Genomic DNA, 115,343 nt, shown 5'->3' on the forward strand with positions numbered 1-115,343 from the left:
CGCCAGTGCTAGCTTTGCGTACCGTCACTTATTGCACTGAAAACGAGGAGACCCCGTTCATCAGCACCGAGCATGCTCCTGCCACTTCTGGGTGAAGAATGGCTTGATCGAGTGGTGCAGGTAGGAAGCGCCGAGTGCTGTTCAGTCGCAGCGGCGCTTGTTGTCGGGGCCTGTCGGGCTTAGGTGCATCGGTATAGGCGGGCGAGTACACGTATTTCAGGCCGCCGACGAGCTCGCCAGAGGGATGGCAAGTTCCCGGTGGCCGCCAGGCCCTGATACAAAACCTTTGACATTTGCAGGCGATGCCCAAGGTCTTGTATCGATGGATCGGGTACCAGTCGTCGCGACCCGTCACGAGATCTTTGGTCGTGTCCAGGGCCGAAATGATCGCGGTCAGGGCTGCGGGCCGGGCGCACATGCCCCCCACTGCGGCCTCCGTCGATGACATCCTGCTAAAAACCGAAGGTGAATCCCGAGTGCAGGCCGCGCTGCGCCGATGCCAATCAGCGTGCGGCACCTCGTCACATTTCCGCTCGGCAAGGAGTCAGACCAGTTCGCGACGCCGAAGTCTGGCGGCGTCCGCATCTAGCAGCAGGAAGGGCGAGAAGCCGAGAGACGCCGCGCCGTACCCGGCATTTCTAGTCTCAGGTCCGATGCTGGCACCTGCAAAATCGTACACGCGGCGCGGCTTACATCCATGGCGTTGCTGCCGCCAGGACCGCGTCGATGACCTCGGCGACACCTGCCGCCGCTCGCCCCTCCAGCACGACGCCCATTTCCATCGAATGTTCAAGGGAGGCCGCTGTCACGTTGGACGAGCCGAGGTAGGCTGTGCTCCGGTCGCAAAGCACCGCCTTTGCGTGGAAGGTTTCCCGCCCGCCGTCCATGCGCGGAATCGAATAGTTGAAGACCCGCACGCCCTCCACCTTGAGCCACTGCGAGATGGCGTCGAATCCGAACGGGTAGTCCTTCCGCGTGGTGTCTTCCAGGCTGCGAAGAATCAGGATGCGCTCGACCCCCGGGGAAACGTTCGACAGCAGCTCCGTCAGCCAGGTTGCGCCGGTGCTGTCAAAGAACGGCGTCATGACGACCATGCGCCGTTTCGCCGCCCGCACCATACCGTGGAAGGCGTGCTCAGTGGCCTCCAGTTCTGTGGTTCGCCAACCCAGCGCCGATAGCTGTTGCTCCAGCATGCTCGGCCGAGGAGGCTTGGTGAGCACAACCTGCGCCACGGTTGCATCGCGGTGTACGGACGACCGATAGTGCTCAACGGCATGAAGGGCGAAGGCCAGGCGCGGGAAGCGTTCGTGCGCACCAATGCGCGGTTTGTATCCCGCCGGCGTCAACTCAATGAGCCCCAGGCTCGTTGAGCGCTCGAGTAGGCCCTGCGTCGCGCCTTCTTCGGTTACACCCAATTGTGCCGCATCGATGAGCGAGCGGGCTGACTGCACCGAACCGGCGGGCAGGTCTGCCCACGCCTCCAGCACCGCTGCGGCGAGTCCGGCTTTCTCAGCCAGGCCGGCCAAGACGGTTTGCTCGAACGCGGTCAGCTTCTGGGTTGGCATTGCAGACCTACGGTTTGATCATGTCTAGGTAGCCGCGAATCGGCGTGGCCCGCTTGTCGAGACGAGGCCTGCCCCCGATGGACCGCAGAACCGACCGTGAGAGCAGCTTGTTGCCGGCAATGCACGACGTCTCCGGCATCATCACGCAGTCAGGGCAGGCGCCGCCGCGCTCCGTGCACAGTGAGCCGGTCCCGCATTGCGTCGCCTTGGCGCCGAGCATTGCGGTCAGCATCGCCGGGCCGGCATTACGCCAGAGCGCAGACAGGTTGCCCAGGTCCATCGTCGTGCCGTTGCGGTAGACCACGAAGGCCAGGTCAGCCGGAAAGATGTACTCGCCCAATGAACCCAGGTCCAGGCCGGAGTACTCCGACACGTGTTTCATCAGCAAGTGCGAGTAGCTGTGGAGCAGGGTGTACAGGTAGAAGTAGACCGGCGGCGTCGTGGTCTCAGGCAAGTTGTCCAGGAACGGACTCATCGACTGTGCCGCGCCCAGCAGGCCTGCGCCAATCTTCTCTCCCGCGTTCAAGGTGAACATGTCCGGGCAGTTCAGGTCGCGGAGCCATTCGAGAACGAGTTCTTCCTTGAGGCGTACATACAAGGCCTCGTTACCCTGTTGCACGACGTAGACGGGATACCGCGTGCTGTCGTTCTGCTTCACCGGTGGGAACAGGTTTAGGCGAACGGGCATGTCCATGCCCCGCTTGTCCCGCAGGATGGGCGTCGACTCCATGCGCGAGTAGCCGAAGCTGAAGCGACACAGGTCGAATTCCCGGATAAGGCCCATGTCCTCGAGCCCCAGTTTGTCGAGCAACGCGCGCGTCGCGGCCTGCACCTGGTCCGTCTTGTCCTTGTCTTCTGGTGCCAGGTCCTCATCCAGCCGAGTAAAGGAGACATACGGCTTCTTCCCGTTGGTCCGCGTCTCCACATCCAGGCGCGTGTTCTTGAGGGCCGCGTGCTCGACGGCCAGGCGGAAAGGGTCGAACTTGGATGCGAACGTCGATTGCCTGTTCTGAAGGTTCGAGACAACCGACACCGGAAGGTCCAGCTTCGGCAGCAGAATCTGTCGTCGGCGAAGGTCATCCAGAATGCGCTGGCGACTCGTGTATGCCATTTCGATGGCGCCTTTCAGCGTAGTCCGCATCGGCTCCGCAAATCCCTCTAGCGTGCGAATCTGCTCCACGGCAGCAAGGTAGTCCGCCAGGTCCTTGGCGCATTCCGGCTTGCCCTCGCAGGCCTTTTGCACGTCCTCATCCGTGATGGGCTGCGCGGCAAAACCATACTGCCTCGCCACGAAGTCCTTGAGCTCTGCTTCCCGTCCAGGACGTAGTCGGGTCAGCAACTGCTGGCTGCCGTCCTTGAAGTCGATGAACAGGTCGGACATGACGTAATACGCACTCGACGCGCGGTAGGGCGTCGCCTGCATCCGTACCTCGGTCAGACGGTCCGGCCCCATTGCCGGTCCGAGAATGCGCAAGGTGTCTCGGTCGTTCTGCAACCACTTCGGTGACAGCGGCTTGTCGCAGGCGGCGCACTCGAAGAACCAATCGCCGATGCCGGCAGAGCGCCGATTCAGCTTGAACAGGAAGCTCCCGCAGACGCAGTTGTCGCGGCGCTTGATGACTTTGGCATCCCGGTCGCTCCAGTGCCACTGGCCCGGAAAGGCTGCCTCCCAGTGACCGGACCAGTGCACGAAGACGACATCGAGCTGCTCCCAGTCGCACTGGCCCTTCTTCTTGGGGTTGGGGCAGCGGTCGGGTGTTAAGTTCTCTAGGTTCTTGTCGAGCTCTGAGAGAGTCTCGTAGTCCTGGAACATTCCACAGGTTCGGCACACAAACGTCAGCGGCGCCGGCGTGTACTCCATGTGCGAGGGCCGGCACAGATAGAAGCGATCCTGGCCCGGCAGTTGGAACTCCGATCTGGTCGGGTCAAGCAGGGCCTGGTCGACGCACTGCGCCGGCAGGATGCGCGGCTTCGTTGGGTCGCCGTCGCGTGCAGACGAGGCGGTGTTGAACCAGGCCCGACCCAGCTCGTTCATCCGCTCGAACACCAAGTCCATCGTCGACTCCGTGAGCTGAATGGACTCGCCGGCCGAAGAGCGGGCAATGCAGGCCCCCATACCGCCTTCGAAGGTAAAGAAGCTCTCTGGGGCGTAGGCCGTTGCGAGCTGGTTGCGCGACCGGTTCATTGTTTTGGCTTTTGCCATCTTGTTTCTCCCTCAGCTCCGCGCTTCTGTTGCGCTATCGGTCGAATCGATGTCTGCGCCGGAGCCTCGCCGAATGAAGGTCATCGCCCGCGCCGTCATTCCGTCTGCCACGCGCTTGTACGACGCATCGGCACCCGACTCGTGAATGAGGCCGGGCTGGTCCACGTCGCGCAGCGAAGTCATCGGCCGCAGCAGGCTGTTGCGCGCAGCGAAGAACTGGACCAGACGAGTACTGTTCACCAGTCGGTCCACACCCAGGTCCTGCTGGTAGTGGATGAGCTGGCCCTTGAGCAGCGAGCGGTAGTAGTTCTTCCCTTCAGGCGATGGCGAGAATGACAGCCCGAGCGCCTTCTCCATGAACGCCTCAGTGGCCTTCATGTTGGCCGGAACGGCCAGGAAGTCGCGCACGTCGGGCGCCATGGCAAAGGTGGTGCTGTTGCGCTTCTTGTCGTCGTCAGCCGTGCACAGGCGCTCGATGGCGTTCATACCGCACACATACTCTTGGAAGAAGCTCGGCATTACCCGCACCAGCGCCTTCTCGGCCCAGCGGTCAACCGCTGCCGGCAGAATCATTCGCTCCAGGAACCGGTGGAAAATGTCGTGAATCTCTAGCACAAACCGGTCGCGATACCGCTGCGGCACGGGCACCAGCAGCGAGAAGCCCACGTGTGTGCGGCCCACGCGTGACGACGCCTGGATGTACTCTGCGATGTCCGACGGGATGCCCGCGAAGAACATCGCGTTGAACTCTTCCACGTCGACGCCGTGCGAAATGGCGGAGGTGGCAATAACCGACCGAAGGGTGTCGTTCAGCTCCGGGAACGGCTTGTTGATACCAACACGGGTCTCGGCCCGCCGGACGATGTCCTGGATGTCGGCGGCGGACACCGCTCCCGAGATGAGTTCCGAGCTCAGGGCTTGGTCAGCGTAACCCTCGGCCTGGTGAAGCTTCTCGAACTGAACCTTTTCGGTATCGATAACCTGGTCGCCACCTTTCTTGTTCGTGACGTAGGTCAGGGCGATGCGGTGCAAGTCCACCAGTGTCAGCAATGTGGCGGCATCCGCGCCCGCTAGGAGCCGGACAAACTGAGCCCGCAGCGGGCCGGGAGACACCCACCGAATCAGCTCGTCGCGGGCGGCCTTCTCCTTGGTCGGGTCCTCGCTGCGCAGGCGCTCGTACAGGCCGGTGAGCATCACGTGGTAGTGGCCGAGCACCGAGGCCATGGCCACGGTATGGCGGTGCCCATTGGTCAGGACCGAGGCGTAGACGCGCGCCCAGTGGCTGCGCAGCTCCACGTCGCCTGCAGGAAGGGCCGCGCGCTCGGTGTCGTCAGATGTAGCGTCTGGCTGGAGGGGCGTCGCGTAGAACGAGTCGTAGAGCGTGGGGCCCGGATAAGGGAACTGGACCGTGTTATCGCGCTGGTAGAGGTTGCGCATCTGGCGCTGCGGCTCGCTGACCGTGGCCGACGCGGCAATGACCTTGATTTTTCGACGGACCGTGGACTCGGGCTCGTATGAGAGATGACCCTTCAGCAGCGGCGAGAGTTGGTCGAGCGCTGCCTCCAGCGCTGATTCGAACAGACCCGAGAACGTCCCCAGGGACTCGTCCAGCAGGTGGGCCTCGTCCTGAATCAGCAGGGCCGGAAACGGGTCGAAGAACTTCTTTTCACCTGCGGCGAAAGAGGGGAACAGGGCGCGCATGCTGGTGCCAGGGTGACCATCCCAGTCCTTGGGTTTCATCGGCACGTACAGGCGCTCGCTGCCGGTCTCGACAAGCGGCGCAAAGCCGAACATCCCAAAGAACTTGCGAATGGTGCCCTGCGACTGGCCAATGGCAGCGAGCTTGTCGACCGTGCCCAGGAGGACGGACGGAGCCAAGTCGTAGATGTCCTCGTCGACGATGTAGAAGGGTAGCGGCGTGGGCTTGGCGAACCGGGCGTTCCAGGAGCACTTGTCCTTCGGGGCCGTGCAGTAGTGCCCCATCGCGTTTGCACCGGTACCCGATTGACGGCGCAGCGCTAAGAGGCTCCCGTCCCTGTTGCCACAGAACGGGCACGAGGACAGCTTCAGCCAGCGCTCACGGGCGCTCTTGTAGGGCTGGACGTCCTTGTGCTCGGCCTCCGCACTCGGGGCGAGTTCATCATCGCTGGGGACTTCTGTGTAGCCGTCCTCGGAATGCCAGTTTGGAGTGTTGCTGCCGCCCACCCAGAATCCGAGCGAGAACGGCTCGCCGGGATGCCCGCGCGCGTGTCGGACTTCCTCGGCCGCGCCCATCGTCGCGAAGGTGCGGCGCGCTTGTTGCAAGGTGAGCAGGCGCAAGGGGTAGCGCATAAGGGCCGAGACACCTCGCTGCTTGGCCCGCAGGCGGTCGAGAAAGAGAACGAAGGCCAACAGGCCCAAGAACGCCTCGGACTTGCCGCCGCCGGTGGAGAAGTACAGCAGCGTCACGGCATTGGCGTGCTTTGCAACGTCGGGCGTGTAGTAGCTGTGGAACTCTGGAATGCGCGTCGCGAAAGCCGGAATGGACGCCAGGATGAAGGCGAGCTGGAACAGGCGCCACTCGTCATAGCCCTTCGACTTCGCCACTTTGGCCATCGCGGTGTTCATCGAGACCCAGGCTTCGAACGGAATGCCGAGCGGCGACTTCTGCACGCCAGGCCCGCTCCAGCTTGCGCGGGACTTCTCGAGGATATCCAAGCCGCAGCGGATAGCGCCCAGCTCACGGCGCCAGGCGGCGACGTCCAGGTGCAGTTTTTCCTTCTCGGCCGCCAGTTGCTCGGCGGTATTCGGCCCGTCCAGGCCCCGGTCCACCGGATGCTTCTCGACCTTGGTCAGCCATTGTTCGTAGGCCGTGATGAGTGGCCTCAGGTCGGCTAGGCAGTCGGGTTGCGACAGCTTCTCGATGTTTCGCTCAACGGCGCCATCGGTTGGAATGATGCGAGGCAGCACGTAGCGCGGGGCCCACGTCGTGGTCAGGCGGTGCAGCGCGCCGTCGACCGTCAGAGTGATACCGCCATTGAACCCCAACGCCGGGTACTTGAGGTACTGGTTGTACCGGTAGGACGGCTTGACGCGGTCCAGGCGTAGGAACTGGTGGTCGGCCGCCGGCACCGCAGTGGTCACCGAGACATGGAAGAGTGAGGGTTCCAGCTCCTTGAAGTTCGCCTTCGTGAGCGGAGCGGTCCAGTTTTCCAGCGCCACGTGGACGGTCATGCGAGTCGTATCGACCGGGTCCGGCACCGCTTGGACAACCCAACGCAGTTCAATCTGGGGCACGCTGACCGCCAGGCCCGAGGCGCGCACCCGTTCCAGGAAGCCCTTCCAGCCACGCACGTCAGACGGCCGCACTCGTGTGCGCCGGTATCCCCACAACTTGCCACCTGCTTCGGGGTCGGAGCTGGTGGCCCAGTCGCCGAGCTGCTTGGCGATGGCTTCATTCAGGGCATCGGTCGCCTTCTTCGCATCGGCCTCGGCTGTTCCCGGGGTGAACTCGAAGGAGGGCAGGGCGAGCTCGAGCCGGAACCACTTCGGCGGGGGAGGAATGTCGTCAGCCAGGCCGTCAGGAGTGGTCAGGCCGGCGGCGACCTCTTGAACTGGCCGAGCCTCGCCTTCCTCGCCGCCTTCGCCATTCTCACCTTCGGTGCCCCCGGCTTCGCCATCTTCCTCTGCTGGTGCACGGTCCAGTCGGTTGTCGAACGGCAGGCCCATCGACTCGTAGACGGCCTTGCGAGCGTCGTAGCTCTTCGCGGCCCACTCCGGGTGCGTCTTGCCGCCTGGCAGTGCGGCAACGAGCTTGCCTAGTGCGTCCTTGACCTTGCTCCGAATATCGGCGCGGGCCTCCCGCGTCAGGGGGAACGTTGCCTCCAGTCGTCCGCCGGGCTTCACTTCGTCCTCGGTCGGCAAAATGCGGACGTATACGGCGCCAGTTAGCGACACACCCAGCGTGGTGCTCACAGCAGCCGAGCGAATCTGGAAGTCCATGCCGTGCGCGCTGATGCGGATGGGATCCGCCTCCTCGTCGCCGCCGCGCTCCTCTGGCGGCATCGGCACGATGAACTCCGACATCAACGCGGCGCTCGGTTTGGCCCCGTAAATGACCTTGTAAAAGTCGCCTCGGCCGGCGAGTCGCGCAGACAGTCCGTTGAGCAGGCTGTCGACAACCGCCTCTTTGTAGGCCGGATGGATGTTGCGGGGATTCTTACTGAGAATGGGCACGTGTCTCTCCCTTTGTGATCGTTGTCTCGCGCGCAAGTGGCGGCACAACCTGTTCGACTCGATAGACGCAGCGCAACGCCTCCTGCTGCAGTTGCCGTATGACGTCTTCGGACACCTTCCGGTAAGTCGCGGCGCTCTCGGGCTGGAACAGAATCTCGGCGTACCGGGCGACCAGCTCCCGTCCCAGGTACTGGTTCAGACGCCGCGCATTGCGCACGAAGCCCCAGTGCTGCTCTGCAGCCTCCTCGCTGATACCCAAGGCCTTGCAGAAGACCTTGAAGTACTTGGAGTCCTTGGAGGCGTGGGGCCGTGTATCGTCCTTCGCTTGTAGGGCCAGCCAGTAGTACACACGACCCGGCCGGCAGTCCGCGGCCTTCGGGTCCAGTTCAACCATCTTGGCGTGAATCTCGCGAGCCAGTGCTGACCGCTTGGTGGACTTGAACATCAGCGCGCAGCGCCGCTGAACATCGTCGTGGTAAAGCTTGAGCAACATGCGCACCGGGTCCACCACGGAGCTCACGCCCTCGCCGTTCAGCTGCAGTGACGACTCCAGGTTGGCGCGCAGCTCGTCGTTCATGTCGAAGATGAAGTCATCAGGCTGGATAGCGCTAGCGGCCGCGCGGCGAAACGGAGGGTCTTCATCGGGTACGTGGCGATAGACCCAGCCAGAAGCATATGCCCGGCCACCACCTTCAAGCTCGAACTTGTAGTACGCCTGCTCGCCGCTCTGGCCGTTGTGACCGTTGTCGTCGAACTTAAACGTGAGGGGCATCTCACGCAGCTTGTTGATGACCAGTGGGTTCGGCACCTCCGCTAGACGTCGCTCCAGTTCCTGGGCCAGCAGACCGATGCGACCGCGGTAGGCTTTGAACGCATCCACCTCCTTCATGCTGATGAGCGTTGTGAGCGTGGACTCGGCCTGACGATAGGCCACCAGCGCCACGGTGCCGTGCGGCACTTCCGGATGCGTCAACAGGATGCGGAGCACGTCGGGGTTGATGCCGATGAAGGTGAAGTGCTTGCCTTTGCGGTCGCCCGTGAGCGTCTTACCCACGGCAGAGAGCGTGTGCCAATCGATACGACCTTCAGCGGCGGCCCAATCCGCGCCCAGCTTGCGCTGCAAGAAGCGATGCGCCATTCGCACGTACCGGTTGCTCGGCAGCACCAGGGAGATGCCTTGCCGGCCAGCAACGGCGTGCTTGCGGACTTCCGAGAGCATGCGGGACGCCATTGGCGTAGCGTCATTCCAGTCGTCGAGGAGCTTCTCAGCACGCTCGATGGCGCGTTCAACGGCGTTGCGTACCGAGTTCAACGTGCCGGAGTCGAGCGCCGAGGCCAGCCGGAGCTTCACGGGCGTCCAGGCGTTCTGCTGGCTGCAGTAGTCGCCTCCGCCGGTCTCCGCCGAAGCCGCTGTCAGGTCGGTGTATCCCGCCGGCATGTTTGACAGCCGCAGAACGTACATGCAGGCTTCAAGAAGTGCTTGATAGGCCGGACTCTCATCTTTGCCTGCCGACGCGGTCAGACGTTGGAATGCCAGTGCAAGCTGAGATGCGTCGCGGTCAACGATGCTCACGCTGAAGTTGGAGTTGCTACGCTGAGCGGGTTGCCAGTCGATAGCGACCGGGTGCGCCGAGAGCAGTACTTCTTCAGATTCGGCGGCCCACACCCGCGTCTTAAGCGTGCTCACGGTATTACGAAGTTGCGCCCGCAAGATGAAGAAGGTCTTGGGGTCGTCGGTCACGACCACGGCACCTGTATCGGAAAGACTACTTTCTTGTGCAATCGATAGAAAATCGGGAATCCGATCAACGGCAGCGTAGTTCGTACGTCGAGCCGCCTCCGTGGCGTCTAGCAGCAAGATTTCTGGGCGTCCGGGGCCCTTCAAAGCTTGGGCAGCCAATGCTGCGCGCCACGACTCCTTCTTCGCGGTATGGTGCATTACCATGAGAGCGCCGGGTGCCTTCTCGGGGATGTCCCATTCCTGGCTGACCCTCTCGCGGAGATCACGCCGGAGCGCCAGACGTCCGACTTTGGCGAGGGTGCGTTCCAGAGGGTTGGAAGCTGTCGTGGCCCAGGCCCGCTTGGTTGGGTCGAAGACGAACGTCGGAACGAGCTCCGCGAGGGATGGATTCGGGGCGCCGGGCGTGTGCTGGGTCAAGTCGTTCAGCGCCCACAAAGCGCCGAGAAACGCCGGTGAGGTCGTGTACGACTCCGCCTCGAGTGTGCCGTTCGGTTGTTCCACCCATAAGCTGCGATAGAAGGTGCTCAATGCCTTGCGGTCGGCGAGCACACTATGGAGTGGCGCACGGCAGGCATGCGTGCCCGGATAGAGCAAGGTGCGCATGCCGCGCAGGTCCTTGGCAAAAACGCGCTCGACGCTTGCTAGCAAGTGCAATAGAGGCAGCGCCGTTACCTTTGCCGGCCAGACCAGGCACAGTGTCACCCCGCCCTGATCGGCTACCTCAAGCACTGTGCTTACGAGCTCCTTGGTCCAAGGCTGCGCTGCCACGGTCTCCCCGGCAGTCCGTGATTGGTAGGTCAGGCGGGCATTGCCGGCGCGGACCTGCGCCCAAGGCCGTTGTGGACGGACAGGGGCTGGCAGCTGCGGAGGGGGAAGCGGTACCACACGGGGTTTGACCGGTGAGTGCTTCCCTCCCACGGGCTTGGTGGCGTACTTGCGTGCCCGTTCGGCTTGTTTCTCGCGAGCCTTTGCTTGGTCTGCCTGGCGGTCGGCCAGTGATTTGAATTGAGGCATTACAAAGTCCGAACAGTTCTTGCCGTGTAGTCATCCCTCGGAAACGAGTCCGAAAGCCAGGTGCACTGCTTCCTCCATGGACCTGCCATCGGCTAGGGCCTCTCGAAGTGCCTGCGGGTCGGGAAGCGCAAGTTGATTGAGCTCAAACGCTGAGACGTTGATGGCACCCGAGATGCACCGGAAGTAGCGGTCGACCGCATGCGCGCTCAGCAGCTTGGCGAGCTTAGTGGGCGGCAACGCTGGCTTGTCGCAGACCGCTTCGATGATGACGACGTGGTTCTCACCGATGAAGCCGCCGTACGTGTCGAAGACGCCCGGTGACACTGCAGCCGCCACAAGGCGCCGCGGCTGGTCGTTCGACGTCACTCGCTGCATGACCACGCATGGCGACGTGACTACGGACGTATGCCCCTTGTCGCCCAGGTCGACGAATCGATGCTCGCCGTCGTAGGCTGAGGTGTCCTCCAGCCGAACGATGCGGCCCGGGACGATGTCCCGCGACCACATGAGCGGCATCGCTGTGTGCGCCTTGGCCTTCCGGGCGTCCTGAAGCGAATCGAACTTGGGCCGTTTGTCGCGGTTCCACACGTACGCCCCGATGCGCACCCGGTAGCCGTAGTCGGACAGGCGGAACCGGGATAGGGCGGCCGCCTTAAGCAGGGTCACGTCGTCGACGGAACGCGGGATGGGCCACACGGCGCCGGAGTTGGAGAGGGTGCATTCACCGACGCTCGTGTATTGGGCCGCCCCCGAGACGACGGAGACGTTGGCGCGCACCTGCGTGTGGTCTTCTTCGGCGCGGCGCCGTAGAACCGTCAAGGCGGTCTCTTGCTCGACGTCAATGAATACACCCTGGCGGTCGCTGACCATGCCAATGTGCTCGACGTCGGTGTTGCGCATAAGGAATTTGCGCAGTCGACCGAAGTACTGCCCGGAAAGGAAACTGGTCGGAGTGACCAGTGCGGCATGTCCGCCGATCCGAAGCAAGCGGACGCAGAGGGCGATGAAGAGGCAGTACAGGTTCGGCTGGGCCTCGATTACGTCTGAGTACGTGTCGCGCAAGGGCTCCAACTCCTCGGCGGTCATCTTCCGGTAGGGCGGATTGCAGACGACGACATCCGCCGTACCGAGACAGGCGGCTAGGGTAGTCAGGGAGTTGGCCGTGTGGACGTTGAAGGATGGGACGTAGTTCGTTTTCTGGATTTCCGCGTGCAGCGCCATGCATAGGAAATGCTTGGACAACTCACACAGTGTCTTGTCCAGATCGCAGCCGCTGAGGTGCCTCTCGATGTGCTTGAGCACCTTCAGCGCCGTGAATCCCTGCGCAACCAGCGCGGTTCGCATTCGCAAGGCAATCGGTGCCAAAAAGGCCGCGCCTCCGCAGGCAGGGTCCATGAAGGACTGACTCCCAAAGTCGACGCCCTGAGCGGCAAGGTCTTCGAGTAGGCCCTCGGTCAGCGACGCCGGCGTAAAGAACATTGCCAGGCTCTTGCGGTAGCCCTCGTCGGCCAGTACGGCGTAGGCGGAACTCAGCCAGTACGTCGCCTCAAGGTAGCTCAGCTGACCCAGCAGTGCCACGAAAGCCGCAATCTGGGGCTCCGCAGCGAGCACCTTCGAATAAGGTAGGGAGGGCTGTGGGAGTGCCGGGAACGCGGTCTTGCACCAAAGGCGAAGCACTGTCCCGACAAGCGTTGTCGCGTCGGATTCGCAACGCTCAGTGACTTGGCCAAGGGCGCGGATGCGCCGGGTAATGGACAGCTTCGACGGGGGCGTCATTAGAACCGGCCCCATCCTCCGTCTGCTCTTGTTGGCCTATCCCTTTGTGACTGTATGACCATGCTTTTTCTCCCTGGGCACGTCGTTGCATATAGGTTCTTCGGCGAGGCAGGCGAGCGAGTAAGTGCGACAGTAGTCGAGTACCAGCTTCTCCAACATATTGGTCTGCGACCGCTGTTCGCGCGCTGCTGCTTCTTCCAGGCAGCGCTTCACCAGTGGCGACACCCGGAAGCTGATTGACACCGACTTCGTGGCTCGCTCCATCGAGGCCTCCTTAGGTCCGTATAGTAAGTCGCAATACGAATTGCCGAAACAGGTGGTAACCCCGCGGGGGGGCGACTAGGCGGGATGGAGGCCACCAAGCCGATGGAGCGGAAGTTGGTCGCCATGGCTGCATGCCGTCACCGGATAAACAAAAGCCCGCTTGTGCGGGCTTTTGTTGCTCATCTGCTACGCGCTGCGCAGCGGATCGGTGTTTTTGGCTTCCGATTGGCGTCCATCGTCGTAAGTTGTTGATGTTGTTTGTATTAATTCGATCTTGTAGCCATCCGGGTCGGTCACAAACGCGATCACCGTCGTGCCGCCTTTGACCGGGCCCGCTTCGCGCGTCACGTTGCCGCCCGAGGCCTTGATCTTCTCGCACGCCGCGTAAGCATCCGGAACACCCAGGGCGATGTGGCCATAGGCGGTGCCCATCTCGTAGCTTTCCACGCCCCAGTTGTAGGTCAGCTCTATCTCGGCCTGGGCGGGGTTGCCGCCTTCGAAACCGAGGAAGGCCAGCGAGTATTTGTACTCGGGGTTCTCGGACTGGCGCAGCAGCTGCATGCCCAGGACGTTGGTGTAGAAATCAATCGAGCGTTGAAGGTTGCCAACGCGCAGCATCGTGTGGAGGAATTTCATCCCTTCGATTGTGCAGGCAAGTCGAAAACCAGGCAGGTGGTGGTGGCGTGGGCGTACAGCGTGCCGTCCGGCCCCACGAGGCGCGCTTCGGCCGTGGCCAACTGGCGCCCGCTGTGGATCACCCGGCCTTCGGCGCGCACACGCTGCACCTTGGGCGTGATGGCCTTGACTAGGTTGATGCCCAGCTCGGCCGTGGTGTAGCCGCGCCCGGGTTCCATGCGCGTATGGATGGAGCAGCCCAGGGCCGAGTCGAGCAGGGTGGCAAACCAGCCGCCGTGCACGGTGCCCATGGGGTTGAGGTGCTCAGCGCGGGGCGTTCCCTGGAAGATGGCCGTGCCTTCGCCCACTTCCACGATCAAGAAGTCCAGCGTCTTGGCGATGGCGGCGTAGGGCAGTTCGCCGCGCAGCATGGCCTGCATCTGCTGCAGGCCGTTCAGGTGGGCGATCTGCTCGCGCCGTGCCACGCCAGGGCCGGAGCCTGCGTCCAGGGTGGCGAGGATGTCGCGCTCTTGTGCAAGCCAATGTTCCAGTTGGTTGTGCTGTGTCATGGGGGTGTCCGGGTTGTTGGCGGGGTTTACATGCATGAGTTGCATATGCAATTATTGCAGATACAATTAAATCCATGCAAGCCGAACCAACCACCCTAGCCCCCGTACTGCCACGGGGCTGCACCAACTTCAAGCTGCGCCAGCTGATGCGCCGCATAGCCGCGCACTACGACGCCGAAATGGCGAAGTGCGGGCTCAAGACCACGCAGTATTCGCTGCTGTCGCATGTGCTCACGCTGGGGCCTATCCGCCCGGGCGACCTGGCGGTGGCCATGAAGATGGATGCGTCCACGCTGACGCGTAACCTGCGCCCTCTGGTGGATGCAGGATGGGTCACGTTGGAGGCGGGCGCCGATGCTCGCAGCCGCCTGGCCCACATCACCGACGCAGGTCGCGAAAAACGTGCCGAGGCGCAGCGCCACTGGAAGGCTGCGCAACTCGCGCTGAATGAAACGCTGGGCGTGGAACGCGTGATGGCGCTGCATGCGCTGGTGGACGACTCTCTCGATTTGCTGGCAGCACTGCCAGTGCAGGAGGCTGGGCATGACGAATAACGACACCCCTCCGGTCGTCGCAGCCAAGTCCGCCGCGCCACTGGCACTGTGGCTCGTGCTGCTGGCCGCCGCTGGCGCCTTTGCGCTCACCATGGGCACGCGCCAGACCATGGGCCTGTTCCTGTCGGCGCTCAACACCTCCACGGCATTGGGCATTGGCAGCATCAGCCTGGCCTTTGCGTTTGGCCAGCTGTGGTGGGGGCTGACGCAGCCGTTTGCGGGGGCTGTGGCCGACCGCATTGGCACGGGCCGTGTGATCCTTCTGGGCGTGGCGCTGGTGGCCCTGGGCACTTTCATCACGCCGTACATGACGACCACGGCAGGGCTGATTTTTGCGATTGGCGTGCTGGCCGCAGGCGGCGCGGGCATGGCCGGGCCGTCGGTGCTGATGGCGGCCACGGCGCGGCTGGTGCCCGCCAGCAAGCGCGGGCTGGCCAGTGGCATCGTGAACGCGGGGGGATCGTTCGGGCAGTTTGTGATGGCGCCCATTGCCATCAGCCTGACCGCTGCCGTGGGCTGGGCCAGTGCCATGCAGTGGCTGGGCGTGCTGGTGCTGCTGGCGCTGCCTGCGGTGTGGGTGCTCAAGGGCAATTCCAATGCGCTGGCGGCGCAGGCTGCCGCTGCATCGGGCCAGAAGGCACTGACCGCGCGCGAGGCGATTGCCCAGGCGCTGGCAACGCCCAGCTACCGGTACCTTGCGGTGGGCTTCTTGGTATGCGGGTTTCACGTCGCCTTCCTGGCCACGCACCTGCCAGGGGTGATTGCGGCGTGTGGATTGGCGCCCGAGGTGGGCGGCTGGGCGCTGGCTGTCATCGGGCTGTTCAACATTGTCGGCAGCCTGGCCATGGGCTGGGCGGTAGGGCGCTGGCGCATGAAGTCGCTGTTGGCACTGCTGTACGCCACGCGCGGCCTGGCGGTGCTGGTCTTCTTGTTCGCACCCAAGACACCCATGGTGGTGCTGATCTTCGCCGCCGTGATGGGTGTGACGTTCCTCTCCACCGTGCCACCCACTGCCGGGCTGGTGGCCAAGATGTTCGGCACGGCCAACATGGCCATGCTGTTCGGCATCGTGATGCTGTCGCACCAGGTTGGCGGCTTTTTTGGCGCCTACCTGGGCGGCAGCGTATTCCAGGCCACGGGCAGCTATGACTGGGTCTGGTACATCGACATCGTGCTGGCCGTGGGCGCGGCACTGATCAATCTGCCCATCCGCGAGGCGCGATTGGCGCGCCGGGCCGCCTCCGCCGCCTGAGCCCACAAGGCATCCATCCCCTTGAATGAAAGCCAATGACATGACGGACACCCACGCCCGCAGCGCCTCCATGGCAGGAAAATCTCCGATCTATCTGGACGACCTGGCCGTGGGCGACCAGTTCAAAAGTGGCGAACACGCCATGGATGAAGCGCAGATCACCAGCTTTGCCGCCCAGTTCGACCCGCAGCCGTTTCATCTGGATGACGCCGCCGCGCGTGACACGCTGTTTGGCGGCTTGGCCGCCAGCGGCTGGCACACGGCGGCCGTGACCATGCGCCTGCAGGTGACCAGCGGACTGCCCATTGCGGGCGGCATCATCGGGGCGGGGGGCGAGCTGAGCTGGCCCCGGCCCACGCGCGCCACCGATGTGCTGCATGTGGTGAGCGAAGTGGTGCAGATACAGCCCTCCAAGTCCAAGCCCGATCGCGGCATGGTCACGGTGCGCAGTGAGACCCGCAACCAGCATGGCGATGTGCTGCAGCTGTCTACCGTGCGCATTGTGGTGCCGCGCAGGCCTGCGGCCGACGGGGCAGGGGCTTGATGTGACCGATGCACTGAACCCCCGCACCCGCATGCTGCTGGAGGCACCCATCGCCCCCACGCTGCTGCGCCTGGCCGCACCCAATGTGCTGGTGATGCTGGCGCAAGCGGGCGTCGGGCTCATCGAGACCTACTTTGTCGGCAAGCTGGGCACCGATGCGTTGGCGGGCATGGCGCTGGTGTTCCCGGTCGTCATGTTGATGCAGATGACTTCCGCAGGTGCCATGGGCGGCGGCATTGCGTCGGCCATTGCGCGTGCCTTGGGCGCTCGGCGCCGGGACGATGCCGACGCCCTGGTGCTGCACTCCTTGGTCATCGCGGCGGTGTTCTCGCTGATCTTTACAGTCGGCGTGGTGGGAGGAGGGCGCTGGCTTTACACCCGCATGGGCGGCACCGGCGGCGCGCTAACTGCGGCGCTGGTCTATTCCAACTGGGTGTTTGCGGGCGCGTTTCTGGTGTGGCTGTTCAACACGCTTTCGGCCGTCATTCGGGGCACGGGCAACATGGCCGTGCCAGCCTATGTCACGGTGCTGGGCGCCTTCGTGCTGGTGCCGCTGTCACCGTTGTTGATCTTTGGCTGGGGCCCCGTGCCCGGCCTGGGCATTGCCGGCGGGGCCATTGCGCTGATGGCGTACTACCTGATCGGCAGCGTGGTGCTGGCCGCCTATCTGTGGTCGCCGCGCAGCCTGCTGCGGCCATCCTTGGCGCACATCCGGTTTCGCTGGGTGCTGTTCAAGGACATCCTGCGGGTCGGGTTGGTGGGCACCGTGTCGACCGTGGCCACCAATGTAGCGATTGGGGTGACCACCGCGCTGGTCGGCGGTTTTGGCACGGCGGCCATTGCCGGGTATGGAACCGCATCGCGGCTTGAGTACCTGCTGGTGCCCCTGGTATTTGGCCTGGGCGCGCCGCTGGTGGCCATGGTCGGCACCTGCATCGGCGCGGGCCAGCGTGAGCGCGCCCTGCGCGCCACCTGGATCGGCGCGGCCATGGCGTTTGTAATGGCCGAGGCGATTGGTCTGTGGGCGGCGGCCTTTCCCCATGCGTGGCTGTCGCTTTTCAACAGCGACCCCGCCATGCTGGAGGCGGGCGCGCTGTATCTGCGTACCGTCGGGCCGGTGTATGGCTTTTTCGGCCTGGGCCTGGTGCTGTACTTTGCCTCGCAAGGGGCAGGGCGCCTGCTCTGGCCCGTCATCGGCAACATCACGCGCCTGGCGGTGGCCGTGACTGGCGGCTGGCTGGCGCTGCGCTGGGGTGGTGGTTTGGCGGCGGTGTTTGCCGCACAAGCCGTGGCGCTGGTGCTGTACGGCGTGGTCAACGCCTGGGCGATTGCAGGTGGCGCCTGGTTCGGTCCGGTCGGTTGGCCACGCAGCATGGCGGGCCTGCTGCGGCGCATGCCACAGGCGTAGAAATATAGCCAGAATTTCTGCTAGCGCTTACCCATCAAGCGCTAGCAGCTATCAATTTGATAGTATTTCATTGAATCAGGCTGGAACGGTGTAGTTCAGCGTCATGCGGCCACCATCCACGGTCACGATCTCGCCGGTCACATAGCTGGCGGCGTCGCTGGCCAGCCAGGCCACCACGTCGGCAATCTCCGACGGCTCGCCCAGCCGCTTCATGGGTGTGCGGCTCATGATCTTGTTCTTGGCCTCATCGCTGGTCAGCACAGCCTTGGCGGCCAGCTCGGTGGCGATGGTGCCGGGCGCCACGGCGTTCACGCGGATGTTCCTGTCGGCCAGCGCCAGCGCCATCACGCGCGTGAGCTGGTTCACGCCACCTTTGCTCACGTTGTAGCTCGCGATATCGGGGATGGTCAGCACACCGTTGACCGAGCTCATGTTGACAATGGAGCCGCCACCCGATGCGACCATGGCCCGGGCCACGGCCTGGCCGACGAGGAACGAGCCCTTGAGGTTGACCCGCAGCACGGCATCAAAGTCGGCCTCGGTCACTTCCAGAAAATCCGCCGCGCGGAAGATGCCCGCGTTGTTCACCAGCACGTCGATGCGCCCGTGGGCGGCCAGCACCTGGGCGACCAGCGCATCCACCTGCGCCTTGTCGCCTACGTCGCAGCGCACATACAGCGCGCCCAGTTCCGCAGCCAGGGCCTGGCCGCGTGCATCGTCCACATCCACGATCACCGGTTTGGCGCCTTCAACTGCAAACCGGCGGACGCAGGCTTCACCAATGCCTTGCGCGCCACCGGTAACGATGCAGACGCGACCTGTGTGGCCAAAGTGGATGGAAGACCGGAGGGATGGCGCGGGGCTTGTAGGATTCATGGGCGTGGATGGTAGCGGGTGGGGGAGGAGGGTGGAGCCGGAAACCTGCATTAGCTTCGAGTTACCGCCAGTGCGCGGGCCCAAGGGCGATCAATGCCTGTTCTCGCTTTCTGCGGGGTTTGCAAGGAAGCGCCGCAGACCGTCAGCGCACCGGCTGCGGGGCACCGACCCACTCCGGCGGCGGCTGCCACGCCCGGATCCAGCGGATCAGATCCGGCAGCGGCATCGGCCTGGCAATGCCATAGCCCTGCAGGCCATCGCACCCCAGATCGCGCAGTGCCCCGGCATGGGCCGTGGTCTCCACACCTTCCGCCACCACGGTGCGGTTGAACGCATGGGCCAGACTCACGATGCCGCGCACCAGGGCACGATCGCGCTCGTTGTCGAGCATCTCGCGCACGAAGGACTGGTCGATCTTCACGATCTGTGCGGGCAGGCGTTGCAGATAGGTGAGCGATGAGTAGCCAGTGCCGAAGTCGTCGATGGAGCATTGCACACCCAGCTCGTCCAGCCCCTGGATGACATAGGCCACGGCCGAGAGGTCGTTGAAAGTTTCGGTTTCCAGCAACTCGACCTCCAGAAAGGGCTGGGGCAAGGATGGGTGCCGCTTGAGCAGTCGCGCGACTTCCTGCTGAAACCGGCTGTCGATCAGTGTGGGCACTGCGATGTTGATGCTCAAGGGCAGGGGGCAGCCCTGGGTGACGAGCGTGTGCCCGGCTTTGAATGCAGCGTCCAGCACCCAATAGTCCAGTTTGCCGGAAGCAGGGGTGCCCACAATGTCGTCCATAAACGCACCCGGCGCCAGCAGCCCTCGCTCGGGATGGTGCCACCGGATCAAGGATTCGGCACCAATCACCTGCCCATCCGAGATTCTGACCTTGGGCTGAAAAAACAGCTCCATCTCGCCTTGCAGCAGGGCGTCCTCGACCAGCTTGGCCGTGTGCCTGCGCGCTTGCAGCCGCTGGCCCTGCTGGACGTCGAACACCGCGATCCGGTCCTTGCCTTGTTCCTTGGCCGCATACAGCGCCAGGTCTGCATGGCGCAGCAGGCCGTCAGCGTCCCCCAGATCATCGGGATAGAACGTGACCCCGGCGCTGCAGGTCAGGCGCAGTTGCACATTGTCCAGCACGGCCGTCCGCGCCAGCGACTGGCGCAGGCCCTCGAGCCGCTGCAGGGCGGCTTCGGTGTGTGCGCAGTCTTTCAGTGCCACGGCGAATTCATCGCCGCCAATGCGGCCAATGAGGTTGTCTGGCTCTGCCTCGGCCCGCAGGCGCTGCGCAAATACCCGAAGGAACTGGTCCGCCAGGGGCTGACCCCATTGCTCGTTGAGGTCCTTGAACTGGTCGATGTCCAGCAAACACAGGGCCAGGATGCCATTGGTTTCGATGCGTTTCTGGAGGGTCGCATTCAGCTCTTTGGCAAAAAGGCGGCGGCTGGACAGGCCGGTGAGGGCGTCGTAGTTGCCAAACTGCTGCAGGGCCTGCTCCAGGCGGCGTTGCTCGGTCACATCCTTACCCACAGAGACCCATTTGCGCACGACGCCGTCCGCGTCCTTGATGCCTTCGATGGTGACCTCCGAGACAAAGGCTTCGCCATTTTTGCGGCGCCTGACCAGTTCGCCATGCCATCGGCCGTCTCGCTCGATGGCCTGTGCGACGCGGCGCAGGAATGTGGATTCGCCCCCTTCATCAAGGCGCAGGACGGCAGATGACTTGCCAATCAGCTCCTCGCGCGAGTAGCCCAGCACGTTGCTGTAGGTCGGGTTGACATCCAGCACGGTGCCGTCTGGTTGCACGATGGCAATCGTGTCCTTGCTGTTGACGAAAACGCTGGCGGCCTGCCGCGCTTCGGCCAGCATGGTCTTCAAGGTCTCGGCTGTCTGCTCCAGGGTCTCTTCGCGCTGGTTGAGTTTTTGCGTGTTGTCCAGTAGGAACCCGAGCAGCACCGTGCCGATGGGGTAGATCACCACCACAGCCATCCAGGAGCGCGTCGTGACTGCTCGCGCAATCTCTGGCGGCAAGGTCTGTATCGCCAGCATGCCGCCGGCCGCCAGGCTCAAGCCGAGTCCGATTAGCCAGACCCCATCGGAAAAGGCTCCAAAACGCTGTGGAGAAAAGTAAGGCCTGTGGCGCTGCCAGAGCCACCCGATACCCGTGGTCAAAACAATACCGACCATGGCCGGGCCGCTGCCGATGCCGCCCAGGCTGAGCCGGTAGGCGCCGAGCACCACAGCGCACAGCACAGCACCCAGCGGCGACAGATAGGCGCCGGCCAGGCCCGCCATCACCAACCTGGCGTCAACGATCACGCCTTCGGCCAGCCGCAAAGGCACGAGCATGGTCAGGATGCCGATGACTCCAAACATGAGCCCTGTGATCCAGGGCAACCATCGTTGCCGCGTCTTCCTGATGCCCAGGTCGGGATGGCGCAGGCCACTCAGGACGATGCTGTACAGCGCGGCCAGAAAACACAGCAGGCCCGCGTTCATTCCCATGTCCCGAATCAAAGACGTGGTGTCGATGTTCATGGCGCCTTCTCGTGCGATTGGTGGGCCATCATAAGGAATGGCACGGTCCGATGTGACGCTATCTTTAAAATAAATACGATGTATATTATGTTAAATAGCAAACATTCTATCCACGGTCTTTTGGCAGACTTCCCGGTTCTGCAATCCAGCGTCCTGGCACCACGACGCTGCCCAGCACAAAAGGCGTAACGCTAGTTCTCGGGGCCCAAAACCTCTCCATTGGGGCCCCACGTCACCTGCGTCAATCCGGGTTCCATGGCTTCCAATCGACGGCGCTCCAACTCCGTCGCACTGAGTTGCCCCAATTCATGCCGCCCCACGTCGGCAAGTTCACTTTCATGGCGCAGTTGATCCGCTCTCTCCAGGGCTGAGCGGACGTGACCAAGCAGGTCTTTTTCATCCCAGGGTTTCAACAGATAACGAAAGACTTCTGCGTCATTGACGGCTCGCATCAGGTTCTCCGAATCGGACGACGCGCTTAAAACCATCCGGACTGCCTTGGGCTGAATGGTTCGCACCAGACCCAGAAACTCCACGCCAGTCATGAGCGGCATCCTAAAGTCCGAGATCACCACGTCAAAGGCGGTCTCTCTCAGTCTGGCCAAGGCAACTTCCGGATCCACGGTCTCTTCAATGCGGAGCTCAGAACCGAGTCCCGCCCGCAGACTGCGCTTGATTGCAGCCAAGACGTGGTGTTCATCATCGAGCAAGAGAATTCTCTGCATGGCTGGCTCCCTCTCCGTTACGGTTTTATGGGCAAGATCATTTCCACATCGTCCCGCCCTTCGCGCAATCGCAGCCTCTTGATCAATTCGGCGGTGAGCACGTGATCGGCGGCAAGCAACACGGCGCCTTCGCTGGACAAAAGATCGCGCGCCAGAATCATGCCGGGTCGAAGTTGTGCCGTTCGCAGCATGCGCGGCGGAGCGTCTGCAACGGGCGCAGCCTTCAGGAGCATCTGCAGGAACACATCCACCACTTCTGGATGAAACTGGGTTCCCCTGCCCCTGGCAATCATTGATCGTGCGTCTGCAGCACTCAGGGGGGTGGAGCTGAGATGGCCGATCTGCAGATCATCGTAGGTATCTGCCACAGCGAGGATGCAGGCCCCCATTGGAATCATCTCCCCGACCAGGCCATCAGGATATCCGAGCCCATCGTGCCGCTCGTGGTGGCTGCGGATGATGTTGGACACCGTCTGCATGTCATCCAGCGCCATCAGTGCCTGCTCTCCCAGAACGGCATGCCGTCGGTATTGCGCAGTTTCTTCATCGGAAAGCTTGGGAACGGGTTTGGCCAGCAAGGTGTCAGGCAAGGCAATCTGCCCAATGTCATGCATGAGCCCTGCGATGAACGCGTCCTGTTGATCCGCTTCCGCCATGTTCATGGCCCGTGCGGTGCGACGGGCCAGATCCGCCACACGGCGCGAGTGGCCGGAGAGTTGCCCACCTCGCCACTCCATGAGGTTGGAAAACACCTTGATGGAGGTAAGGTAGTTTTTCTTGATTTTTTGACTGAGCTGGAGCAACTCGCTGGTGCGCGCCGCAACCTTTTCCTCCAGGGTTTCATTCAATTCCATCAAGGCCTGGTTTTTGGCCCTGAGCAGTTCTTCCAACCGGGTTTTTTCGTCTTCCAGGGCATGCCGCTCAAAAATCTGGTGAGCCGTGGCAAGCACCTCACCGTCATCCCACGGCTTGGTGATGTACCGATAGACTTCCCCGCTGTTGATGGCCGCGATGGTTGACCCAATGTCAGCGTAGCCTGTGAGCAGTACGCGTGTCGTTTTGGGCCACCGCTCCCGTATCTGCTCCAGCAACTGCGCCCCGCTCATGCCGGGCATTCTCATGTCGGAGAAGACCAGATCCACAGGCTCTTGCTCCAGGTGCGCAATGGCTTGGGCACCACTCGTGGCCGTTGTCACCTGGTATCCGCTGCCACGAAACAGCCGCCTGAGCGAGGCCACAATGTTGGGCTCGTCGTCCACGCACAGAATGCGCCAGACGCGCTGACCACCGCCCTGCAGACTGGCGCCCTCCTCTTGCAAAGCCGCCCCTGACAAGGCGGTGACGTCGATAGGGGAATTCACACCTCAAGCCTCCTGCGGGTGCTGAATCGGCAGCGTGACACGAAAACGAGTCCCAACCCCCTGCTCGCTGAACACGTCAATGCTGCCAAAGTGCTTCTTGACGATGCCATAGGAAAGAGACAGTCCAAGCCCGGTCCCTTTGCCCACCGCTTTGGTGGTAAAGAACGGGTCGAAGATTCTTCCCAGATTCTCTTTGGCAATGCCTTCGCCGGTATCCTGTATTTCCACCCATACCCGGCTGTCGTCAGCGCCGGTGCTAATGGTGATGACGCCCCTGTCTGCCTGGATGGCGTGCGCAGCGTTGACCAGAAGGTTCATGAAAACCTGATTGAGTTCAGAGGGAAGGCACTCGATATCCGGGAGTTCACCGTACGCCTTGACGACCTCCGCCTTGTATTTGATTTCGTTGTTGACGATGTTCAGTGTGGAATCAATGCCATGGTGCAAATCGGCCAGGACCCACTTTTGCGAGGTGTCCACCCGGGAGAAGTCCTTCAGGTTCTGGACAATATTGCGCACCCGCGTGATGCCGTCCTTCGACTCTGCCATCAACGAGGGGATGTCCTCCTTCAGAAAGTCCAGTTCTATCTTTTCGCGCAGAGCCCTCAGACGGGCTGCTGCCGGAGTGCCTGCCAATGCGGACTCGGCCTCTTCATAGGCAGCGAGCATCTGAAAAAGATCACCCAGATAGCGTTCGAGAGTCCCGAAATTAGAGAATATGAATCCAATCGGATTGTTGATTTCGTGGGCCACTCCGGCAGCCAGTTGACCGATAGAGGCCATTTTTTCCGACTGCATGAGCTTGTCCTGTGCATCCGAAAGTTTGGCATTCAGTTGCATCAGCTCCTCATTGGAGCGCAGCAGTTCCTTGACCCGGTCTGCCGTGACATCGGCGGCAGTGAGCGGCGAGGATGTCGTGTTTGCGGCCTCAGCCAACTGCGGATCGTGAGAACTCATGTCAACCCTCCTTCAGGCCAGCAACGCGTGACAGACGACGTCGTGTTGTTCAGCAACGGTGTCAAAAACTTCCCTGTAGTCCTTCTCACCCAGCGCGAGCCTGCCCCAGGCATCCAGTGACAGCAGCGGCACCATGTCATCTTCCTGGTGCGAAAGATCGAGGCCATGGGCAATGTTGTCAGCAACATGGACGAGATCCATGAGCCCTTTGCCAGCATGGGACCGAGGCCTGTGATGGCATGCGATGGCTGCGACGATCTCTGGGGCAAAGTGCCAATGCTCAGCGATGAGGCCGCCGACCTCTGCGTGGTCAACACCAAATTGATGCTGTTCTGCAACATGCATGAAACAGTCATGTTCTGCCCGATATGCAATGGCCTGGGCATATTCCTCCTCATAGGAGCTGACCAGAACCAAGCGCCCAATGTCATGCAACAGCCCCAACGTAAACGCGGCGTCTTCATCCAATCGGGTGCGCTGCGCCAGGGCCCGGCAGGTAAGCGCCGTACCGATGGAATGGCACCAGAACGCATCGAAATCGAAGCCTTGGCAGCGCGACTTGGCAAACCCGCTGACAAGGCCTGCGGCCGTTGCCACGCCGCGCAATGTGCGCAGCCCCAGGATTGCCGTAGCCTCAGTGATAGAAGTGACCTGACGCGGCAACCCGTAGAAGGAAGAATTCGCAAGTCGAAGGGTTTTCGCGGCAATGGCCTGGTCGTGCGATATCTTTATGGCCAGTTGCTCCGCCGAAACATCGCTGTCGCCAAAGGACTGGATCAACTCCAGCACGACTGCTGGCAAGGCAGGCAATCCGTGCACGCTGTGCAAGATTGCATCCGCAGTGAGTTGCTTCATGGCCTCTCCTCAAGCCGGTGCCTCAAAATCATGTGCAGCAATGGGTTGAGTTGCCCTGCCCGCAGGGCAGGCCTGAACAAGTGCAACAAACGCTGTTCCGTTAGTGCCCGTTGCTCAACCGGATCCACTTTTCCATTGCGCTGTGCTAACTCCTCGGGGGCATTCACAAAAATCGTGTCGATACCTCGATGCTGCAAGTTGTTGAGAATTTCGCGCGTGACAGGCGTCCCCTCTGGCAACAGAAGTTGCGCATGGGCATCCAGTACGGGCTGCGCTAAAAGTAGTCCCTCCGGAACCCGTTCAGTGGTGGTAGCAAGAGCTTGCATGGGCGCGCATAGAGTTCAAGCCGCACTGCCTGGCACCAAGACCAGCAATCGACCTCGTGAATGATTTTCTCCTCCGATGGAGCGGCATACAACGCGAAACGTCTCTCCCGCGAGTTGCACATCGTGGTAGCTCTGATCGGCGGCACGCCATACATGGCGCAGATCTGCCGGTAGCACGTCGTCCGCATCCTGTCCCAACAACGCGGTGGTCCTTCCAAACAGTGCTTCGGCATCTGCATTCACAAATGCCACCATGCCCTCCAGGTCCACCCCGATGACCGCGGCAGGAATATGATCCAAGACCTCCCGTGCGACGCTCAGGCTACTCTCTTCGCGGTGAATCTGCTCACGTTGATTCGTTAGCAACTGTTGCAAACGGTCATTCACTGCAGTGAGTTCATCGTTGGCTCGCAGAACTGCGCTCGCCAGCCGCCGATTCTCATCGGCCATTCCCTTTTGAGAGAACGCTTCCGCCACATGCCCGCGAAGCCGCTCGTCATCCCATGGTTTCGTGAGGAACTTGTAGATAGCGCCTTCATTGATCGCATCGGTGATGGACTGAAGCTCCGTGTAGCCAGACAGCACCATTCGTACGGTGTCTGGATACAGCTCCTTGGCCCGGCGCAGGAACTCCACCCCCGTCATACCGGGCATCCGCTGGTCCGAGACAATCACATCCACCGAGTTTTCGGCCAGCCTTTGCAAACCTTGCGCCCCGCTGTTGGCCGTCACGATGTGATAGCCATCCCGACGCAGCAATCTGCGCAACGCAGAAACGATGCTGTCTTCGTCGTCAACGAGCAACAAGGTACGTTGTTGGGCGCGGCGCAATAACAAGTGCTCAGGCAAGGCCTTGCTTTCACGCAACAGGGAACCCATGGCGTCGGCCGATAGCAGTCCGCTGAAATAGTGCCCTTGCATCTGGTCACAGCCGTTGGCGATGAGCAACGCCAGTTGCCCCTCGGTCTCAACACCTTCTGCCAACACTCTCATCTGCAGGCTGTGCGCCATGTTGATGATCGCGCGCGTGATGGACACATCTTGAGAAGCTGCCGTGACGTCGTGGACAAACGAGCGGTCTACCTTCACCACGTCAATGGGCAGTGTGCGCAGGTAGCTCAGGCTGGAATAGCCGGTGCCAAAATCATCCAGCGAAATCTCGATGCCCAGGGTCTTGAGGTCACCCAAAATCCGCGCGATGCGAGTGCTTTCCCCCATGAGCGCACCCTCGGTGATCTCCAGCCCCAGCAGCCTTGGATCAAGGCCGGTTTCGATGAGGATCTTTTCTATCTTCTGAGCCAGATCGGGTTGTTGAAGCTGGCGAGCCGACAGGTTGACGGCAACCCGGCACATGGGATGACCAGCGCGCTGCCATTCCAGCGCCTGGAGACAGGCGGTGCGCAGAACCCATTCACCGATCGGCACGATCAGGCCGGTTTCTTCAGCGGCCCGGATATAGCTGGACCGGGAAATTAATGCGCCATCGGGGGATTTCCATTCAAGGAATGCCTCGGCACCAATGATGGACCCGCTGACCAATTCGAGTTTGGGCTGAAAATGCAGTTCAAACTCGTTGCGCTCCAAAGCTCGACGCAATCCCGACTCCATGACAAGCCTGGAGATCGCCTTGGAATGCATGCCCGAACTGAAAACGCAGATTTGGTTCTTGCCCAGCTCATGGGCGCGATACATCGCCGCTTGCGCTTGCTGGAGCAGTTTTTCAGGATCATCCCCGTGCACAGGGTAAAGGGATATTCCGATATCGCAGGTCACCTTGATCTCGTTGTCGCCAATGGCAACTGGAAGGGACAGCGCATCTACCAATGAGGCGGCGGTGCCCCGTGCCATGGCTTCATCCACAGACTCTTCCCGAACCAGCACCAAGGAAAACTCGCCGCTTCCAAAGTGCGCCAGCAGATCGTCCTGGGAAACCTGGGGCTGGAGCCGTCTGCCGACCTCCATGAGCAACTGGTCCCCAGCTGCGTGACCCAGTGATTCACTGACAAGCTTGAGTCTGTCAATCTCAACGCTCAGGACCGCAATGTGCCGCCCTCCCCGCGCGGCCTCGCGCATTTTGGTATCAAGGTATTCCGTCAGCGCGTTGCGGTTCGGCAGCCCGGTGATTTCGTCGGTATTCGCGAGCTTGTCCAGTTTCTGTTCAGCCGCCCGCTGCAGGGTGATGTCCTGCAGGAGTGTGACCGTCCTGATCACCTTTCCGCCTTCATCGGCCTCGGCAAGGACCCGGTGCAGCACCGTGCGCAAGCTGCCGTCGGTGTGAACAATACGGTGCTGGAACTCACAGACGTCGTCGGGGGAAACTCCCTCGCTGATGGCCTGAACATAGGGGCGCTCTACCGGAGGTACGCGCGCCAGCAGCCAGTCTGTGCCGGGGGGCGTCTCGGTGAGCGGGATTCCCAAGATGGCATGCATGCCTGACGACAGGGTGACCGTGCCGGACACCAAGTCCACCTCCGCAGAACCAATGCGTGCAAGCTCTTCAGCATTGCGAAACAGCTGAACACGCTGCTGCGCGTACCGCGTGGCCGCCTGGATTGCACTGACGTCATGCAACGTGACCAGGTCCGCTGCTTGCGCCGACAGAAAAATGCGCACGCCCCAGACCTGGGCGCTGAACCGCTCGCCGTTCTTGCGCAGGCATTCGACCTCATAGGCTTTGCCTGGGACCCCCGCTACCCGGGCGTTCGTCTGCTCCCGCACCATGTCCCGGTGCTCGGGCACGCACAGCAGCATGGGATCCATGCCTCTGAGCATCTCTTCCCTGGAGTATCCGAAAAGCTCCAGGAGCTTGGGATTCACAAAAAGGAACCGCCCCTTCTGAATCACAAAGACGGCCGCCTGCACCTGATCTACCAACAGCCGGTAGTCGGGTTCAGAAAGTGCCATTTCCTGTTCAAACGGCCGGTCTTCAGTATCGAAACTACCCATGGTGAGATGCCTTGCCAACACGGAAATGATGCGACCACGTTATGCGATGCAGGGCTGTGCGGCGCATTGAGGACCTCTGTGGCCTCACTACCGACGGCGCTGCATTGCGCGACAGGGGGCCAACGCTTGCAGAGCTTTCGTGAGCCCATGCACCTCCCTCCCGAATGATTGGCGCAGGCTACAAACCTGCTTTGGAATATCGGACCTGCTACCCACTGTACTTATCCCCTTTGAGCTTGTCACGGCCTTGCAGCGAGTGCACAGGCAGGGTATGTCCTGCTATGCCGTGTGAGCGCAGCCCTGGTATGGGTACTCATCTGCGTCGCTGGTGCATCACAAGACCCATGCTGCTAGAAAACGATTTACATTTTGGGCAACTGTCTGCAAGACTGTTGCAAAAGGGGGAGCGTTATGCATACGAGTCTTTCAGGGGCACGCGTTGCCTTGTGGCTGGGAATCGCAGTTATCGCGGTCGCTGCGGCGACACTGCCCGAGGCCCGAGCTTTAGACAAACCCACCGGCACGGTCGTTCTGACCATCGACGGCGCGATCAGCCAGACCAACAACGGCTCGCAAGCCCAGTTCGACATGGCCATGCTGGAGAAGCTGCCCCAGCACAGCTTCTCCACCCAGACCCCCTGGTACCCCAGCGCCGTCACTTTCACTGGCCCCCTGCTGCGCGATGTGCTGGCGGCCGTGGGCGCCAAGGGCAAGAACATCACGGCGGTGGCGCTCAACGACTACAAGACGGAAATCCCCATCGACGATGCCACGCGCCACGATGTGATCGTTGCCCGGCTCATGAACAACCGCCCCATGCGTGTGCGCGAAAAGGGGCCGCTTTTCATTGTCTATCCGTTTGACACCAAGGCAGAGCTGCGCAGCGAGCTGTACTACAACCGCGCCGCCTGGCAGCTCCATATCCTGCGAATTCGCTAGTCCACCCCCTCCTCCCAACTTCCCAGGAACCACACCATGATCCGGGGCAAGCACTTTCTGCGGCTGATCATCGCGGGCCTGGTGGTGGCGTATGTGGCCATTGCCGGGGTGCAGTACCACCAATACCGCAGCGTCGAGGCGGTCATGCGCCGGGGCGACGTCAATGCCCTGTGGTCATTCCTGCAGCTCAATGTGGAGTACGAAAAACTCGACCACGCCCTGCACCAGTTCGAGCTGGACCCGCCGAGCCTGCCCATGGACCGGCTGGAGCTGCGCTATGACCTGTTCCTGAGCCGCTTCAGCGCGCTGGAGAGCGGCACCGCCCGCACGCTGATGCAGGAGGAACCGATCTACGCCACAGCCCTGGAAGCACTGCAGAAGTTTGTCGCCGCAGGGGACAACCATTTCGGGCAGAGTGTGGACGCGGCATCGAGCCAGACAAATATGCGTCTGTTGCGGGCCGAGCTGAACAAGCTGCGCGACATCGTTCAAGAGCTGTCGCTGCAGGCATCGCGCATCTCCGCCTTGCTGGGCGACCGGCGCAACGAAGAGGTCAAGCACCAGACCCTGCTGACCACCGGGCTGACCGCGTTCCAGGCCATCCTGACCTTTTTGCTGGCCATTGCCATGGCGCGCCAGTTCCTCCAGCGTGAAAAGGCCACTTCTCAGGCCCTGGAGGCCCAGGCCGAGCTGGTGGAAGCCCTCAAGCGCAACGAGGAAGCCCTGGAGGCCCGGGTAGCCCAGCGCACCACGGAGCTGCAGCGAGCCAACGCCGCGCTGCAGGAACATGAGGATGAACTGGAGGTGGCCCGCGCCAAGGCAGAGGACGCATCGCGCATGAAATCAGACTTCCTGGCCAACATGAGCCACGAGATCCGCACGCCCATGAACGCCGTGATTGGCATGAGCCACCTGGCGCTGGCCACCGAGCTGACCGCGCACCAGCGCGACTACGTCGAAAAGATACAGCGGTCGGGACAGCACCTGCTGGGCCTGATCAATGACATCCTGGATTTCAGCAAGATCGAGGCGGGCAAGCTCGAAGTCGAGGTGGTGGATTTCGACCTGCATGCCGTGCTCGACAACGTGGCCAACCTGCTGGGCGAGAAATGCGCCAGCAAAGGCCTGGAGCTGATGTTCGACGTGGACTCCCACCTGCCCGCCGACTTGCGTGGAGACCCCCTGCGGCTGGGGCAGATCCTGGTGAACTACGCCAACAATGCTGTCAAGTTCACGGACGAGGGCGAGATCATCGTGCGGGTACGCGAAGCAGCGCGGGATATCCAGGGCGTGCTGCTGCGCTTTGAAGTGCAGGACACGGGCATCGGCCTGACCGAAGAACAGCAGGCGCGCCTGTTTCGCTCGTTCGAGCAGGCCGACACCTCGACCACGCGCAAGTACGGAGGCACCGGCCTGGGCCTGGCGATTTCCAAGAAACTTGCCAGCCTGATGGGCGGCGAGGTGGGCGTGCACAGCGCGCCAGGCAAGGGCAGCACCTTCTGGTTCACAGCGCGACTGGGTTTGGGCGCGGCCGTGCAGCGGCCACTGCTGCCGGAACCCGACCTGCGTGGCCGCCGCGTGCTGGTGGTGGACGACAGCGAACAGGCCCGGCAGATCCTGGCCGAGCTGCTGTCCAGCATGAGTTTTTCGGTCACGCTGGCCAGTTCGGGGGCGCAGGCCGTGGACCTGGCACGCGCCGCGGACCTGGCAGGCAGGCCCTGCGAAATCGCCTTTCTGGACTGGAAGATGCCTGGTATGGACGGTTTTGAAACCGCCCGCCAGCTGGCCCAACTGCCCCACCCTCCGCGCCCGGTCATCGTCACCGCGCATGGGCGTGACGACGTTCTGGCCGAACTCACACGCACCGGCATCGGGCTGATGCTGACCAAGCCCGTCAACCCATCTCAGCTTTTTGATGCCGCCATGCGGGCATTGGGGGGCGCGCAGCGGGTGGACGACGGGCGGCGCCTGCCAGCCTCAGCGGCACGGGGCGCCAACCTGGCATCGATCCAGGGGGCGCGCGTGCTGCTGGTGGACGACAACGACCTGAACCAGCAGGTGGGCAGCGAACTGCTGGCCAGCGCCGGGCTGGTAGTGGATGTGGCCGACAACGGCCAGGCCGCACTCGACATGCTGGCCCGAGGCACCTATGACATCGTGCTCATGGACATGCAGATGCCGGTGATGGACGGCCTCACCGCCACGCGCCAATTGCGCCAGAACCCCGCCTGGGCGCGCCTGCCGGTGCTGGCGATGACCGCGAACGCGATGAGCGGCGACCGCGAGCAGTGCCTGGAAGCGGGCATGAACGGCCACATAGCCAAGCCCATTGACCCCGACGCGCTGTTCGCCGCCCTGCTGCAATGGATTGCACTGCCGCACACTGGGGGCGCCAGCGGTAAGACTGTTGCCCTGCAACCTGCGGTGCCTGGCGCTCCTTCCTTGGCGCCAGCGGACACCCCCGACCCGCTGACACACATCGAAGGCCTGGACACCGCCGCCGGGCTGCGGCGTGTACTCGGCAAACGTACGGCCTATGAGAGCCTGCTGCGCAAATTCGTGGCCGGACAAGGCAGCGCGGTGAAAGAAGCGCGCGCGCACCTCGCGGCCGCCCAGCCAGAGGCGGCGCAGCGCGCCATGCACACGCTCAAAGGTACCGCTGCCACCATAGGCGCGGTGGGCCTGGCCGAACTGGCAGGCGCGGCGGAGCAAGCCATTGCACACAACGCGACCGCCGACGTCCTCGAAGCCCTGCTCCCGCCCGTAGACACCGCCTGCCAGACCCTGGTGGCTGCGCTGCAGAGCGCCCTGCCCCCTGAGGCAGACACGCCCGGCACGGCGAGCGCTGCCAGAACCCCGTTGGATGGCGCGCAGGCCCGCGCATTGGTGGAACGCCTTGGCGCCCTGCTGGAAGACAGTGATTCCGACGCCATCGAATTGTTCAAGGACTCCGGCCCCAGTCTTCAGGCCCTGCTGGGCCCCGCCTACGCCGACATGAAGCGGCTGCTCGACAACTACCTCTTTGCCGATGCGCTCGACGTGCTGCGCAAGGCGGGGAACGATATGCAACACAAGGAGGATCCAGTTCATGAATAGCCCATTGGAATTGAGCGGCAAATGCACGGTGCTGGTGGTGGATGACACCCCGGGCAATCTGTCGCTGATGAGCGACCTCCTGCGCCCCGACTACAAGGTCAAGCTGGCACCCACCGGCGAACGCGCGCTGCAGATCGTGGCGGCCGAAAAGCCCGACCTGATCCTGCTCGACATCATGATGCCGGACATGGATGGCTACGAGGTGCTGCGGCGCCTGCAATTCAACCCCGAGACCGAAGACATTCCGGTGATTTTCCTCACCGCCATGAGCGCCACCGACGACGAAACGGTGGGGCTGGAGCTGGGCGCAGTGGACTACATCACCAAGCCCGTCAACCCCGCCATCACCATGGCGCGCGTGCGCAACCACCTGCAGCTCAAGCGAGCGCGGGATTTGCTCGCCCACCACAACCACTTTCTGGAGCAGGAGGTGGCCAACCGCACGCGCGCCCTGGCGGAGCTACAGGACGCCACCATCCGCGCCATGGCATCGCTGGCCGAAACGCGGGACAACGAGACCGGCAACCACATCCGCCGCACGCAGCACTATGTTGAAGCGCTGGCCCGCAAGCTGCAGGACCATCCGCGCTTTCGCGACGAACTCACGGAAGACGCCATCCAGGTGATCTTCAAGTCCGCCCCCCTGCACGACATTGGCAAGGTTGGCATCCCCGACCGCATCCTGCTCAAGCCGGGCAAGCTGACGCCTGAAGAGTTCGAGATCATGAAGACCCACACCACGCTGGGCCGGGACGCCATCGTGGCGGCAGAAACCGAAACCACACAGAACAACCCGTTTTTTCGCTACGCCAAGGAAATCGCCTACAGCCACCAGGAAAAGTGGGACGGCTCAGGCTACCCCGAAGGGCTGGTGGGCAACACCATCCCCCTGTCGGCACGGCTCATGGCGGTGGCCGATGTGTACGACGCGCTGATCTCCGAGCGCGTGTACAAGGCCGCCTTCTCCCATGAGACGGCGGTAGAAATCATCCGCGACGGCCGAGGTAGCCACTTCGACCCCGACATGGTGGACGCCTTCCTCTCGCTCTCCGAAGAGTTCCGGCGCATTGCGCAGCAGTTTGCCGACAGCGAACATGCGCTGCAGGCGCAACGCGACCGCATTGCCCAGGACCTCTCTACCGAGGGTGTGGGCATCGGCGAAGGCAGCGTCAGCAGCAGCGGCGGCTAACCACCACGCTCTCAGCAGCAGGCGCCTGCGGCGCTTTCCTCTGCCCCACTTTCAGAGGAAGTGGTGGTGCGGTGTCCGTTGAGGCCCAGCTTGGCCAGCAGTTGCACGTCAGCCTCGACATCGGGGTTGCCGGTCACCAGCAGCTTGTCGCCATAAAAGATGGAGTTGGCGCCCGCCATGAAACACAGCGCCTGCACGGCTTCGCCCATCTGCTGGCGCCCCGCGGACAGGCGCACCCGGGCCTTGGGCATGGTGATGCGGGCCACGGCGATCATGCGCACAAAATCGAACGGGTCGATGGGCTCGCTGTCAGCCAGGGGCGTGCCGGGCACGCGCACCAGGCTGTTGATGGGCACCGACTCGGGGTACGGCTGCAGGTTGGCCAGCTGGGCGATCAGGCCAGCGCGGTGCACGGGCGCCTCGCCCATGCCCACAATCCCGCCGCAGCACACGCTGATTCCCGCGCTGCGCACATGCGCCAGTGTGTCCAGCCGGTCCTGGTAGGCGCGGGTGCTCACCACATCGGTGTAGTACTCAGGGGCGGTGTCCAGGTTGTGGTTGTAATAGTCCAGCCCCGCATCCTTGAGGGCCTGCGCCTGGTGCGATTCGAGCATGCCCAGGGTGACGCAGGTCTGCAGGCCCAGGCCCTTCACGGCACCGATCAGGGCGCTGACTTTTTCGATGTCGCGGTCCTTGGGCGCGCGCCAGGCGGCGCCCATGCAAAACCGCGTGGCCCCCGCATCCTTGGCGGCCTGGGCAGCGCGCACCACTTCGTCCACCTCCATCAGCTTGTCGGCTTTCACGCCCGTATCGAACTCGGCCGCCTGCGGGCAGTAGCCACAGTTTTCGGGGCAGCCGCCGGTTTTGACGGACAGCAGCGTGGCCAGCTCGATGTCGCCTGCGGGCCAGTGCTGGCGGTGCACGGTCTGTGCTTCAAATAGCAAATCCATTAGCGGTTTGTCCAGCAGCGCCTGGATGGCTTCCACGGTCCACGGGCCTTGTGGGTTGGCAGTGGCTGGGCGCCGGTGCACCTGGACGTTTTGTACGGTGGGTGCCGGCGGCACAGGCTGGGCGGCGGGCATGGCAAGGGTCGTGGAGGACATGGCGATCAATTCCCTTCAAGGCATTTGCCCCACCGTGGCACGGAGCCACCCGAGGCTTAAGAAGTTGTTTAGCGACACCGCGCGCACGGCACACCACGGATGATTTGGCATGGCGCGCTGCGAGGTGGGCGGATTCTGGACGAGAAAACGGCACAAAAGCACGCCACAGGGTCACAAAAGATGCCAAGAAAAACGAGGCATCAACAACCGTCAAATTGTGAACTTTTTAGGAGCAGAAGACCGCAGATTGATCGAACTTGCCGGGGCTTTGGGGCAGCCAATTTCTTGGCGCCTTCAACAGCCCCGTTGTGGTGGTTATCTGCTCCCATCTGGCACTCTGTGCAGCCGAGCAGCGCCGGGAGATGGCCGACGTTGGTGCGCTTTGGAGAACGATTTTTCGCAACTATGAACCCAGTGCAGCAATCACGTCGGCCGGGGCCTGCACCAGTTCGATCAAGACGCCCTCGCCCGCAATCGGAAACTCGTCATTGCTCTTGGGGTGCAAAAACGTGATGTCGTAGCCCGCCGCGCCCTTGCGGATACCGCCGGGCGCAAAACGCACGCCCTGGGCCGTGAGCCATTCCACGGCCTTGGGCAAATCGTCGATCCACAGCCCAATGTGGTTGAGCGGCGTGGTGTGCACGGCGGGTTTTTTGTCGATGTCGAGCGGCTGCATGATGTCCACCTCGACCTTGTAGGCACCCTGCCCCATGGCCAGGATGTCTTCGTCCACGTTTTCGCGCTCGCTCTGGAAGGTGCCGGTTTGGGTGAGGCCCAGCATGTCCACCCACAGGGTTTTCATGCGCTGCTTGTCGGTGCCGCCAATGGCGACCTGCTGGATGCCCAGGACTTTGAACGGGCGACGAAGGGATGTGGTCATTGAATCTGCTCCTTAATTGATAGCTGCCTGCACTTATGAATAAAGCGCTAGAAGCCAATTTGATCTAAAAACACCTTACTCCGGACTACCCTTCACTCAGCACCCAACTGCTCAGCGTGGCGAAATATTCGCGCAGCCAGGCGTTGTAGCGCGTGGCCAGGGGCGTGGGTGCCGCTACCGGCACCATGTGGGTAAAGCCATGGCGCTGGGCAATGCGCAGAGCACGAGGCAGGTGGAAGTCGCTGGTCACCAGCGCGAGCGGGACCGTGGCGGCAACACCGCGCGCCTCCAGCAAGGGGCGACTTAACGCCAGATTCAGCTCGGTGCTGGTGCTGTCCTTCTCCAGCACCAGGCGTTCCGGCGCGATACCGTGGCGTTCTTGCAGATAGCGCGCCATCACCTCCGCCTCGGTATCTGTAGTGCCCCAAACTTGCCCACCACACACAGCGATCAGCGCCTCAGGCTGCAAGCGGGCCAGCGCGGCCGCTGTGTCCAGCCGCGCCGCAAGTGCCGGGCGGGGCTGTCCGTTCTGAATGCCCGCTCCCAGCACCACAATGGCCTGCACAGGCGGAGCCTCTGGCGGAGAAACGCCAGCACCCCGCAAGAAGAAAACCCAGAAAACCACAACGCTGAGCATCCACGCCGCCAAACCCCACCAGCCCACGCGCCACCACTGCTGACGCCGCCGGTCATGGTGCCGCCAGCGCGTGAGGGGTGCCCACCACACCGCGATGGCCAGAAACAACGCCCCCAGCGCAACGGGCAACATGGTGCCCAGGTTGAAGTGCCCCAGAACTATCAACACCGCGCCGTCCAGAAACAGCGCGCCGCCAGCCAGCGCCAGCAGCGTGCGCACAGCCACCGCTGTCATCGCAGGCTGCAGGATGGAGCGCGAGGCATAGGCAGCATCAGACGAATTCCAGAATGATCTGGTCCACCGCCAGCGAATCGCCCTTGCCCGCCGTGATCTTGCCGACCACGCCATCCTGCGCGGCAAAGAGGATGTTCTCCATCTTCATGGCCTCGATCACGGCCAGCTTCTCGCCCGCCTGCACCTTCTGCCCCGGCTGCACCGCCACGTCGACCAACAGGCCGGGCATGGGCGAGAGCAGGAACTTGGACAAGTCCGGCGGTGCCTTGAAGGGCATGAGCTTGTGCAGGCGCGCGCCCAGCGGCGACAGCACCAGCGCATCGATCTGCGTACCGTTGTGCGCAATGCGCAGCGCCAGCGGGTTCTTGCCCACGCCGCGCTCCACCTGGGCCGTAAAGCCCTGGCCGTTGCAGGCGCCCTGCACGCGAATCTGGCCCAGCGTGGCGTTGCTACTGATCTGATAGCTGGTACCGCCCACCAATACTGCGCTGGAGCCCGATTTGTCTTCAAAGTCGGACACCGTCACCTCATGGTGCTGGTTCTGCCCTTCGGCGCCCAGCGTGACCACCACAAACTGCTCGCCCACCTTCACCTCGTGCCCGGCCAGCTGGCCACTGATGCCCGAGGCGCGGGCGCGGTAGCGGCGGTGCATGAACGCGGCCAGTGCCACCAGGAACAGCGGGTCAGCGTGCGGCACGTCTTCGGCGTGGAAGCCCTTGCCGTAGTTCTCGGCGATGAAGCCGGTGTTGAAGTCGCCCGTCACGAATTTGGGGTGCGCCAGCAGCGCGGCCTGGAAGGGGATGTTGCTGCTGATGCCGCGAATCACAAAGCCGTTCAGCGCCGCGCGCATCTTGGCAATCGCATCATTGCGGTCCGTGCCGTGCACGATGAGCTTGGCAATCATCGAGTCGTAGTACATGGGGATCTCGCCGCCCTCATACACGCCCGTGTCCACCCGCACGCCCAGTTTTTTGGTCGTATCGGACTGGAACATCGACTCCTCCGGCGGCTGAAAGCGCACCAGGCGGCCGGTGGACGGCAGGAAGTTGCGGAACGGGTCTTCGGCGTTGATGCGGCACTCAATGGCCCAGCCGTCGCGCTTCACATCGGCTTGGCTCAAAGGCAGCTTCTCGCCCGCCGCCACGCGGATCATCAGCTCTACCAAGTCCAGGCCGGTGATGCATTCCGTCACCGGGTGCTCCACCTGCAGGCGGGTGTTCATTTCGAGGAAGTAGAAGTCCTGGTCCTTGCCGACCACGAACTCCACCGTGCCCGCGCTCTGGTACTTGACGGCCTTGGCCAGCTGCACGGCCTGCTCGCCCATGGCCTTGCGGGTGGCGTCGCTGATGAAAGGCGATGGCGCCTCTTCGATCACCTTCTGGTGGCGGCGCTGGATGGAGCACTCGCGCTCGTTCAGATAAATCACGTTGCCGTGGCTGTCGCCCAGCACCTGGATCTCGATGTGGCGCGGCTCCTGCACAAACTTCTCGATGAAGATGCGGTCGTCGCCAAAGCTGTTGCGGGCCTCATTCTGGCAGCTGGCAAAGCCTTCAAACGCTTCCTTGTCGTTGAACGCCACGCGCAAGCCCTTGCCACCGCCCCCGGCCGAGGCCTTGATCATCACGGGGTAGCCAATGCCCTTGGCAATCTCCACCGCCTGCTCAGGGCCAGCGATGGCGTCGTTGTAGCCCGGGATGGTGTTGACCTTGGCCTCGTTGGCCAGCTTCTTGGACGCGATCTTGTCTCCCATGGCCGCAATCGAATGCGCCTTGGGGCCGATGAAGGCAATGCCCTCGTCTTCGCAGCGCTTGGCAAAGGCCTCGTTTTCGGAGAGGAAGCCATAGCCCGGATGCACGGCCTGCGCGCCAGTCTGCTTGCAGGCAGCGATGATTTTGTCGGCCAGCAGGTACGACTCGCGCGAGGGCGCGGCGCCAATGTGCACGGCCTCGTCGGCCAGCTTGACGTGCCGGGCTTCCTTGTCGGCGTCGGAATAGACGGCGACGGTGGCGATGCCCATTTTCTTGGCCGTTGCAATCACTCGGCAGGCGATTTCGCCACGGTTGGCGATCAGGATTTTGGTGAACATAACAAGTTCCTCAAAAGGAAATTTCAAAAACCAGTAACTAAGACGGAAGGACAGCGCTGGCGCAAAGCGTCAATGAAGCGCTGCTTCTCACGCGGCGATACCAAAATGCTTCGGTCTGCCCCATAGCGAATGCTCAAGCGGTCGAGCGACAGCGCAGGCGACGAAATCCAACTGTGCGATGGCGAGACCTCGCGTACATCGCCCAGCACAATGCGCCAGCGAAACGGACCACTGCGAATCAGCAGATCGTCCGCCGTGAGTGTGTAGTTGGTGTCCAGTACCAACCACAGCGGCAGCAGCAGCAGCGTAAGGGCCACGATGACCGCCAACAGCGCAAGCATCGGTGGCGTGCTACCAGAGTTCAGCACGAACGGCCCCGCAAGCCCTGCTACTGCGGTTGCTGCCGTCAATGCCGCGAGCGGGCCGATGGCAACAAGCCATGAGTCCACTCTGGATGGGAAGAACGCGCGGATCTGTGCCATTGCCTGCTGCCAATGCCCTGCTTACAGCGGAATGTTCCCGTGCTTGCGCCAGGGGTTTTCCAGCTTCTTGTCGCGCAGCATGACCAAGCTGCGGCAGATGCGCTTGCGCGTCTCATGCGGCAGGATCACGTCGTCGATAAAGCCGCGAGCACCGGCCACAAACGGGTTGGCAAATCGCTGCTTGTATTCGGCCTCCCGGGCGGCCAGCTTCACGGGGTCGTTCTTGTCTTCGCGGAAGATGATCTCCACCGCGCCCTTGGCGCCCATCACCGCAATCTCGGCGTTGGGCCAGGCCAGGTTCACGTCGCCGCGCAAGTGCTTGGAGCTCATCACGTCGTACGCGCCGCCGTAGGCCTTGCGGGTGATGACGGTGATCTTGGGTACCGTGCACTCGGCATAGGCGTACAGCAGCTTGGCGCCGTGCTTGATGATGCCGCCGTACTCCTGGCTGGTGCCGGGCATGAAGCCGGGCACGTCCACAAACGTGACGACCGGGATGTTGAACGCATCGCAGAAGCGCACAAAACGCGCGGCCTTGATGGAACTCTTGATGTCCAGGCAGCCCGCCAGCACCAGCGGCTGGTTGGCCACGATGCCCACGGTCTGGCCTTCCATGCGGGCAAAGCCGATGAGGATGTTCTTGGCGTACTCGGGCTGTAGCTCGAAGAAGTCCCCGTCGTCCACGGTCTTGAGGATCAGCTCCTTCATGTCGTAGGGCTTGTTGGGGTTCTCGGGCACCAGGGTGTCCAGGCTCCGGTCCATGCGGTCGGCCGGGTCGTTGCTGGGGCGCACCGGGGCCTTTTCGCGGTTGTTGAGCGGCAGGTAGTTGTACAGGCGGCGCAGCATCATCAGCGCCTCCACATCGTTCTCAAACGCCATGTCGGCCACACCGCTCTTGGTGGTGTGCGTCACGGCACCGCCCAGTTCCTCGGCCGTCACTTCCTCGTGCGTCACGGTCTTCACCACTTCGGGGCCGGTCACGAACATGTACGAGCTGTCCTTCACCATGAAGATGAAGTCCGTCATGGCGGGCGAGTACACGGCGCCACCGGCGCTCGGGCCCATGATCATGCTGATCTGCGGAATCACGCCGCTGGCCAGCACGTTTTTCTGGAACACGTCGGCATAGCCACCGAGGGACGCGACGCCTTCCTGGATGCGCGCGCCGCCCGAGTCGTTGAGGCCGATGACGGGTGCGCCAACCTTCATGGCCTGGTCCATCACCTTGCAGATCTTCTCGGCGTGGGTTTCGCTGAGTGCACCGCCGAACACGGTGAAGTCCTGGCTGAAAACGAACACCAGGCGGCCATTGATCATGCCGTAGCCCGTCACCACACCGTCGCCGGGGATCTTGTTGTCCTCCATGCCAAAGTCGGTGCAGCGGTGCTCGACAAACATGTCCCATTCTTCGAACGTGCCGTCGTCCAGCAGCAGCTCGATGCGCTCGCGCGCCGTGAGCTTGCCCTTGGCGTGCTGCGCATCGATGCGCTTTTGCCCGCCGCCCAGGCGTGCCAGCGCACGCTTTTTCTCCAGTTGATCCAGGATGTCTTGCATGGTCGTCCTTTGATGAATTCGGTGGTTGGTCTACTACTTATTTGATAGCTGCTTGCGCTTGATGGGTGTGCGCCAGCAGCAGATTTCTTGCTGCAGTCGATGCCGCGATGCGCCCGGCTGCCACATCGGCCTGCATCTGGGGCAGCAGCTCCTTGACCTGTGGATGCTGGCGAAACGCGAGCTTGAGGCCCGCGTCGATGCGCTCCCACATCCACGCCAGTGCCTGCTTCTCGCGCCGCGTGGCCAGGCGGCCGTTGGCGGTTTGCAGCTGGCGGAACTGCGTGACGGCAGCCCAGAAGCTGTCCACGCCCTGCCCCAGCAGCGCGCTGATCTGCACGACTTTTGGGTGCCACAGGGTTTCGTCGTGGTGTGCGTTCTCGGGGTTGCCGTGTTGGCTCAAGAGGCGCAGGCTCGATGTGATCTGCGCCTCGGCCCTCGTGGCAGCGTTCTTGTCGATGTCGGCCTTGTTGATGACCACCAGGTCGGCAATCTCCATCACGCCCTTCTTGATGGCCTGCAGATCGTCGCCCGCGTTGGGCAGCTGCATGAGCACAAACATGTCCGTCATGCCTGCCACCGCAATCTCGCTCTGGCCCACGCCCACGGTCTCGACGATGACCACGTCGTAACCCGCCGCCTCGCAGACCAGCATGGCTTCGCGGGTCTTCTCTGCGACTCCGCCCAGGGTGCCGCTCGACGGGCTGGGGCGGATGTAGGCCTTTTCGTGCACCGACAGGTGTTCCATGCGCGTCTTGTCGCCCAGGATGGATCCGCCCGAGACGGTGCTGGAGGGGTCGATGGTGAGCACGGCCACGCGGTGGCCCTGGCCGATCAGGTACAGGCCCAGGGCTTCGATGAAGGTGGACTTGCCCACGCCGGGTACACCGCTGATGCCGAGGCGGAAGGACTTTCCGGTGTGGGGGAGCAGTTGGGTGAGCAGCTCATCGGCCTGCGCGCGATGGTCTGCGCGTGTCGATTCGAGCAGGGTGATGGCTTTGGACATGGCGCGGCGTTGAAGGGGGCCGGGTTGGCCCACGACTCCTTGGTAGAGGTTCATGGTGCAACCTCCGCCGTGCGTGCATCGAACTCCGGGCTCCACCGGTACTCCAGGTCGAACTCCTGCTCTTCCACCAGCCGGAAGCCATGGCGCAGGTAAAAGCGGTTGGCGTCGCTGCCGCGCAGCGCACCCAGCGTGATGTCCTGACCCGCAGCCCGACCCTGTGCCTTGACCCATTCCAGCGCCCAGGCCCCCACACCGCGCCCCTGAGAAGCCGGGTGGATGTAGAGGTGATGCAAGCGCAGGCTGTTTGATCCTGCGTGCGGAATGAGCGTGAGGTAGCCCACACGCTCGCCGTTGGTGAGGATGTGCCGCATGCACGCAGGCTCGAACGCGCTGCGCAGGCGCTCCCGCACGCGCACCGGGTCAAAACGGCCCAGGCGCTCCAGGCTTTCGCGCAGGGCTTCGGCGCGAAGATCGGCCATGGGCTCGAAGTCCCCGGCGGCGACGCTGCCCAAGCTCAACATGGACGACTCCACCAAACTCACGCAGCCACAGCCTTGCGAATCTGTTCCAGCACATCCTTGGCGCTGGCCGGAATCGGTGTTCCAGGGCCGTAGATGCCCTTCACGCCCGCTTCGTACAGGTGCTCATAGTCCTGCGCCGGGATCACCCCGCCCACAAACACGATGATGTCGTCCGCACCCTGGTCCTTGAGCGACTGGATGATGGCGGGCACCAGCGTCTTGTGGCCTGCGGCCAGCGTGCTCACGCCCACGGCGTGCACGTCGTTTTCAATCGCCTGGCGCGCGCACTCCTCGGGGGTCTGGAACAGCGGGCCCATGTCCACGTCAAAGCCCAGGTCGGCAAACGCGGTGGCCACCACCTTGGCGCCCCGGTCGTGCCCATCCTGGCCCAGCTTGGCAATCATCACCCGCGGGCGGCGGCCCTGTTCTTCGGCAAAGGCGTTGATTTCGGTCTTGAGTTTGTCCCAGCCTTCGGCCGAGTCATAGGCTGCTGCGTACACACCGGTCACCTTTTGTGTATCGGCGCGATGGCGCCCAAAAACCTTCTCCAGAGCGTCCGACACCTCGCCCACCGTGGCGCGCAGGCGCACGGCTTTGATCGACAGGTCCAGCAGGTTGCCTTCGCCGCTTTCTGCTGCAGAAGTGAGAGCATCCAAGGCTTGCTGGACGAGCGCAGAGTCGCGTTTTTCTCGAATATTCTTGAGGCGCTCAATCTGGCCGTCGCGCACCTTCACGTTGTCGATCTGCAGGATATCGACCGGGTCTTCCTTGGCCAGTTTGTATTTGTTGACGCCGACGATCACATCCTTGCCGCTGTCGATGCGCGCCTGCTTTTCAGCCGCGGCGGCCTCGATCTTGAGCTTGGCCCAGCCGCTGTCCACGGCCTGGGTCATGCCGCCCATGGCCTCGACCTCTTCGATGATCTTCCAGGCCGCGTCGGCCATGTCCTGGGTCAGCTTTTCCATCATGTAGCTGCCAGCCCAGGGGTCGATCACGTTGGTGATGTGGGTCTCTTCCTGAATGATGAGCTGCGTGTTGCGCGCAATGCGGGCGCTGAACTCGGTGGGCAACGCAATGGCTTCGTCAAAGCTGTTGGTGTGCAGGCTCTGCGTGCCACCAAACACTGCGGCCATGGCTTCGATGGTGGTGCGCACCACGTTGTTGTAGGGGTCCTGTTCGGTCAGGCTCCAGCCCGACGTCTGGCAGTGCGTGCGCAGCATCAGGCTCTTGGGGTTCTTGGCGCCCGTGGCTTTCATGATGCGGCACCACAGCAGGCGCGCGGCGCGCATCTTGGCGACTTCGAGGTAAAAGTTCATGCCAATCGCCCAGAAGAAGCTCAGGCGCCCGGCGAATTCGTCCACGTCCATGCCCTTGGCGATGGCGGTCTTCACATACTCCTTGCCGTCGGCCAGGGTGAAGGCCAGTTCCAGCGCCTGGTTGGCCCCGGCTTCCTGCATGTGGTAGCCGCTGATCGAGATCGAGTTGAACTTCGGCATGTTCTTGGCCGTGTACTCGATGATGTCGCCAATGATCTTCATCGACGGCTTGGGCGGGTAGATGTAGGTGTTGCGCACCATGAACTCTTTCAGAATGTCGTTCTGAATGGTTCCGGAGAGCTTGTCTTGCGAGACGCCCTGCTCTTCTGCCGCCACCACATAGCCCGCCAGCACGGGCAGCACCGCGCCGTTCATGGTCATCGACACGGACACCTTGTCGAGCGGGATCTGGTCGAACAGGATCTTCATGTCCTCGACCGAGTCGATCGCCACCCCGGCCTTGCCCACATCGCCCGTCACGCGGGGGTGGTCGCTGTCGTAACCCCGGTGGGTGGCCAGGTCGAACGCCACACTCACGCCCTGCCCGCCTGCGGCCAGCGCCTTGCGGTAGAAGGCGTTGGATTCTTCGGCGGTAGAGAAACCAGCGTACTGGCGGATCGTCCAGGGCCGCACGGCATACATGGTGGCCTGGGGGCCGCGCAGGTAGGGCTCAAAACCCGGAAGCGTATTGGCGTACGGCAGGCTGGCCGTGTCTTCGGCGGTGTACAGCGGCTTGACGGTGATGCCATCGGGCGTGACCCAGTTGAGGGCGCTGACATCGCCCCCCGGCGCCGACTTGGCTGCGGCCTTGGCCCAGGCTTCCAGCGAAGACGCGGCGAACTCTGGGGCGTTGTTGGTGGGGTTGTCACTCATGGCAAAAGCTACTCCGAAGATGGCGTTGGGGCGTCCAACACAGCGCACAGGCGGCGACCGCACAGGTGCAGTGGTGTGGCGGCGAGTTTACATCATTCATAATTATTGATTCAAAATATTCCGCCCAGCTTACAATCCACCCCATGTCTGCCCTCACCCTCACTCCCCGTGCGCTCTACGAAGAAGTGGCCGAGCAATTGCGCCAGCGCATCTTCCGGCGCGAATTGGAGCCGGGCAGCTGGATTGACGAACTTAAGATTGCCGAGGAATTCGGCATCAGCCGCACGCCCCTGCGCGAGGCGTTGAAGGTACTGGCCGCTGAAGGCCTGGTCACGATGAAGGTGCGCCGTGGCGCCTATGTGACCGAAATGAGCGAAAAAGACCTGCGCGACGTGTACCACCTGCTCAGCCTGCTGGAGAGCGATGCGGCAGGCGTGGTGGCCACCACCGCCACGCCGGCTCAGCTGCAAACATTGCAAGACCTGCATGCCGAGCTGGAGGCAGCCGCCAATGAGCGTGAGCGCTTTTTTGCAGTCAACGAGCGCTTTCACATGTTGCTGCTGGAGCTGGCCGACAACCGATGGCGCAGCCAGATGGTGGCCGACTTGCGCAAGGTGATGAAGCTCAACCGCCACAACTCGCTGCTCAAGCAGGGGCGGATTGAGGATTCGCTGAAAGAGCACCGCGCCATCCTCGGCGCGATGATGGCGCGCGATGCCAAGGCGACGGTGAAGGCGATGCAGGCGCATTTTGCGCAGGGGCTGGAAGCGGCGACCTAAGAGACGACCTGCGGCAATACGGCCTGCGAGCGATTCACCAGCGAGTGCATCTGGTCTGTTCGGGCTTTCGCCGCGCTATTGCAGCGCATCATCATTTCGTAAATCGGAATGCACCATTTGCAACACAACAGCGTGTTGCAGCGCCAGATCCCGCTGGTTCGCTCGCTATCATTCCCCGGGTTTACACCAAGGCCACGGCGCATCCCGCGCCTGACGACTTCCCCGCAGAGCCTGCATGACCCCCTCCCCCGCCGATATCGCCAGCGTCTGCACGCTGCCCCAGCTTCTCGCCTACCGCGCTGCGCGCACCCCCAACTCCGAGGCGTACCGAGCCTTCGACACCAGCTCCCAAGCCTGGACGAGCTTGACCTGGGCTGAGACAGCCCAACGCGTGGGCACATGGGCCCAGGCCCTGGCGGCCATGCAACTGCCCGCAGCGGCGCGCATCGCCATCCTGCTGCCCAACGGCCTGAACGCGATGTGCGCGGACCAGGCAACCTTGGCCACCGGCTCCGTTCCCGTGCCGCTGCATGCCATCGACAACCCCGGCAGCATTGCCTACATCCTGGCCGACTGCGAGGCGTCGATGCTCGTTGTGAGCCACGTGGAGCAGTGGGAAAAAATTCAGGCCGTCGGCACGCCATTTCCGGCCCTGCGTGCAGTGGTCATCACAGATGACGGCGCCTCGCTCACCGCAATACCAGCGTCTGGGGACGGCCCTGCGGTCGGTTCACTGGTGCAATGGCTGGCCGGTGCAGCACATGCGGGCAGCGCAACCGTTCCCAAAGCCCCGGAGGCAGACGACCTGGCGGCCATCGTCTACACCTCTGGCACCACCGGCAAGCCTAAGGGCGTGATGCTGACGCACCACAACGTGGTCAGCGACGTGAAGGCGGTGCTGGAGCGCATTGCGCCCACGGTGGAGGACGTATTCCTGTCGTTCCTGCCGCTGTCGCACACCTTCGAGCGCACGGGCGGGTACTACCTGCCGATTGCGGCGGGCAGCTGCGTGGCCTATGCGCGCTCGGTGCCCCAACTGGCCGAAGACCTGAAGACGGTACGCCCCACGGTGCTGGTGTCGGTGCCGCGCATCTACGAGCGCATCCACGCCAAGCTGCTCGAAAAGTTGTCACCCACGCCCTGGAAGATGCAGCTGTATGAAGCCGCGCAGAACAAGGGCTGGGCGCGGTTTTGCGCCGCCCAAGGCTTGCCCACGCCGACTCCCGACGCCAGCAGCCAGGCCGCAGGCTGGATGGCTGTCCTGCCCTGGCCGGTGCTGGAGGCCCTGGTGGCCAAGCCGCTACTGGCCCAATTTGGCGGCCGCGTGCGCGTGGCGGTAAGCGGCGGCGCACCGCTGTCGCCCACCATTGCGAAGTGTTTTCTGGGCCTGGGGCTGCCGCTGATCCAGGGCTACGGCATGACCGAGACCGCACCGGTGGTGTCGGTCAACGCACTGGACGACAACGACCCCGCCTGCGTAGGCAAGGCATTACCCGGTGTGGAAGTGCGCATTGGCGAGAACCGCGAGCTGCAAGTGCGCGGCCCCATCGTGATGAAGGGCTATTGGAAGCGCCCGGAAGACACGGCCAAGATCCTGGGCGCAGACGGCTGGCTGGGCACGGGCGACCAGGCCGAGATCGTGAACGACCGCATCTATATAAAAGGCCGCATCAAGGAAATCATCGTCACCTCCACCGGCGAAAAGATCCCGCCGGGCGACCTGGAGCTGGCCTTGCTGGCCGACCCTTTGTTGGAGCAGGCCTTTGTAGTGGGCGAAAACCGCCCCTTCATCGCCTGCGTGGCCGTGCTCAAGCGCGATGAATGGCAGCGGCTGGCGGGCGATCTGGGTCTTTCGGCCCAAGACGCCGACAGCCTGAACCACCCCAGCGTGCACCGCGCCGTGCTGGCCCGCATCGAAAAGAACACCGCCAGCTTTGCCCGATACGCCGTGCCGCGTGCGGTGCACCTGACGCTGAAGCCCTGGACCATTGAAAACACCTTCATGACGCCCACGCTCAAGCTCAAGCGCAACAACCTGATGGCGCACTTTGCCGAGGCGATTGAGGGGATGTACCAGAAGCCTGGCGGACGCTAACCCCTCGGAAGTTCACAGTCAGGACACCAGCATTCCTTGGTCGAGCAGACCTCGAACGATGTCGGCCTGGCGGCGGTCCCGGTTGCGCTTGAGTGGTTCACGCGCGGGGGCTTTTTCTGCCATCCAACGCTTGAATTTCACGAAGGTTGCCGGAGCGATGGTGCGCATCATCGCCATGTGTCCGGTGGCCGATGCCACAACGTGCTCGAAGCGCGGCGCGGTGGTCAGTACCGAAGCGCGGACGGCCTGCACAGGCCACAGATCATCCTCGTCGGAAGAGAAGCGGAAGGGGTGCGGATCGTCGCCCTCGGCCATCCTGCGCAGGAAGTCCACCTCAAAGCCTTTGGCGTTGATGGCAGTCTCGTTTTGACCTTCCTTGCGCTGGAAGGTGGAGTCTGCGCGTTGCAGCACCTGAAGCATCGACACGTCCGAACGCTCCATCTCGGTGATGAACCGCACCCTGCGGCGGGCATCCCACAGCAGATCCACATCCTGCGTAGCCAATGCGCCTTGCACGATGCGCACACCCGCTGCGCTTTCGTACGCATACAGCGAATGCGTCCCAACCACGGTGAAGTGCTCCGCTAGGCCCGCGTCTTCGAGCGCCTGCAGAATGTCGATCACCATCGCAGGGGTACGGCCGACTTTCAAGGCCTTGTTCAGCCGCTGAGCGTCAGTGAGCGCAGCGCGCAGAGTCTTGAGGCGGTCCTCCACGGCTGTCTTGCAACTTGTGAACTCTTTGTAGACCCACTCCGTTTGTTCATTGCGCGGTCCGATGCGCTCCTGGCTGTTGTCGCGCTGGGTCTTTACAAGATATTCGTAGGGGCCTTGTGCCTTCCAGTACATGCCGCCCGCATATTGCGATGCCTGTTTGCGGGTGCGCTGGTACTCCTCGAAGATGGTGATCGAGTCGATGAACTGCCGCGCAGCACTGTCCGGAAGGGGAAGATAGTCCATTGGCCGTATAAATTTCAATTTTCCATTTTATACGGCTAAATCTACTTTCAGGCGCTCCCCCGCATATGCCACCCCAAACCGGTTAGCCAGAAAATCCCCCAGCCCCACCGCTTCCTGACCTATAAAACCCCGCTGAGGCAACCGGCCTTGGGCCACCAGGTCCAGTGCTGTGCAGATGCCCGCCGCCGTGGTGAGCTGGATAGCGCTAATTGTGAGCCCCCCCACCTGGGTGCCCACGATGCGGGCGGAGTACGAGTCCTGCACCAGCCGGCCGCCCTTCAGGCCGGATGCGGTGGCAAACACCACGATCACATCCTGGTCGGTGGTCGGAATGGCCGTCTCCAGAATGTCCTTGAGCAGATCGCGCCGGTCACGCAGGCGCAGGTCGTTGAGCAGCAGCTTCAGGATGGCGTTGTGGCCGGGGTAGCGGATGGACTGGTAGTCCACCTGGCGCGCCTTGCCTGCCAGCGTTTCCGTCAAAGTGCCCAGCCCGCCGGAGGTGTTGAACGCCTCGTATTCCACACCGTCGAGCGCAAAGGTTTCCAACCCTTCCAGCGCGGGCACTATGGTGCGCACTCCGTCCACAATGGCCTCGCAGGGGTTGCAGTATTCGTTGATGAGCCCTTCGGTGCTCCAGGTCAGGTTGTAGCGCAGGGCGCCCTGGGGGTAGCGCGGAAGCGCGCCCACGCGCATGCGCAGCGTGTGCAGGGTGTCAAAACGGCGCGCCAAATCGTTGCCCACGATGCCGATGAAACCCGGGGCCAGGCCACATTGGGGCATGAGCACGCTGCGGGCGTTGGCCGCCAGTGCCCGGATGGCCTGGGTGCTTGCCACGTCTTCGGTCAGATCAAAGTAGTGCACTCCGGCTGCGGCACAAAGCGTCGCCACCGGCACGGCGCGGTGAAACGGCAGCGCGTTCAGCACGGCAAAACGGCCGTCGATGGCGGTCTGCAGGCTTGCGTCGTCTGTCGCCAACTGGGTCGAGACGCCTAGCGCAGCCACCTCGGCCAGGCGCGCCGGGTCGCGGTCCACCACCAGGATGTCGTAGTCGCCGGCCTGCAGCAGCAGCAGCGCCATGGCAAAGCCGATGTGGCCCGCGCCCAGGATGGTGATGGCGCGGTGGGAGGCGGCGTGGGAGGCGGTGGAGGTGTTGGAAAGGGTGGTCATGGCGGCACTCCCGGTGGTGGTCACTGCGTGAAGCAGTGAGCGGTGTTGAAGATGCCTTGATGCTAGGCAAGGGTGCTGTCAATGTGTAGCGCTAATAACGTCGAAAAATGCTCCTTGTTTTGCAATAACGGCGAATATGATGGGCGTTATGACTTTTTGAGGACTAGCCGATGGCCCTGGACGACACCGACCGCCAGCTGCTGAGCCTGCTGCAGGCCAATGCCCGCGAGGGCACGGCCACGCTGGCACGTAAGCTGGGGCTGGCCCGCACCACCGTGGTGGCGCGCATCGCACGGCTGGAGCGCTCGGGGGTGGTCGCGGGTTATGGGGTGCGGCTGGGCACCCGGCTCGATGCCACCACCGTGCGGGCCTGGTGCAGCATCAGCGTGCTGCCCAAAACCGCGCCCACCGTGCTGCGCGCGCTGGAGGCCATGGCCGAGGTCGAAGAGGTATCCGCCGTGAGCGGGCCGTTTGACTATCTGGTGTTCTTGCGCTGCACCAGCCATGAGCAGCTCGATGCCCTGCTCGACAAGGTGGGGCAACTGGACGGCGTGCACCAAACGCAGACCAGCATCGTGCTAAGCCGCAAGATTGATCGCCGCAGCGTGGGGGCGTGAGCACCATTAACGCCCGCATTCACTTCATTTTTGATAGCTGCTTGCGCTTTATAGATAAGCGATAGAGCCAAATTTCACCAAAATTCAATGACCTGCATCAGGTCTCGAATTGCTTCGGGTTCTTCCCCTGGATCGGCGCATAAAACGCCTTGATACGCGCCATGTCGCTGTCCAGGTCACCCGTGGGCTCGAACACCGGGCCCAGGCCGCCCACCTTGCGACCATAGTCCACAAACGCGAGCACGATGGGCACGCCCGCCTGCTGAGCGATGAAGTAAAAGCCTGTCTTCCAGTGCCGCGTTTTGCCGCGTGTGCCCTCGGGCGGCACGATGAGCTGCATGGGGCCATCGGCCTCCCGCATCGCCTGGGCCGACGTGGCGACCAGGTTGCCGGACTGCTCCCGGTTCACCGGAATGCCGCCCAGCCAGCGCATCACGCCACCGAACGGCGCCTTGAACAGGCTGTGTTTGCCCATCCAGTACACCCGCAAGCGCAGCGAGAACGCCAGCATCAGCGTGTAAGGCAAGTCCCAGTTGCTGGTGTGGGGCGCGGCAATCAGCACACTTTTGGCGGCGTGGGTGGGCAAGGCGCCTTCAATCTTCCAGCCGGTAATGCGCAGCGTAAAGCGGGAAAAGGCGCGCAGGAGCGTGTTGACAACCGGGGTGTCAAAAATGGTGTGGTGCATGAGGGGGGAGGCAGAAAACAGGCAGCGGCGGTCGTGCCACCGTCAATCGCAAGCGCCGGGAGTATCGCCGATAGCCCCTATGCCCGGTTTTGAGGCAGGGCAACCTGCCCGCGGAGAATCTCCGTTGGCGGCATTGTCAACAATCTTCTCCCGGCCTCACTTTGGTCAAAAAGATCTGGCATTTCGAAGGCGCTTGACCAGAATGACTGGCATGGCTCTCCTTCCCCGGAGCCGCCCCACCACGCCACGCTACGCCCTGGACCATGCTGCAAGCCGCCCGCAACGACGACACCACCTACCGCGACCGCAAGCGGTATGCGTGGCTGTTGTCGCTGGTGGTTCCCTGCACCGTGGCCGTGGGCCCAGCGCTCATGCTCTGGACTGGCGAGGCGCTGACGCTGTGGACGCCGGTGGCGTTTTTCTACCTGGCGGCGCCGTTGCTGGACTGGCTGCTGGGCGTGGACCAGAGCAACCCACCCGAATCCGCCGTGCCGGCGCTGGAGCGAGACCGCTACTACCGCCGCATCACCTACCTGCTGGTGCCGGTGCTGTGGGCGGCTTTTATCTTCAGCACCTGGTTTGTGGCCACGCAGACGTTGCCCTGGCATGGTGTTCTGGCCATGGTGTTGACCACGGGCACGGTGGGCGGCTTCTGCATCAACCTGGGGCATGAGCTGGGCCATAAAAACTCCAAGCTCGAACGCTGGCTGGCCAAGTTGGTACTGGCACCCACGGCCTACGGGCACTTCTTCATCGAACACAACCGGGGCCACCACCGCGACGTGGCGACCCCGGCCGACCCGGCGTCGTCGCGCATGGGCGAGTCGATCTACCGCTTCGCGCTGCGCGAAATGCCCGGAGCCCTGCGCCGGGCCTGGGCGCTGGAGAAAGACCGGCTGGCGCGCCAGCAACAACCGCAGTTTTCCTGGCACAACGAAATCCTGCAGCCCGCGCTGATTACCCTGCTGCTATGGACCGCCCTGGCCCTGTGGCTGGGCCCGTTCGTGCTGCCGTTTCTGGTGGTGGCCTCGTTCTGGGCCAACTTTCAGCTCACCTCGGCCAACTACGTAGAGCACTACGGCCTGCTGCGCACGCAAGACGCCAGCGGCCGCTACGAGCCCTGCCAGCCACACCACTCGTGGAACAGCAACCACCTGTTCTCCAACTGGGCGCTGTTTCACCTGCAACGGCATTCCGACCACCACGCGCATCCGCTGCGGCGCTACCAGTCGCTGCGGCATTTCGACCATGTGCCGCAGCTACCGATTGGCTACTTCGGCATGTTCACCCTGGCCTACGTGCCGCCCCTGTGGCGCCGCGTGATGGACCCACGCCTGCTGGCCATGGCGGGGCGCGATGCAACCCACATCAACATCGACCCGCGCCAGCGCGCCCAGGTGGTGCGCCGCTATGGGCTGCGCGACGGGGCGCAGCCGGTGGGTTAGCACTTCGAAGCGCGCAACCGCACAGCGCTTTGTTGCAAGCCATTCGAACGCTCTGTTTTTGATAGCTACCAGCGCTCGCTGGATAAGCGTTATCGCCCATTTCTATTCAAAACCACACGCTGGTGCTGGCCGCGAGGTCGGTGGGATAATCGCGGCTTTCCAGTTGCAGCCCTGCGGGCGCCTTCGTCCCCACAGGCGCACCCCACGCAACCCCCACCCTCCCCGCTTTTCTAGTTTGCCCGTGGAAACCACCCTGAGCCCCTGGCGCATGTCCGTCGCCCCGATGATGGACTGGACCGACCGCCACTGCCGTTACTTTCACCGGCTGCTGACCCGCCAGACCCTGCTGTACACCGAGATGGTGAACGCGGGCGCCATCATCCATGGCGGCACCGAGCGGCACCTGCGCTTCAACGCCGAAGAGCACCCTGTGGCCCTGCAATTGGGCGGCAACGAGCCCGACAAGCTGGCCGAGGCTGCGCGCCTGGGCGCGCAATGGGGCTACGGCGAAATCAATCTCAACTGCGGCTGCCCCAGCGACCGGGTGCAGCGCGGCGCGTTTGGCGCCAGTCTGATGAAATCGCCTCAGCTGGTGGCCGACTGCGTGAAGGCCATGAAGGACGTGGTCAGCGTGCCCGTCACCGTCAAGCACCGCATCGGCATCGACAAGGTGGAGGACTACGGTTTTGTGCGCGACTTCATCGGCACCGTGGCCGACGCCGGGTGTACCGTGTTCATCGTGCATGCGCGCAACGCCTGGCTGCAAGGCCTCTCCCCCAAGGAAAACCGCGATGTCCCGCCCCTGCGCTACGAGGTGGTGCACCGGCTCAAGGCAGAGTTTCCGCAGTTCACCATCGCCATCAACGGCGGCATCACCACCGATGCGGTGGTGCAAGAGCAGCTCACGCACCTGGACGGCGTGATGATCGGTCGCGAGGCCTACCACAACCCCTGGTGGCTGGCCCGCTGGGACCAGCTCTACTACGGCGAACAAGGTGGTATGCCCTGCCCCCTGACGCGCGAAGAGGTCGAAATCAAGATGGTCGAGTACATGGAGCGCGAGGCTGCCCAGTACGGCACCCCCTGGCCCCACATCGCCCGCCACATGCTGGGCCTGCGCCACAGCCTGCCCGGTGCCCGCATCTGGCGCCAGGTGTGGAGCAACCATCTGCTCAAGGACCGCCCTGCGCGCGAGGTGCATGCGCTGGCGATGCAGGCGTATGCCAACGCGCCTGAATCTTCTGCAGCCCCAGCAGCCCAGGCCCTGGCTGCCTGACGCCGCGCAGCGGGGTGATGGCTTGCGGGCAGAACCAAAGCGTGTGCAAGTGCGCGTAAAAACCCAAGCCACCGCGCCCGTCGCCTTGCGCGCACCCGTGGCAGCGGATGCAGAGCGCTTTGTCACTTTGGCCGAGCGCAGCCAGGCCCTGCATACACCCTGGACCTCGGCGCCATCGACCCCCGAGTCGTTTGCAGCCTATCTAGCGCAGCTGGACACGCCTGCGAACCAGGGTTTTCTGGTGTGCCGGCCGCCCAAAGCGGGCGAAGGCGAACAGATCGCGGGCGTCTTCAATCTCTCACAGATCGTGATGGGCAACTTTCGCAGCGCTTACCTGGGCTACTACGTCTTCGCCGGTTACGAGCGCCAGGGCCTGATGCGTGCGGGCATGCAACAGCTGCTGCGCCACGCCTTTGGGCCACTGAAGCTGCACCGGCTGGAGGCGAACATCCAGCCCGGCAACGCAGCGTCCATTGCGCTGGTGCGGGCCTGTGGCTTCCGGCAAGAAGGCTTTTCGCCCCGCTACCTCAAGATCAATGGCCGCTGGCGGGACCATGAACGCTGGGCGTTCGTGGCCCATTGAGCCACCTTCGGCTCCTGATCGGGCTGCGCAGCACTTTCCCCAAGCGCGCAGCGCATCATTGCGTTGAAGTCAGCCTACCCAGCCACGCCGCCAGCGGCTCCGGCCGCCCGAACAGGTAGCCCTGCAGGCAGTCACACTGGCTCGCCACCAGAAAATCTGCTTGTGCACGGGTTTCCACCCCCTCGGCCACCACGCGCAGGTTCAGGTGGCTGGCGACCGAGATGATGGACTGCACGATGGCGGTGTCGCTGGGGTCGTCAGGGGTGTCGTCCACAAAACTTTTGTCGATCTTGAGCTCATACAGCGGCAGCCGCTTGAGGTAGGCCAGGCTCGAATATCCGGTGCCGAAGTCGTCGATGGAAAAGCGCACGCCCAGGCCCACGATTTCGGTCATGCGGGCGATGGTGTCGTCCAGGTCTTCGATGAGCAGGCTCTCGGTCACTTCGAGGATCAGGTTGGCTGGATGGGCGCCGGTGTGGGCCAGCATGTGGCGCACGCGCTCGACAAAGTCGTCCTGGCGGAACTGCCGCTCGCTCACGTTGACCGACAGCGACAGCTCGCGCCCCGCAGCCTGCAGGCGCGCCAGGGTTTCGCAGGCCTGCTGGATCATCCAGTCGCCCATGCGCAGGATCAGGCCCGAGGCTTCGGCGATGGGGATGAAGCGGCCGGGCGGCACATTGCCGCGCGTGGGGTGGTCCCAGCGCATCAGCAACTCGCCGCCCACCACGGTGCCGGATGCGTCCACCTGGCTCTGCACGAATGCAGCCAGCTGGCCCAGAGCGTGGGCTTTCTTCAGGTCCTGCTCCAGCGCCAGGCGCTCCTGCACATCGGCCTGCATGGCCGCTTCATAAAAGCGGATGCGGTTGCGGCCCAGGTCCTTGGCGCGGTACATGGCGGTGTCGGCCTCGCGCAGCAAGTCTTCCACGCCTTCGCCACGCTTGGGGAACAGCGTAATGCCGATGCTGCCCGTGGTGCTGTAGAGGTGCGTGTCGATGGTGTATGGCGCCTCCAGGGCAGTGCGGATTTCTTCGGCCACCAGCAGGGCCTGGCGCCCGGCGGCCTCCATGTCGGTCGCCACGTTGTGCGCCAGCACCACAAACTCGTCCCCGCCCAGGCGGGCCACAGTGTCGCCGGGGCGCAGCTGCTGCGTGAGGCGCTGCGCCACCTGCATGAGCAGCGTGTCGCCCAGCGTGTGCCCCCGCGCGTCGTTGATCTGCTTGAAGTTGTCGAGGTCGATGTACAGCACGGCGCCCACCTGCGCCGTTTGCTGGGCGCTGCGCAAGGCGTGCTCCATACGGTCCAGGAGCATGCGCCGGTTGGGCAGGCCGGTGAGCGCGTCGAAATAGGCCAGCTGGTGCGTGCGCGCCTCGGCCTGCTTGCGCTCGGTGATGTCGCGCGAGAGCGCGATGAACCGGGGTTCATCGCCCGGCGCAGCGCTTTCCTTGCGGGCGATGGACAGCTCAAACCAGTGCGTAGCACCCTGGAGTTCCAGGCGGTACTGATGGCCCGCCGAATAGCCAGTTCGGTCCGCGGCCTCCAGCGCTGCATGGCAGCCTGCGGCGGCCTCGGGCGGGACCACGTCGCGCAGCAAGCGACCCAGAAACATCTCGGGCGGCACGGCCAGTGCTTCGGACCGCGCCGACCGGTAGTGGTAGATGCAGCCATCCAGCCCCACCTCGAACAACAGGTCGGGGATGGCGTTGAGCGTGCTCTCCAGGTCATCGCGCGTGGCGCGCAGCTCCGCCGTCATGTCGCGTGCCAGTGCCACGGCCCGCTCGCGCCCCGTGGCCAAGAGCCAGGTGAACCAAGCGAGCAACAGGCTCAGCACCGTGCCCATCAGGGCCACAGGGTGGTGCCCCTCATCCTGAAAACGCGCCGCAAACGCAGGCAGGGGCGACATTTGCAACACCCAGCGGCGGCCACCCAGTTCCAGCACACGCCGTGCCTGCAGACCCGACGGGACATCTCCTTGCACAGCGGCCTGGTGCACAACGTTGCTAAATAGCAGGGTTTGAGCACCTGCGCTGGTGTCGTCGGTGATCTGAAAGCCGATGTCGGCATCAAACTCGCGCGACATGCCGTGGATCACGTCTTCCAGGAGGAACGGCGCAGACACCCAGCCGGCAAGGCCTGCACGCCGACCATGCACTGCGCGTGTATCGACGCCCGCGCCATACAGCGGCATGTACATGACCAGCCCCGGGCCGCTGTTTTGCAGCAGCGTCAACTGGCCGGACAAGGCGAGCTCTCCGGTGTCACGGGCCCGGTCCAGTGCTTCCTTTGCTGGGGGAAGTGTCAGCACATCGAATCCCAGCGCCTTGAGGTTGTTGCCCTCCAAGGGCTCGATGTGGGTGATGGGCGCCAGCACCTCGCGCGCACCTTCGGGGCGCACGGTGTACTGGGCAAAACCGCGCTGGCGCATGTCATCCAGGTGTGCCGCCAGCGCCGAAGCGGGTAGCTGCATGACGAGCGAAACCCCCTGCAGGCCAGGGCGCGTTTCACGCAGCTGGAGCGCCCCCACATAGGCCTGAAACTCGGCCCGATCGATGCGCTCGGACCCTTCAAAATACCCCTTGACTCCGCGAAGCACCACCTCGTAGGTGGCCATCCGGTCCTTGAGGTTGTAGGCGATCTGGTCGGCCGCAACCTGAAAGTTCTGCTCCTGCTTGGCGCGGGCACCGCTCTCGGCGCTCTGCCAGTACAAGAACGTCAGCCCCAGGGTCAGCAGCCCCACCAGAGGTGGCAGCACGACGGGAACCCACCGGTGGCTGGTGGTCCCCTTCCCTCCTCCAGAGGAAGGCGCCAAGGGTGTGGACCCAGCGGCTGCATCGACGATCCCTGCCGGAGAATGTTGGGTCATTGCGTTCTGGGTGGTATACCCGCCACGGTCGGCAAAAGCCACCGCCGTGGCGATCTGCACCATTATGGGCATCTGTCCGGCACAAGAAAGCTGTATTTGCGCAAACACTTTGCACACAGGGCAACGCCGGGCGGGCATTGTTGGATATGCTTCCTGCGCACCCTCCTCAACACCGCACTAGGGGCCTGAGCACGCCCCCACCCACCACCCTCGCACACCAAAGAACCAGCATGCCATCGCTTGATTTCGACCTGGAGGAATCCCATTTCCGCGCGTTCTACGCAGAGCAATCCGCTGCGCTGGAAACCGCCTGCGCCGCCTTCACCGCCATGGTGGCCGCCGTGGTCACGCAGTCGGGTGGGGTAGAGATCGCCAAGGTGGAGGGCCGCGTCAAGGATGTGGATGAATGCATCCGCAAGTTCGTGCGCAAATACCGCCCGGCGCTGGAGGAAAACAACACGCCCTATGAGATCCAGCACTACATCACCGACCTGGTCGGCGTGCGTGTGGTGTGCCTGTACGAGGACGAGCTGGAGAAAATTGCGGCCATCGTGCGCGGGCACTTTGCCGTGATCGATGTCACCGACAAGGTGACGGCGGTGGAAAGCACCGAGGCCTCATTTGGCTACAAAGGCCTGCATCTGGACCTCAAGCTCAGCCATGCCGAACGCACGCAGCCTGAGCATGCAGCCTATGCCCACCTGCCGTTCGAGCTGCAGGTGCGCACCATCATCCAGGACTCCTGGAGCGTGCTGGACCACAGGATCAAGTACAAGAAATCGATCCCAGGCGAACTCAAGCGCCGCATCAATGTGCTGTCAGCCCTGTTCGAGCTGGCCGACCGCGAGTTCCGCCAGATCCGCGACGCCACGGCCGCCGAACTGCTGCAAGCCCCCGACGAAACCGCCGAGCCGCTGCCCGACCCTGCCAGCGCCGACAACACGCAGGCCCCTAGCAAGGCCCAAGCCCCCAGCAGCGAGCTCAACGCGTTCACCTTCCTCAAGATTGCAACGCACTTCTTCAAGGATTTTGAGTTCGAGCCTTCCAAGGTAGACGGTTTTGTGGACGACATTCAGGCGTGGTCCCGGGGCATGACGCGGGCCCGCTTCAATGCGCTGATGCGCGAGACCGTGGGCGTGGTCAAGCGCTACAAGCAGCACTTCGAAGAACAAAACCCTCAGGCCAGCTTCAATCCGTATACCGTGATCCGGCATTGCCTGTACCTGAGTAACAAGACCGCGTTCCGCCCCGCCCTGCGCAACTCGGCCCGGGAGTCGTTCGAGGCGTGGCTGCAGGAGCAGGCTGAGCCAAAGCCGCAATAATTTGAGAAAAATTGGGCCCTACCGCTCGTCCAGATTAAATTTACAGCTATCTATTCAATAGCAATTTGACTGGCATCGGCTTATTGGACAAGCTCTAAGTGAGACGCCCTAATCTGTCGCATAGGTGACTTGGCATTGGTGGTTTTCCTCCATGCGCTTGTTACGAAGTGCTGTTATATTGCACTGCAACATAACGGAGTTTCGCCCATGCTGTATCACATCTACGAAACCCAGCGCTCCCTGATGGAGCCCTTTACCGATTTCGCGCAGGCTGCTGCCAAGCTGTTCAGCAACCCCATGTCCCCCTTCAGCGAAAGCCCGCTGGCGCAGCGCATGTCTGCGGGCTACGAACTGCTGTATCGCCTGGGCAAGGACTACGAAAAGCCCGCTTTCGAGATCCATACGGTGGATGTGGACGGCGTCGGTGTGGCAGTGCACGAACGCATCGAGATGGACAAGCCGTTCTGCGAACTGCGCCGCTTCAAGCGTTTCTCGGACGACACCGCCACCTTGACCAAGCTCAAGGCCCAGCCTGTGGTGCTGATCGTGGCGCCCTTGTCGGGGCACTACGCCACTTTGCTGCGCGACACCGTGCGCACCATGCTCAAGGACCACAAGGTCTACATCACCGACTGGAAGAATGCCCGGCTGGTCCCCCTGGCCGAGGGCGAGTTCCACCTCGACGACTACGTGAATTACGTGCAGGAGTTCATCCGCCACCTGCAGGGCATCTACGGCAACTGCCATGTGATCAGCGTGTGCCAGCCCACCGTGCCCGTGCTGGCCGCCGTGTCCCTGATGGCCAGCCGTGGCGAAACCACGCCGCTGACGATGACCATGATGGGTGGCCCCATCGACGCCCGCAAATCCCCGACTTCGGTGAACAACCTGGCGACAAACCGTAGCTTTGAGTGGTTCGAGAACAACGTGATCTACCGCGTGCCCGAGAACTTCCCCGGCGCAGGGCGGCGCGTGTACCCAGGTTTTCTGCAGTACACCGGCTTTGTGGCCATGAACCCGGACCGCCACGCCAGCAGCCACTATGACTACTTCAAGGACCTGATCAAGGGCGACGACGCCAGCGCCGAGGCCCACCGCAAGTTCTACGACGAGTACAACGCCGTGCTCGACATGGACGCCGACTACTACCTGGAAACCATCCAGACCGTTTTCCAGGACTACAAACTGGTGCACGGCACCTGGGATGTGCGCTCCCCCGACGGCAAGATCGAGCGCGTGCGCCCGCAGGACATCACCACCACCGCCCTGTTCACGGTGGAAGGTGAGCTTGACGACATCTCCGGCTCGGGCCAGACCGAAGCCGCGCACGATCTGTGCAGCGGCATCGTGCGCAAGGAACAGCGCCATCTGGAGGCCAAGGGCGCGGGCCACTATGGCATTTTCAGCGGCCGGCGCTGGCGCGAAGTGGTCTACCCCCAGGTACGCGCTTTCATCCTGGAACACGAAAAGCCCCAGGCGAAAATCGCAGCTCCCGTCACGGAAACGCCGGACGACAACCCCCCCTACCGCGCAGCAGCAACAACAAAATCCGCAGCGCCCGCCCCCAAGGCAGCCGCCAAGCCACTCGTCAAAACCGTCGCCACAGCGGCTGTAAAAGCGCCCATCAAAGCAGCCGCCAAAACGCCAACCAAGCCCACGGCCAAGGCGCCTGCGGCGGTGGCCACCCGCTGGGTGGCACCAGCACCCGCAGCCGCCACCAGCAAGCCCACCGGCGCTGCCGCACCCGCTGATGTGGGCGTTGCCACGCTAGCGAAGACTACGGTGACCGCCGCGGCATCTGCCCGCACCCGCCGCAATGCGGCGCGCAAGGCTTGAGCCCCCCCCGGCCAGCTTCTGCATCAACTGCCGCCGTCCTCACGCTTGCGGCGCGGATTGACGCGGCCTTGCCCCAGACACAGTGCACACGCTGCGGCTATCCAGACTGCGCCACATACGCCCGGGCCATTGCCGAAGAGGGCGTGCCCATCAACCAGTGCCCCCCTGGGGGCTCTGAGGGCATCGCCCGCCTCGCAGCCATCACGGGGCAAGCACCGCTGCCGCTGAGTGCGGAGCATGGTGTGGAAGCCCCACGCACCGTGGCGTACATCGACGAAGCCTGGTGTATCGGCTGCATGCTGTGCATCAAGGCCTGCCCCACCGATGCCATCGTGGGCTCCCACAAGAAAATGCACACCGTTGTCGAGCCCTATTGCACCGGGTGCGAGCTGTGCATTCCGGTGTGCCCTGTGGATTGCATCCAGCTCGAAAACGCCAGCGGGAATGCCACCGGCTGGGCCGCATGGTCGGGTCCTTTGGCGCAACAGGCGCGCCTGCGCTACCAGGCACACCGTGAACGCCTGCCCTTGGAAGCAGTACCGGACGCGGATGATGAAACCCCTCCGTCCTCCGTTGACAACGGCCCTGTCCCTGCCTCCCTCGCAGATACCGCCACGGCGCAGGTTGCCCGCCAGGCCACCATTGCAGCAGCCCTGGAGCGAGCCCGCCAGCGGCGGTCACAAGCTCCGCGCTAGGTTGGGGGCTCTGAGCAAGAGCCCTCTTCATCCGCCCAGGTCGACAAGGACCGGGAAATCTTCAGGCCCAGCCCTCCGTGGCACTTTGAGGGAAGACAAAACCCGCAAAATCGAGCACATTGGAGCAAATTTCACGTTCAGACGGCGCATCGAACAGCCCCCCCGCTGCAGGGCAACCTTCAATGATTCAATAAGAGCGTCCCCACCCGCCCGCCTAGCACAGATCTTCTCGACAATGCACATCGCGCAATATTAGGCTGGGATTAATGACTATACCAACCAAATCAATACAGCCGCGATTTCAAATGGAATGTGCAATCCATGCAATCTAGCCTTCCCACCACATTGTGGCGGCACCGCAGTTTGGTCCTTGAACTCGTCAAGCGTGAATTTTCCAGCCAATATCGCGGCTCCTTTGGCGGAATATTTTGGTCGCTGGTGCAACCCCTCTTTTTACTGACCATTTACATTATCGCATTTGGAGTAATTCTCAAATCTCGCTGGAACAATGCAGGCAGCGCGGCTGACTATGCATTCATGTTATTCGCCGGGTTGATTATTTTCAATGCATTTTCAGAAGTCCTGAATAAATCACCTCTTCTGATAGCAAGGAACCCCAACTTCGTGAAGAAGGTGGTTTTCCCACTAGAGCTATTGCCCGTCGTTACAGTAGGAGTAGCCTACCTTCAGGCATTACTGGGTACAGCGATTTTACTGGCGGGATATATAGTTTTCATGGGGAAGCCTTCACCCACGGTGCTTCTTTTTCCCTTTATCCTGCTGTGCTTTTCACCCATGCTGCTGGGGTTGGCATGGCTTCTCTCCGCTGTGGGCGTTGCGGTGAAGGACATCGGCCAGCTGACAGGCATGCTCAGCCACTGCCTTCTCTTCCTAACCCCGATTTTCTACAGCATGGATTCCGCCCCTGAGTTGTTGAAGAATTTGCTGATGCTCAATCCTCTGACCTTTATTGTCGAGCAGTTTCGCCTCGTGCTTCTGACGGGGGGACTGCCCTCCTTCTTGGGGCTTGCGGTCTATACCGGCCTTGCCAGTGCTTTTTCGTGGGCCTCGTTGATACTGTTCAGACGGCTGCGCACAACGTTTGCGGACATGGTTTGAGCGATGTCGGACATTGTCATTTCCGTACAGGATGTCAGCAAGTGCTATCGGGTATTCGACAATCAGCGCTCACGCCTCCTGCATGCATTGTCTCCTAGGCACACTGAAGGAATGCAGGAAATATGGGCACTGAAAGACATCAACCTCGAGGTCAGGCGGGGTGAATCGCTGGGGGTCATCGGCCGCAACGGCAGTGGCAAAAGTACCTTGCTGGAAATAGTGACCCAGACCCTGACTCCGACGACCGGCAAGGTACAGGTGAATGGGCGAGTTGCCGCATTGCTGGAATTAGGCAGCGGGTTCAACCCGGAATACACAGGCCGGGAAAACGTCCTGCTGAATGGCTTGTTGATGGGATTGACGCGATCAGATGTAGAGCGCCAATTCGACGACATCGCCGCATTTGCTGATATTGGCGATGTGCTGGACCGGCAGGTCAAAACCTATTCGAGTGGCATGCTTGTTCGCCTGGCTTTTGCCGTACAGGTAGCATTGACACCAGATATATTGATTGTTGATGAAGCACTGAGCGTAGGAGATTATTTTTTCCAGCAGAAATGTTTTGGACGCCTTCGAAAAATGCGGGAAGACGGTTTGACCCTGCTTTTCGTCTCACACGACATGGGGACGGTACGTGATCTTTGCAAAACAGCCCTCTATTTGCGTCATGGCATGGCTCAATTCATGGGCGACAGCGGATCCGCGATACGGCACTATTTCAATGAGGATGCGCCGATACTGCCTGCACACACCACGAAAACACCCACCTCACACCTTGTTGCAGACACTGCGGATGCTCAAAATCCCATGATTTTCAACAATGCGTTCTGGACCAAACCTCAAAACCTTCGCAACAGGTTGATGGCAGTTAGCATCCAGGATCACAATGAGAACGAAATCGGGCATGCCAGAATGGGTTCTGATGTATATATAAAGGTACATTACCAAAGCCATCTGGATGATGTCGGCACGACAGTGGCATTGGCAATAAAAAACCGCTTTGACCAGGTTATTTTTGTCACCAATGCCCGGCGCTTGGGCGTGGAAGACTGCGAAACAGAAAAAGGGAGCAGCGCAGTTTTTGTATTCAAGGTGACGCTGGCCATGGAAGCGGGACTTTATTCCTTGAAAATTGGTATTCACCAACCAACCGGCATCAACAAGGGCAGAGAAATCGATAGTACTGGCTGGTTTGGGCCATTCAGGGTTGACTGGGACTATGAGACAGAATCAGCACCATTTCTCGGGATGTTCGGACTCCCGGCAAGTGGAGAATTTATGGCAATAACCTCTGTGCACAAGTGACACCTAACAACTTTCCGCTAATATACAGATATTGCCATAGCATTTCGCCGTACAGTTTCAGTGGAGATTGAATTGCAGGAATATAAAAAAAATCCAGAAAAATGGCTTGCAAAGTTCTTTGCAATCATCAAGAAGCCATACCAACCGCTTGGTACTTTCAGAATAATTTTGCATATCTATTTTTCAGCATTTCGCCCATTGCGTCCTATTCTTCGACATGTTGCAGCCCCCTTCAAGCCGCGGCTAGGCAATCTCAATCAGTATGCGCCAAGGCCCATGGTGCCGCCTGGAGTGATACCAAAGACGCAATTATCTACAATTTTCCCCAAAATTTCGCTGATCACACCTTCATTTAAGCAGGGTAATTTCATTGAAAATACAATAACAAGTGTTCTGGACCAAGAATATCCCAATCTGGAATATTTCATTCAGGATGGCGGCTCCCAGGACGAAACTATCTCCGTTCTGAAAAAATTCGAAGAAAAATTAACCGGATGGGTATCCGAAAAGGATACGGGGCAATCGCAAGCGATCAACCGGGGTTTCGCACGAACGACGGGTGAAATCATGGCGTGGCTCAATTCAGACGACCTGCTCTTGCCGGGCGCCTTGAGCACCGTCGCAGACTACTTTGCCCGCCATCCCGATGTTGACGTGGTCTATGGAGACCGCTTGCTCATCGATCGAAATGGAATGGAGATTGGTCGCTGGATCATGCCAGGGCATGACAACACCGTATTGTCTTGGGCAGACTATATTCCGCAGGAAACACTCTTCTGGCGGCGACGCATCTGGGACAAGACCGGTGCCCAAGTCGACGAATCATTCAGGTTTGCCATGGACTGGGATTTGCTGATCCGTTTCCGGGACGCCGGTGCAAACTTTTCCCACATCCCCCGCTTCCTGGGTGCATTCCGGGTTCATGAACACCAAAAGACTTCTGCCAATATCAATGACATTGGCCAGCAGGAAATGAGCCGGATACGCGAGAAAATCCTCGGCAGAGTCCCTGACTATAAAGAGATACGGAATGCCGTGCTTCCCTATCTCTCAAGGCACATGCTTCGCGATTTGGCATTCCGGATGCGGCAACCACTCAAGCGTGCACATTGAGCTGGGTGGAGCGTGCTCTTCAAGCTGGCTGCAGCCACTACATCGACCAATACGCCGCCAAAAGCAAACTGGCTGGATTCGAGACAAAGGAATTGGAAATGAGAAGAGCAGAAAATGGGAAGGCCGCCCGGTGGTACCGGCTTGGCGACGAGGTGTGGGGGCCGCGCCCATGACCGCGATCAATAACGGCTCAGCAGTCCGTGCACCGAGGGTTTATGTGGCCGGCCACAGCGGCATGGTCGGTTCGGCCATCGTGCGTGTGCTTGAGCAACAAGGTGGTGTCCAGATCATTGCACGCACCCATGCCGAACTCGATCTGACCTGCCAGGCGGATGTGCGTTCGTTTTTCAAGGATGAAGCTCCAACCCACGTCTACCTAGCCGCAGCCATGGTGGGGGGTATACACGCCAACAATACGTATCCCGCAGAGTTCATTTACCAAAATCTGATGATCGAGGCGAATGTCGTGCATGAAGCCTGGCGATCCGGTGTTCAGCGCCTGATGTTCCTGGGTTCCAGCTGCATCTACCCCAGACTCGCGCCACAGCCCATGGGTGAAGACGCACTGCTGACCGGCACCTTGGAGCCCACCAACGAGCCCTATGCCGTTGCCAAAATTGCGGGCATCAAGCTGTGCGAGTCTTACAACCGGCAATATGGCACCGACTATCGCAGCGTGATGCCCACCAACCTGTATGGCCCGGGCGACAACTATCACCCAGAAAACAGCCATGTCATTCCGGCACTGATACGGCGTTTCCACGAGGCAAAGCTCGCCCATGCGCCCAATGTCGTGATCTGGGGAACCGGTGCACCGCGCCGCGAATTTCTATATGTCGATGACATGGCGGCAGCCTGCGTCCATGTCATGAATCTCGAAAAATCAGTTTACAACGCCTGCACGCAGCCTCGGTTATCACATATCAATCTGGGGACTGGCGAAGACCTGTCCATTCGGGAGCTTGCACACTTGATCAGCGACGTGGTGGGATATCCCGGCCATATCGAGTTTGACGCCTCCAAGCCGGATGGTCCTCCACGAAAACTCCTGAATGTGAGTCGCCTGGAGGGACTGGGCTGGCGCGCCCAGACTGAACTCAGGCAGGGGCTGGCCGTGGTCTACGGGAATTACATGTCAACACTGCAGCAGCGTGCCAATGGATGATCCGCTGGACATGCCGTTGGTGACAGTGGCAGTGCCTTCCTATAACCAGGGGCGCTATCTGAATGCTGCACTCGAGTCCATATTTGCACAGGACATCCCCGTCGAAGTCTATGTCGCGGACGGTGGTTCCACCGACGGCACGATAGAGGTCATCCGCCGCTGGGAAGAACGGCTTGCAGGCTGGCGCAGTTCCAAAGACATGGGCCAATCGTCGGCCATCAACGAGGCGATAGCAAATGGACGTGCGCCTTTTGTCTGCTGGCTCAATAGCGACGATTGGTTGTTGCCAGGTGCGCTGAAAAGCCTGGTGGCAGCACTGCAGCACAATCCAGCAGCCCCCATGGCCTACGGACGGGTATGGAACTATGTGGAAAGCACAAAAAGAACCAATCCCGTCTTTGTCCGCCCTTTCAGCGAGTGGTGGATGGCGCAACTCTGCATCGTTTCTCAGCCCGGAACGCTGATTCGCCGCAATGCCTGGGAAGCCGTTGGAGGCGTGGACGAAACATTGCACATGACCATGGACTACGATCTTTGGTGGCGCCTTTACAAGGCTCTGGGACCTCTGGAATTTGTGGATACCTTTCTGGCAACCAACCGGGAGCACCCCGAAACGAAGACGAGCACCCGGCGCAAAGCGCATTATCAGGAGGCGATAGATGTGGTTCGCCGGCATTATGGCCGGGTGCCATTAAAGTGGTGGCTCGCCCAACCATACTCGGTTTGGTATCGTTCCATGATGAGGCATTGACCACCTATTACTTCTGACATCCACAAATGGCACCGCACCGAATTCTGGTCGATTCAGGAAACTATTTCTCCAACAACGACAATCTGGGAGACAGGGCGATTTACCAGGTCATTTTTCGCCGGTTACGGCACCTCTGGCCTGATTGTCAAATACATTGGATAACCCGCAATGCAGCCCTGCTCAGAAAGGATTGTCCCGAAGTCATTGCGCTTGAGCTCACCGAAGAACGCCTCCCCCTGCCGCTGATCGCCCTTGGTGCTGATACCCGGAACCTGATAACCCAAGCATCAGCAGACTGTGCGCGCATCGTGTCGGCGCTGATGGATTGCGATATGGTGATGGCGACCGGCGGCGGATATTTCAGCGACGATTTCTCTGGTCAATCGGAAGTCATCTTGCAGACGCTGGAAGCGGGTATCAGGCTCGGCAAACCGGCAATCATTCTGAGCTGTGGATTTGAACCTGTCAGCGTTCGCAGCCTTTCGCAGAAGATGCTGGGGGTATTTCCTCTTTTGAGCCTGGTGGTCTGCAGAGAATCGCAGCAAAGCCCGATGGTGGCGAGATCCTTTGGGGTGCCAGAACAACGCCTGGTCGTGGCAGCAGACGAGGCGATTGAACTGGCGTTTGACTTGCGCCCCACAGTTCTGGGCAAAAGCCTGGGCATCAACGTCCGCCAAGCGGACTACGCCGGCGTCGATGCCAACACCCTGTCGCGCCTGCGGGAAGGGTTGGGAAGTGCCATTTCACGGCTGGGTGCACCTCTTGTTGCCGGTGTGCCCATTTCGCTTGCCGGTCCTTCCGATCCGGACGCCATTGCCTCGCTGCTCCATGGCATCCCGGGCATCAGCTACACCTCCTACCCGGTTGCAACGCCACAGGACGTCGTGCAGCAGATCGGTACATGCCGTGTGGTCATCACCGGCAGCTACCACGCGGCAGTGTTCGCACTGTCGCAAGGGGTGTCGGTGATCGCCTTGGTGGCATCGCCCCACTACCGGTCGAAAATGCAAGGGCTTCAAGCCCAGTTTGGCGCCGCCTGCCACATCGTGTTTCTGGACCGTGAGGAAACGGCCACGCACTTGGCGACCGCCATACAGGATGCGTGGCATGCAGCAGGGACTGAACGGCAGCGGTTGCTGCAAGCGGCACGACAGCAGGTCAGCGTGGGCCGGGCTGCCTACGAGCGCCTGGCCGCGCTAGTGGAGGACGTTCCAGCCAACCCGCGTGACAGCGCAACCTCAGAATTGACAGGTATTTCTACGCAGGCACCCATGAACAAAGACACCTCCGAACTCCCCGTCTGTTTGTCTCCGGAGGAAATTGAGCAATTTCGGACACAGGGCTACGCAGGGCCATTCACGGCATTCTCGCCCCATGAAATGGAAAAATTCCGCACAACGGTATGTGAGCGGGTGCTGCCCACGCCTACGCCTTATTGCCCATTCGGCCTGCGCGTGCGGCACCTGGACAGCCAAGCGGTCCATGCGATGTGCTCGGCCCCGGCCATCGTGGAACGCATGGCTTCTCTCTATGGGCCGGATCTCGTTCTGTGGAACTCCAATCTTTTCAACAAACCGCCTGCCCGGCCTGAACAGCAAGAGGAATACCCCTGGCACCAAGATCATTACAACTGGAACATGGAACCCATCCTGAACATTTCAGCTTGGTTGGCGATTACGCCGGCAACGCTGGAAAATGGATGCGTGGAAATCATTCCAGGCTCGCACCGGCAAATCATCCCTCCGGCCATCGATACCGATCCAGCCAAGAGCCTTCGGTTCGGGGGCATCGCTTCAGACCCCGCCTACGTGGATGAAACCCGCAAGGTATCCATGGTGCTGGAGCCCGGCCAGTTCTTTCTCTTCAATGAACGGCTGCTGCATCACTCCAACCCCAACCGCACCACGCAGCACAGGCTGGGACTGGCCGTCCGAGTGACGGTCCCCATCGCAAAGGTCAGCGAACCTTTCCCCTGCGTCATGTTGCGGGGTGAAGACCGCATGGGCTTCAACCGGTACATTGAAGCGCCCTTGGACGAGCCCGATTCGCACTGGCTCGCCTCCCTGCCGCCTGGACACGACTACCTCTTTGACCGCCCCATCCCGGGACGGGGCTGGCATGTTCGGGAGACCGAAGGTCCACATCACTTTGCATGGACAGGCCTGGAGCCTGAGACATGGATCGACTTCCGCCCGGTAGGCGTTGGCGATCACCTGCTGCGGATGGAAGTCGTCCACCTGTTGACGATGGCAGCTGTCAGCGAGCTTCAAATGCAGGTGAATGGGCAAGCGATTGCGGTGCACCAGGAACAAGTGGGCGACACGCTCGTCCTGGAGGCCCGTGTTCCCGACGCGGTCTTGCGAAGCCGTGCGGACCGGGTCAGAGTGGTGCTCAAGGGCTCCCCCCTCGTTCGGCCCTGCGATCTGAATCCGGAGAGCACGGACAAGCGCTCTCTGGGATTGGGTATTCGCCGGATTGCGCTCTTGCCCACGGATGCCTCCGGAACTGAGGTCGAAGCTGAGGCGACCAACGCAAAAGCACCTGCACCACAACCACCCACTGCCTGGTACCGCCGGCTGCTGGGGTGAGCCCGCCGGTGGCCGAGGGCCGACAACTCAGCGGGCAGCGAGTGCCTTGTAAACCCCACACCCCACATACAGATCGCCCGCGCGGCTGACGTAAGACATTTTCGTCTGCACCGCACCCGTGGCAGGGTTGGTGATGTCGTACTCCACCCAGCCCGGCTCACGGTCCGCCTGGGAAACGATGTCGTTCACCAGCCGGTCGCCCGCAATGCCAGGAATGTCCTGCACCCGCGTGCCCACCTTGGGGGTGTTGCCTCCAAAGGCCAGGTAGGTGCCTGCGGAGTCGAGGACAAACACATACATGTCGCGGTCGTGGTAGGGCTGATTCTTGTCAGTGATGCTGCGCAGGAACTGGTCGCGCGAGGTACTCTTGTGCAGCGCCATGGCCTTGCCCACCAGCGCCACAGCCTCCTCGGCCGTGCCCTGCTGCAGGCGGAATGCAGAGACCGCACGCGACAGGGTGGATGCGCGGCTTTCCAGGGCCTCTGCCTGTTGCACGGCATGGCCCACCATCTGGGCGTTGTGCTGGGTGATCTGGTCCAGTTGCTGCACGGCGGCGCTCACCTCGCGCAGGCCGGTGCTTTGCTCGGCGCTCGATCCGGAGATTTCGCTCATGCTGGCTGCCACGCTGCGAATGCCCCCCGCCATGTCCGAGATCCCCTCCCCGGCCGACCGAATCAGGCCCGCACTGGTTTCGACCTGACTGACCGAGGCACCGATCAGTTCACGAATTTCGTGCGCAGCATCGCTGGACCGCTTGGCCAGCGTGCGCACCTCGGCTGCCACCACGGCAAACCCACGGCCCTGCTCTCCGGCGCGAGCAGCCTCAACGGCTGCGTTCAGGGCAAGGATATTGGTCTGAAATGCAATGCTGTCGATCACACCGATGATTTCGGTCATGCGCCGCGCACCTTGCTGGATGGCCTCGACCGACTGCACGGCACGTGCCATGGCCTGGGCGCCCACATCGGCTGCGTCACGCACCTGCGCCGCCCTGGCATCTGCACTGTGAGCGGTCTGGGCGTTGTTCTGCACCGCTGAAGACAGTTGCTCCACACTGGCGGCCGTCTGCTCCAGGTTGGCCGCCTGCTGCTCGGTGCGGTCGGCCAGGGAGCGATTGCCCTCGGCCAGGCTCTGCCCAGCATGGGCGACCAGCGCCGCATTGCTACGGATGTCTGCCACCATGGAGGAGAGCGTGATCACCATGCGGTCGAGCGACTGCGCCATCTCGGCCACCTCATCTTGTCCGTAGTCGCGACGGGGCTGGGCCCGGAGATCCCCGGCCTGGGTCAGCTCTATGGTTTGCGCCAGACCCGCAAGGTCGGTGGCCAGACTGAGGTAAAGCACGAGCAGAGCGTACAACACCACCGCTACGGCCAAGGCAAGCGCCCACCAAGGCGCCCCAAACGCAGCAATGGCAAGTGCCGCCCCCACCAGAAGACTCAGCGAGAGCAGCTTGCCAGGCAAATGCCACCTGCGCATCCACCAGAGCCCCGGACGCAGCGGTAGGAATCCTGACATCGTGTCTCCTCTATTGTTCTGATCAAACGGCCTGAATACTAGGTACACGCACTTACGGCGGATTGACAGACCACGGGCCCATCGACGCATTGAGGTCAGCTCCGGTCACGATCCGCTAAACCATGGCCGATCCAGCGCCGACTGATCTGAGGTGATCGCCCATAATGGCGCCCCATGAATCCCCTGCTTTCCCATCTCCAGCCCTACCCCTTCGAGCGGCTGCGGCAGCTCTTTGCGGGGGTGGTGCCCCCGGCAGCCTACAGCCCCATCAGCCTGGGCATGGGTGAGCCACGCCATCCTACACCGCAGTTCATCAAAGATGCACTCAGTAACAACCTCAGTGGCCTGGCGAGTTACCCCGCCACCGCTGGCGAGTTGGGCTTGCGCGAGGCCTTCACCCGCTGGCTGAATTTGCGCTATGCCATCACGCTGGATCCGGCCACCCAGGTCCTTCCCGTGAATGGTTCTCGGGAAGCACTTTTTTCGTTTGCCCAAACCATCATCGATCCTTCAAAAGGCCAGCCGCTGGTAGTCTGCCCCAATCCGTTCTACCAGATCTATGAAGGTGCAGCCCTGCTGGCGGGCGCGGCCCCTTATTACGCGGCCAGCGACCCGGCACGCAATTTCGCCGTGAATTGGGACGCGGTGCCGGACTCCGTGTGGCAGCGGACGCAGTTGCTTTTTGTTTGCTCCCCTGGCAACCCCACCGGCGCCGTCATGCCACTGACGGAGTGGAAGAAGTTGTTTGAACTGAGCGACCGGTATGGTTTTGTGATTGCCTCGGACGAGTGCTACAGCGAAATCTACTTCCGCGACGAGCCGCCGTTGGGCGGCCTGCAGGCGGCAGACAAGCTCGGCCGCAGCGACTACAAGAACCTGATCTCCTTCACCAGTCTCTCCAAGCGCAGCAACGTGCCCGGCATGCGCAGCGGTTTTGTGGCGGGTGATGCGGCCCTGATCAAGGCCTTCCTGCTGTACCGCACGTACCACGGCAGCGCCATGAGCCCCATCGTGCAGGCCGCCAGCATTGCGGCCTGGGGTGACGAGCAGCATGTGGTGGAAAACCGCACGCGCTACCGCAAGAAGTTCGCCCAGGTCACGCCGCTGCTGGCGGGTGTCATGGAAGTAGCCCTTCCCGATGCAGGTTTCTACCTCTGGGCCAAGGTCCCCGAGCAGCTTGCCATGGACGACGCCGAGTTCGCGCGGGCCCTTCTGGCTCAATACAATGTTACGGTGCTCCCTGGCAGCTACCTGGCCCGCGAGGCCCGGGGCAGCAACCCCGGTGCCCAGCGCGTGCGCATGGCCCTGGTGGCCGAAACCGAAGAGTGCGTGGAGGCTGCGTTGCGCATCGTGCAATTCATCCAGTCCCGCACTGCCTGATTCCTGATCCACAGACTGACAGACAACAACATGACCCAACAACTGCAAACCCTCATCGACAACGCCTGGGACAACCGTGCCAGCCTTTCGCCCTCCGCCGCCCCCAAGGAAATCCAGGACGCTGTCGAGCATGTGATCGCCGAGCTGAACAACGGCACGCTGCGCGTCGCCACGCGCGATGGGGTGGGCCAGTGGACCGTGCACCAGTGGATCAAGAAGGCGGTGCTGCTGTCGTTCCGGCTGAAGGACAACGAAGTCGTGAAGGCCGGTGACCTGGGTTTTTACGACAAGGTGCAGACCAAGTTTGCCCACTTGTCTGAAGAAGAAATGAAGGCCACCGGGGTGCGTGTGGTGCCACCCGCCGTCGCCCGCCGTGGCAGCTTCATCGCCAAGGGCGCGATCCTGATGCCGTCGTACGTGAACATTGGCGCCTATGTGGGCGAAGGCACCATGGTCGACACCTGGGCCACCGTGGGTTCGTGCGCACAGATCGGTGCCAACGTGCACCTTTCGGGTGGCGTGGGCATTGGTGGCGTGCTGGAGCCTCTGCAAGCCGGCCCCACCATCATCGAAGACAACTGCTTCATCGGTGCACGGTCCGAAGTGGTTGAAGGCGTTGTGGTCGAAGAGAACTCCGTGCTGGGCATGGGCGTGTACCTGGGCCAGAGCACCCCCATCTTCAACCGCGCCACTGGCGAGATCAGCTATGGCCGCGTGCCCTCGGGCTCGGTGGTGGTCAGCGGCAACCTGCCCAAGACAGCCGCCAACGGCGCGCTCTACAGCATGTACGCCGCCATCATCGTCAAGCAGGTGGACGCGCAGACGCGCTCCAAGACCAGCATCAACGACCTGCTGCGCGACTGATCGCATTCAAGCCCGGGGCAGGCCATCCCGCCTGCCCGCCGACAGACACCGACAACAAGAGGGAAACACCATGAGCACGATGGAGCGGATTCTTCGCCTGATGAGCGAAAAGAAGGCATCAGACGTCTACCTGTCGGCCAATGCCCCGGCGCTGATCAAGATCAACGGCGAATGCATCCCGATCAACAACCAGATCCTGCCACCCGATGCGCCGCGCAACCTGCTCTCCGAAGTGGTTCCTCCAGATCGCATCGAAGAACTGGAGGAAACCGGCGAGCTGAACATGGGCGTGCCGCTCAGCGGTGTGGGCCGCTTCCGTATCAGTGCCATGCGCCAGCGCGGCAGCTACGCGGTGGTGATCCGTTTCATCTCGCAGCAGATTCCCGAATTCGACTCGCTGGGCCTTCCACCCGTGATGCGCGAACTCATCATGGAAAAGCGGGGCCTGATCCTGATGGTCGGCGCCACGGGCTCGGGCAAGAGCACATCCCTGGCGTCGATGATCGACACCCGCAACGAAGCACTCACCGGCCACATCCTCACCATCGAAGACCCGGTCGAGTACCAGTTCAAGAACAAGAAATCCATCGTCAATCAGCGCGAGATCGGCAGTGATACCCAATCGCTGCAGACCGCCCTCAAGAACGCGCTGCGCCAGGCGCCGGATGTGATCCTGATCGGCGAAATCCGCGACCGCGAAACCATGTCGGCCGCCATTGCCTACGCCCAGTCCGGCCACTTGTGTCTGGCCACGCTGCACGGCAACAACAGCTACCACGCGCTCAATCGCATCTTGTCGTTCTATCCCGTCGAAGTGCGTCCCACCATGCTGGGCGACCTGGCATCCGCCCTGAAGGCCATCATCTCCCAACGCCTGGTGCGCACCATCGACGGCAGCCGTGCTCCGGCGGTGGAAGTCATGCTCAACACCAAGCTGGTGTCCGACCTGATCGAAAAAGGCGATTTCTCAGGCGTCAAAGAAGCGATGGAGAAGTCCATGGCCGAAGGTTCGCTGACCTTTGAGGAAGCCCTCGCCCGGTTGATCATGGACTCCAAAATCGACCGCAAGGAAGGCATGGCCTACGCTGACTCGCCTACCAACCTCATGTGGCGCTTGCAAAACGATTTCTCCCTGGCCGCCAATGCCGCCAAGGCGCAAAAGGAAGCGCGGGATGCACCCGACGACGCGCCTTCCTTCACCGAGATCGTGCTGGACGTCAAACCAGCGGCATGAAATGTCTCCGCCCTGAGTCGCCTACGGCGCCTTCCCCCTGGGGGACGACGCCCTCGCTGCGGGGCGGCCCTTGGCTTGCCGTCTCTCGCCTAGGCCGCGCTGATGCTTACGCTTCGCTCTCTAACTACAGCTGACTGCACGGCCCCATCCCACCGAATCCCCAATGTCCCGTACCCTGCACCTCGCCGAACAGCTCATTTCCCTGCCCTCCATCACCCCCGAGGATGCGGGCTGCCTGGACCTGCTGGCCGCGCGGCTGGCTCCGCTCGGGTTTGTGTGTGAGCGCCTGGACAGCGGCCCGGCGGACTTTCGTGTCAGCAATTTGTGGGCAAAAAGGCCTGTAGCGCTTGATGGAAAAGCGCAAGCAGCTATTAAAACCGTAGTATTTGCCGGCCACACCGATGTCGTACCCACAGGCCCGCTGGCACAGTGGAGCAGCGACCCGTTTGTGCCTACCCACAAGGACGGCAAGCTCTATGGCCGTGGTGCCAGCGATATGAAAACTTCCATCGCCGCCTTTGTCGTGGCGGTGGAAGAGTTCCTGGCCGCCACGCCCGATCCGCAGATCGCGCTGGCTTTTCTTCTGACCAGCGACGAGGAAGGCCCCTCGGTGGACGGCACCAAGGTCGTGGTCGAGCAACTCAAGGCGCGTGGTGACAAGCTCGATTACTGCATCGTGGGAGAACCCACCTCCGTCGAAAAAACGGGTGACATGATCAAGAACGGGCGGCGCGGCACGCTCAGTGGCAAGCTCTCGGTGCGCGGTATTCAGGGGCACATTGCCTACCCGCAACTGGCCCGCAACCCCATTCACCAGGCCCTGCCCGCACTCACGGAGCTGGCGGCCACGGTGTGGGACGAGGGCAACGCGTTTTTCCCGCCCACCAGCTGGCAGATCAGCAACATGCACGGCGGCACGGGTGCCACCAATGTGATTCCGGGAGAGGTCGTGATCGACTTCAACTTCCGCTTCTCGACTGAATCCACTGCCGAAGGCCTGCAGCAGCGTGTGCACGCCGTGCTGGACCGCCATGGCCTGGAATACGACCTGCGCTGGACGCTGGGCGGCCAGCCGTTTTTGACAACCCCCGGTGAACTGGTGGGCGCCGTGCAGCAGGCCATCACTGCAGAGACCGGGCTGACCACCGAACTCTCCACCACGGGCGGAACCAGCGACGGCCGTTTCATTGCCCAGGTGTGCCCCCAGGTGATTGAACTCGGCCCTCCCAACGCCAGCATCCACAAGATCGACGAGCACATCGTCGTGGCCGACATTGACCCCCTCAAGAACATCTACCGCCGCACGCTGGAAAACCTGCATGCGCAGGCCCTGGCCGCCAATGGAGTGCCAGCATGAACACTCCACAACAGCACCCCACCGTCGCGGGCGATACCGTGGGTGCCCTGGTCGAATCGGGTGCGCAGTGCCTTGCTGCAGCAGGCGTCTCCTTTGGCCACGGTACCACCAATGCCCACGACGAAGCCGCTTGGCTGGTGCTCTGGCGTCTAGGGCTGCCGCTGGACAGTGATCTGTCGGAAGCCCCCGATTCCATGAAGAATCAGCCCGTAGCGCCCGCCGATCAAGCGCTGGTAGCTACTCTTTTTGAAGAGCGCATCCGCACCCGCAAGCCCGCCGCCTATCTCACACAAGAGGCCTGGTTGCAGGGTGTACCGTTCTACGTGGACGAACGCGCCATCGTGCCGCGCAGCTTCATTGCCGAATTGCTGGTCGATGGGGGGGCTGACGAGTACCTGAGCGACCACACCCGCCAGGTGCTGGACCTGTGCACGGGTAACGGCAGCCTGGCCGTGCTGGCGGCCATGGCCTGGCCCGAGGTGCAAGTGACGGGCGCCGACATATCGCCCGACGCGCTGGCGGTAGCCCGCATCAACGTGGACAAACACGGCCTGCAGGACCGCATCCAGCTACAGCTGTCCGATGGCCTGGCAGCCCTGCCCGGCCCCTGGGACCTGATCCTGTGCAATCCGCCCTACGTGAATGCGGCCAGCATGGCCGCCTTGCCCGCCGAATACCGTGCCGAGCCCGAGCTGGCCCTGGCCGGAGGCAACGATGGCATGGACTTTGTGCGCCAGCTGTTTGCCGCTGCTCCCGCCTGCATGAGTGAGGATGCCGTGATCATTCTGGAGATTGGCAACGAACGCGCTTACTTCGAGGCCGCTTTCCCCCAACTGCCTGTTTTCTGGCTCGATACCAGTGCGGGTGAAGACCAGGTTTTGCTGGTGACTCGGCAGGCCTTGGCTGCCCAAAGCCGGCTCACGGCACAATAGAGGGTTGCGCGCCACCGCCTTGTTGCATCCCTTGGATGGTTTGCAACAGCCTTGGCCCCCTGCTTTTTCACGCCACCCGCCCAGTGCGGGTGCGCTTTTTTCTGAGTTCCGGATGATCACCCTCAAGAACGTTACCCTGCGACGCGGCGCCAAAGTCGTGCTCGACAGCGTTTCCGCCACCATCAACCCCGGCGAAAGCGTCGGCCTTGTGGGCCGCAATGGCGCGGGCAAGTCGAGCCTGTTTGCCTTGCTCAGCGGCAAACTGCACGAAGACGGGGGAGATTTCTACATCCCCACCAGCTGGCGCATGGCGGAGGTCGCGCAGAACATGCCCGAAACCGACCAGTCGGCCACTGACTTTGTGTTGGAGGGTGACACGCGTCTGGCCGAGGTCCAGCAACAGTTGCTGGATGCAGAGGCCAGCGACGACGGCATGGCCATCGCGCATGCCTATTCCGATTTGCACGACGCGGGAGCCCACGATGCCGTGGCACGCGCGCAGGCACTCATTCTGGGCCTGGGCTTTCGTGTGAGCGAGCTCGACCAACCCGTCAACAGCTTCTCGGGTGGCTGGCGCATGCGCCTGCAACTGGCCCGCGCACTGATGTGCCCCAGCGATTTGCTGCTGCTGGACGAGCCCACCAACCACTTGGACTTGGACGCCCTGGTCTGGCTCGAAGCCTGGCTCAAGCGCTACGCGGGCACCATGATCGTGATCAGCCATGACCGCGAGTTTCTGGACGCTATCACCAACGTCACCCTGCAAATCCAGCAAGGCGAGTTGAACCGTTACGGTGGCAACTACAGCAAGTTCGAAGAGCTGCGCGCCCAGCAGCTTGAACTGCAACAGGCCAGCTTCTCCAAACAGCAGGAGAAGATGGCCCACCTGCAGAAGTTCATCGACCGCTTCAAGGCCAAGGCCAGCAAGGCCAAGCAGGCGCAAAGCCGCGTCAAGCAGCTCGAACGCATGGAAAAGATTGGCCCCGTGCTGGCCGAGGCGGACTTCACCTTCGAGTTCAAGGAACCTGCCAATCTGCCAAACCCGATGCTGGCTATCAGCGATGCATCATTTGGCTATGTGGACGACGAGGGCACGCCCACCACCATCCTCACCGGCGTCAACCGCTCGGTGCTGGCGGGCCAGCGCATCGGCATCCTGGGTGCCAACGGCCAGGGCAAGTCCACGCTGGTCAAAACCATTGCCCGCACCATGAAGCCCCTGGGCGGCAGCGTGACCGAAGGCAAGGGCCTGAACATCGGCTACTTTGCCCAGCAGGAATTGGACGTGTTGCGCCCCAACGAGAACCCGCTGGAGCACATGATCCGCCTGGCCAAGGAACTGGGCCCCGACATCAAGCAACCCAGCCGCGAGCAAGACCTGCGCAGCTATCTGGGCACGTTCAACTTCACGGGCGACATGGTCAAGCAGGCCGTGGGCACCATGAGCGGTGGCGAAAAAGCCCGCCTCGTGCTGGCCATGATCGTCTGGCAGCGTCCCAACCTGCTGCTGCTCGACGAACCTACCAACCACCTCGACTTGGCGACCCGCGAGGCCCTGGCCATGGCGCTCAACGACTTCGACGGCACCGTCATGCTGGTCAGCCACGACCGTTCGCTGCTGCGCTCGGTCTGCGAGGACTTCTGGATGGTAGGCCGGGGCGTTGTGGGGCCCTTCGATGGCGATCTGGACGACTACCAGCGCTACCTGCTCGAAGAGTCCAAACGCCTTCGCGAAGAGGCACGCCTGGCCGAGCAGGCACAGGTCTCGGTGGCAAGCTCCACGGCCCCCAAGGCCACCGCACCTTCAGCGGCAGCAAATCCCGCTCCTGTCGCCGCCCTGGTGCCCACACCGGCCTCCGCTACAACACCTTCAAGGGACGGGCGAGAACAACGCAAGCTGGATGCCCAGGCGCGCCAGCAACAAGCCGAAAAAACCCGGCCGCTCAAAAAAGAGCTGGAGCAGATCGACAAGCGCCTGGCGACGCTGGCTGGCGAACGGGCTGCGCTCGAGCACAAGCTCACCCAGGCCCTACCCCCGGCCGAGATCGCCGAGTGTGGCCGCGCCCTGAAGGCAGGCAATGATGAGACGGCCCAACTGGAAGAACGCTGGCTGGAAATTTCTTCGGAACTGGAAGAAATCTCGGCAGCGGCATAGGCCAAAAATGTAAATTCATGTACTCACAAAGTGATCTTTTTCGACCCTTGCGCTTATCCAGCAATGATTTTTAGCTATTATTTTTGATAGCGGTGTAGAGATAAATCTGCGGGCACTTACGGTTGCATTTTTTGCGAGACGCTGTCAACGGACAGTAGATGGGCCGCGTTGTTGGTACATCACAGGAGTTTTCCAGCATGAATACCACCGCAATCTTGTCCGCTTGGCCCGAAGACGAACGCGATCGCAAGCGCGCTCCCGCCCGCTTCTGAAGGCGTGGCAGCCAGCTTCCCGCTTCAAGCGCCCATCCAATGCCAGCCGCAAAATCAAAGCACAAAGCGTACCAAGGTACCGGTTGTGTTTCCGCCAAACGGCCCATTTCATAGGCTCCTCGAAGCAAGATAACCGGCGACCCCTTCCCTCTTGCTCCTCCAACAAAAAACCCCGCATTGCGGGGTTTTTTGTTTTTCCAAGCCTTCGGGCATCAACCCATGTGCAGGCCACCGTTGACCGAAAAATCGGCACCGGTCGCGTAGCCACCTTCATCCGAAGCCAGCCACGCAATGATGGAAGCGATTTCGCTGGGTTCACCGAGGCGCTTGACGGGAACCGTGGCAACGATCTTTTCAAGCACATCGGGGCGGATCGCCTTGACCATGTCAGTGCCGATGTAGCCGGGGCTCACCGTATTGACCGTCACGCCCTTGGTCGCCAGCTCCTGCGCCAGCGCCATCGAAAAGCCATGCATGCCCGCCTTAGCGGCCGAGTAGTTGGTCTGGCCCGCCTGGCCCTTTTCACCGTTCACCGAGCTGATGTTGATGATGCGGCCCCAGCCCTTTTCCACCATGTCGGCCACCACCTGCTTGGTGACGTTGAACATGCTGTTGAGGTTGGTTTCAATCACCGCGTCCCAGTCTTCGCGCGACATCTTGAGGAACATGCGGTCGCGGGTGATGCCGGCGTTGTTCACCAGCACATCGATGGTACCGTGCTCGGCCTTGGTCTTGCCAAAGGCTTCTACCGTGGAATCCCAGTCGCCCACATTGCCCACCGACGCATAGAAGGTGTAGCCCAGGGCTTTCTGCTCGGCCAGCCACTTGGCATGGTCACGGGTAGGGCCACAACCTGCGATGACCTTGAAGCCCTCCTTGTGCAGGCGCTGGCAAATGGCAGTCCCGATGCCGCCCATGCCGCCGGTGACGTATGCAACTTTCTGGCTCATGTGATTTCTCCTTGTTAGTGATTTGCTCAACAGCCACTCTACCGAAGAAATCTACCGCCGCCGTGAAGGAAAACACTGAAGCCCTTTTCTTTTTGGCATATCGGCATGCGTCACACGCCTTACGCGCTATGTGTCTCGGCAGAGTCACTGTTTTGGTGCAAGCCACAGCCTTCCTACGGCCCAACAGAAACATCTTGCAACCACCTGCGCGCGCTAAGTTGGGACCACGGCGACGACACGTTCAAACTGAAGCCAGACATAAAAAAGCCGCGTCGTAACGCGGCTTCGATTTTTGGCCTTGCATCTGAGAAACGGCTGAACCGCAGGTGCAAACAGGCGCAGGGGCTTGTTAGCGCTCCAAGGCCAGGGACACGCCCATGCCGCCACCAATACACAGCGCTGCCAAGCCCTTCTTGGCATCGCGGCGCTGCATTTCGTGCAGCAGGGTCACCAGGATGCGGCAGCCGGAAGCGCCGATGGGGTGGCCGATGGCGATGGCACCGCCGTTCACGTTCACCTTGGCAGGGTCAATCCCCAATTCCTTGTTCACCGCGCAGGCTTGTGCGGCAAAGGCTTCGTTCAGCTCGAACAGATCCACATCGGCAGCGTTCCAGCCTGCGCGCTGCAGGGCCTTGCGTGACGCTGGCACCGGGCCCATGCCCATGGTGGCGGGATCGAGTCCGCTGGTGCCGAATGCAGCGATGCGTGCCAGGGGCTTGAGGCCCAGGGCTGCAGCTTTCTTAGCGGTCATCACCACCACAGCGGCTGCGCCGTCGTTCAGGCCCGATGCGTTGCCCGCCGTCACGCTGCCGGCCTTGTCGAATGCGGGGCGCAGGCCTGCCAGCGCTTCGGCGTTGGTCTTGCGGTTGAGGTATTCGTCGGCGTTGAACAGGATGGGGTCGCCCTTCTTCTGCGCCAGGCTCACACCCACGATTTCGTCCACAAACTTGCCGGCATCTTGCGCTGCGGCGGCCTTTTGCTGACTGCCCAATGCCAGGGCATCCTGCATATCGCGCGTGATGCCATAGGCCTTGGCCACGTTTTCAGCGGTGATACCCATGTGGTACTGGTTGTACACGTCCCACAGACCGTCCACGATCATGGTGTCGATGAGCTTCCAGTCGCCCATGCGCTGGCCATCGCGGGAGCCGGGCAATACGTGGGGCGCCATGCTCATACTCTCTTGGCCGCCAGCCACGACGATCTCGCTGTCACCCCAGGCCACAGCCTGCGCAGCAAGCATCACGGCCTTCAAGCCTGAGCCGCACACCGCATTGATCGTGAGCGCAGGAGTTTCCTTGGCCACACCGGCCTTCATGGAAGCCTGCCGGGCGGGGTTCTGGCCCACGCCAGCGGCCAGCACCTGGCCCATGATGACTTCACCAATCTGGTCGGACGACAGGCCCGCGCGCGCGATGGCTTCGCGGATCACGATGGCGCCCAGTTCGGTCGCAGGCGTCTTGGCCAGCGCACCACCAAACTTGCCCACAGCAGTGCGGGCGGCCGAAACGATGACGATGTCTTCCATGGAATGTCCTTGTGGTTGGAGGTTGTTTGTTGCTTGGTAATTCTCGCAGTGCTGAAAGTCAGGACTTTTGCGTATCAGGATTTCTGCTTAACGTAGCTGCCGGGGGCGGGCTCCAAGGCCTTGAACTTGGTGCCCTTGCCATAGCCCTTGGGCGCCGCGATCTGCTTGCCCGCGTGGCCCTTGAGCCAACCAGACCAGTCGGTCCACCAACTGCCGGGGTGCTCGGTCGCGCCTTGGAGCCATTGGTCGAGCGTGGCGGGCAGTTTGCCGTCGGCGCGAATCCAGTGGCTGCGCTTGCCTTTGGCAGGCGGGTTGATGACGCCCGCTATGTGCCCCGAGGCCCCCATCACAAACCGTTTCTTGCCGGGCAGCACCTGCGTGGAGGCATAGGCAGCATTGATGGGCACGATGTGGTCCTCGCGCGAGCCGTAGATGTACACGGGCAGGTCGAGGTTGCCCAAATCCATCTTCTCGCCACACACGGTGAGCTTGCCCGGTTGGACGAGGTTGTTTTCAAGGTAGAAATTGCGCAGGTACCAAGCGTAAAACGGGCCTGGCAGGTTGGTGCTGTCGCTGTTCCAGTACAGTAGGTCGAACGGGGGCGGTGTTTCGCCCTTGAGGTAGTTGCCCACCACGTAGTTCCACACGAGGTCATTGGGGCGCAGAAAACTGAAGGTCGAGGCCAGGTCCTGCCCCTTCATGAGGCCGCCCTTGCCCATCTGCATTTCCCGGAACTTCACGAAAGCCTCGTCGATGAACACATCGAGGATGCCGGTGTCGGTGAAGTCGATCAGCGTGGTGAGGAAAGTGGCGCTGGCCACGGGCTCATCGCCGCGCGCGGCCAGCACGGCCAGCGCATTGCTCAGGATGGTGCCGCCTACGCAAAAACCGAGCGCATTGATCTGGTCGGCGCCCGTGATGTTCTGCACCACGTCGATGGCGGCCATGGCGCCGTCTTCCACGTAATCGTCCCAGGTCTTGTGGGCGAGGCTGTCGTCAGGGTTGCGCCAGCTGACCACAAAGGTCCGGTGGCCTTGCTCCACGGCGTAGCGGATCAGAGAGTTCTCGGGCTGCAGGTCAAGGATGTAGAACTTGTTGATGCACGGCGGCACGAGCAGGAAGGGCCGCTCGTACACCTTGGCGGTCAGCGGCTTGTATTCGAGCAACTGGAACAGTTCGTTCTCGTACACCACCGCGCCTTCCGTAGTGGCCACGTTGCGCCCCACCTCGAACAGGCTTTCGTCGGTCATCGACACATGGCCCTGCGTGATGTCGTGCAGCAGGTTCTGCATGCCCTTGGCAATGCTCTCGCCCTTGGTCTCGATGGCTTTTTTCTGTGCTTCGGCGTTGAAGGCCAGGAAGTTGCTGGGCGCCATGGCAGCCATCCACTGTTCCACGCCAAAGCGGATGCGGGCCTTGGTCTTTTCGTCAGCCTCGACCGCATCGGCCAGCCCCATGAGGGTGCGGGCATTGAGCAGGTAGGCTGCGGCTGAGAACGCAGCAACGGGGTTGCTGGCCCAGCCCTCGCCGGAGAAGCGGCGGTCCTTGACTTCGGGGGTTCCCTGCAGGCCCTGGGCCCAGAGTTCCTGCGCGTCTTTCAGGTACTGCTGCTGCAGGGACTGCAGCTTGGTGGGCGAAAATTTCAGGGGTGGTGCTGCAGGTACCTGGGTGCCCATGTCCAGCTTCTGGAACGACTGCAGCGCCTGCGACCAGCTTTGCCCGAAAATCTTCTGGAACTGCTCGGCGCTCTCGGCCCAGGGTGATTCAGAATTCATGCTCTTTCCTCAGTGATTGGTCGCTCGCAGCGGCAAAGCTTCTGGTTTTTTATCTCTCGGGTTCATTGTTGCCGAGCCCTTTGCACATGGCAACGGATTCAACGCTTGCACTGAACACAAACCAATGTACCTCATCGTCATCGCCTGGACCTACGTCACCCTCATGATGGCGGTGGCCGAAGCCACCAGCCCCAACGGCACCGTGCTCGGCGCCGTGATCACCTTTGCGCTGTATGGCATGCTGCCCATGGGCATTCTGGTGTACATCCTTGGCACTCCTTCGCGCAAGCGGGCAATCAAGGCACGCGAGGCCGCAGAGCAGGCGGCCTACGATGCGGAGCAAGCCGCAGCCGCAACCACTGCCACGGCGTCAGCTGCGCCAGATGCAGGCGGCGAAGCGCCCGCTAGCGCCGAGGGCCCCACTGTCGCGGCGGTGCGAAAAGAACCGTGAAGCGTTGGTCACGGTGCACCAAGGCGATGTGCCATCGTTGCCGTGGATGTGGGCGATCCCCAGCGCCTGCAGCCGCAGGCGAGCCAGTCCAGCCAGGTCGCACAGGAATTTGCCTTTGGCGCTGCCACTGGGCACAAAACACACCTCTGAAGCCGGGTTCGCCTCGCAAAATGCCGCGCGCACCTCGGCCCCCACTTCAAAGGCCTGCGGGCCAATACAGGGGCCCAGCCAGACCAGGGTGTCCTGGGCGAACGCTTGGGCAGGATCGTTTGCTTCCATTTTGATAGCATTTAGCGCTTTGCCATCCAGCGCCAGGGCCTCAAAACGCTTGTAAACTGATTCCAGCACTCCCTGCCCGCCCACTCCGGCCAGCCCGCGCCAGCCTGCATGCGCCGCCGCCACCACACGGCCTGAGCGGTGTGCTAGCAGCACCGGCAGGCAGTCCGCCACCATGATGGTGCAGGCCACGCCGCGCGCGGTGGCCACGCTGGCATCGGCGTCGATGCCATCGGGTGTGCTGCTGTCCAGGTGCACCACGCCATCGCCGTGTACTTGGTTCAGAAACACCGCCCGTGTGCCATTCGCCACCGCAGCGACCGTGGATTGCAGCCGCATGCGGTTGGTGTGCACAGCGGCCGCGTCATCGCCCACATGGGTCCCCAGATTCAGGCTGTCATAGGGTGGCAGGCTCACGCCCCCCGTGCGTATGGTGCACAGTGCAAACACGCCCTCGGGCGCGGGCCAGTCGGGCACCAAGCAGTCGGCCGCCGCCAGAGGGCCTTCGTGCGGGGTCAAGCTTCGTGGTCCGGGCAGGCGGACGGCTGGGCCTTCTGGAAGGCAGGCAATGCCATGCAGGCTTCGAATGCCCCCATCGTGAGTGGCAGGCCACCCAGGTCCACGTTGAAACGCTGGCCGTTGAAGATTTGCGGCACCAGGCAGCAGTCGGCCAGCGTGGGGGTGTCGCCCCAGCACAGCACGGAGGGAGGCAGGCCCTGGGTTTCGCGCTCTTGCGCCAACAGTGCCAGCTGGCGCTCAAAGGCCTCCAGCCCGCTGCGCACCCAGTGGTGGTACCACGCATTCTTGGCCCCCTCGTCCACCTTCAGCTCGCGCACCAGGTACTTGAGGACGCGCAGGTTGTTGATGGGATGGATTTCGCACGTCACCATCTGCGCCAGCGCACGCACGTGTGCCCGCGCCAGGGGCGTGGCAGGCAGCAGCGCGGGCGTAGGGTGGGTTTCCTCCAGGTATTCGATGATGGCCATCGACTGGGACAACGCCGCTCCGTCATCGATCACCAGCGTGGGTACCAGCGCATCGCCGATGCGGCTGGCGTACGCGGGGGCCTGGTGCTCACCCTTGACGAGGTGCACGGGGATGTAGTCGTAAGGCAGGCCTTTGATCTGCAGCGCGATGCGCACGCGGAACGAGGCGGAGGAGCGGAAGTAGTTGTAGAGCTGCATGCAGAAAATGCGTTGTGAAAGGGGACGTTTCAAAGCGTGGCAGTGAGGCCCCACACTACAGCGGGCGCTGAATGGGCAAGCCTCGGGGCCGCCCGGGTCCGTCAGGCGCCCGAGGCCCCTGCCGGGTCCTGGTGGTTGTAGACAACCTTGGACAGGATGGCCATCAGATCGACGCGCTCCTGCGCATTGAGTGGCGCCATCAGCCGCTCCTGCACACGCTGGGCGGCATCACGCATCTGTAGCGCGGCGACCTCGCCCTCGGGGGTGATCCACAGCAGTTTGCGGCGGCGGTCGCGGGTGTCGGGCTCGCGGCGGATCCAGCCGCGTTTTTCGAGCCGCCCAATTACCGAGCCCGATGTGGCAGCGTCGAACGCCACGCGGGACGCCAGCGTGACCTGGTCTTCACCGGGCCGCGCCAGCAGCTCGTGCAGGATGGCGAACTGCACCGGCGTCACGTCAAACCCCGCAGTCTCTTCCATGAAAAGCGCCACGGTTCGCTGGTGGGCACGGCGCACCAGGTGGCCTGGCGTGTTGTGGAAATCGAAGCTCTTTGCCATGGGCGCGAGTGTAGCGCCCCCCAGCAGTCGGCCCGCGCCCATGGCACACTGCCACACCGAGGGCGCGCAGGGTCCACCCCGGGGTTTTTGCGACACAGTCCCTGCCCTGGCATCCGCGCCGTCCGGCAACCATTCATTTCCATTGAACCCAGAAATTCGAGAGGCTGACATGAGCTACGTGTTTTCTCCCGCCCCCGTGGCCAGCGTGCCCGTGGTGGGCAGCGGCGACCGCTTTCCCGTACACCGCATTTATTGCGTGGGCCGCAACTATGAAGAGCATGCCAAGGAGATGGGCTTCACCGGCCGCGAGCCACCCTTCTTCTTCATGAAGCCCGCCGATGCCATCGTGGTGGTCAACGCGGGCGAAACGGGCCAGCTGCCCTACCCCAGCCTCACCGCCAACCTGCACCACGAGATCGAACTGGTCGTGGCCATCGGCAAGGGTGGCAAAAACATCAAGGCCGCCGACGCATTGGCACACATCTACGGCTATGCCGTGGGCCTGGACATGACACGCCGCGACCTGCAGAACGACATGAAAAAACAGGGCCGCCCCTGGTGCATCGGCAAGGGCTTTGATGCCAGCGCGCCCATTGGCCCCATCACCCCGGCTGCCCAGGCTGGCGACGTGGCCAACGCGCCCATCTGGCTGCAGGTCAACGGCGCCGACCGCCAGCGCAGCACCGTCACCCAGCTGATCTGGAACATTGCCGAAACCATCGAACACCTATCGGCCGCGTGGGAGCTGCAGCCCGGCGACCTGATCTACACCGGTACCCCCGAAGGCGTGGGCGCCGTGGTGCGCGGCGATGTGCTGGAGGGTGGTGTCGAAGGCCTGGGCACGCTGCGCTTGAGCGTGGTGTAACGCCCTGGCCGGGGCGCCGCGGGGCCCCAGTCTGGACGCACACCCTGCACTATGCTTTTCATAGCTGCTTGCGCTTATAGAACAAGCGCTGGCAGCCGATTTGATTCAAAAAATCCTCCGATGACCTTCCGCAGCCCCATCAAACACTGCCGCGCCTGTGGCACCGCCGTGGTCTACCGCCTGCCGGACGACGGCGACACCAAACAGCGCGCGGTGTGCCCCGTCTGCAACACGGTGCACTACGAGAACCCGCTCAACGTGGTGGGCACGGTGCCCGCACTGCCCGATGGCCGAATCCTGCTGTGCAAGCGCAATATCGAACCCCGCTGGGGCAAGTGGACCCTGCCCGCAGGCTTCATGGAGCTGGACGAAACCACGGCCCAGGGCGCCGCGCGAGAAACAGACGAAGAGGCTGGCGCCCAGATTGAAATGGGCCCGCTGTTCAGCCTGCTGAATGTGCGCCGTGTGGGCCAGGTACACCTGTTTTACCGCGCCACGCTGCTGAGCGACCAGTTCAACCCCGGCTACGAGACCATCGAGGCGCGCCTGTTTGCCGAAGACGAGGTACCCTGGGACGAACTGGCCTTCCGCACCGTGAAGGAAACCCTGGAATGCTACTTTGCCGACCGCAAGGCGGGCGCCATGGGTATGCACTTCATTGACATCGAATAGGCCGTGGGATGACTGCCACTACCACCTCCACGTCCCCTGCCCCGGCCAGCACACCTCCCGATGGCCTGCCAGCCTACCGCTTGCTCACAGGCCCTGATGACGCCAGCTTTTGCCGCCGTGTCAGCTACGCGCTGGCACTGGGCTACCGGTTGTACGGATCCCCCGCCGCCACGTTCAACGGCCAGAACGTGAGCCGGTCGCGGGCCGTCAGCCGCCGAGCGCGCCGTGTCACGGCTTGGCGGGTATGACGATGACGGTACTGCCATCGCCCGAGGTTCCGGTATTACCGGTGTTGCCCTTGCTACCAGTGTTGCCGGTGTTGCCCTTGGCACCCGTGGCACCTGTATCCCCCTGGTAGCCCGTGGCGCCTTGCATGCCGGTAGCACCCGTGCTGCCCTGCCCGCCTGTGGCCCCTGTGGACCCCATGCTGCCTGTAGCCCCTGTGTAACCCGTGTTTCCCTGGTTGCCCGTGGCTCCGGTGGCTCCGGTATAGCCGGTGTCACCGGTCTTGCCGGTATATCCCGTATTGCCGGTATTGCCCTGCGCTCCCGGGGGGCCCATGGGGCCGGTGCAGGCGCCGAGGGTGAGGGTGGCCAGCACAAGCAAGGTGGTGGTAATCGTTTTCATGGTGAGTCCTTTGGCGTTGCATGCAGTCCAACAACGACTGCATGGGCCAATGTGCGGGCCCCACCGTAATAGGTCTGTTCGGTTACGCGCATAAGGGAGGCGCCAGCCGCACCATGGAGTGACTGGCGACGCCGTCCTACAACGTCAAAGTTGGCAGCGTTGTGCAACGCTTCGGTGGCGTGGGGTGCGCAGGCCCACCCCGCCACTTCGCACCTACCCGCCCACCCGCTCCTCGGCCGGCACAGGCGGCCGGGACGAACCAGCAGGGTCCGTGGTGACCGGTGGCAGCCCATCACCGCTGGGCCGTGGCGGAGTGCCGGGCCAGGGGGCCGGCGCAGAGGGGGATTGCGCATCCCCTCCGAACAGGCCCCGGATCCATTCCCGCATCGCGCCCAGTGATCCATCCACCGGTGGCGGGGGGGTATCCACAAACTCGTCTACAAAGCGGTCATTCCCGTTGATCGCCCTGGTGCGAATGGCCTGCTGCATGAACTCGCCCACCATGGGCAACGCGCTGCGCGCCCCCTGCCCCCACGCATCGCTGCGCAGCGTGATGCGGCCGTCGTTGAAACCCGCCCAGGCACCCGCCACAACGCGCGCGTGCATCAGGATGAACCAGCCGTCGGTGTTGTCCTGCGTAGTGCCGGTCTTGCCCGCCACATCGGCCTGGATGCCATAGCGGGTGCGGATTGCGGTGGCCGTGCCCCGGTCGATGGCGCCGCGCATGGTATTGCGCAAGGTCTGCGCGGCGCGTGGCTCGAAAACCGTTTCAGGGGCAGACGGCGCAAAAGTCTCCAGCACCTTGCCGCGGCGGTCCTCGATGCGGGTAATCAGCACGGGCTCCACATAGCGGCCCAGATTGGCGATGGAGCTGTAGGCCGTCACCATTTCCTTCAGGGTGACCGGGCTGGTGCCGAGCGCCAGAGATGGCACCTCTTCCAGCGGCGACTGGCGCACCCCCAGGGCCCGGGCCACCTCGGCCACGCGGGCCGGGCCCACCTGCTGCATGACCTGTGCGGTGATGGTGTTCTTGGAAAACGCCAGACCATCGGCCAGCGTCATGGGCTGGTCGCTGGGCGGGCCGCCATCGGTGGGGCGCCAGACGCGGCCTCCGCCCAGGGGAATTTCTACGGGCCCGTCCATCAGCGTATCGCTGGGCGACGCGCCACTGGCAAACGCCGCGCCATACACAAAGGGCTTGAACGTGGAGCCAGGCTGGCGCCGCGCCGCCTGCACATGGTCGAACGGGTCTTGCGCAAAGTCGCGGCTGCCCACCCACGCCAGCACATGGCCGGTGACCGGGTCTTGCGCCAGAAAACCGGCCTGCACGCGCGTCTTCTCGGCGCGCAGTTTCTGCAGGAAGGCGGTGTCATCCAGCAGCGCCTGCAATGCATCTTCCGGGGTCTGGCCCTTGTCCACGGCGTTGCGGTATTCGGGGCTTTCGCGCACCAGCGTCTGCACCAGCTCGCTCTTCGGGCCCCAGCCATTGCGCTGGGACCAGGCGGTGTCTGCCACGCCCTGCAGCTGGCGCCCCTGGCGCGCCACGGCCTGGTTGGCAATGGCCTGCAGGCGCGAGTCGATGGTGGTGCGGATCACCAGGCCATCGGCATACAGGTTGTAGCCATGGCTGTCGGCCCACTCGATGAGCTGCTTGCGCAACTGCATCGCAAAGTGGGGCGCGGGGCCCATGACCTCGGTCTGGCGCTCGAAATTGACGCGCAGCGGGCGTTTTTGCAGGGCCTCCAGCTGCTTTTCTTCGAGCTTGCCGCGCTTGACCATTTGCGACAGCACGGTGTTGCGCCGTGCCTGGGCACGCTCGGGGTTGAGCACGGGGTTGTAGTAGGCCGTGCCCTTGAGCATGCCGATCAGCGTGGCGCTTTCCAGCACGTTGAGCTTGTCGGCCGACTTGTCGAAATACGTGCGCGCGGCCATCTCGATACCGTAGGCGTTGTAGAGGAACGGCACGGTGTTGAGGTAAGTCTCCAGGATCTCGTCCTTGGTGTACGACGCCTCGATCTTGAGCGCGGTGATCGCCTCCTTGAGCTTGCGCGTGAGGGCCTGTGGGAACACGCGCGAGCGCCCGATCTCCTCCGGAAACAGGTTGCGTGCCAGCTGCTGCGTGATGGTGGAGCCGCCCTGTGGGTCCCCGCGCAGCGTGTGCACCACCGACGATGCCGTGCGCCGCCAATCCAGACCAAAGTGGTCGTAAAAACGGTGGTCTTCGGTGGCGATGAGGGCGTTCACCACGTTGGGCGATATCTGGCTCAGTTCCACCCATTCGCGGTTGGCCCAGCGGTATTCGGCCAGCAGCTTGCCGTCCACCGACATCAGCTGCGCGGGCAGCTCGCTTTTGGCCTTGCGGATGTCACTGATGGAGGGGGTGAACGGGATCAGCACCAGCGTGTAGACCAGCACGGCGGCAGGCACGGCCATGGCTCCCCACATCAGCGCGCGCCGCAGCGGGCGGGGTATCCAGGCGAACAGGCCGGCCAGCCAGCGGAACAGGGCCGCCGCGCGGGCCTGAAAGGAAAGCAGCAATGTGCGCATCAAAAACTCAGAGAAAGGAGAGATTGCCTCAGGCGCCTGTGCCCGACAGCAGGGCCAGCATGCCGGCTTCGTCCAGCACGGGCACGCCAAGCTCTTCGGCCTTGGCCAATTTGCTGCCGGCCTCGGCGCCCGCCACCACATAGCTGGTCTTCTTGCTGACCGAACCGGCCACCTTGGCGCCAGCGGCTTCCAGCATGTCCTTGGCGGCATCACGGCTGAGCGTGGGCAAGGTGCCGGTCAGCACCACCGTCTTGCCCGCCAGGATCTGCGGGGCACGCTCGGCCACCGGGCCTTCGGGCCAGGTCACGCCACAGGCGCGCAGTTGCTCGACCACCTCCCGGTTGTGCGGCTGCTGGAAGAAGGTGTGCAGGCTCTGTGCCACCACGGGGCCCACATCGTTCACCTCCAGCAACTGCTCCACGCTCGCATCCATGATGGCGTCCAGCGTGCCAAAGTGCCGAGCGAGGTCCTTGGCCGTGGCCTCGCCCACATGGCGCAGCCCCAGGCCGAACAGGAAGCGCGGCAAGGTGGTCTGCTTGGATTTTTCGAGCGCAGCCAGCACGTTCTGGGCCGACTTCTCGGCCATGCGCTCCAGCGCGATGAGCGACGTGAGGCCCAGCCGGTACAGGTCGGGCAGCGTACGGATCACGTTGGCGTCCACCAGCTGGTCCACCAGCTTGTCGCCCAGGCCCTCGATGTCCATGGCGCGGCGCGCGGCAAAGTGCAGTATGGCCTCCTTGCGCTGCGCGGCGCAGAACAGGCCACCCGTGCAGCGGTGGTTGGCTTCACCCTTTTCGCGGACCACATCGCTACCGCACACGGGGCAGGCTGCGGGCATGCGGAAGTTGGGCACATACCCCGTGCGCTTGCCCGGCATCACACCCACCACCTCGGGAATCACATCGCCCGCGCGGCGCACGATGACGGTGTCGCCCACGCGCACGCCCTTCTTGCGAATCTCGAACAGGTTGTGCAGCGTGGCATTGGTGACGGTGACACCGCCCACAAACACTGGCGCAAGGCGTGCGACCGGCGTGATCTTGCCGGTGCGGCCTACCTGTACGTCGATGCCTTCGATCTTGGTGGCCATCTCCTGGGCCGGGTACTTGTGCGCCACGGCCCAGCGCGGCTCGCGGGTCTTGAAGCCCAGGTCGCGCTGCAACTGCAGGGAATTGACCTTGTAGACCACACCGTCGATGTCGTACGGCAGCGCATCGCGGCTGGCTCCCACCTGCTGGTGAAATGCTACCAATTCAGCAGCACCTACCGCAATCTGCACCTGCGCTGCAACTGGAAAACCCCAGGACTTCAGCGTCTGCAGCATCTCGTAGTGCGTGCGGAACACCGGCCCGCCATCGCCGGGCGGCGTGATGGCGCCCAGGCCATAGGCGAAAAAGCTCAAGGGACGCTGGGCGGTGATGCCGGAGTCGAGCTGGCGCACCGCACCCGCTGCGGCGTTGCGTGGGTTCACAAAGGTCTTGCCGCCCTGCTCACGCTGGCGCTCGTTGAGAGCATCAAAGTCTGCACGGCGCATGTAGACCTCGCCACGTACTTCGAGCAGCGGCGGTACACCGCCAGGCAGCGTGAGGGGTATCTGCCGGATCGTGCGGATGTTGTGCGTCACGTCCTCGCCCACCTCGCCATCACCGCGCGTAGCGGCCTGCACCAGGCGGCCGTTTTCATAGCGCAGGCTCATGGCCAGGCCGTCAAACTTGGGCTCGGCCACGTATTCGATGGCAGGGTCCGATTCCGACAGGCCCAGCTCGCGCCGCACGCGGGCATCAAACGCCTGCGCGCCGGTGGCCTCGGTGTCGGTTTCGGTGTGGATGCTGAGCATGGGCACCGCGTGGCGCACCGATGCCAAGCCCTCCATCACGGCGCCAATCACGCGCTGCGTGGGCGAATCGGGGGTGATGAGGTCGGGGTGCGCAGCCTCCAGCGCCTGCAACTCGCGGAACACACGGTCGTATTCGGCATCGGGCACCGTGGGTTCGTCCAGCACGTAGTACTGGTGCGCCCAGTGGTTGAGCTGGTTGCGCAGTGCTTTGATTATGATAGCTGGTTGCGCTTGATCTGCGGGCGCTGGAGCCGAAAAAAGGTCCAAATTGTCGGTCATGACCGTACCAACGCTCAACTGAAGAGGCGCCGGGCCAATACAGAACCTGCCGACAGGTCGCGTCCATCCAACTGGTCGTACAGCAGCTCCAGGTCCGCAGCAATCGGATCCATGGCCATCGCGGGCAGCGGCTGGCCGTTCTGGTCGCAGAGCACCCCATCCATCGCGTCGCACAGCGCGGCCCCTACGTCGCGCAGGCGCGCAAAGGGTTGTTCGGTACGGTGAACTTGCGCCACGTCCAGGCTCAGAGTGATGTCGCGGATGGCGGACTGGTCGGGGTCTTCGGCCAGCGCAGCCTGGGTGTCGTAGCCCAGCGTGAGCAGGGGCGGCAGGCCCTGTGCGCTGGCAGGCAGCACCAGGCGGCCGGGCATGGCACCGGGCACAAAGCCCAGGCGGGCGGCGTTCTGCTGCACGTATCCGGGGCTCCAGGCGGCCTGGCGGGCGCGCAGCATGAACATGAGCTGGGCGTCGTGGTCGCTGGCGAACTGGTCCAGCTCACGCGCACGGGCCACTTCCTGCAGCATGTCGGGGAAGTCAGGGGCGGCATTGATCGCGTCGGCAAACGCCTGGGCCTTGACGACGAACTCGGAAAACTCGATCTCGTTGAGCGCGCCCATGCGGTTGGCCAGCTGCACGCCGGCCTGGAAGCTCTGGTAGCGCTGGCCCGGTGCAGGGGTTTCCCACTGCTGGTTCGCTTCGTTAAGGCCTTCGATGGCGAACGGCTTGCTGCCTGCGCGGCGGGTCGGCGGCAGCGCGGCCAGGGCAGCATCGCCCGACACCACATGCTCGGGCTGCAGCGATGCAATGACATCGATGAGCGGATCGAGCCCGGGGCGGCGCTCCAGCGAAAACGGTGGCACGGGCAGCTGCAGGGCCTCATCGGCATCGACCGCATGCTCCGAGGGATCGGGGCCCCGGTCGAGGCCGTGAAACTCACCCGGTGGTACGGCCACGGCAGCCCCTGCATCGAAGCCAGGCTCCTGGCGCTGGACCGGCTCACCGGCGGGATCCACGGGCTCTTGCGGCAGCGCGCGCTTGGGCGCATTGCGGCGCGAGGTCCAGGTGTTGTAGGCCACGATGAGGGCCAGCACCAGACCGCCGATGATGGCCAGACTCAGTTGCAATGTGCTCATGGGTTCAGAGAATTTGAGTTTTTCAGGCGTCGGCCATCGAAAGCGCGGACTCCATGTCCACCGCCACGATGCGCGACACGCCCTGCTCCTGCATGGTCACGCCGATCAGTTGCTCGGCCATTTCCATCGCGATCTTGTTGTGGCTGATGAACAAAAACTGCGTGCCCTTGCTCATGCTGGACACGAGCTTGGCATAACGCTCGGTGTTGGCGTCGTCCAGCGGCGCGTCCACCTCGTCCAGCAGGCAGAACGGCGCGGGGTTGAGCTGGAAGATGGCAAACACCAGTGCGATGGCCGTGAGGGCCTTTTCGCCCCCCGACAGCAGGTGAATGGTCTGGTTCTTCTTGCCGGGTGGCTGGGCCATCACCTGCACGCCGGAATCAAGGATTTCGTCGCCCGTGATGATGAGCTTGGCCTGGCCGCCGCCAAACAGCTCGGGGAACATGCGCCCGAAGTGGCCGTTGACCGTATCGAAAGTGCCTGAGAGCAGCTGGCGTGTTTCGCCATCGATCTTGCGGATCGCGTCTTCCAGCGTGTTCATGGCCTCGGTCAGGTCGGCGGTTTGCGCATCGAGGAAGATCTTGCGTTCGCTGGCCAGCTTCAGTTCGTCCAGCGCTGCCAGGTTCACGGCGCCCAGGGCGGCAATCTCGCGGTGCAGGCGGTCGATTTCGCTTTGCAGGCCACCCACGCGCACATTGCCTTCGGTGATCGACTGGGCCACGGCTTCGAGGTCGGCCTGGGCGTCGGTCAGCAAGGTGGTGTACTGCTCCAGGCCCAGGCGCGCGGCCTGCTCCTTGAGCTGGAATTCGGTGATGCGCGCGCGCAGCGGGTCGAGCGCACGTTCGAGCTGCATGCGGCGTTCATCGCTGGCGCGCAGCTTGGTCGTCAGATCGTCGTATTCGCTGCGCTGGGCGGCGAGCGCCTTTTCGCGCTCCATCTTCACTTCCAGCGCGGCCTGCAGGCCGCCTTGCGCAGCCGCATCCGATAGGCGGGCAAGCTCATCGCGTGCGCGCTGCTCTTCGTCAGCCAGGGCCTTGGCCTGCTGGGTGGCGGTTTCGATGGAGCGGTTGAGTTCGCCCCGGCGCGCCTCCAGGCTGCGCTGCGAAAACGTGGCCTCCTGCGCCTGGCGCTCCAGCGTGCGCTGCTGCTCGCGGCAGGCGGTGAGTTTGCGCTCGGCTTCGATGACCTTGTCGCCCAGCTGGGCCTCGCGCTCCTGGCTGTCGGCCAGCTGCATGTCCAGTTCTTCAAAGCGTGCCTCGGCGGCCACGCGGCGCTCCTGCAGGTCGGCCAGCTGGGCTTCCACCTCGGCCAGATCGCCGTCGATTTGCTGGCTGCGTGCGCGGGTCTGCTCGGCCAGCTGGGTCAGGCGCAGGGTTTCGACTTGCAGCTCGTGGGCACGACTTTGTGTTTCGGTGGCTTCGCGGCGTGCGGCCACGAGGCGCTGGGAAGCATCGGCATACGCAGCCTCTGCGCGGACCAGGGCCGTGCGCGATTCTTCCGCGATCAGGGCCTGCGCGCGCAGCTCTTTTTCGAGGTGCTCGATCTCCTGAGCGCGGGCCAGCATGCCGGACTGCTCAGAGTCCTGCGCATAGAAGCTCACGCTGTGCGCGCTGACAGCATGGCCCGTGGGCACAAACACCACTTCGCCGGGTTGCAGCGTGCTGCGGCGGGCCAAAGCGTCGTCCAGCGTGGGAGCGGTGTAGCACCCCTGCAGCCAGTCCACCAACACCGCACGCAGGCCCGCATCGTTCAGGCGCAGCAGGTCCGACAGGCGGGCGTGAGGGGACGATGTTTCGGGGTGGCCCGCAGCGGGGGCGCTGTAGAAAGCCAGGCGTGCGGGCGGCGCATCGTTACCGCCGGAACCCAGGAAGCCGCGCACCATGTCCAGGCGCCCTACCTCCAGCGCGGCCAGTCGCTCGCGCAGGGCCGCCTCGAGCGCGTTTTCCCAGCCGGGCTCGATGTGGATGCGGCTCCATAGGCCTTGCAGGCCGTCGAGCCCATGTTTGGCAAGCCAGGGACGCAGCTTGCCGTCGGTCTTGACCTTTTCCTGCAGCGCCTTCAGGGCCTCCATGCGGGCCGACAGGTCGGCCTGGCGAGCGCTTTCGGTGTTGACGGCCTGCTGGCGCGCGCGGCGGTCGTCGTCGAGCTGGGGTACGGACTCCTGCAGCTCGTGCAGGCGGGCTTCGGTCGTTTCTGCGATCTCTTGCGCTTCTTCGAGCTGCTCGCGCAGGTTGGTCAGGCGGGCTTCGTCGGGCGCGGCCAGCGCGTTGCGGTCGGTGCGCAGGCGCTCAAAGCGGGCGTCGAGCTGGCGGCTTTGTTCGTCAAAGCTGCGCTGCTCGGCAGCGAGCACGCCAATCTGCTGTTGGACCTGCACCACGGCAGTCCGTTGCTCGGCCGTGCGGCTTTGCGCCTGGCGCAGGGCCTCTTCCAGGTCGGGCAGCTGCATGGCCTGCTCTTCGACCTGGGCGGCCAGCATCTCGGCGCGCTCTTCGGCGTCCACCCCGGCACCGGCCAGGTTCTCGAGCTCAATGTCGGCCTCTTCCTTGCGGGCCTGCCACTGGGCGATCTGCTCGGCCAGCGTGACCAGGCGCTGCTCCACGCGCTGGCGGCCTTCTATCACGTAGCGGATCTCGGCTTCGAGCTTGCCGACCTCGGCCGTGGCTTCATAAAGCTTGCCCTGGGCCTGGTTCACCTGGTCGCCAGCGGCGTAGTGGGCCTGGCGGATGGTTTCGAGGTCAGACTCCACCGCGCGCAGATCGGCCATGCGCGATTCCAGGTCGTTGACGGCTTGCAGTCCATCGAGGCGCACCTTGTTCTGCTGCTCCTCAGCCTCGGCCCGCTTCAAAAACCACAGCTGGTGCTGCTTGAGCGTGGCGTCGGCCTGCAGGGTGTTGTACTTGGCGGCCACCTCGGCCTGCTTTTCGAGTTTTTCGAGGTTGGCGTTCAGCTCGCGCAGGATGTCTTCAACCCGCGTGAGGTTCTCGCGCGTGTCCGACAGGCGGTTTTCGGTCTCGCGGCGACGCTCCTTGTATTTGGAGACGCCCGCAGCCTCTTCGAGGAACAGGCGCAGTTCCTCAGGGCGGCTTTCGATGATGCGGCTGATGGTGCCCTGGCCGATGATGGCGTAGGCACGGGGCCCCAGGCCCGTACCCAGGAACACGTCCTGCACGTCGCGGCGGCGCACGGGCTGGTTGTTGAGGTAGTAGCTGCTGGTGCCGTCACGCGTGAGCACGCGGCGCACGGCCACCTCGCCGTACTGGCCCCACTGCCCGCCCGCACGGTGGTCGGAGTTGTCGAAGACCAGCTCCACACTGGCGCGGCTGGCCTGCTTGCGGGTGGTGGTGCCGCTGAAGATCACGTCCTGCATGGACTCGCCACGCAGCTCGCTGGCCTTGCTCTCGCCCAGCACCCAGCGCACCGCGTCCATGATGTTGGACTTGCCGCAGCCGTTCGGGCCCACCACGCCGACCAGTTGCCCGGGCAGCATGAAGTTGGTGGGTTCAGCGAACGACTTGAAACCGGAAAGCTTGATCGAGGTGAGACGCACGGGTCAGGGGGCGGGCAAAAAGAGGAAGAAGGCTGGGGTGCAAAAAGTGGCGCCAGACGGACGTTCCGGGCCGGAACACGCAGGCCGCAGCAAGGGCGGAATGATACCGCGCCGCCCGATGACCACGGGCCCTTGGCAGCATGCCCAGACGCCAGAGCGAGGGTGCGACAGAAACATTTGGAAAAAACAGGCCCTACCGCTTATCCAGAAACGATTTCACGCTATGAATATTGATATTCTGCAGCAGTGCCAGCAAGGCCCGGGGCCGGATGGGGGCAGCGTTCCTGGGTTACGCGCCGTGTGCGTCGTGTGCGTCCTGTGGGTCCTGCGCATCCACCCCATTGGTTTTGCGCACCAGTGCCTCAAACTCCGCCACGGGCACGGGCGGGCTGAAGAGGTAGCCCTGCCAGGCGTGGCAGTTGTGGCGCTCCAGAAACTCGCGCTGGGCCTCGGTTTCCACCCCTTCGGCGATCACGCGCAGGCCCAGGCTGGTGCCCAGGGCTACCACGGTGCGTGCGATAGCGGCGTCGTTGGGGTCGGTGAGCACGTCGCGCACAAAACTTTGGTCGATCTTGAGCTGGTCCAGCGGCAAGCGCTTGAGGTAGGCCAGCGACGAGTACCCGGTACCAAAGTCGTCCAGCGAGAAGCCCACGCCATATCCCTTGAGCTGGCCCATCTTTTCGATCGTGTCTTCCACGTCCTGCAGCAGCAGGCCTTCGGTCAGTTCCAGCTTGAGCTGCGGCCCCTGCGCGCCTGAGCTGGCCAGTGCTGCCAGCACCTGGGCCACAAAACCGGCCTGGTGGAACTGGCGCGGGCTCACGTTCACGGCCAGCCCCAAACCCGCCAGGTCGGCGTGCCGCGCCCAGCGGGCCAGTTGCGCGCAGGCCGCCTGGAGCACCCATTCACCCAGCGGAAGGATGAGGCCGGTCTCTTCCGCCAGCGGAATGAAATGCGCCGGCGAGACAAACCCGTCGCGGGGATGGCGCCAGCGCAGCAGCGCCTCGGCCCCCGTGATGCGGCCCCGGTCGATCTGCGGCTGGTAGTACAGCTCGAACTGGCCCTGCGCCAGGCCGATGCGCATGTCCAGCTCCAGCGCGGCGCGCGCGCTGACAGCAGCCTGCATCTGGGGGTCGTAAAAGCGCAGGGTGTCGCGACCCGCATTTTTGGCCTGGTAGAGCGCCAGGTCGGCCCGTTTGAGCAGCTCGTCGACCGTCTCGCGCATGCCGCTGAAAATGGTGACCCCCATGCTCAGCGAGCTGTGGTGCGCCGCGCCGTTGAGCACGTAGGGCTCGCGCAGGGCGGTCAGGATGCGCTGACCCACCTCTTCGCTGCGGGCCGCAGCCTCCTCGGGGTTGTCGCCCAGGTCTTCCAGCACCACCACAAACTCGTCGCCCCCCTGGCGGGCCACGGTGTCGTCCTCGTGCACGCAATTGCGCAGCCGGTGGGCCACCTGCAGCAGCAGGTTGTCGCCGCTGTCGTGGCCCCGGGTTTCGTTCAGTGTCTTGAAATTGTCCAGATCCAGCAGCAGCAAGGCACCGCTGCGCTGGTGGCGGGCACTGGTGGCCAACGCCTGCTGCAACCGGTCCATGAGCAGGCGGCGGTTGGGCAAGCGGGTGAGCGGGTCGTAGTAGGCCAGGTTGTTGATCTCTTCCTCGGCCGCCTTGCGCTGGCTCAGGTCCTGCATGGTGACAAGGTGCCCGCCCTCCACCACCACCCCCGACACCTCGACGGGCCGCCGTGTGCCATCGGCACAGCGAATGGTGTACTCGCGGGCGGGTATCACCCCGTCGCCCGCCACGGCCTGCTTTGCGGCCTGGCGCCAGGCATCGTGGACAGCGGTGCGTTCAGATTCGTCGGGGTAAGCGCGCTGCCACCAGGTTTCCACGTCCGGTACGTCTTGCGCCGCGTAGCCGCAGATCTGCACATAGCGGTCGTTGCGAAAACTGATGCGGCCGTCGGTCTGGACCAGGCACAGGCCCATGGGCAGGCGTTCCAGGATGCCGCGCAGCCGGTGCTCGTTGCTGCGCAGGGTGTCTTCCATGCGCTTGCGTGCCGTGATGTCCTGCACCACCGCGATGTGGTGGTCAGGCCGGGCCCCGGGTACCCACATGGGCGACACCGTGAGGTCCACCCACACGATGTGCCCGCTCTTGTGGAGGTAGCGCTTTTCGAGCCGGTACTCGGGCACTTCGCCTTTCTTGAGGCGTTCCAGGTGCTGCGTGTCGGCCTCCAGGTCGTCAGGATGGATGAGGGCCTGGACATGGAGCGCAGCCATCTCGTCAGGGCTGTAGCCCACGATGTCGCAATAGCGCTGGTTGGCTCGCAGAAATCGGCCGGTGGTGGTGTCCAGCAGCGCCACGCCCACGCTGGCCTGGTTGAACAAAGCATGAAATCGTTCTTCGCTTTCGCGCCGGGCATCTTCGGACACCTGGGCCCGTGCGAGGGCCAGCGTGCGCTGGCGCACCAGCAGGCCCACGGTAGATGCCAGCAGCAAGGAGACCAGCGCACCGCCCAGCCCTACAAGCACGGGCAGCCGCGCCTCGGAGGGCGACAGGAACGAGCGTGCCGGGTAGAAGGTCAGTCGCCAGCGCCGGTCATGCACCTGCAGGTCGCGCACAAACGGCTGCGCCCCGGGCAATGCCGCCGAAGACTGTGCGAGCAAGGGCCGCACCGTGGAGTCGGCAGAGCCTGCCCGCACCGAACCATGGTCGGCCATGGAAACGACGATCCCGTTGAGCAGGCCCTGGCTGCCCAGCGCCTGCACCAGGTCATACACCCGGATGGTGGACGCCACGGCCCCCAGGAAGCGGGGCTCCGGCGTGCCCGCCGTGTAGTCAAAAACCGGCACGCGGATCACAAACCCCTGGCGGTGTGTTTCTTCCTGCAGCAAATCAAACGGGGCAGAGACCACAGTGTGGCCGCTGTCCCGGCTGTACTGCATGGCGGCCAGGTTGGTGGGCTGGCTGCTGATGTCAAAGCCCAGCACACCTTCGTTGCCTGCCATGGGCCACAGGTATTCGGCCACAAAGTATTCCGCCCGTTCGCCCGGCGGCCGGATGGTGAAGTTGGGGTAGCCCTGGGAGGTCAGCGAAGTGTCGGCACGCACGCGGGCTTCGTAGGCGGCCCGCTCGGCGCCAGGCACCCAGCGGGTGAACGACAGGTTGCGCACACCGGGGTAGCGCTGGCCCACCTCCAGGTCGCTGGCCGCACGCTCAAACTCCAGGCGCGTGAGGTGGGGATTCGCCGTGAACAGGCCGCGCAGGCCGTTAACGACCTCGGTATGCCCTTCGATGCGCTGGCTCAGCGCATCGGCAAACCCGCGCGCCTCCTGCATGAATCGCGCGCGCCCGACCTGGGCCACAGAGTCGGCCTGCTGCCAGGCCAGCCAAAGGCTTACCGTCACGCCGAGCACAGCCACGCCCAACCCGGCCATCCAGTGCCGGTATCGACCGTTTTGCGTCAGTGGGGCCATGGCGTGGGGCGGGTGGGCGTTGGCATTCGGTATCAGAGCTGAGCCTGGACAAAGGTACCTGCGTTATGGGTATGTGCCATGGCAGCCGCACCAAGGATTCGGGCAAAGCGCAGGATAGCGGCAATCTGCCATCCGTTGGAGCAAGCGGCGGCACAACAACTGGTTACCAATCAGTTATTTGGTAGAAAGTGCCGTCAGCGCAACACCCTCATGCGTCGACAGCTATGAATTGATGAGCGGTTTTCATAACCCAGGTCAACAGAGTGTCTGCCCCGGGCGGCCCGCCACCGGGTACGGCGCAAAGCGGCTTCGATTTTCGTTCACATCCAGCGCGCGCCCTATGGGAGGAAACGCCCGCTGCGGGCAGGCGTCGCGCTCACACACCTTGCAGCCCATGCCGATGGGCACGGCGGCCTCGGGGTTGGCCAGGTCCAGCCCGCGCGAATACACCAGCTGCGGTGCGTGGCGGATGTCGCAGCCCAACGCCACGGAGAACTCCTTGCCTGGCACGCCCCACCCGCCCCCGCTGCGCGCTACGGTGCGCGCCACCCACAGGTAGGCGCGGCCGTCAGGCATGCGCGCCACCTGTGGCACGGTGCGGCCGGGCTGGGCAAAGGCCCCATACACATTCCACAGCGGGCAGGTGCCGCCGATCTTGCTGAAGTGAAAGTGTGTGGCCGACTGCCGCTTGCTGATGTTGCCCGCGCGGTCCACCCGGATGAAGAAGAACGGCACGCCCCGCGCGCTGGGCCGTTGCAGGGTGGAGAGGCGGTGGCACACGGTCTCAAAACCCACGCCAAACTGGTGGCCCAGCCGGTCGATGTCGTAGTGCGCCGCTTCGGCCGCCCGCAAGAAGGCGGTGTAGGGCAGCACCAGCGCCCCCGCAAAGTAGTTGGCCAGGCCAATGCGTGCCAGCGCCCGGGCCTGGTCGCTGGACAACCCGGCGCTGTCGGCCAAGCGCTGCAGCTCGGCGCCCTGCTCCAGAAACGCCAGCTGCGTCGCCATCTGAAACGCGCGCTGCCCGCGCTCCAACCCCGCCGCCAGCTGCAGCAGCCCGGCCTCGGCCTGGAACACGCGCTGCGCCTGGCCAGGCAGGTCGGCCACATCCACCACGCGCACCCCGTGGGCCACGAGCAGGCGTTGGGCCAGCGCCTCATCGGCCCGGCCGGGCAGCAGGCCCCAGTCGGCGGCACATCGCTCGGCCGCGTCGTCCAGCTCGGCAATGTGGTTCTGGCGCGCAAAGAAGAAGTCACGCACTTCTTCATAGGCCATGGGTGGGTGCGGGGCCAACACGCCCTCGCCGCTGCGGTCGTTGCCCAGGGCCGCCAGCCGCTCCAGGGCCTGCCGGTGCCGCTGGTGCAACGCAAGCAGCGTGCGGGCCACCGCGGGCATGCCGGCGGCCAGCTCGCGGATCTCGGCCAGCGATACGGAATCCCCAGCGCCCTCCCCGCCCACGCCCGCAGGCAGGTCCGCCAGCGCCTCGCGCAGGCCGGTGATCAGGCGCGCCTCGTCGTCGTCCGAAAAGCGCTGCACATCCACACCGAACACGGCGTTGATCTTGAGCAAAACAGGCACCGTGAGCGGGCGCTGGTTCTGCTCGAGCTGGTTCAGGTAGCTGGCCGACAGGTCCAGCGCCCGCGCAAGCGCAATCTGGGTCATGCCGCGCTCTTCGCGCAAGCGACGCAGGCGCACGCCCATGAAGGTTTTTTTCATTCGATCTTTCGCGGTGGCGGCAGAGAGCGACCCAACAATTATTCGCAAAATTCGCAAACCAAGAGTTTTGGGTTCGCAATCATTCGCCAATTCAGCCCTTACAGAGGGGTGCCATTGTGCGTAAATTGCGAAGCATGACAACCCCCACTGGCACCGTCGAGCTGACGGAAATCGTGTTCCCCGCCGAAGCCAACCACTACGGCACGCTGTTTGGCGGCAACGCCCTGCAGCTCATGGCCAAGGCGGCGTTTCTGGCAGCGCGCGGCGCCGCACAGCGCGATGTGGTGATGGCGAGCGTGACCGACGTGCGTTTTCTGGCCCCCGTGCCCGTGGGCCATGTGCTCACGCTGCGCGCCTGGGTCAGCCGCATCGGGCGCAGCTCGCTCACCGTGTGCGTGACCGGTCTGGCCGCCACGCTGGGCTCGCCCCAGGACGAAGTGCTGAAGGGGATTTTTGAAATGGTGGCGGTGGATGGCAAAGGCCGCCCCGCTGCCATCACCAACACATATGTAAACCAGGAGACCGCATGACTACCACCGTTGAAACCCCGGGCTTCAAGCCCAAGAAGTCCGTCGCGCTCTCGGGCGTGACGGCGGGCAACACCGCCCTGTGCACCGTAGGCCGTACGGGCAACGACCTGCATTACCGGGGCTACGACATCCTCGACATTGCCGAGGTCTGCGAATTCGAAGAAATCGCCCACCTGCTGGTCCACGGCAAGCTGCCCACACGCGCCGAACTGCGTGCCTACAAGTCCAAGCTCAAGGCCCTGCGCGGCCTGCCGCTGTCGGTCAGGCAGGCGCTGGAGCAACTGCCCGCCGCCAGCCACCCCATGGACGTGATGCGCACGGGCGTCTCGGCCCTGGGCTGTGCGCTGCCTGAAAAGGACGACCACAACCTGCCGGGCGCGCGCGACATTGCCGACCGGTTGATGGCGTCGCTGGGCTCCATGCTGCTCTATTGGCACCACTGGGCCAGCTCGGGCCGTCGCATCGAGGTGGAGACCGATGACGACTCCATCGGTGCGCACTTCTTGCACCTGCTGCACGGCTCCAAGCCCAGCGCGGCGTGGGAGCGTGCGATGCACACCTCGCTGAACCTGTACGCCGAGCACGAGTTCAACGCCAGCACCTTCACCGCCCGCGTGGTGGCGGGCACGGGCAGCGACATGTATTCGGCCATCACCGGCGCCATCGGCGCGCTGCGGGGCCCCAAGCATGGTGGTGCCAACGAGGTGGCTTTCGAGATCCAGAAACGCTACGACAGCCCGAACGAAGCCGAGGCCGACATCCGCCGCCGCGTGGAGGCCAAGGAGGTGGTCATTGGCTTCGGCCACCCGGTCTACACCGTGAGCGACCCGCGCAATGTGGTCATCAAAGGCGTGGCGCGCAACCTGTCGCATGAGGCTGGCAGCACCAAGATGTTCGACATTGCCGAGCGGCTGGAGACCGTGATGTGGGAGGTCAAAAAGATGTTCCCCAACCTCGACTGGTTCAGCGCCGTGAGCTATCACATGATGGGTGTGCCCACCGCCATGTTTACTCCGCTGTTCGTCATTGCGCGCACCAGCGGCTGGGCTGCGCACATCATCGAGCAGCGGCAGGACAACAAGATCATCCGGCCGAGTGCGAACTACACCGGGCCGGAAGACCTGACGTTCGTACCAATCCAGGACCGCAAATAAAAATCAAGACGACCCAGTACCCAGCCCCATGGCCATGAACACCCTGTACCGCAAGCAACTGCCCGGCACGCAGCTGGACTACTTCGACGCCAGCGCCGCTGTCGAAGCCCTACAACCCGCCGCCTGGGCCACCCTGCCCTACACCGCCCGCGTGTTTGCCGAAAACATCGTGCGCCGCGCCGATCCGGCCACCATCAACAACTGCCTGCGCCAGCTCGTCGAGCGGCGCAGCGACCGCGACTTCCCCTGGTACCCGGCGCGCGTGGTGTGCCACGACATCCTGGGCCAGACGGCCCTGGTGGACCTGGCGGGCCTGCGCGATGCGATTGCCAAAGAAGGCGGCGACCCGGCCCAGGTGAACCCCGTGGTGCCAGTGCAGCTCATCGTGGACCATTCACTGGCCGTGGAATGTGGCGGGTTCGACCCCGATGCGTTTGCCAAGAACCGCGCCATCGAAGACCGCCGCAACGAAGACCGCTTCCACTTCATCGAGTGGACGAAAAAAGCCTTTGCCAACGTGGATGTGATCCCTGCCGGGAACGGGATCATGCACCAGATCAATCTGGAAAAGATGTCGCCCGTTGTCCATGCCGACCGTGGCGTGGCCTACCCCGACACCTGCGTGGGCACCGACAGCCACACCCCCCATGTGGATGCGTTGGGCGTGATCGCCATCGGCGTGGGCGGCCTGGAGGCCGAGAACGTGATGTTGGGGCGCGCATCGATGATGCGGCTGCCCGAAATCGTGGGCGTGCAACTGACCGGCCAGCGCCAGGACGGCATCACCGCCACCGATGTGGTGCTGGCGCTCACCGAGTTTTTGCGCAAGGCCAAGGTGGTGGGTGCCTACCTGGAGTTCTTTGGCGAAGGTGCAGCCAAGCTCACGATTGGTGACCGCGCCACCATCTCGAACATGGCTCCCGAATACGGCGCCACGGCGGCCTTGTTCAGCATCGACGAACAGACGCTGGAGTATCTGACGCTGACGGGCCGCGAGGCGGAACAAGTGAAGCTGGTCGAGACCTATGCCAAGGCAGCGGGATTGTGGTCCGACACCCTCAAAGATGCGGTCTACGCGCGTAACCTGGTGTTCGATCTGTCGAGCGTGGTGCGCAACCTGGCCGGCCCCTCCAACCCGCATGCGCGCGTTGCCACGTCCGACTTGGCCGCCCAAGGCATCGCGGGCCCCTGGGCCATGCCCGCACCGCAGGACGGCACGATGCCCGATGGCGCCGTGGTCATTGCCGCCATCACCAGCTGCACCAACACCAGCAACCCGCGCAACGTGATCGCCGCCGCGCTGCTGGCGCGCAACGCCAACCGGCTGGGTCTCACGCGCAAGCCCTGGGTCAAGACCTCGCTGGCGCCCGGCTCCAAGGCGGTGGAGCTGTATTTGAAGGAAGCGGGCTTGCTGGCCGACCTGGAAAAGCTCGGCTTTGGCATCGTGGCCTTTGCCTGCACCACCTGCAACGGGATGAGTGGCGCGCTGGACCCTGCCATCCAGCAGGAGATCATTGACCGTGACCTGTACGCCACCGCCGTGCTTTCGGGCAACCGCAATTTCGACGGGCGCATCCACCCCTATGCCAAGCAGGCGTTTTTGGCCTCGCCCCCGCTGGTGGTGGCCTATGCGATGGCGGGCACGGTGCGTTTTGACATTGGAAAAGACGTGCTGGCGGTGGTGCACGGGAGGGAAGTTCGCCTCAAAGACCTGTGGCCCAGTGACGCAGAAATCGACGCCGTAGTGAAGACTGCCGTGAAGCCCGCGCAGTACCGCGCCGTGTACGAGCCCATGTTCGCCATCCGACACGACGATGGCCAGCGCGTGTCGCCGCAGTACGGCTGGCGCCCGCAGTCCACCTACATCCGCCGCCCGCCCTACTGGGACACCGAGGGCATCGGCGCGCTGGCCGCCCACCCGCGGACTTTGACGGGCATGCGTCCGCTGGCCATCCTGCCCGACAACATCACCACCGACCACCTGTCGCCATCGAACGCCATCCTGCCGGACAGTGCAGCAGGTGAATACCTGGTGCGCATGGGCGTGCCCGAGGAGGACTTCAACTCCTACGCCACGCACCGGGGTGACCACCTCACGGCCATGCGCGCCACGTTTGCCAACCCGCAGCTCGTCAACGAGATGGCCGTGGTGGATGGCAAGGTGAAAAAAGGATCACTCGCCCGCGTGGAGCCCGAAGGCCAGGTCATGCGCATGTGGGAGGCCATGGAAACGTACCTGAACCGCCGCCAGCCGCTCATCATCATTGCCGGTGCCGACTACGGCCAGGGGTCGAGCCGCGACTGGGCCGCCAAGGGCGTGCGGCTTGCGGGAGTGGAGGTGGTGGTGGCCGAGGGCTTTGAGCGCATTCACCGCACCAACCTGATTGGCATGGGGGTGTTGCCGCTGGAGTTTGAGGCGGGGGTCAACCGCATCACGCTGGGGCTGGATGGGACGGAGGTGTATGGCGTGGAGGGAGACATGCAACCCCGTGCCGACCTCACCCTGGTCATCCGCCGCAAAAATGGTGAAGTTACCCGGGTGCCCATGACATGCCGCCTCGACACCGCCGAAGAGGTCTCCATCTACCAGGCGGGCGGCGTGCTGCAGCGCTTTGCGCAAGACTTTCTTGCCAAGAATGCAGACAAAAAACAGGCTCTTGCACCCGCCTAGAAAGCACTGTGCGCTATTAAATTTGATATTTCTTCATGAGCATCCACTCCGCACCACAGATCCGCATTCCCGCCACCTACCTGCGCGGCGGCACCAGCAAAGGCGTGTTCTTCCGCCTTGACGACCTGCCCGCCCCCGCGCAACAACCTGGCCCCGCGCGAGATGCCCTGCTGCTGCGCGTACTGGGCAGCCCTGATCCGTACGGCAAGCAGATCGACGGCATGGGCAATGCGTCGTCGAGCACCAGCAAGGCCGTGATCCTGTCGCGCAGCACGCAGCCGGGCCACGACGTGGACTACCTGTTTGGCCAGGTATCCATCGACCAGCCGTTTGTGGACTGGAGCGGCAATTGCGGCAACCTGTCGGCGGCGGTGGGGCCGTGTGCCATCCACATGGGGCTGATCGATGCTGCGCGTATTCCACAGAAGGGCACCTTTCCGGTTCGCATCTGGCAGGCCAACATCGGCAAGACCATCGTGGCGCATGTGCCCATCAGCAACGGTCAGGTGCAGGAGACGGGCGACTTCGAGCTAGACGGCGTGACCTTTGCAGCCGCCGAGGTGGCGCTGGAGTTCATGGACCCGGCGGAGGATGGCGATGACGGGGGAGCCATCTCGACAGCGCCGGGCCGCCCCAAGCTGGCGAGGGCCCCCTCGGGGGGCAGCGAACCACACGCAGTGGGGAGCGTGGGGGCGTTATTCCCGACGGGCAACGTGGTGGACACCTTGGAGGTGCCCGGGGTCGGCAGCTTCGCCGCCACGCTGATCAACGCGGGCATCCCCACCATTTTTCTCAATGCGCAAGAGCTGGGTTACACCGGCACCGAGCTGCAGCAGGCCATCAACGGCGATGCGGCGGCACTGGCGCGCTTCGAGACGATCCGCGCGCACGGCGCCCTGCGCATGGGCTTGATCCAGCAGCTGAGCGAGGCCGCCACCCGCCAGCACACACCCAAGATCGCCTTCGCCGCGCCTCCCGCCAGCTACACGGCCTCCAGCGGCAAAGCCATTGACGCCAAAGACATCGACCTGCTGGTGCGCGCTCTCTCCATGGGCCAACTGCACCACGCCATGATGGGCACGGCGGCGGTGGCCATTGGCACGGCCGCAGCCATCCCCGGCACGCTGGTCAACCTGGCAGCGGGCGGGGGCGTGCGCAGCAGCGTGCGGTTTGGCCACCCCTCGGGCACCCTGCGTGTGGGGGCCGAAGCAGCGCAGGTCAACGGCCAGTGGAAGGTGACCAAGGCCCTGATGAGCCGCAGCGCCCGCATCCTGATGGAAGGCTGGGTGCGTGTGCCTGGCGGTATTTTTTGACTTTTTTAGCCTCTTCCGCCCATCCGTCAAGCCTTTGTAGCCACAAAAATAATAGCAAATCAAATCCCTTGCAATTCATGAACACCAAACAACAACTCAAGGCCCTGGCCCACGCCCGCCGTGGCGTCATCGTGCCTGGCGCCTTCAACGCCCTCTCCGCCCGCGTGGTGGCCGACCTGGGGTTTGAAGCCATTTACATCACCGGCGCAGGCGTCACCAACATGTGGTTCGGCCTTCCGGATCAGGCCTTCATGGGGCTGACCGACATTGCCGACCACACGGCCCGCATACGCGACGCGGTGGAGCTGCCGCTCATCGTGGATGCCGACACGGGCTTTGGCAACGCACTCAACACCTACCACGCGGTGCGAACGCTGGAGCGCGCAGGTGCCGACTGCATCCAGCTCGAAGACCAGGTCAGCCCCAAGCGCTGCGGGCACTTCAGCGGCAAGGAGGTGATCAGCACCGACGAGATGCTGGGCAAGATCAAGGCCGCCGTAGACGCTCGCCGCGACCCCAACACCCTCATCCTGGCACGCACGGATGCCTGCGCCACCCAGGGCTTTGAAGCGGCAGTGGAGCGCGCCCAGCGTTTTCAGGAGGCGGGCGCCGACATCCTGTTTGTGGAGGCCGTCACCACGCTGGACGAGATCCGCGCCCTGCCCCAGCGGCTGGCCGCGCCCCAACTGATGAACATGGTGATCGGCGGCAAGACGCCCATCACCAGCGCTGAAGAACTGGCCGCCCTGGGCTACGGCCTGGTGCTGTACGCCAACGCCGCGCTGCAGGGCGCGGTGGCGGGCATGCAGAAGGCGCTGACCGTGCTGCGCGACACCCAACGCATTGATGAAGACCCCGCCCTGGTGGCGCCGTTTGCCGAGCGCCAGCGGCTGGTCCAAAAAATGGCCTGGGATGCGCTGGAAGAAAAATACACCTAAAAAAATGCTTACAGCGCTTTAACCACAGGCGCCAACAGCTATCAATTGAATAGCAATCCGTAGTAGCTTAATGGATATCCCTTGGGTTGCGGGCTGCATCCATGCCGCACAACAAGGGGGCGCACGGCACAATGGGTCTTCTTGGCACCTTGTGCGCGCTACCCTTCATGCAAAGCATCCCTTCTGAGAACGTGGTGGACCTGCTGCTCGACGCGGTCTGCGTCGTCCATGTGGACAGCACCATTGAGTTTGTAAGCCCGGCGTTCGAGCGCATCTTTGGCTACGCCCCCGAGGAAGTCATTGGCAAGCGCATGTTCGACCTGGTGCACCCCGAAGACCTGGCAGTCACCCAAAGCCAGGCGCAGCGTGTGATGGATGGCCATCTGCAGTTGCAGTTTGAAAACCGTTATGTGCGCAAGGATGGCTCCATCGCGCACGTCCGCTGGACTGCGCGCTGGTTGCCTGACAAGCAGCGGCGACTGGCGGTGGCGCACGACATCACCGAGCGCAAGTTCACCGAGTCCATGCAGGCGGTGATCTATGCCATCTCCGAAGCCGCTCACACCACACACAACCTGCAGGCGCTGTTCCAGCACATTCACCAGATCATCGGGCGCCTGCTGCCTGCCACCAACTTCGCGGTCGCGCTCTACGACGCCTGCAGTGATTCATTGAGTTTTCCGTACCACGTCAACGAACCGGGCGCCGCCCCCACGCCCCCGGCGCCAGTGCAGGATGCGCTGTGTGCCGAGGTGATCCACAGCGGCAGCACCCTTCTGTTGACGCCCGATACCCCCGACAACGCCGACCCCCGCGCCGCGCAACTGCGCCGGCAGCTACCCCAGGAACACGCACCGCTCTACTGGCTGGGCGTGCCGCTACAAACCCAGAAAGGCGCCATCGGTGCGCTGGTGCTGCAAAGCTACACCGAGCAGGCCCGCTACACCGAAAAAGACAAGGAGCTGCTGCAGTTTGTCTCCACCCAGGTCGCAGCCGCCATCGAGCGCAAGCAGATGCATGAGCGCCTGGAGCACATGGCGCAGTACGACCAGCTCACGCACCTGCCCAACCGCCAGCTGTTTCTGGACCGCCTCAAGACCGCACTGGCCCGCGCGCGGCGCGACCAAAGCCTGCTGTCGCTGCTGTTCCTCGACCTGGACGACTTCAAGCAGGTCAACGACAGCCTGGGCCATGCCATGGGCGACCTGCTGCTGCAGCGGGTGGCCCAGCGGCTGCTGGAGTGCGTGCGCGGCTCGGACACCGTCGCGCGCCTGGGGGGCGACGAATTTGTGGTGCTGCTCGAAGGCGGCCATGCCCGCGAACACGCCGCCGCAGCGGCCGACAAGATCCTGGCAGCCTTCGGCCAGCCATTTGACCTGGAAGGTATCCGCCTGAGCATCCAGCCGAGCATCGGCGTGGCCATCTACCCCGAGCATGGGGGCGAAGAACACCGGTTGCTGGGCCATGCCGACGAGGCGATGTACCTGTCCAAGAAAAGTGGCGGCAACCAGGTGCGGGTGGCTTCACCCCGGGATGGGCTGGTGCCTTGACGCTGATTGCCGCACCGCCCTCTCTCTTTTGCTCCCACCCAAACCCTTTATTCCAAACGTTCCACGCCATGCTCTACAACGCGCTCCAGCTCGCCCATGTCCTGTCCATCATCGTGTGGATCGGTGGCATGGTGTTTGCCCATTTCTTTTTGCGCCCCGCAGCGCAGTCGCTGGAGCCCCCGCAGCGCGTGCGGCTCATGCACGATGTGCTGCAGCGCTTTTTCGCCGCCGTGGGAGTGGCCGTGCTGGTGGTGCTGGGCAGCGGGCTGTGGATGATCGGCCGCGTGGCCAAACAAACGGTGCAGGCCGGGGGCAGCTTTGCCATGCCACTGGACTGGACCATCATGGCCACGCTGGGCCTGGCGATGATGGTCATCTTCGGGCACATCCGGTTTGCGCTGTTCCGACGCCTGCAGCGGGCGGTGGCTGCATCGGATTGGCCCGCCGGCGGCAAGGCCCTAGGCAGCATCCGCAGCTGGGTGGGCGTGAATCTGGCCCTGGGCGTGGTGATCGTGGTGGTCACGCTGCTCGTCTAACGGTGGGCGCCCACCAGCGACCTGTTGGCCACCACACGCCCTGCGCTGTACCCCATTGATGAAACGCATTGCCTGGATCTCTTGTGCGGCCCTGGCCGTGTGCCTGCTCACCGCAGGCGCGGCCAGCTGGTGGGCGCAGCACCGCGTTGACAGTGCCCTGGCACAGACGGCACAACTGCAGCGCCAAGTGACCGAACTCAACAATGCGCTGCTGGGCTATACCCGCTACACCAGCTACCTCACCGCAGGCAAACAGACGCTGGCCGAGCAGATGAAGCTGCTCGCCGCCACCGTGGTCCGCGAAGAAGGCGCCACGCAGATCATCGAAAAATCGGTGCTGGGCATCGCATCCACCGGTGTAGTAGCCATCACCTACACCGCCGAATACGCCTTCGGCTTTGACCTGCGCCCCGAAAGCTACGAGCTGCACGCCACCAACGGCGGCATCGAGGTGCACATCCACCGCCCCGCGCTGGTGGCCGCACCAGCCGTTACCAACCTGCAGCACCGCATCCTCTCGGGCGGGCTGCTGACCGACAACAAGGGCGCTGTCATCAAGCTGAGCCAGGAGGCCGCCAAACGCGCTCGCCAGCAGGGCGAGGCCATGGCGTCCGATCCGGCCGTGCTGGCGCTGTGCGAAAAAAGCCTGACCGAGTTTCTGTACGGCTTTCTGACCAAACAGCCCGGCGTGAAGCAGGTGCCGCGCATCCGCGTGGTCTACAAACCGTCGGCGTAGGGGCCTGCTCCTACCCCAATTCCCCACCCATGGGGCTGACCCTCATGGTCCTGAGTGCATTGCGGCCGGGCGCCACAGAGCGGTACCACCGCACGTACCATGGTGGACAAGGAGTTCTGACTTTGTTCCGTTTTTTCGAAAGCCGCCTTCCCCCCTATCCCCCCGCCGAACCTCACCTGCCCCCCAAAGACTTCATGGCCTTTGTGTGGGATGGCACCCGTGGCCTGCGTGGCTATGTAGCAGCCATGGCAGGCCTGTCTGCGGCCATTGCCATCTATGAAGCGCTGCTGTTTGCGGTGCTCGGCCATGTGGTGGACTGGATCTCCAGCACGGCCCCGGGTGCGCTGTGGGCCGAGCGCAAAGGAGAGTTGATTGGCATCACCGCCCTGCTCCTGGCCTCGGTGCTGCTGGTGGCCGTGCAGACCAGCATCAAGCACCAGGTGCTGGCCATCAACTTCCCACTGCGCTTGCGCTGGAACTTTCACCGGCTGATGCTGGGCCAGAGCATGGCGTTCTACGCGGACGAGTTTGCGGGCCGCATCACCACCAAGATCATGCAGACGGCCCTTGCCGTGCGCGACATGATCTTCACGACCACCGACGTGGTGATCGGCATGGGCATCTACCTTGTCACCATCCTCGTGTTGCTGGCCGGGTTCGACGCGCGGCTGCTGGCGCCTTTTGCCGCGTGGATGGTGGCCTATGGCCTGGCCTGCTGGTACTTTGTGCCGCGCCTGGGCAAGGTGGGCAAGGCGCAGGCCGATGCGCGCTCGGTAATGACCGGGCGCATTACCGACGCGTACACCAACATCGCCACCGTCAAGCTGTTCTCGCACACGCGGCGCGAGTCTGAATTTGCGCGTGCCGCCATGGACGCGTTCAAGCTCACGGGCTATGCCCAGATGCGCCTGGTGAGCCGGTTCGAGATCGTGAACCACATCCTGGTGGTGGCCATGATCCTCAGCGCCTGCGGCACCGCGCTGTGGCTGTGGTCGGCGGGCGAAGTCGGTGCCGGTGCCGTGGCCGCCGTCACCGCCATGACCCTGCGCGTGTCCGGCCACGCCCACTGGGTGATGTGGGAGATGACCACCCTGTTCGAGAGCGTGGGCACCATCCAGGATGGCATCAACACGCTGACCAAACCCCGCACCGTGGTGGACGCGCCCGACGCTAAACCACTCGTTGTGACGCAGGGCGAAGTGCATTTTGAGGACATGACCTTTGCCTACGGCAGCGGCCCCGGGGCCCGCCCGGTCATCGACCGGCTCAACCTGACCATCCGCCCCGGGGAGAAAATCGGCCTGATTGGCCGCTCGGGCGCGGGCAAGTCCACGCTGGTCAACCTGCTGCTGCGCTTTCATGACGTGCAGTCGGGCCGCATCCTGATCGACGGGCAGGACATCGCCCATGTCACGCAGGACAGCCTGCGCCGCAACATCGGCATGGTCACGCAAGACACCTCGCTGCTGCACCGCTCCATGCGCGACAACATCCTGTATGGCCGCCCCGACGCCAGCGAGGCCGACCTGCACCAGGCGGCCGAGCGCGCCGAGGCGGCGGATTTCATCGCCACGCTCACCGACCTGCAGGGCCGCACCGGCTACGAGGCACATGTGGGCGAGCGCGGCGTCAAACTCTCGGGCGGCCAGCGCCAGCGCGTGGCCATTGCACGCGTGATGCTCAAGGACGCGCCCATCCTGCTGCTGGACGAAGCCACCAGCGCGCTCGACTCCGAGGTCGAAGCCGCCATTCAGCAAAGCCTGGACGGGCTGATGCAAGGCAAGACTGTGATCGCCATTGCCCACCGCCTGTCCACCATTGCCGCCATGGACCGCCTCATCGTGATGGACGCAGGCCGCATCGTCGAAGAAGGCACCCACGCCCAGCTGCTGGGCCAGGGCGGCGTGTACGCCCGGCTGTGGGGGCACCAGAGCGGCGGGTTCCTGGGCGAATCGGAAGAAGACTGAGTCGGCGAGGACGGATACGAGCCACATGGGCGACACGCTGTCGCGCACGCGGCTGTGCGGCGGGTGTGTTGTCCCTACGGTGGCGGGTTTCAACCACCGGATGGAATCGCACCAATGATCAAAGTCACCGCCGTTTACCGCTGGCGTGAAGGCGCCACCTTCAACCACGACTACTACCACTCCGAGCACATGCGCATCGCCCGCGCAGCATTGCAGCCGCTGGGCCTGGTGCGGCTGGAGAGCGACCGTGTTCTCTACCCTGGCGAGCCGCGCCCGGGACAGGTGGTGGCGCTGACCAACGCGTTCTTCAGCGACCTGAAGCAGGCGCAGACGGCCGCCAAGCAGACGGCAGCGGCGCTGATGGCCGATGTGCCCAACTACACCAACATCGAGCCCGAGTCGTACCTGGCGCAGCTGAACGAACACAGCTTGACCACGGCAGAGTAGCCACCGCAGCGTGTTGCCGATGGTTGAATTTCAATCAAATTGGCCTCTAGCGCTTATCCATAAAGCGTCATAAGCTATATAAAATATAGCGAACCTGCAGATCCTCAGCCCCATTCAGCCCACCATGACCCCTGAAGCGCCTTTGCCACCTAACCCGCTGCACATGCCCGCTCCCACCGGCGACCAACTCAAGGCCGCGCGTGTTGCCGCTGGCCTCAGTCAGGCGCAGGCAGCGGAGCTGATGGGCTACCCGCTACAAACGGGCAGCCGGGGCGGCGTGCAGTCGCGCACCTGGCAGGCGCTGGAGAGCACCACCGACGAGCGCAACATGCAGGGGCCGGTGTTTGCGATGTTTTTGCTGCTCACGGGGCAACACCAGGATTGGGTACTCGCCCCGCGCAAACTCGCGGGCACCGGCGCAGCAGCCGACGCACAGCCTGCGCAGCGATAAAAAAAGCGGAACGGCCCGAAGGCGGTTCCGCCAAGTCTTCACGGGGAGATAAGGGTTACCGGGTGGCTCAGTCCACCTTGATATTGGCGGCCTTGATAACCTGAGCCCACTTCTCGACTTCGGCCTTCTGGAACGCAGCAATCTGGGCCACGGTCATGTCGGCGGGCTCCATGCCAAAGCCCTTCAGGCGGGTTTGCATGTCCGGCTGGGCCAGGATCTTGCGGATCTCGTCGTGCAGGCGCGTGACCACGGGCGTGGGCGTGCCAGCCGGCACAAAGATGGCCTGCCAGGACTGCACCTGGAAGTCCTTGAGTTCTGCCACGCCGGACTCGGCCACGGTGGGCACGTCGGGCATGGAGGCCAGGCGCTGGGGCGAGGTGACGGCAATGGCGCGCAGTTTGCCGCTCTGGATGTGCGGCGCGGCCACCACCGTGGTGTCAAACATCATGTCCACCTGGCCGCTGATCACATCCTGGATGGCCGGGCCGCTGCCTTTGTAGGGGATGTGGGTGAACTTCACGCCCGACTTGTACGCCAGCAACTCCACGGCCAAATGCTGCGAGCTGCCTGTGCCGGCCGAGGCCGACGACAGGCCGCCTTGCTTGCCTTTCGCCCCCGCCAGCACGTCCTTGAGGGTTTTGTAAGGGCTGTTGGCCGCCACCACCAGCACGACCGGGTTGGTGCCGATCAGCGTGACGGGGCTGAAGGACTTGATGGGGTCGTAGCCCAGCTTGGGGTAGAGGCTCACGTTGATGGCGTGCGAGCTGACGGTGCCGCCCAGCAGGGTGTAGCCATCCGGCGCAGAGCGCGCAGCAGCTTCAGAGCCGATGCTGCCCGCCGCGCCGCCCTTGTTCTCCACCACCACCGTGGTGCCCAGGGCAGTACCCAGTTGCTGGCCAATCAGCCGCGCCAGCGTGTCGGTGGTGCCACCTGCAGCAAACGGCACCATGTAGGTGATGGGCTTGCCGGTGGGCCAGGTGCCCTGGGCTGTGGCGGGCAGGCTGACAAGGGTGCTGAAGGCTGCGGCCGCCAGGGCGGCGGTGTGGATGAGGGTTCTGCGTTGCATGGTGATGTCTCCTGGGTGTTTTGTGGATGGTGAACGGAACGGCGATAGAAAAACGGAGCGCAAAAAAGCCGGTGCGGCTGGCGCGTGCAATGCAATGGACGCTCAGGGCAGATCGACGATCTCGACCCAATTGGGGCTTTTGCCCACCGGCACCCGCGTGGGCGTGCCGGGGATGCCGGTGGCCGGGTCGATGGGGTGCAGCGCAAGGTGGTGCGACTCCTGCCCCGCCGCGATCAAAAAGCGGCCTGACGGGTCCACCGCAAAGCCGCGCGGGGTTTTTTCAGTAGGCACCTGG

The 115,343-nt window shown here is 63.2% G+C and carries 87 protein-coding genes (1 of these 87 running past the window's edge); 43 read left to right on the forward strand and 44 right to left on the reverse strand.

The window, feature by feature from the left end:
- Positions 1-689: 689 nt before the first annotated feature.
- The 7 genes from ACODS0_RS02885 to ACODS0_RS02915 form a co-directional block, all read right to left on the reverse strand.
- Positions 690-1,565 (reverse strand): phospholipase D-like domain-containing protein, encoded by an 876-nt coding sequence (locus tag ACODS0_RS02885; protein ID WP_488832666.1) that lies wholly within the window; start codon positions 1,563-1,565, stop codon positions 690-692.
- 7 nt (positions 1,566-1,572) lie between these two features.
- The gene (locus ACODS0_RS02890) at positions 1,573-3,768 is read right to left on the reverse strand and encodes a DUF8724 domain-containing protein (RefSeq protein WP_488832668.1); all 2,196 of its coding nucleotides are present in this window, start codon (positions 3,766-3,768) and stop codon (positions 1,573-1,575) included.
- 12 nt (positions 3,769-3,780) lie between these two features.
- On the reverse strand, positions 3,781-7,983 hold the full coding sequence (locus ACODS0_RS02895) for a DEAD/DEAH box helicase (protein ID WP_488832670.1): 4,203 nt from the start codon (positions 7,981-7,983) through the stop codon (positions 3,781-3,783).
- Positions 7,967-10,738 (reverse strand): hypothetical protein, encoded by a 2,772-nt coding sequence (locus ACODS0_RS02900; RefSeq protein WP_488832671.1) that lies wholly within the window; start codon positions 10,736-10,738, stop codon positions 7,967-7,969. Before ACODS0_RS02900 ends, ACODS0_RS02895 begins: the two co-directional genes overlap by 17 nt.
- A gap of 30 nt (positions 10,739-10,768) precedes the next feature.
- On the reverse strand, positions 10,769-12,316 hold the full coding sequence (locus ACODS0_RS02905) for an HsdM family class I SAM-dependent methyltransferase (protein WP_488832673.1): 1,548 nt from the start codon (positions 12,314-12,316) through the stop codon (positions 10,769-10,771).
- A gap of 648 nt (positions 12,317-12,964) precedes the next feature.
- Complete coding sequence (gene gloA, locus ACODS0_RS02910) at positions 12,965-13,414, reverse strand: lactoylglutathione lyase (RefSeq protein WP_488832675.1); 450 nt, start codon at positions 13,412-13,414, stop codon at positions 12,965-12,967.
- A complete protein-coding gene (locus ACODS0_RS02915) occupies positions 13,411-13,962 on the reverse strand; it encodes a PaaI family thioesterase (RefSeq protein WP_488832676.1) in 552 nt (183 codons plus the stop codon). Before ACODS0_RS02915 ends, gloA begins: the two co-directional genes overlap by 4 nt.
- A 74-nt stretch (positions 13,963-14,036) precedes the next feature.
- Here ACODS0_RS02915 and ACODS0_RS02920 point away from each other — a divergent pair, with 74 nt between their 5' ends.
- The 4 genes from ACODS0_RS02920 to ACODS0_RS02935 are packed head-to-tail and all read left to right on the forward strand — an operon-like array spanning position 14,037 to position 17,720.
- On the forward strand, positions 14,037-14,516 hold the full coding sequence (locus tag ACODS0_RS02920; RefSeq protein WP_121420191.1) for a MarR family winged helix-turn-helix transcriptional regulator: 480 nt from the start codon (positions 14,037-14,039) through the stop codon (positions 14,514-14,516).
- Positions 14,506-15,768, forward strand: coding sequence for an MFS transporter (locus ACODS0_RS02925; RefSeq protein WP_488832678.1), 1,263 nt, complete (start codon positions 14,506-14,508; stop codon positions 15,766-15,768). Before ACODS0_RS02920 ends, ACODS0_RS02925 begins: the two co-directional genes overlap by 11 nt.
- A gap of 40 nt (positions 15,769-15,808) precedes the next feature.
- On the forward strand, positions 15,809-16,312 hold the full coding sequence (locus tag ACODS0_RS02930; protein ID WP_431153038.1) for a MaoC family dehydratase: 504 nt from the start codon (positions 15,809-15,811) through the stop codon (positions 16,310-16,312).
- A 31-nt stretch (positions 16,313-16,343) separates the two neighbouring features.
- Positions 16,344-17,720: an MATE family efflux transporter gene (locus tag ACODS0_RS02935; RefSeq protein WP_488833244.1), complete on the forward strand. Its 1,377-nt coding sequence runs from the start codon at positions 16,344-16,346 to the stop codon at positions 17,718-17,720.
- Between the two features lie 75 nt (positions 17,721-17,795).
- On the opposite strand, the gene ACODS0_RS02940 is transcribed toward ACODS0_RS02935, so the two are convergent.
- The 8 genes from ACODS0_RS02940 to ACODS0_RS02975 form a co-directional block, all read right to left on the reverse strand.
- Positions 17,796-18,596, reverse strand: a complete 801-nt coding sequence (locus tag ACODS0_RS02940) for an SDR family NAD(P)-dependent oxidoreductase (protein ID WP_488832681.1) — start codon at positions 18,594-18,596, stop codon at positions 17,796-17,798.
- 142 nt (positions 18,597-18,738) lie between these two features.
- Positions 18,739-21,123, reverse strand: a complete 2,385-nt coding sequence (locus ACODS0_RS02945; RefSeq protein WP_488832683.1) for a putative bifunctional diguanylate cyclase/phosphodiesterase — start codon at positions 21,121-21,123, stop codon at positions 18,739-18,741.
- 191 nt (positions 21,124-21,314) lie between these two features.
- Positions 21,315-21,848, reverse strand: a complete 534-nt coding sequence (locus ACODS0_RS02950) for a response regulator (RefSeq protein WP_121506332.1) — start codon at positions 21,846-21,848, stop codon at positions 21,315-21,317.
- A 17-nt stretch (positions 21,849-21,865) separates the two neighbouring features.
- Entirely contained in the window at positions 21,866-23,209 is a 1,344-nt protein-coding gene (gene nosR, locus ACODS0_RS02955) for a response regulator c-di-GMP phosphodiesterase, NosR family (protein ID WP_488832685.1), read from the reverse strand.
- A gap of 3 nt (positions 23,210-23,212) precedes the next feature.
- Positions 23,213-24,166, reverse strand: coding sequence for an ATP-binding protein (locus ACODS0_RS02960; protein ID WP_488832687.1), 954 nt, complete (start codon positions 24,164-24,166; stop codon positions 23,213-23,215).
- A 12-nt stretch (positions 24,167-24,178) separates the two neighbouring features.
- On the reverse strand, positions 24,179-25,021 hold the full coding sequence (locus ACODS0_RS02965) for an HDOD domain-containing protein (protein ID WP_488832689.1): 843 nt from the start codon (positions 25,019-25,021) through the stop codon (positions 24,179-24,181).
- Positions 25,018-25,347, reverse strand: a complete 330-nt coding sequence (locus ACODS0_RS02970) for a hypothetical protein (RefSeq protein ID WP_218301112.1) — start codon at positions 25,345-25,347, stop codon at positions 25,018-25,020. Before ACODS0_RS02970 ends, ACODS0_RS02965 begins: the two co-directional genes overlap by 4 nt.
- Positions 25,348-25,362: 15 nt before the next feature.
- Entirely contained in the window at positions 25,363-28,293 is a 2,931-nt protein-coding gene (locus ACODS0_RS02975) for an EAL domain-containing protein (RefSeq protein ID WP_488832692.1), read from the reverse strand.
- Positions 28,294-28,704: 411 nt separating this feature from the next.
- Between ACODS0_RS02975 and ACODS0_RS02980 the strand changes: the two genes are divergently transcribed.
- From ACODS0_RS02980 to ACODS0_RS02990, 3 genes are read left to right on the forward strand one after another with little or no spacing between them, the layout of a single operon-like run.
- Positions 28,705-29,232 (forward strand): putative pterin-binding protein, encoded by a 528-nt coding sequence (locus tag ACODS0_RS02980; protein WP_488832694.1) that lies wholly within the window; start codon positions 28,705-28,707, stop codon positions 29,230-29,232.
- Between the two features lie 36 nt (positions 29,233-29,268).
- On the forward strand, positions 29,269-32,328 hold the full coding sequence (locus ACODS0_RS02985; RefSeq protein ID WP_488832696.1) for a hybrid sensor histidine kinase/response regulator: 3,060 nt from the start codon (positions 29,269-29,271) through the stop codon (positions 32,326-32,328).
- Positions 32,321-33,517, forward strand: a complete 1,197-nt coding sequence (locus ACODS0_RS02990; protein WP_488832698.1) for a response regulator — start codon at positions 32,321-32,323, stop codon at positions 33,515-33,517. Before ACODS0_RS02985 ends, ACODS0_RS02990 begins: the two co-directional genes overlap by 8 nt.
- 11 nt (positions 33,518-33,528) lie before the next feature.
- Here the strand turns inward: ACODS0_RS02990 and bioB are convergent, their stop codons facing one another.
- The 9 genes from bioB to scpA all read right to left on the reverse strand — a co-directional run bounded on the left by bioB (position 33,529) and on the right by scpA (position 44,206).
- Positions 33,529-34,629, reverse strand: a complete 1,101-nt coding sequence (bioB, locus tag ACODS0_RS02995) for a biotin synthase BioB (protein WP_488832700.1) — start codon at positions 34,627-34,629, stop codon at positions 33,529-33,531.
- Between the two features lie 394 nt (positions 34,630-35,023).
- The gene (locus tag ACODS0_RS03000) at positions 35,024-35,500 is read right to left on the reverse strand and encodes a VOC family protein (RefSeq protein WP_487255115.1); all 477 of its coding nucleotides are present in this window, start codon (positions 35,498-35,500) and stop codon (positions 35,024-35,026) included.
- An 85-nt stretch (positions 35,501-35,585) separates the two neighbouring features.
- Positions 35,586-36,371 carry a YdcF family protein gene (locus ACODS0_RS03005; protein ID WP_488832703.1) on the reverse strand — a complete coding sequence of 262 codons (786 nt, stop codon included), beginning with the start codon at positions 36,369-36,371 and terminating at the stop codon, positions 35,586-35,588.
- A 37-nt stretch (positions 36,372-36,408) separates the two neighbouring features.
- On the reverse strand, positions 36,409-38,457 hold the full coding sequence (locus tag ACODS0_RS03010; protein ID WP_488832704.1) for an acetyl-CoA carboxylase biotin carboxylase subunit: 2,049 nt from the start codon (positions 38,455-38,457) through the stop codon (positions 36,409-36,411).
- A gap of 23 nt (positions 38,458-38,480) precedes the next feature.
- The gene (locus ACODS0_RS03015) at positions 38,481-38,939 is read right to left on the reverse strand and encodes a PH domain-containing protein (protein ID WP_488832706.1); all 459 of its coding nucleotides are present in this window, start codon (positions 38,937-38,939) and stop codon (positions 38,481-38,483) included.
- Positions 38,940-38,960: 21 nt separating this feature from the next.
- Entirely contained in the window at positions 38,961-40,493 is a 1,533-nt protein-coding gene (locus ACODS0_RS03020) for an acyl-CoA carboxylase subunit beta (RefSeq protein WP_010458871.1), read from the reverse strand.
- Between the two features lie 37 nt (positions 40,494-40,530).
- The gene (gene meaB, locus ACODS0_RS03025) at positions 40,531-41,550 is read right to left on the reverse strand and encodes a methylmalonyl Co-A mutase-associated GTPase MeaB (protein WP_488832711.1); all 1,020 of its coding nucleotides are present in this window, start codon (positions 41,548-41,550) and stop codon (positions 40,531-40,533) included.
- The gene (locus ACODS0_RS03030; RefSeq protein WP_488832713.1) at positions 41,547-42,017 is read right to left on the reverse strand and encodes a GNAT family N-acetyltransferase; all 471 of its coding nucleotides are present in this window, start codon (positions 42,015-42,017) and stop codon (positions 41,547-41,549) included. The genes meaB and ACODS0_RS03030 overlap by 4 nt, the downstream gene beginning before the upstream one ends.
- A gap of 17 nt (positions 42,018-42,034) precedes the next feature.
- Positions 42,035-44,206 (reverse strand): methylmalonyl-CoA mutase, encoded by a 2,172-nt coding sequence (scpA, locus tag ACODS0_RS03035; protein WP_488832715.1) that lies wholly within the window; start codon positions 44,204-44,206, stop codon positions 42,035-42,037.
- 143 nt (positions 44,207-44,349) lie between these two features.
- On the opposite strand from scpA, the gene ACODS0_RS03040 reads away from it, so the two are divergent.
- A complete protein-coding gene (locus ACODS0_RS03040) occupies positions 44,350-44,985 on the forward strand; it encodes a GntR family transcriptional regulator (protein ID WP_488832718.1) in 636 nt (211 codons plus the stop codon).
- 235 nt (positions 44,986-45,220) lie between these two features.
- Complete coding sequence (locus ACODS0_RS03045; protein WP_488832722.1) at positions 45,221-47,080, forward strand: AMP-dependent synthetase/ligase; 1,860 nt, start codon at positions 45,221-45,223, stop codon at positions 47,078-47,080.
- Between the two features lie 18 nt (positions 47,081-47,098).
- On the opposite strand, the gene ACODS0_RS03050 is transcribed toward ACODS0_RS03045, so the two are convergent.
- Together ACODS0_RS03050 and ACODS0_RS03055 are read right to left on the reverse strand one after the other, a co-directional pair.
- The gene (locus tag ACODS0_RS03050) at positions 47,099-48,037 is read right to left on the reverse strand and encodes a GSU2403 family nucleotidyltransferase fold protein (RefSeq protein ID WP_488832723.1); all 939 of its coding nucleotides are present in this window, start codon (positions 48,035-48,037) and stop codon (positions 47,099-47,101) included.
- 27 nt (positions 48,038-48,064) lie between these two features.
- On the reverse strand, positions 48,065-49,204 hold the full coding sequence (locus ACODS0_RS03055; RefSeq protein WP_488832724.1) for a saccharopine dehydrogenase family protein: 1,140 nt from the start codon (positions 49,202-49,204) through the stop codon (positions 48,065-48,067).
- A gap of 170 nt (positions 49,205-49,374) precedes the next feature.
- Between ACODS0_RS03055 and ACODS0_RS03060 the strand changes: the two genes are divergently transcribed.
- Positions 49,375-49,821 carry an Lrp/AsnC family transcriptional regulator gene (locus tag ACODS0_RS03060; RefSeq protein ID WP_121420212.1) on the forward strand — a complete coding sequence of 149 codons (447 nt, stop codon included), beginning with the start codon at positions 49,375-49,377 and terminating at the stop codon, positions 49,819-49,821.
- Between the two features lie 97 nt (positions 49,822-49,918).
- Here the strand turns inward: ACODS0_RS03060 and ACODS0_RS03065 are convergent, their stop codons facing one another.
- Positions 49,919-50,506, reverse strand: a complete 588-nt coding sequence (locus ACODS0_RS03065) for a lysophospholipid acyltransferase family protein (RefSeq protein WP_121420213.1) — start codon at positions 50,504-50,506, stop codon at positions 49,919-49,921.
- Between the two features lie 263 nt (positions 50,507-50,769).
- Here ACODS0_RS03065 and ACODS0_RS03070 point away from each other — a divergent pair, with 263 nt between their 5' ends.
- From ACODS0_RS03070 to ACODS0_RS03080, 3 genes are all read left to right on the forward strand, one after another.
- Positions 50,770-51,951, forward strand: a complete 1,182-nt coding sequence (locus tag ACODS0_RS03070; RefSeq protein ID WP_488832729.1) for an alkane 1-monooxygenase — start codon at positions 50,770-50,772, stop codon at positions 51,949-51,951.
- A 283-nt stretch (positions 51,952-52,234) separates the two neighbouring features.
- Positions 52,235-53,227: a tRNA dihydrouridine(20/20a) synthase DusA gene (gene dusA, locus ACODS0_RS03075; protein ID WP_488833246.1), complete on the forward strand. Its 993-nt coding sequence runs from the start codon at positions 52,235-52,237 to the stop codon at positions 53,225-53,227.
- A 49-nt stretch (positions 53,228-53,276) separates the two neighbouring features.
- Entirely contained in the window at positions 53,277-53,810 is a 534-nt protein-coding gene (locus tag ACODS0_RS03080) for a GNAT family N-acetyltransferase (RefSeq protein ID WP_233573427.1), read from the forward strand.
- A gap of 55 nt (positions 53,811-53,865) precedes the next feature.
- Here the strand turns inward: ACODS0_RS03080 and ACODS0_RS03085 are convergent, their stop codons facing one another.
- The gene (locus ACODS0_RS03085) at positions 53,866-56,559 is read right to left on the reverse strand and encodes a bifunctional diguanylate cyclase/phosphodiesterase (protein ID WP_488832734.1); all 2,694 of its coding nucleotides are present in this window, start codon (positions 56,557-56,559) and stop codon (positions 53,866-53,868) included.
- A gap of 341 nt (positions 56,560-56,900) precedes the next feature.
- Here ACODS0_RS03085 and ACODS0_RS03090 point away from each other — a divergent pair, with 341 nt between their 5' ends.
- The 9 genes from ACODS0_RS03090 (at position 56,901) to ACODS0_RS03130 (ending at position 68,564) form a co-directional block, all read left to right on the forward strand.
- On the forward strand, positions 56,901-57,992 hold the full coding sequence (locus ACODS0_RS03090; RefSeq protein WP_218301128.1) for a GTP pyrophosphokinase: 1,092 nt from the start codon (positions 56,901-56,903) through the stop codon (positions 57,990-57,992).
- A 207-nt stretch (positions 57,993-58,199) separates the two neighbouring features.
- Positions 58,200-59,828 carry a polyhydroxyalkanoate depolymerase gene (locus ACODS0_RS03095; protein ID WP_488832737.1) on the forward strand — a complete coding sequence of 543 codons (1,629 nt, stop codon included), beginning with the start codon at positions 58,200-58,202 and terminating at the stop codon, positions 59,826-59,828.
- A 68-nt stretch (positions 59,829-59,896) separates the two neighbouring features.
- Positions 59,897-60,523, forward strand: a complete 627-nt coding sequence (locus tag ACODS0_RS03100) for an RnfABCDGE type electron transport complex subunit B (RefSeq protein WP_488832739.1) — start codon at positions 59,897-59,899, stop codon at positions 60,521-60,523.
- 321 nt (positions 60,524-60,844) lie between these two features.
- Positions 60,845-61,642, forward strand: coding sequence for an ABC transporter permease (locus tag ACODS0_RS03105; protein WP_431149310.1), 798 nt, complete (start codon positions 60,845-60,847; stop codon positions 61,640-61,642).
- 3 nt (positions 61,643-61,645) lie between these two features.
- Positions 61,646-62,947 carry an ABC transporter ATP-binding protein gene (locus ACODS0_RS03110; RefSeq protein WP_488832742.1) on the forward strand — a complete coding sequence of 434 codons (1,302 nt, stop codon included), beginning with the start codon at positions 61,646-61,648 and terminating at the stop codon, positions 62,945-62,947.
- A gap of 60 nt (positions 62,948-63,007) precedes the next feature.
- Complete coding sequence (locus tag ACODS0_RS03115; protein WP_488832744.1) at positions 63,008-64,060, forward strand: glycosyltransferase family 2 protein; 1,053 nt, start codon at positions 63,008-63,010, stop codon at positions 64,058-64,060.
- 169 nt (positions 64,061-64,229) lie between these two features.
- Positions 64,230-65,225, forward strand: coding sequence for a GDP-L-fucose synthase (fcl, locus tag ACODS0_RS03120; RefSeq protein ID WP_488832746.1), 996 nt, complete (start codon positions 64,230-64,232; stop codon positions 65,223-65,225).
- The gene (locus ACODS0_RS03125) at positions 65,218-65,976 is read left to right on the forward strand and encodes a glycosyltransferase family 2 protein (protein WP_488832747.1); all 759 of its coding nucleotides are present in this window, start codon (positions 65,218-65,220) and stop codon (positions 65,974-65,976) included. The genes fcl and ACODS0_RS03125 overlap by 8 nt, the downstream gene beginning before the upstream one ends.
- 26 nt (positions 65,977-66,002) lie before the next feature.
- Entirely contained in the window at positions 66,003-68,564 is a 2,562-nt protein-coding gene (locus ACODS0_RS03130; RefSeq protein WP_488832749.1) for a phytanoyl-CoA dioxygenase family protein, read from the forward strand.
- Between the two features lie 27 nt (positions 68,565-68,591).
- Here the strand turns inward: ACODS0_RS03130 and ACODS0_RS03135 are convergent, their stop codons facing one another.
- Positions 68,592-70,082 carry a methyl-accepting chemotaxis protein gene (locus ACODS0_RS03135; RefSeq protein WP_488832751.1) on the reverse strand — a complete coding sequence of 497 codons (1,491 nt, stop codon included), beginning with the start codon at positions 70,080-70,082 and terminating at the stop codon, positions 68,592-68,594.
- A 174-nt stretch (positions 70,083-70,256) separates the two neighbouring features.
- Between ACODS0_RS03135 and dapC the strand changes: the two genes are divergently transcribed.
- From dapC to ACODS0_RS03165, 6 genes are all read left to right on the forward strand, one after another.
- Positions 70,257-71,462, forward strand: coding sequence for a succinyldiaminopimelate transaminase (dapC, locus tag ACODS0_RS03140; RefSeq protein WP_488832753.1), 1,206 nt, complete (start codon positions 70,257-70,259; stop codon positions 71,460-71,462).
- 30 nt (positions 71,463-71,492) lie between these two features.
- Complete coding sequence (gene dapD, locus ACODS0_RS03145; protein WP_488832755.1) at positions 71,493-72,326, forward strand: 2,3,4,5-tetrahydropyridine-2,6-dicarboxylate N-succinyltransferase; 834 nt, start codon at positions 71,493-71,495, stop codon at positions 72,324-72,326.
- 70 nt (positions 72,327-72,396) lie between these two features.
- Entirely contained in the window at positions 72,397-73,560 is a 1,164-nt protein-coding gene (locus ACODS0_RS03150; RefSeq protein WP_055397852.1) for a PilT/PilU family type 4a pilus ATPase, read from the forward strand.
- 163 nt (positions 73,561-73,723) lie between these two features.
- Positions 73,724-74,917 (forward strand): succinyl-diaminopimelate desuccinylase, encoded by a 1,194-nt coding sequence (dapE, locus tag ACODS0_RS03155; protein ID WP_488832761.1) that lies wholly within the window; start codon positions 73,724-73,726, stop codon positions 74,915-74,917.
- Positions 74,914-75,849: a 50S ribosomal protein L3 N(5)-glutamine methyltransferase gene (gene prmB / locus ACODS0_RS03160; protein ID WP_055397848.1), complete on the forward strand. Its 936-nt coding sequence runs from the start codon at positions 74,914-74,916 to the stop codon at positions 75,847-75,849. Before dapE ends, prmB begins: the two co-directional genes overlap by 4 nt.
- 112 nt (positions 75,850-75,961) lie before the next feature.
- Positions 75,962-78,004: an ABC-F family ATP-binding cassette domain-containing protein gene (locus ACODS0_RS03165; RefSeq protein ID WP_488832764.1), complete on the forward strand. Its 2,043-nt coding sequence runs from the start codon at positions 75,962-75,964 to the stop codon at positions 78,002-78,004.
- Positions 78,005-78,488: 484 nt separating this feature from the next.
- Here ACODS0_RS03165 and phbB read toward each other — a convergent pair whose 3' ends face one another.
- The 3 genes from phbB to ACODS0_RS03180 all read right to left on the reverse strand — a co-directional run bounded on the left by phbB (position 78,489) and on the right by ACODS0_RS03180 (position 82,529).
- Positions 78,489-79,226 carry an acetoacetyl-CoA reductase gene (gene phbB / locus ACODS0_RS03170; RefSeq protein WP_121420225.1) on the reverse strand — a complete coding sequence of 246 codons (738 nt, stop codon included), beginning with the start codon at positions 79,224-79,226 and terminating at the stop codon, positions 78,489-78,491.
- A gap of 349 nt (positions 79,227-79,575) precedes the next feature.
- Positions 79,576-80,754, reverse strand: coding sequence for an acetyl-CoA C-acetyltransferase (locus ACODS0_RS03175; RefSeq protein WP_121420226.1), 1,179 nt, complete (start codon positions 80,752-80,754; stop codon positions 79,576-79,578).
- Between the two features lie 74 nt (positions 80,755-80,828).
- Positions 80,829-82,529, reverse strand: coding sequence for a PHA/PHB synthase family protein (locus ACODS0_RS03180; RefSeq protein WP_488832769.1), 1,701 nt, complete (start codon positions 82,527-82,529; stop codon positions 80,829-80,831).
- 124 nt (positions 82,530-82,653) lie between these two features.
- On the opposite strand from ACODS0_RS03180, the gene ACODS0_RS03185 reads away from it, so the two are divergent.
- The gene (locus ACODS0_RS03185; protein WP_121420228.1) at positions 82,654-82,980 is read left to right on the forward strand and encodes a hypothetical protein; all 327 of its coding nucleotides are present in this window, start codon (positions 82,654-82,656) and stop codon (positions 82,978-82,980) included.
- Here the strand turns inward: ACODS0_RS03185 and pgeF are convergent.
- The 3 genes from pgeF to ACODS0_RS03200 all read right to left on the reverse strand — a co-directional run bounded on the left by pgeF (position 82,900) and on the right by ACODS0_RS03200 (position 84,997).
- Positions 82,900-83,775, reverse strand: coding sequence for a peptidoglycan editing factor PgeF (gene pgeF / locus ACODS0_RS03190; protein ID WP_488832772.1), 876 nt, complete (start codon positions 83,773-83,775; stop codon positions 82,900-82,902). The genes ACODS0_RS03185 and pgeF overlap by 81 nt on opposite strands.
- Positions 83,772-84,440, reverse strand: a complete 669-nt coding sequence (maiA, locus tag ACODS0_RS03195; protein WP_488832775.1) for a maleylacetoacetate isomerase — start codon at positions 84,438-84,440, stop codon at positions 83,772-83,774. Before maiA ends, pgeF begins: the two co-directional genes overlap by 4 nt.
- Before the next feature lie 101 nt (positions 84,441-84,541).
- Entirely contained in the window at positions 84,542-84,997 is a 456-nt protein-coding gene (locus ACODS0_RS03200; RefSeq protein ID WP_055397946.1) for a MarR family winged helix-turn-helix transcriptional regulator, read from the reverse strand.
- A 169-nt stretch (positions 84,998-85,166) separates the two neighbouring features.
- On the opposite strand from ACODS0_RS03200, the gene ACODS0_RS03205 reads away from it, so the two are divergent.
- The 3 genes from ACODS0_RS03205 to ACODS0_RS03215 all read left to right on the forward strand — a co-directional run bounded on the left by ACODS0_RS03205 (position 85,167) and on the right by ACODS0_RS03215 (position 86,782).
- Positions 85,167-85,862, forward strand: coding sequence for a fumarylacetoacetate hydrolase family protein (locus tag ACODS0_RS03205; RefSeq protein ID WP_488832777.1), 696 nt, complete (start codon positions 85,167-85,169; stop codon positions 85,860-85,862).
- A 120-nt stretch (positions 85,863-85,982) separates the two neighbouring features.
- Positions 85,983-86,534 (forward strand): NUDIX hydrolase, encoded by a 552-nt coding sequence (locus ACODS0_RS03210; RefSeq protein WP_055397838.1) that lies wholly within the window; start codon positions 85,983-85,985, stop codon positions 86,532-86,534.
- Between the two features lie 8 nt (positions 86,535-86,542).
- Entirely contained in the window at positions 86,543-86,782 is a 240-nt protein-coding gene (locus ACODS0_RS03215) for a DUF1737 domain-containing protein (RefSeq protein WP_488832781.1), read from the forward strand.
- Here ACODS0_RS03215 and ACODS0_RS03220 read toward each other — a convergent pair.
- From ACODS0_RS03220 to ACODS0_RS03250, 7 genes are all read right to left on the reverse strand, one after another.
- Entirely contained in the window at positions 86,763-87,161 is a 399-nt protein-coding gene (locus tag ACODS0_RS03220) for a collagen-like domain-containing protein (protein WP_055397836.1), read from the reverse strand. The two genes, ACODS0_RS03215 and ACODS0_RS03220, sit on opposite strands and share 20 nt — an antisense overlap.
- A 213-nt stretch (positions 87,162-87,374) precedes the next feature.
- On the reverse strand, positions 87,375-89,708 hold the full coding sequence (locus tag ACODS0_RS03225; protein WP_488832785.1) for a penicillin-binding protein 1A: 2,334 nt from the start codon (positions 89,706-89,708) through the stop codon (positions 87,375-87,377).
- 28 nt (positions 89,709-89,736) lie between these two features.
- Positions 89,737-91,824: an NAD-dependent DNA ligase LigA gene (gene ligA / locus ACODS0_RS03230; protein WP_488832787.1), complete on the reverse strand. Its 2,088-nt coding sequence runs from the start codon at positions 91,822-91,824 to the stop codon at positions 89,737-89,739.
- Between the two features lie 14 nt (positions 91,825-91,838).
- Positions 91,839-92,957, reverse strand: a complete 1,119-nt coding sequence (locus ACODS0_RS03235) for a cell division protein FtsZ (RefSeq protein WP_218301148.1) — start codon at positions 92,955-92,957, stop codon at positions 91,839-91,841.
- 22 nt (positions 92,958-92,979) lie between these two features.
- A complete protein-coding gene (smc, locus tag ACODS0_RS03240) occupies positions 92,980-96,504 on the reverse strand; it encodes a chromosome segregation protein SMC (RefSeq protein ID WP_487255141.1) in 3,525 nt (1,174 codons plus the stop codon).
- Positions 96,505-96,793: 289 nt separating this feature from the next.
- Complete coding sequence (locus ACODS0_RS03245) at positions 96,794-99,976, reverse strand: bifunctional diguanylate cyclase/phosphodiesterase (RefSeq protein ID WP_488832791.1); 3,183 nt, start codon at positions 99,974-99,976, stop codon at positions 96,794-96,796.
- Between the two features lie 255 nt (positions 99,977-100,231).
- Positions 100,232-101,689 carry a short-chain fatty acyl-CoA regulator family protein gene (locus tag ACODS0_RS03250; protein WP_488832794.1) on the reverse strand — a complete coding sequence of 486 codons (1,458 nt, stop codon included), beginning with the start codon at positions 101,687-101,689 and terminating at the stop codon, positions 100,232-100,234.
- A 134-nt stretch (positions 101,690-101,823) separates the two neighbouring features.
- Between ACODS0_RS03250 and ACODS0_RS03255 the strand changes: the two genes are divergently transcribed.
- The 11 genes from ACODS0_RS03255 to ACODS0_RS03305 all read left to right on the forward strand — a co-directional run bounded on the left by ACODS0_RS03255 (position 101,824) and on the right by ACODS0_RS03305 (position 113,982).
- Positions 101,824-102,219, forward strand: a complete 396-nt coding sequence (locus tag ACODS0_RS03255) for an acyl-CoA thioesterase (protein ID WP_488832796.1) — start codon at positions 101,824-101,826, stop codon at positions 102,217-102,219.
- A complete protein-coding gene (gene prpC, locus ACODS0_RS03260; protein WP_488832798.1) occupies positions 102,216-103,373 on the forward strand; it encodes a bifunctional 2-methylcitrate synthase/citrate synthase in 1,158 nt (385 codons plus the stop codon). Before ACODS0_RS03255 ends, prpC begins: the two co-directional genes overlap by 4 nt.
- Before the next feature lie 34 nt (positions 103,374-103,407).
- Positions 103,408-106,044, forward strand: a complete 2,637-nt coding sequence (gene acnD / locus ACODS0_RS03265) for a Fe/S-dependent 2-methylisocitrate dehydratase AcnD (RefSeq protein WP_488833248.1) — start codon at positions 103,408-103,410, stop codon at positions 106,042-106,044.
- Between the two features lie 35 nt (positions 106,045-106,079).
- Complete coding sequence (locus ACODS0_RS03270) at positions 106,080-107,357, forward strand: PrpF domain-containing protein (protein WP_488832800.1); 1,278 nt, start codon at positions 106,080-106,082, stop codon at positions 107,355-107,357.
- Between the two features lie 77 nt (positions 107,358-107,434).
- The gene (locus ACODS0_RS03275; protein WP_488832803.1) at positions 107,435-108,295 is read left to right on the forward strand and encodes an isocitrate lyase/PEP mutase family protein; all 861 of its coding nucleotides are present in this window, start codon (positions 107,435-107,437) and stop codon (positions 108,293-108,295) included.
- Positions 108,296-108,462: 167 nt separating this feature from the next.
- Positions 108,463-109,845 (forward strand): sensor domain-containing protein, encoded by a 1,383-nt coding sequence (locus tag ACODS0_RS03280; protein ID WP_228895491.1) that lies wholly within the window; start codon positions 108,463-108,465, stop codon positions 109,843-109,845.
- Positions 109,846-109,913: 68 nt separating this feature from the next.
- Positions 109,914-110,381, forward strand: coding sequence for a CopD family protein (locus ACODS0_RS03285; protein WP_055397820.1), 468 nt, complete (start codon positions 109,914-109,916; stop codon positions 110,379-110,381).
- Between the two features lie 58 nt (positions 110,382-110,439).
- Entirely contained in the window at positions 110,440-111,117 is a 678-nt protein-coding gene (locus ACODS0_RS03290; RefSeq protein WP_176886055.1) for a hypothetical protein, read from the forward strand.
- A 122-nt stretch (positions 111,118-111,239) separates the two neighbouring features.
- The gene (locus ACODS0_RS03295) at positions 111,240-113,084 is read left to right on the forward strand and encodes an ABC transporter ATP-binding protein (protein WP_055397816.1); all 1,845 of its coding nucleotides are present in this window, start codon (positions 111,240-111,242) and stop codon (positions 113,082-113,084) included.
- Positions 113,085-113,198: 114 nt separating this feature from the next.
- A complete protein-coding gene (locus ACODS0_RS03300; RefSeq protein WP_488832805.1) occupies positions 113,199-113,531 on the forward strand; it encodes an EthD family reductase in 333 nt (110 codons plus the stop codon).
- Positions 113,532-113,694: 163 nt separating this feature from the next.
- Entirely contained in the window at positions 113,695-113,982 is a 288-nt protein-coding gene (locus ACODS0_RS03305; RefSeq protein ID WP_488832807.1) for a helix-turn-helix domain-containing protein, read from the forward strand.
- Between the two features lie 67 nt (positions 113,983-114,049).
- Here ACODS0_RS03305 and ACODS0_RS03310 read toward each other — a convergent pair whose 3' ends face one another.
- Positions 114,050-115,048: a Bug family tripartite tricarboxylate transporter substrate binding protein gene (locus tag ACODS0_RS03310; RefSeq protein ID WP_121506281.1), complete on the reverse strand. Its 999-nt coding sequence runs from the start codon at positions 115,046-115,048 to the stop codon at positions 114,050-114,052.
- A 102-nt stretch (positions 115,049-115,150) separates the two neighbouring features.
- Positions 115,151-115,343 carry the end of a lactonase family protein gene (locus ACODS0_RS03315; RefSeq protein WP_488832809.1) on the reverse strand. Its footprint extends 905 nt past the window's final position, so only the last 193 of its 1,098 coding nucleotides appear in the window; the start codon falls outside the window, past its right edge; its stop codon occupies positions 115,151-115,153.

This window comes from Acidovorax sp. FG60 (assembly GCF_057808995.1).

Coding starts and splice junctions, on each gene's coding strand:
- ACODS0_RS03005 (WP_488832703.1), bottom strand. CDS start 36,371: ATGACAGCGGTGGCTGTGCGCACGCTGCTGGCGCTGGCTGGCGGCGCG.
- ACODS0_RS03200 (WP_055397946.1), bottom strand. CDS start 84,997: ATGGCAAAGAGCTTCGATTTCCACAACACGCCAGGCCACCTGGTGCGC.
- ACODS0_RS02985 (WP_488832696.1), top strand. CDS start 29,269: ATGATCCGGGGCAAGCACTTTCTGCGGCTGATCATCGCGGGCCTGGTG.
- prmB (WP_055397848.1), top strand. CDS start 74,914: ATGAACACTCCACAACAGCACCCCACCGTCGCGGGCGATACCGTGGGT.
- prpC (WP_488832798.1), top strand. CDS start 102,216: ATGACTACCACCGTTGAAACCCCGGGCTTCAAGCCCAAGAAGTCCGTC.
- ACODS0_RS02925 (WP_488832678.1), top strand. CDS start 14,506: ATGACGAATAACGACACCCCTCCGGTCGTCGCAGCCAAGTCCGCCGCG.
- ACODS0_RS03015 (WP_488832706.1), bottom strand. CDS start 38,939: ATGGCACAGATCCGCGCGTTCTTCCCATCCAGAGTGGACTCATGGCTT.
- ACODS0_RS02890 (WP_488832668.1), bottom strand. CDS start 3,768: ATGGCAAAAGCCAAAACAATGAACCGGTCGCGCAACCAGCTCGCAACG.
- ACODS0_RS03090 (WP_218301128.1), top strand. CDS start 56,901: ATGCCATCGCTTGATTTCGACCTGGAGGAATCCCATTTCCGCGCGTTC.
- ACODS0_RS03185 (WP_121420228.1), top strand. CDS start 82,654: ATGTACCTCATCGTCATCGCCTGGACCTACGTCACCCTCATGATGGCG.
- ACODS0_RS02960 (WP_488832687.1), bottom strand. CDS start 24,166: ATGAGTTCTCACGATCCGCAGTTGGCTGAGGCCGCAAACACGACATCC.
- ACODS0_RS03290 (WP_176886055.1), top strand. CDS start 110,440: ATGAAACGCATTGCCTGGATCTCTTGTGCGGCCCTGGCCGTGTGCCTG.
- ACODS0_RS03205 (WP_488832777.1), top strand. CDS start 85,167: ATGAGCTACGTGTTTTCTCCCGCCCCCGTGGCCAGCGTGCCCGTGGTG.
- ACODS0_RS03010 (WP_488832704.1), bottom strand. CDS start 38,457: ATGTTCACCAAAATCCTGATCGCCAACCGTGGCGAAATCGCCTGCCGA.
- ACODS0_RS02935 (WP_488833244.1), top strand. CDS start 16,344: ATGCTGCTGGAGGCACCCATCGCCCCCACGCTGCTGCGCCTGGCCGCA.
- ACODS0_RS03270 (WP_488832800.1), top strand. CDS start 106,080: ATGAGCATCCACTCCGCACCACAGATCCGCATTCCCGCCACCTACCTG.
- ACODS0_RS03215 (WP_488832781.1), top strand. CDS start 86,543: ATGACTGCCACTACCACCTCCACGTCCCCTGCCCCGGCCAGCACACCT.
- meaB (WP_488832711.1), bottom strand. CDS start 41,550: ATGAACCTCTACCAAGGAGTCGTGGGCCAACCCGGCCCCCTTCAACGC.
- ligA (WP_488832787.1), bottom strand. CDS start 91,824: ATGACCGACAATTTGGACCTTTTTTCGGCTCCAGCGCCCGCAGATCAA.
- ACODS0_RS03165 (WP_488832764.1), top strand. CDS start 75,962: ATGATCACCCTCAAGAACGTTACCCTGCGACGCGGCGCCAAAGTCGTG.
- ACODS0_RS02885 (WP_488832666.1), bottom strand. CDS start 1,565: ATGCCAACCCAGAAGCTGACCGCGTTCGAGCAAACCGTCTTGGCCGGC.
- ACODS0_RS03275 (WP_488832803.1), top strand. CDS start 107,435: ATGAACACCAAACAACAACTCAAGGCCCTGGCCCACGCCCGCCGTGGC.
- ACODS0_RS03050 (WP_488832723.1), bottom strand. CDS start 48,037: ATGGACTATCTTCCCCTTCCGGACAGTGCTGCGCGGCAGTTCATCGAC.
- ACODS0_RS02990 (WP_488832698.1), top strand. CDS start 32,321: ATGAATAGCCCATTGGAATTGAGCGGCAAATGCACGGTGCTGGTGGTG.
- ACODS0_RS03220 (WP_055397836.1), bottom strand. CDS start 87,161: ATGAAAACGATTACCACCACCTTGCTTGTGCTGGCCACCCTCACCCTC.
- ACODS0_RS03310 (WP_121506281.1), bottom strand. CDS start 115,048: ATGCAACGCAGAACCCTCATCCACACCGCCGCCCTGGCGGCCGCAGCC.
- scpA (WP_488832715.1), bottom strand. CDS start 44,206: ATGAGTGACAACCCCACCAACAACGCCCCAGAGTTCGCCGCGTCTTCG.
- ACODS0_RS03305 (WP_488832807.1), top strand. CDS start 113,695: ATGCCCGCTCCCACCGGCGACCAACTCAAGGCCGCGCGTGTTGCCGCT.
- ACODS0_RS03250 (WP_488832794.1), bottom strand. CDS start 101,689: ATGAAAAAAACCTTCATGGGCGTGCGCCTGCGTCGCTTGCGCGAAGAG.
- ACODS0_RS03040 (WP_488832718.1), top strand. CDS start 44,350: ATGTCTGCCCTCACCCTCACTCCCCGTGCGCTCTACGAAGAAGTGGCC.
- ACODS0_RS02970 (WP_218301112.1), bottom strand. CDS start 25,347: ATGCAAGCTCTTGCTACCACCACTGAACGGGTTCCGGAGGGACTACTT.
- ACODS0_RS03235 (WP_218301148.1), bottom strand. CDS start 92,957: ATGAGCACATTGCAACTGAGTCTGGCCATCATCGGCGGTCTGGTGCTG.
- ACODS0_RS02900 (WP_488832671.1), bottom strand. CDS start 10,738: ATGCCTCAATTCAAATCACTGGCCGACCGCCAGGCAGACCAAGCAAAG.
- ACODS0_RS03130 (WP_488832749.1), top strand. CDS start 66,003: ATGGCACCGCACCGAATTCTGGTCGATTCAGGAAACTATTTCTCCAAC.
- ACODS0_RS03095 (WP_488832737.1), top strand. CDS start 58,200: ATGCTGTATCACATCTACGAAACCCAGCGCTCCCTGATGGAGCCCTTT.
- acnD (WP_488833248.1), top strand. CDS start 103,408: ATGAACACCCTGTACCGCAAGCAACTGCCCGGCACGCAGCTGGACTAC.
- fcl (WP_488832746.1), top strand. CDS start 64,230: ATGACCGCGATCAATAACGGCTCAGCAGTCCGTGCACCGAGGGTTTAT.
- dapE (WP_488832761.1), top strand. CDS start 73,724: ATGTCCCGTACCCTGCACCTCGCCGAACAGCTCATTTCCCTGCCCTCC.
- ACODS0_RS02980 (WP_488832694.1), top strand. CDS start 28,705: ATGCATACGAGTCTTTCAGGGGCACGCGTTGCCTTGTGGCTGGGAATC.
- ACODS0_RS03045 (WP_488832722.1), top strand. CDS start 45,221: ATGACCCCCTCCCCCGCCGATATCGCCAGCGTCTGCACGCTGCCCCAG.
- ACODS0_RS03000 (WP_487255115.1), bottom strand. CDS start 35,500: ATGACCACATCCCTTCGTCGCCCGTTCAAAGTCCTGGGCATCCAGCAG.
- dusA (WP_488833246.1), top strand. CDS start 52,235: ATGATGGACTGGACCGACCGCCACTGCCGTTACTTTCACCGGCTGCTG.
- dapC (WP_488832753.1), top strand. CDS start 70,257: ATGAATCCCCTGCTTTCCCATCTCCAGCCCTACCCCTTCGAGCGGCTG.
- ACODS0_RS03180 (WP_488832769.1), bottom strand. CDS start 82,529: ATGAATTCTGAATCACCCTGGGCCGAGAGCGCCGAGCAGTTCCAGAAG.
- ACODS0_RS03060 (WP_121420212.1), top strand. CDS start 49,375: ATGGCCCTGGACGACACCGACCGCCAGCTGCTGAGCCTGCTGCAGGCC.
- gloA (WP_488832675.1), bottom strand. CDS start 13,414: ATGAAATTCCTCCACACGATGCTGCGCGTTGGCAACCTTCAACGCTCG.
- phbB (WP_121420225.1), bottom strand. CDS start 79,226: ATGAGCCAGAAAGTTGCATACGTCACCGGCGGCATGGGCGGCATCGGG.
- ACODS0_RS03135 (WP_488832751.1), bottom strand. CDS start 70,082: ATGTCAGGATTCCTACCGCTGCGTCCGGGGCTCTGGTGGATGCGCAGG.
- maiA (WP_488832775.1), bottom strand. CDS start 84,440: ATGCAGCTCTACAACTACTTCCGCTCCTCCGCCTCGTTCCGCGTGCGC.
- ACODS0_RS03030 (WP_488832713.1), bottom strand. CDS start 42,017: ATGTTGAGCTTGGGCAGCGTCGCCGCCGGGGACTTCGAGCCCATGGCC.
- ACODS0_RS03285 (WP_055397820.1), top strand. CDS start 109,914: ATGCTCTACAACGCGCTCCAGCTCGCCCATGTCCTGTCCATCATCGTG.
- ACODS0_RS02930 (WP_431153038.1), top strand. CDS start 15,809: ATGACGGACACCCACGCCCGCAGCGCCTCCATGGCAGGAAAATCTCCG.
- ACODS0_RS03245 (WP_488832791.1), bottom strand. CDS start 99,976: ATGGCCCCACTGACGCAAAACGGTCGATACCGGCACTGGATGGCCGGG.
- ACODS0_RS02945 (WP_488832683.1), bottom strand. CDS start 21,123: ATGAACATCGACACCACGTCTTTGATTCGGGACATGGGAATGAACGCG.
- ACODS0_RS03280 (WP_228895491.1), top strand. CDS start 108,463: ATGCAAAGCATCCCTTCTGAGAACGTGGTGGACCTGCTGCTCGACGCG.
- ACODS0_RS03210 (WP_055397838.1), top strand. CDS start 85,983: ATGACCTTCCGCAGCCCCATCAAACACTGCCGCGCCTGTGGCACCGCC.
- ACODS0_RS03065 (WP_121420213.1), bottom strand. CDS start 50,506: ATGCACCACACCATTTTTGACACCCCGGTTGTCAACACGCTCCTGCGC.
- ACODS0_RS02975 (WP_488832692.1), bottom strand. CDS start 28,293: ATGGGTAGTTTCGATACTGAAGACCGGCCGTTTGAACAGGAAATGGCA.
- ACODS0_RS02940 (WP_488832681.1), bottom strand. CDS start 18,596: ATGAATCCTACAAGCCCCGCGCCATCCCTCCGGTCTTCCATCCACTTT.
- ACODS0_RS03110 (WP_488832742.1), top strand. CDS start 61,646: ATGTCGGACATTGTCATTTCCGTACAGGATGTCAGCAAGTGCTATCGG.
- ACODS0_RS03150 (WP_055397852.1), top strand. CDS start 72,397: ATGAGCACGATGGAGCGGATTCTTCGCCTGATGAGCGAAAAGAAGGCA.
- ACODS0_RS03255 (WP_488832796.1), top strand. CDS start 101,824: ATGACAACCCCCACTGGCACCGTCGAGCTGACGGAAATCGTGTTCCCC.
- ACODS0_RS03055 (WP_488832724.1), bottom strand. CDS start 49,204: ATGACCACCCTTTCCAACACCTCCACCGCCTCCCACGCCGCCTCCCAC.
- ACODS0_RS03225 (WP_488832785.1), bottom strand. CDS start 89,708: ATGCGCACATTGCTGCTTTCCTTTCAGGCCCGCGCGGCGGCCCTGTTC.
- ACODS0_RS02920 (WP_121420191.1), top strand. CDS start 14,037: ATGCAAGCCGAACCAACCACCCTAGCCCCCGTACTGCCACGGGGCTGC.
- ACODS0_RS02950 (WP_121506332.1), bottom strand. CDS start 21,848: ATGCAGAGAATTCTCTTGCTCGATGATGAACACCACGTCTTGGCTGCA.
- ACODS0_RS03300 (WP_488832805.1), top strand. CDS start 113,199: ATGATCAAAGTCACCGCCGTTTACCGCTGGCGTGAAGGCGCCACCTTC.
- ACODS0_RS02915 (WP_488832676.1), bottom strand. CDS start 13,962: ATGACACAGCACAACCAACTGGAACATTGGCTTGCACAAGAGCGCGAC.
- ACODS0_RS03020 (WP_010458871.1), bottom strand. CDS start 40,493: ATGCAAGACATCCTGGATCAACTGGAGAAAAAGCGTGCGCTGGCACGC.
- ACODS0_RS02965 (WP_488832689.1), bottom strand. CDS start 25,021: ATGAAGCAACTCACTGCGGATGCAATCTTGCACAGCGTGCACGGATTG.
- dapD (WP_488832755.1), top strand. CDS start 71,493: ATGACCCAACAACTGCAAACCCTCATCGACAACGCCTGGGACAACCGT.
- ACODS0_RS03070 (WP_488832729.1), top strand. CDS start 50,770: ATGCTGCAAGCCGCCCGCAACGACGACACCACCTACCGCGACCGCAAG.
- ACODS0_RS03105 (WP_431149310.1), top strand. CDS start 60,845: ATGCAATCTAGCCTTCCCACCACATTGTGGCGGCACCGCAGTTTGGTC.
- ACODS0_RS03125 (WP_488832747.1), top strand. CDS start 65,218: ATGGATGATCCGCTGGACATGCCGTTGGTGACAGTGGCAGTGCCTTCC.
- ACODS0_RS03175 (WP_121420226.1), bottom strand. CDS start 80,754: ATGGAAGACATCGTCATCGTTTCGGCCGCCCGCACTGCTGTGGGCAAG.